Genomic DNA, 106,273 nt, shown 5'->3' on the forward strand with positions numbered 1-106,273 from the left:
TCCATCAGTGCTCCCGCCCCACGCCCCGCCGCGAGCCCATCAGCTCCCGGTCCTCTCGCCGTACCGCGAGCCCATCAGGCCTCCGTGTCCTCGCCGCGGTCGCGCTTCTTCAGCTCCTCCTCGCGGCGGCGGCGCTCCGCCTCCAGGGCGTCGCGGTCCTCGCGGTCGTCCGGGCCGGACCCGTCCCCCGGGTCCTGGTCGCTCTTCTTCTCGTCCTTCAGCGACTTCAGGAACTCGGGGTTGTCGTCGGGGGCCACCCAGCCGCCGGCGCCCGCGCCGCCCCTGGTCCTCGGCCGCCGCTCCTTGCCGGCGGCGATCCAGCCGACCGCGCCGACCACGGAGAACAGCAGGATCACGATGGCCCAGACCGGCTTCGGAAGGTGCTTGACCTCTTCCTCCGGGGTGTTGAGGCAGTCGATGAAGGCGTAGATCATCAGCGCCAGCGGCAGGATGAACAGCAGCGCCCTGAGCATGTGGGACAGCCCCCTGGAAGCGGTGGCGGGGGCGCGCTACGGCGGCCCCGGTGACAGGTCCAGGGTAGCCGGTGACCGATACTTGCCCGTATGGCTTACGACGATCTCCGCTCGCTGCTCAGGGCGCTTGAGCGTGATGGCGACCTCAAGCGCATCAAGGCCGAAGTCGACCCGTACCTGGAGGTCGGGGAGATCGTCGACCGGGTGAACAAGGCGGGAGGCCCTGCGCTTCTCTTCGAGAACGTCAAGGGCTCCTCGATGCCGCTCGCGATGAACGTCTTCGGGACGGACCGCCGGCTGCTCAAGGCCCTCGGCCTGAAGTCGTACGGCGAGATCAGCGAGAAGATCGGCGGGCTGCTCAAGCCCGAGCTCCCGCAGGGCTTCGTCGGCGTCCGGGAGGCCTTCGGCAAGCTGGGCTCGATGGTCCACGTGCCGCCGAAGAAGGTGAAGTCGGACGACGCGCCCGTGCAGGAGGTCGTCCTCACCGGGGACGACGTCGATCTGGACGCGCTGCCCGCGCTCTTCACCTGGCCGAAGGACGGCGGGTCCTTCTTCAACCTGGGGCTCACCCACACCAAGCACCCGGAGACCGGCGTGCGGAACCTGGGTCTCTACCGCCTCCAGCGGCACGACAAGCGCACCATCGGCATGCACTGGCAGATCCACAAGGACAGCCGCAACCACTACGCGGTCGCGGCGGAGCGGGGCGAGCGGCTGCCGGTCGCGATCGCCTTCGGCTGCCCGCCGGCCGTGACGTACGCCTCGACGGCCCCGCTGCCGGGTGACATCGACGAGTACCTCTTCGCCGGCTTCGTGCAGGGCAAGCGGGTCGAGATGGTCGACTGCAAGACCGTCCCGCTCCAGGTCCCGGCGAACGCCGAGGTCGTCGTCGAGGGCTGGCTGGAGCCGGGGGAGATGCTGCCGGAGGGGCCCTTCGGCGACCACACCGGCTTCTACACCCCGCAGGAGCCCTTCCCGGCGCTGAGGATCGACTGCGTGACGATGCGGAAGCGTCCGCTGCTCCAGTCGATCGTCGTCGGCCGGCCGCCGACCGAGGACGGTCCGCTCGGCCGTGCGACGGAGCGTTTCTTCCTGCCGCTCCTCAAGATCATCGTGCCGGACATCGTCGACTACCACCTGCCGGAGTCGGGCGGCTTCCACAACTGCGCGATCGTCTCGATCGACAAGAAGTACCCGAAGCACGCGCAGAAGGTCATGCACGCCATCTGGGGCGCGCACATGATGTCGCTGACCAAGCTGATCATCGTGGTCGACAAGGACTGCGACGTCCACGACCTCCACGAGGTGTCCTGGCGGGCCCTCGGCAACACCGACTACTCGCGTGACCTCACCGTCGTCGAGGGCCCGGTCGACCACCTCGACCACGCCTCCTACCAGCAGTTCTGGGGCGGCAAGGCGGGCATCGACGCCACGAAGAAGCTTCCCGAGGAGGGCTACACCCGGGACGGCGGCTGGCCGGACATGGTCGAGTCGGACCCGGCGACGGCCGCCCTCGTGGACCGCCGCTGGAAGGAGTACGGACTGTGACGACCGCGGCCGTGCCCGGCGCCCAGCCGGGACGCACGAAGGCCTTCCTGCGGCTCGTGATGATCGAGCACTCGGTCTTCGCGCTGCCCTTCGCGTACACCGCCTCGCTCACCGCGATGTTCCAGCTCGACCGGAACATCCACTGGTGGACGCTGCTGCTCGTCACCGTCTGCATGGTGGGGCTGCGGACCTTCGCCATGGCCTGCAACCGGATCATCGACCGCGAGATCGACGCGCGTAATCCGCGGACTGCGAACCGCGAGCTGGTGACCGGTGCGGTGTCCGTCCGCTCGGCGTGGACCGGGGCCGGGATCGCCGTCGTCGTCTTCCTCGGCGCCGCGGCCCTGCTCAACCCGCTCTGTCTGGCGCTCGCGCCGCTCGCCGTCGTCCCCATGGTCGTCTATCCGTACGGCAAGCGGTTCACGAACTTCCCGCACGCCATCCTGGGGCTCGCCCAGGCCATGGGGCCGATCGGCGCCTGGATCGCGGTGACCGGCGAGTGGTCCTGGGACGCGGTGATCCTGGGCCTCGCGGTGGGCGTCTGGATCGGCGGCTTCGACCTGATCTTCGCCTGTCAGGACGTGCAGGCGGACCGCGCTCACGGCGTGCTGTCCGTCCCGGCGCGCTTCGGGATCCCGGCCGCGCTGTGGGGTGCCCGCGCCTCCGCGGTCGTCACCACGGGCCTGCTCGTCTGGTACGCGCTCGCGACCGGCGCCGGTGTCTTCTTCTGGACCGGTCTGGTGGTCGTGGCGGCCGCGTTCGTCTACGAGCACTCGATCGTGAAGCCGCACGACCTGTCCCGGCTGAACCGGGCGTTCTTCACGACGAACGGCTTCATCGGGATCAGCCTCTTCCTGTGCGCCCTCCTCGACCTGCTGGTCCGCGGGCTCACCCCGTAGCCCCGGCTCGATGATGGATAGGCTCGACGGCATGGACGACGGCATGGACGAAGGCCGCGGCGACGACGGCAGGCGCACCCCCTGGATCGTGGGGGTCTCCGGGGCGTCGGGTACGCCGTACGCCGCCGCCGTACTGAGGGGGCTGCTCGCCGCGGGGGAGAGCGTCGACCTCGTCGTGTCGCGGGCCTCGCGGCTCACGCTGCTCGACGAGACGGGGATCGCCTTCCGGGACGCGCACTGGCGCGAGGACCTGGAGACGTGGCTGGCGCGCGGCGCCGACGGCAAGCCGGACACCTTCGCGGTCGACGCGGGCGGGGTGCGGTACTGGGCGGCCGGTGACCTGGCCGCGGGGCCGTCCTCCGGCTCGTACCCGGCGAAGGGGATGCTCGTGGTGCCGGCCTCGACCGCGGCGGTGGCGGGAGTGGCCCTCGGGCTGTCGAAGGACCTGCTGCAGCGGGTCGCGAGCGTGACGCTGAAGGAGCGGCGGCCGCTGGTGGTCGCCGTGCGGGAGACCCCGCTGAACGGGCAGACGCTCAGGCACATGGTGGCGCTGGACGAGGCGGGCGCCGTGGTGCTGCCCGCCTCTCCGGCGTTCTACGCGGGGGCGACGCACATCCAGGATCTGGTGGACTTCGTCGCCGGGCGGGTGCTGGACGCGGCAGGGGTGCCGCACCGGCTGTACCGCCGTTGGGAGGGAGAGCTCGGTGGAGCGACCCGCCCGGTCTGATCAGCGCTTCTCGGCGTGCTTCTTCTCGGCACGCTTCGACGCGGCGGTCGGCTGGTGGGCACGCGAGCGGTTGGCCAGGTCCTGCAGCTCGCGCATACGGGCGTAGGCCATCTCGATCGTGTACACGGTGAGCACCACTCCTGAAAGATCGTCTGAGATCTGTTGAAAGATTCACAGGGTGTCGACCCCTGTGTACCTTAGATTCTATACCTAATCTTGCGGTATCGCTGGACAATGGAAGGCTTCGTACCTATGGACGCCGTGGACAGGCAGCTCATCCAGGCTCTGCGCGAGAACGGTCGTGCCTCGTACGCCGAGCTCGGCCGGCTCGTCGGGCTCTCCGGCCCCTCCGTCACCGACCGCATCAACCGCCTTGAGGCGGCCGGAGTCATCACCGGTTACCGCGCCACCGTCGACGCCGCCTCGCTCGGCCTCGGCGTCACCGCCCTCATCGGCATCTCCCTCTCCGACGCCGCCGACCACGAGGACGTGGCCCGCCGCCTCAAGGACCTCGCCGAGATCGAGGACTGCTGGTTCATCGCCGGCGACGACTCCTTCATGCTCAAGGTGCGCGCCAACGACGTCGACGGCCTGGAGAAGACGATCCGCCGCCTCAGCGGCACCAAGGGCGTCTCCCGCACCCGCACGACGATCGTGCTCTCGACGAAGTGGGAGAACCGGGTCGGGGAGCTGCCCGAGGAGGGCTGACCGGGGCGGGGGAGTACGGTTGGCAGGGCTTGTTTCGAAGATAAAGGGAGGCGGCCGTACATGGACGCGGGACTCAAGCGCGACCTTGAGCAGAAGGTCCGGGACGGTGAGCGGCTGAGCCGTGAGGACGGCATCGCCCTGTACGAGTCCGACGATCTCGCCTGGCTCGGCGGTCTGGCCCACGAGGTCCGGACCCGCAAGAACGGCGACGTGGTGCACTTCAATGTCAACCGGCATCTGAACATGACCAACGTCTGCACCGCCTCCTGCGCCTACTGCTCCTTCCAGCGCAAGCCGGGCGAGAAGGACGCGTACACCATGCGCATCGAGGAGGCCGTGCGCCTCGCGAAGGCGATGGAGAACGAGAACCTCACCGAGCTGCACATCGTCAACGGCCTCCACCCCAACCTGCCGTGGCGGTACTACCCGCGCTCGCTCTCCGAGCTGAAGAAGGCGCTGCCGAACGTCTCCCTCAAGGCCTTCACCGCCACCGAGATCCACCACTTCGAGACGATCTCCGGGATGTCCGCGTCCGACATCCTCGACGAGCTGATCGAAGCGGGTCTCGAGTCGCTGACCGGCGGCGGCGCCGAGATCTTCGACTGGGAGGTCCGCCAGCACATCGTGGACCACCGCACGCACTGGGAGGACTGGTCCCGGATCCACCGGCTCGCCCACGAGAAGGGGCTCAAGACCCCGTCGACCATGCTGTACGGGCACATCGAGGAGCCCCGGCACCGCGTCGACCACGTGCTCAGGCTGCGTGAGCTCCAGGACGAGACCGGCGGCTTCCAGGTCTTCATCCCGCTGCGCTACCAGCACGACTTCGTGGACATGCAGGACGGCAAGGTCCGCAACAGGCTCCAGGCGCGCACGACGATGGCGACCGGCGCCGAGGCGCTGAAGACCTTCGCGGTCTCCCGGCTGCTCTTCGACAACGTGCCGCACGTCAAGGTCTTCTGGGTCATGCACGGCGTCCAGACGGCGCAGCTCGCGCTCCAGCACGGCGCCGACGACATGGACGGCTCGGTCGTCGAGTACAAGATCACGCACGACGCCGACAACTACGGCACGCCGAACAAGCTGGGCCGCGAGGACCTGCTCGAACTCATCCGGGACGCGGGCTTCCGGCCGGTCGAGCGGAACACGCGGTACGAGATCATCCGCGAGTACCCGGGCCCGGACACGGAGCTGCGGGAGTCGCCGCAGGCGATGCGGGTCTGACGCACGTACGGGCGGAGGGCCCGGTGGGGGAGGTCCCCCGCCGGGCCTTCTTCTCATGCCCCGCCGGGCCCTCCGCTCATGCCCCGGTGTGCTCCACCGGGATCCAGAGTTCCGCGTGTGCCGTCGTCCAGTCCGCCGAGGGCCGGACGGCGAGCAGCTCGGGTCCCGGCCGGCTCGCGTACGGGTTGGACGGGAACCACTGGGTGAAGACGTCCCGCCACAGGTACTGCAGCGCCTTCGGGTACGCGCCCTCGTTCTCGAAGACCGCCCAGGTGCCGGCCGGCACGTCGAGCGCGTCGAACTCCTCCGGGACCTCGGCGCCGCTGACGGCCCCGTGCCAGTAGTCGAGCTCGGCGCCCTCCTCCCGGCTCTCCGTGAGGTGCGTGACCGCCGAGACGACCCCGTCGGGCCGGCCGTCCGAGAGGCGGGCGAGCCGCGTGAGGGCCTCCTGGCCGATGGACCTGATGTGCGCGGCGATCGCCGGGTTCTCCCCCTCGTGGACCAGGGGGACCCGGGTCCCGCGCCCGATGATCCTGAAGGCTTCCTTCTCCACGATCCTGTACCGCATGGTGCTGTTCCCTTCGACGACGAGGCGGAAGGACATCCGCGGCTGGGAGCGCAGCGCCGCTCCGGTACGGCGGGCCTCCCCGGGGCCGACCCCGTGCACCGCGCGGAACGCGCGGGCGAAGGCCTCCCCGGAGCCGTAGCCGTACCGGATCGCGATCTCCAGGAGCGTCCGCTCCCCGGCGAGCACCTCGGCGCCCGCGACGGTGAGCCGCCTGCGGCGGACGTACTCCGACAGGGGCATCCCGGCGAGCGCCGAGAACAGACGCCTCAGGTGGTACTCGGAGGTCGTGGCGATCCTGGCGAGTTCGGCCGGGTCGAGGTCGCCGTCGAGGCGCTCCTCGATGTGGTCGAGTGCCTGGTTGAGCCGCTCCAGCACGTGGTCCGTCCTTCCTTTTCCGTGCCTTCACCGTAGGAAGGGGCGGGGGTGCGGACCCGACATCCTGTGCCCGATCCGGCCGGGTCAGGTCAGGGGCAGCAGCATGACGATGTCGTCGCGGTCGTCGCCGGGGGCGACCCGGATCGCGTCGGGGACGCGGCCGACCTCCTTGTAGCCGGCCTTGGCGTAGAAGCCGTCGACGCCGGTGCCGCCCCGACAGGTCAGCCGGATGGCCTCGATCGCCTCGAAGCCCTCGGCGGTGCGGGCGGTGTGCTCGACCGCCGCCATGAGGTCGCGGCCGTATCCCCTGCCCTGGTGGCGGGGGTGGACCATCACCGTGTAGAGCCACACCCAGTGGGTCATCAGCTGGTGGGTGTTGAAGGTGAAGAACGCGGTGGCGGCGACCTCGCCGTGCGCGTCGCGGCCGACGAGCAGGCGGGTGCCGCCCTCGGTCATCCCGATGAGGTGCTTGAGCAGCACGGGACGGATGTCGTCGGGGGTGACGGGAGGGACGAAGCCGACCGAGCCGCCGGCGTTGGAGACGTCGGCCCAGAGGGAGAGCACGCCGTCGCGCAGGGCGCGGTCGACCGCCGGGTCCATCTCGAACGTAAGGGTCATACTGGAATCGTATCTATTACCGAATGGGTGCTCAAGAGGCCCGGGCCGGGGTGTACCGGTGTCCCGTGCTTCACTGGAGGGGCCCGGGTGCCGTAGGGGATCCCGGGCGCTTCCCGGAAACGTCGGAACGGAAGAGTGGGCTGACATGCTCCGCTACACGCTGATGCGTCTCGGCATCTTCGCCGGATGCTTCCTCGCCCTGTGGGGTCTCGTCTACGTCGGTGCGCTGCCCCGCGGTCTCGGCGACTCGAACCTGCTCTGGGTCCTCATGCTGTCCCTCGTCATCTCCGCCCCGCTGAGCTTCGTCCTCCTGCGCAAGGTACGGGACGAGGCGAGCGCCGAGGTGGCGGCGAAGGTCGACCGCGCCAAGGACCGGCTCGCGGCGAACCGGTCCCAGGAGGACGCGCTGTAGCCCGTGAAGACCGCGTAAGCAACATCACAGACCGTCCGCCCCGGGCGGGAGCTTCCCAGGCTCCTGGCCGGGGCGTACTGCGTTTCGGAGGCGGCGGGCCGCCCGCACACCCCAAAGAAGGGCTTTGAGGTTCTCAAAGTTCAAGTGTTAACGTATTCGGCATGACGACAGCAGTGCGCCCCTCCGACGCCGCGAGCACCCCGCTCGTGGCGCGCCTGCACGTCGACCTCTGCCGCTGTATGTCCGCGGTCTGTTGCCGCGCGCTCTGACCCGGCATCATGCAGCGGCCCGCGTACAACGCGTGTGTGCCGCACCCCCGTCCCCGTATTGCCCGATACGCACCTGTGGAGTGTGTCTGTGTCCGCGTCCGCGACCACGCCCGACGAGAAGAAGTCCCCGACTTCCTCGCGCATACCGAAGGTCCCCTTCTGGGCCCAGATCATCGCCGGTCTCGTCCTCGGCGCCCTGCTCGGCTGGATCGCCCGCAGCCAGGACGTCTCCTGGCTGAAGGAGACCCTCGGCCAGATCGGTGACATCTTCGTCCAGCTGCTCAAGCTGGCCGTCGCCCCGCTCGTCTTCTTCGCGATCCTGGTCTCGATCACCAACCTGCGGAAGGTGAACAACGCCGCCAGGCTCGCCACCCGCACCCTGCTCTGGTTCATGATCACCTCGCTGATCGCGGTCGCCATCGGCCTCGCCATCGGCCTGATCACCAACCCGGGCGCCGGCACCGGCCTCACCCCGCAGGACGGCAAGCTGCCGAAGCGCGAGGGCTCCTGGATCGACTTCCTCACCGGCATCATCCCGACGGACGTCATCACGCCCTTCACCGAGCTGAACGTCCTCCAGATCGTCTTCATGGCCGCCGTCGCCGGCATCGCCGCCCTCAAGCTCGGCGACCGGGCCAAGCCGATCCTCACCTTCTCCGAGTCGGTCCTGGAACTCCTCCAGAAGGCGCTGTGGTGGGTCATCCGCCTCGCCCCGCTCGGCACCGTCGGCCTCATCGGCTTCGCCATCGCCGACTACGGCTGGGACCTGATCGGCAAGTACGCGACCTTCACCGCCGACGTCTACATCGGCTGCGCCCTGGTCATGTTCGGCGTCTACCCGCTGCTGCTCGCCACGGTCGCCAAGGTCAACCCGATCCAGTTCTACAAGGGCGCCTGGCCGGCCATCCAGCTGGCCTTCGTCTCCCGCTCCTCGGTCGGCACCATGCCGGTCACCCAGAAGGTCACCGAGCGCCTCGGCGTCCCGAAGGAGTACGCCTCCTTCGCCGTCCCGTTCGGCGCCACCACCAAGATGGACGGCTGCGCCGCGATCTACCCGGCGCTCGCCGCGATCTTCATCGCGCAGATCTTCGACGTCCAGCTCGGTATCGGTGACTACCTGCTCATCGCCTTCGTCTCCGTCATCGGTTCGGCGGCCACCGCCGGCCTGACCGGCGCGACGGTCATGCTGACCCTGACCCTCTCCACCCTCGGCCTCCCGCTGGAGGGCGTCGGCCTCCTCATGGCGATCGACCCGATCCTGGACATGATGAGGACGGCTACGAATGTTGCAGGCCAGGCGGTGGTCCCGGTGATCGTCTCCGCCCGCGAGAAGATCCTGGACCTCACCGCGTACGAGAACGCCTCGTCGTCCCCGATCGACGACGTGGCCGACAGCCGCGAGGCCGAGCAGAAGGTCTCGGTGCCGGTCCCGGCCTGACACGCCCCGCGCGTCCTTCGGCCTGACACGCCCCGCGCGTCCGACGGCCCACGTGCCCCCTGCCCGGTCCGGGCAGGGGGCACGTACGCTTCTGCGGGGCATCCAGTGGATCTTGGAAGCAGGGGTGGGGCGCCATGGCCGGCGGTGCGAAGGCGCGACGATTGCCGAGGGCCGTGCGGGAGCGGCAGATGCTGGACGCGGCGGTGCGGTGCTTCGCGCGGCACGGGTACCAGACGGCGTCCATGGACGACATCGCCGAGCTCGCCGGGGTCTCCAAACCGCTGGTGTACCTCTATCTGCACTCCAAGGAGGAGCTCTTCACCGCCGTGATCCGGCGGGAGGCGCAGGCGCTGCTGACCGTCGTCGCCGAGGCGGTCGTCGACCGGAGCGCGCCGCCCGACGAGCGGCTGTGGGCGGGGCTCCTCGCCTTCTTCACGTACGCCGCCGAGCACCCCGACTCCTGGGCGGTGCTCAGTCGGCAGGCGCGGACGCAGGGGGAGCCGTTCGCCGGGGAGGCGGCCCGGATGCGGGACGGGATCACGGCGTTCGTGGCCGGTCTGATCGGGGAGGCGGCACGGGAGGCGCGGGGCGCCGCCGCCATCACGGACCGGGACGTGGCCGCGCTCGCGCAGGCGCTCGTCGGTTCGGCCGAGTCGCTGGCAGCCTGGGCGAACGAGACGCCGGGGGTGACGGCCCGGGAGGCGGCCGCGACGCTGATGAACTTCGCGTGGGCCGGGCTCGGGAACCTGATGAAGAGCGAGCGGTGGTCTCCGGGGCGGTGAGCCGGGCTCCCTGAGTCGGCCTCCGCATACTCGCGCCGCTCTCCCCCAGGGCCTTACCGCGCAGTAAGGTTACCGGCTAGTCACTCACGTGAAGCAGACAACGCACCGACGTACGACCTCAGTTCATCGCGCAGACCGAGGAGCCGCACGTGTCCGTCGTCCATGCCCCGTCCGAGAGCGAACCCGTCGAACCGCGCAGGATCCTGGTCGGCGGGGTGGTGCGGGAGGTCTCCGTGCCCGCCCTCGCCCCGCCGGTCCGCCGGGGGTCCCTCGCCGACCTGCCGTACGACAACGCCCGCCAGGAACCGGGAGCCGTCCTCTTCTCCCGCAAGGGACCGCAGGGGGAGTGGCACGACGTCACCGCCTCCGCCTTCGCCGCCGAGGTCCACTCCGTCGCCAAGGGGCTCGTCGCCCAGGGCCTGCGCCCCGGCGACCGGCTCGCCCTCATGGCCCGCACCACCTACGAGTGGACCCTCCTCGACTTCGCCGCCTGGGCCGCAGGACTCGTCACCGTCCCCGTCTACCCGACCTCCTCCGCCTTCCAGACCCGCTGGATCCTCCAGGACTCCGGCGCCGCCGCCTGCGTCGTCGAGGACCCCGAGCAGGCCCGGCTCGTCTCCGCCGAAAGACGGCAGCTGCCCGGCCTCGCCCACCTGTGGGTCCTCGGCACCGGCGCCGTCGACCAGCTCCGCCGCGCCGGGGCCGGAGTCGCCGACGAGGCCGTCACCGCCCGCCGGGGACTGCTCACCCCCGAGACCCTCGCCACCCTCGTCTACACCTCGGGCACCACCGGCCGCCCCAAGGGCTGTGCCCTCACCCACACCAACTTCTTCGCCGAGGTCGACAACGCCGTCCGGCTCCTCCACCCCGTCTTCGTCGCCGACAGCGAGGAACCCGCCGCGACCCTGCTCTTCCTGCCGCTCTCCCACGTCTTCGGACGGATGGTCGCCGTCGCCTGCGTCCGGGCCCGGGTCCGCGTCGGCCACGCCCCCACGGTCGAGGGACCGGAACTCCTCGACGACCTCGCGGGCTTCCGCCCCACCTTCCTCCTCGCCATCCCCTACGTCCTGGAGAAGGTCTACAACAGCGCCCGCGCCACCGCCGAACGCGGTGGGAGGGCCGCCGCGTTCGACCGGGCCGCCACCATCGCCCGCCGCTACGGAAGGACAGCGGCCCCCTCGCTCTCCCTGCGCGCGGCACGGGCGCTGTACGACCCGCTCGTCTACCGGCGCATCCGGGCCGCGCTCGGCGGCAGGCTCGCGTACGTGATCTGCGGCGGCTCCCCGCTCGCCGCGCCGCTCGCCGAGTTCTACGCGGGCGCGGGCGTCGAGGTCTTCGAGGGGTACGGCCTGACGGAGACCACGGCGGCCTCCACGGTCACCCCGCCCCGGCGGCCCCGCACCGGGACCGTCGGCTGGCCCCTGCCGGGCACGGCCGTGCGGATCGCCGACGACGGCGAGGTCTGGCTCAAGGGCGGCCACGTCTTCGCCGGGTACTGGGACGCCCGGCGCGGAGCGGCCGTGCCGTACACCGACGACGGCTGGTTCCCCACCGGCGACCTCGGCTCCCTGGACGCCGACGGCTACCTGCGGATCACCGGCCGCAAGAAGGACCTGATCATCACCTCGGCCGGCAAGAACGTCGCTCCCGCCCCCCTGGAGGACTGGCTGCGGGCCCATCCGCTGATCGCCCGGTGCGTGGTCCTCGGCGACGACCGCCCCTACATCACCGCCCTCGTCACCCTCGACCACGAAGGGCTGACCCACTGGCGGCGGATGCGGCGCAAGGACCATCTGGCGCTCTGGGAGCTGACCCGGGACGAGGAGCTGCTCGCCGTGGTCCAGCGCGCGGTGGACGACGCCAACCGGCTGGTCTCGCGGGCGGAGTCGATCCGCGCCTTCCGCGTCCTGACCGCCGAGTTCACCGAGAGCTCCGGACACCTGACACCGTCGCTCAAACTCAGACGGCGCGCGGTGCTACGGGACTTCGCCCGCGAGATCGAGGAGATGTACGGGGCGGGGGACGCCCCGTAAGGGCTCCGCCCCGTACCCGGCCCGTTCCTCAGACCGTGAGGGACACCTCGTGGATCTCGTCGGCGGAGTGGCCCGTGCGGGCGTGGACCCGCTGGACCGCCTCGGCCGACGGGCCGTGCGACAGGCAGTAGACCGTCCCCGACTCCGGGTCGGCCCACGCCCTCTCGAAGTGCACTCCCTCGTCCTTCTCGACGGCGAGATCGGCCTGGTGCGCCTCGTTCAACTGCTCGGCCGTGATGCCCGTCATGCCCCGGTGCACGTCCATGTACGTTGCCATGGTTCACCCACCTCCACTTCCATGGTGCGCCCTCACGGCCAGAGCAGCTCGCGCAGCCAGCCGGCCGCGGACACCGGGTCGCGGCGGTAGCGGAGGCGGAGGTGGCGGCGCCTGCCGTCGCCCTGGAAGAACTCCACCTCGGCCGGTTCCACGACGTACAGGGTCCAGCTGGGGGCCGGGGCGTCGGGCTCCCTCTCGGCCCGGTGCCAGGCCGCGGCGCTCGCCTCCGCGAGGGTCGCGGGGGAGTCCAGGACCTCGCTCTGCCGGCCGACGAGCGCCGAGGCGAGGGCGCCGGTGGTGCGGGCGTGGAGGTCCTCGTACGCCTCCTCGGCGGTGCCGGTGGTGACGTGGCCCCTGATCCGGACCTGGCGGCCCTGGACCGGCCAGTAGAAGCCGAGGGCGGCCGCGGGGCGGGCGGCGAGCTGGCGGCCCTTGGCGCTGGTGGCGTGCGAGGCGAAGTGCCAGCCGCGCGCGTCGGCGCCGTGCAGCATCACCGTACGGACGTCCGGCATGCCGTCCTCGTCCACGGTGGCCAGGGAGAGGGTGTGCGGTTCGGTCTGGCCGGCCGCGACCGCCGACGTGAACCAGTCGTGGAAGAGCGGCAGCGGCGAGGGTGGGGCGCCCGCGGGATCGAAGGAGGGCAGCTCGGTGTCCCAGACCTTCAGGGAGCGCAGGGCGTGGTGGAAGTCGGTCATGCGGCCACGGTAGGGGGCGGGGAGGGGTGGGAGTCGGTCATGCGGTGGGCGATGGACGGTCAGGGCGTCGGCCCCGGTCCGGCACCACCGTTCCCGACGAGCAGAACCAGCCCTCCGTGCACGGCGACGCCGACGGCGGTCCGTGGGAGCGGGCAGCCGTCGGCGTCGGCGACAGGACGGGGGAAGGAGGGAGTGGGGCTACCTGGTCGGCTTCTTTCCGGTGATGCCCAGATGCACCAACAAGGCCAGGTTCGGCCTGAGTTCGGCCTGCTTCACACCCCAGGTCGTGAAGCCCTTCTGGTGGCCGGCGACCGAGGCCAGCATCGTCACGAGCGATCCCGCCATGGCGGCGGGGCTGACCTCCTTATCGACCTTGCCCTTGGCCTGGAGCTCCTTCACCGCTTCCGTCAGGGAGTTGGTGACCGAGTTGAGGATCTTCATGCGGATCTTGTAGAACCGCTTGTCGCCCTCCGCGGCGCCGAGGTCCACCACCCGGAGGATCGCGTCGTGCTTCCGCCAGAAGTCCAGGAAGCCTTCGACCAGTTCCTCGGAGGTCTGCCAGCCGGCCTTCCCGACCCAGGAGCGACCGGAGACCAGCCCGGTCAATCCGGTGCCCTCCTTGGCCATTTCCTCCGCGATCTCGAGAACCGCTCCCTCGACGTCCGGGAAGTACTGATAGAACGTCGCGGGTGAAGTACCCGCCTTCCGGGCCACATCGATGACCTTGACGTCCCGGTAGGGCGAGGAGCTGAGCATCTCACCGAGGCAGTCGAGCAGCTTCTGCCGCGTCGCCTGACCGCGTCGTCCGGCCACGCGGCCGTCGACGGTGCGTACTTGTCCTGTCATGTCGTCAGCTTACCGAGGGGGGGTCGGCGCGCGATTCGGCCGACTGCAAATGGGGTGCGACCCTGCCCTGCGGGTGTTCTGCGAGGTCGGCACGCGTGTCCTGGTGCGGGCCTCTCGGGGCGCAGGGGCGGTTTCAAGCCAGAGTGGTGGCGCTGGCGGGGTGGCCCGTGGGAGCCCCCGTACCCGCCCCGCACCCCGCCCGTACCCGAATAGGCTTATGAACAGGCTGTGGACAACTTCGGTGGACAACTCAGGCGTGCCAAGGGTTCCAGCCGGATGAATCGGCTGTTTGTTCGCATATCGGGGCGTGCGGGCCCGTCTCCGCCGTCCTAGCGTGGAACCATGGCGGCACGCACTGAGGGCACCCCCTGCTGGGTGGACGCACAGCTTCCCGACGTGGAGGCCGGCAAGCGCTTCTACGGCGAGCTCTTCGGCTGGACCTTCGACCCCGACCGCGACGAGGCCCTCCTCGGCGGACGGCGCGTCGCCGGGCTCCTCCCCAAGCGCGACGGCCGCATGCCCACCACCTGGACGCTCTACCTCGCCACCCAGGACGCCGGCACGCTCTCCACCCGGATCAAGGCCGCCGGCGGACAGATGGTCATGGAGCCGTACCCCGTCGGCCCCTTCGGCGTCCTCGCCCTCGCCGCCGACCCCGGCGGCGCCGTCTTCGGGCTCCGCCAGGCGGGTGACGACGACGGCTTCGAGATCACGAACGAGCCGGGCTCCTTCTGCTGGATGGAGGTGTACACCCGCCGTCCCGACGCGGTCGACACCTTCTACGCCACCGTCTTCGGCTACCTCGGCCGCCAGACCGACGCCGAGGAGGAGGGCAGGGACGCCGGCTTCGACTACCGCGTCTGGTCGCCCCCCGGCTCCCGGCCCGGCGACGACAGCGCCTTCGGCGGCCGTGCCGTCATCACCGACGACTTCCCCGCCGAGCTGCCCGGTCACGTCCTCGTCTACTTCGTCGTCCACGACTGCGACGAGGCCTGCGCCACCACCGTCCGCCTCGGCGGCCGCGTCACCACCCCGCCCTTCGACACCCCGCACGGCCGCATCGCCGTCCTCCACGACAACCAGGGCGCCCGCTTCGCCGTCCTCGCGGAGCCGAAGCCGTCCGGTACGAGCTGAGGGTGAGGGGCCCGTCCCCCGAGCCGACACGACGAGCGGAGTCGTCCCCGAGCCGACGCGGCGAGCCGCCGCCTCCGTCACCCGAACCGGTCGGTACGGGCGGCTCCTGAGGGCCGGTACCGGCCCGCGCCGGGCCGCACCCCATGACCTGCGACACCCCGATCCGCCCCCGGGTTCGCAACCGGGCCCTCGGACAGGAAGAATCAGGGCCACGGGGCCGTACTCATGGCCCGTACGGGGAGGTGGCAGGCAAGTGGAGCAGCTGACGCAGCACGACCCGAGACGTATCGGGCCCTTCGAGGTGCTGGGCCGGCTCGGCGCGGGCGGGATGGGCCTGGTCTATCTCGCGCGATCGGCCTCGGGCCGGCGCGTGGCGATCAAGACCGTGCGCACGGAGCTCGCGGAGGACCAGCTGTTCCGGGTCCGCTTCACCCGGGAGGTGGAGGCCGCGCGGGCGGTCTCCGGCTTCTACACGGCCGCCGTCGTGGACGCCGACCCCCGGGCCGCCGTGCCCTGGCTGGCGACCGCCTACGTCCCCGCGCCCTCGCTCGAAGAGATAGTGAACGAGTGCGGACCGCTCCCGGCCCAGGCCGTGCGCTGGCTCGCCGCCGGCGTCGCCGAGGCCCTGCAGTCCATCCACGGCGCGGGCCTGGTCCACCGTGACCTCAAGCCCTCCAACGTCCTCGTCGTCGAGGACGGCCCCCGGGTGATCGACTTCGGCATCGCGTCGGGCGTCTCCAACACGCGCCTGACCATGACCAACGTCGCCGTCGGCACCCCGGCCTACATGTCGCCCGAGCAGGCCCGTGACTCGCGCAGCGTCACCGGCGCCAGCGACGTCTTCTCGCTGGGCTCCATGCTGGTCTTCGCCGCCACCGGCCACGCGCCCTTCCACGGCGCCAACCCGGTCGAGACCGTCTTCATGCTGCTCCGCGAGGGCCCCGACCTGGAGGGCCTGCCCGAGGAGCTGCGGCCCCTCATCGAGTCCTGCATGCAGATGGACGTCAGCCGCCGGCCCACCCCGGCCGACCTCCAGGCGCAGCTCGCCCCGCACCTCTTCGGTCCCGGCAGCGACGACAGCGGTACGGCGTCGGCCTGGCTGCCGGCGAGCGCCACCGCCATGATCGAGACCCGTCGTGGCGGCCGCCCCGCCCCGGCCCCGGCCGCGCCGCCGATGCCGCCGCGCCCGCCGCGCGGGCCCGACGGCGGCGGTGACCCGCGCTTCCGCGAGCCCGCGCCCGTCGGCGGGGGCCGGCACGCGGGGCCCGCCGAGAGTGCGGGCGGTCCCGTACGCCTCCCGGGCGCGACCGTGCCGATCGGCCCCGGCCCCCGGGTCGCCGACACCCGCGCCGCGCTCGCCGTCGGCCGGGGTGCCGACGCCGGACCGGCGACCGGCTGGATCCGTCCGCCCGGCGGCGGCCCGCACGGCGCGGACCCGGGTCCGTACGCCGGGGAGCCCGGCCCGCCGCCCGGCGCCCGCCCCGTGAACGTCCCCGCGCAGGGCTCCGAGCAGCCCCCGCCGGCCGAGCCCGGACCCTGGCGGCCGTGGCGCTTCCGGATGTCGAACGACGTGTGGGGCACCCCGGTCGTGGCCGGTGACCTGCTGTACGTGACCTCGTTCGAGGTGCACGCCCTGGACACCGGCAGTGGCCGGCGCCAGTTCAAGACCCGGGACGTGGCCTGGTCCATGGCCGTCGCCTCGGGCCGTATCCACGCGTCCGACGGGCCCACGCTGTACGCCCTCGACGCGGCCGACGGCAGTGAGCGCTGGCGGCTGCGGACGGACGCCTGGGTGTACTCGCTGCAGGTCGACCGGGGCACGGTCGTCACCGGCACGCGCGGCGGCGGGGTGCAGGGCTGGGAGGCCTCCAACGGCGCCAAGCTGTGGGAGATCACCGGCGCCCAGACCGACTTCGAGACCCCGGAGGCGGGGCCCTCCGTGCACGGCGACACCGTGTACGTGTGGCGGGACGCCCGGCTCCAGGCCCTCGACGCCCGTACCGGGGTGGAGCGCTGGTCGTACCCGATCGGCGACGCCGCCTCCTGTGCGAACGTGCCGGTCAGGGTCGCCCCCGCCGAGGACGGCTGTGTGTACGTGTCGGCCGGGAACCGGGTCCTGTCCGTCGACATCGCCACCGGGCACGTCCGCTGGCACTTCGAGGCACCGGCCGTCTTCCTGTCGCCGCCGGCGTTCGCACCGGGGCCGGCGGTGACGGGTGGCGGGGTGTACCTCTCCGACCACCTCGGCACGGTGTACGCGATCGACGCGACCACCGGGCAGGACCGGTGGCGGATCGCGACCGAGCCGCGCCAGTCGGCGGAGCCGGTGCTCGTCGCCGACGGCAACGTGCACGTCGGCAGCGGCAGCGCCCTGTACACGCTCGACGCGGTCACGGGCACGCCCCGGTGGCGGTTCGCGGCGGGCGGCGATCTGGTCGGCTCCCCGGTCGTCGCCGACGGCCGGGTGCACTTCGGTTCGGCCGACCACGTCCTCTACACGCTGGACGCGACCGGCGGTCAGCTGCGCTGGAAGCTGGCGACGGGCGGCGAGATCACCGGCTCGCCGGTGGCGAAGGGCGGGGTCGTGTACGCGTGCAGCAAGGACCGCTGCGTGTACGCACTCGACGCCGTCAAGGGCACGGCCACCGGCAGGGGATCCGCCACGCCGTGAGGTCCGGACGGGGCTAGGGCCTCGGGGGCGGGTTCTCCCGGTCCTGGTCCCAGGTCGGTACGTCGTGCCTGTCGTAGGTCTGGGTCGCCGCGTACGGGGCCGAGGCCTGCGGGTGCCGGCGGGGCTCGTCCGGGCTGTCGTCCCGGGGCGGCTGGTCGAGCGGGGGGCGGGTGTGCCGGGGCTCCCCGTCCACCCGGCGCGCGAGGGTCCTGCCGGACATGACGAGTGCGCCGAGCAGCAGCAGGATCCCGCCGCCGAAGGCGCAGGCGACGCCGTCGCCGAGGCCCGTGCCGTCGCCGCCGACCGTGAGACTGCCCTCGGCCTGCCCGACGCGCACCATCCACAGGATCGTGAAGCCGAGGACGACGATCCCGGCGAAGGCGACGAGGAGACGGGAGCGCAGCACCACCCCGAGGAGGGTGAGGAGCGCGGCGACGAGGAGGGGCAGCAGGATCGAGCCGAGCGGGTCCGCCGAGTCGCCGGTGATGCCGGTGAACAGGTCGCCGAGGGCGTAGTCGCGGCCGTGACGGCCGTCGTACCAGGCACGGAAGGGGCTCCAGACGGCGGCCGTCGCTCCGGCGAGAGCGAGGACCGAGCCGACGACGTTGCGAAGCATCGATGCGGCCCTCCTTGACGGTCCGGCGCTCTCGCTCCCGACGCTACGCCGGGTGCGGGGGGCCCGCCACGCGGCCCGGGGCGTCGCTAGAGTGGCGCGGACACGACAGGGACGCGGGGGAGCGGCGATGGTACGCACACGGTTGAAGCTGGCGGCGACGCTCACGGTGGTGGTGCTCGCGCTGACCGGCTTCCAGACCGGTCACGGCAGCAGCAGCGGTGGCGGCGGCAAGAGCAAGAGCGGCAAGAGCCGCTCGGACGACGACTCCGGCGGCGGCTGCTCCAGCGACGAGAAGAGCAACGACGACTACAGCGGCGACGGCTCGGGCCGGTCCGCCGCCGACGAGTACACGTATGACCCCACGCCCACGGCCACCCCGACCGCGGACGTCTGGATCTCCGTCGTCGACTGCGTGGAGCCGGCGCGGAAGGAGCGCAAGGGCAGGCCGGCCCGCAAGGCGGACACCACGGCCACGGTACGGATCACCTCGGACGCGTGGGAGGAGAAGACGTTCCGGGTCGTCGCGGAGTTCGAGGGGGCGGGACACCAAGTGGTGGACCGGGCCGAGACGACGGTCACGGTCGAGCGCCGGGGGACGAAGACGTTCGAGGTGAAGATGGCCCACCCGGGGACCGTCGGCCGGGTGAAGAAGTGCGTCGCCTTCGCCGAGGGCGAGGTCCTGGGGGCCGGCGCGTCGACCACCCCCTCCTCCACCCCTTCGGCTACCGCGTCCTGAAGCCCGGCGCCCCGCCGGTGAGGGGAGGGAGGCCGGGCGCCTCCGGGGCTCGTATGCGCAACCAACTCCCTTTGTGTACACGTCATACAGGCAGTCCCGCACCTCCCTCCCCCTCTTCAGGAGCAGCCGGTGTCGACGCGAGAGATCCCCCTCACCCTCACCCCTCAGCAGGCGGCCCAGGGCGTGATCATCCCGATCAACCTGCCGACCGGCACCGCTCACCTCACCGTCCGCCCCTGCCGCCACGGCGAACTCGTCGCCGCCCGGCTCGGCGACGGCACCGTGTACCTGCGCATCACGGTCGCCGGAGCGCAGCCGGCCAAGAAGTCCGGGATCCTCGGCTGTCTGGTCCCCCTCTTCGTCATCGGCGCGATCATCGGCGGCCTGTCCCTCCTGGACGACGGCGGCGACGACACGGCCGCTCCCGGGGACCCGGCCCGGTGCCGACCTTCTCCTACTCGCCGTTCCCCACCCTCGACCTCGACCCCACCCGCAGCCCCACCTCCACGCCGACCGAAGAGGAGCCCGACCCGTACGAGAAGGGCACCTGCCTCAACGGCTCCCTGCCCGACTCGACGACCGCGCAGACGGTCGACGACGTCGAGGAGGTCCCCTGCTCGGCGGCCGACGCCCACTACCGGGTGATCCAGACCTTCCCGTTCACCTCGGACATGGACAACTGCAACTCCAACCCCAAGACCCAGTACGCCTTCTCGCACCGCTACACCATGAACGGCGCCGTCGTCAGCGAGTACGTGTACTGCCTGGTCGGCCTCGGCTCCTACGCCCGGTGACCCGCGCACGCAGGAGGGGCCGGGCAGCTGCCCGGCCCCTCCTCGCGGTGATCCGACCGCGTTGCGCACGGGCCCTGCCCGGACGGCTCCCCCCTGGTGCCGTCGGGTGTCCCCCGAGCCCGTGCGCTCCCCCGTCGACCGGACCTCCCCGGTCGGCCCCGGCGGCTCCCCCGAAGTCGCCGCCGCGGCCGTTCCCCGTCGGGAATGGTCTACTTGGCCGGCTCCGTCGTGGCGTGCATGTCCATCGTGGTGATGGTCTCCTCGTGGCCGCCGGTGATCTTCTCGGTGATGGCGTCGACCGCCGGCTCCGAGGTGGCGTGCATGTCCTTCGTGGTGATCGACGCCTCCTTGCCGCCGGTGATCTTCCCGGTGATCGCGCCGACCGCCGGCTCGGAGGTGGCGTGCATGTCCTTGGTGGTGATGAGCGGTTCCTGCTTGTTCGGGTCGGTCATGCTCGTCAACTCCTGCGTGTGATGTCCGAGATGTGAGGAGATTCGTCCAGTCGTTCCCCCGAGGACGGCTGGACGAATCTCCGGGGCCGGTCACCCTAGTACCGCGGGGTGTGGCCCTCATCGGCGACCCGTCTGCCCCCGACGCGGCGGATCGTCATGCAGCAGAGCATGCCGCGCGGCGATAAACGAACGATGAACGGGCTGGCCGCGGCCCTGTGCGGCCCTACGCGGCCGTCGCGGGGGCCAGCAGCGCGCGGACGTCCGCCGCCTCGGGCGCCCCGAGCTCCTCGAAGATGCCGAGGGCCTCCCGCCAGCAGACCAGCGCCCGGCCGCTCTGGCCGATGCCGAAGAGGGCCCGGCCGAGCACGGTGAGGACGTTGCCCCGCCGCCACTCGCCCCCGATGCCCCGCAGCACCGTGAGGGCCATCTCGGCGTTCGACGCCGCCTGCGCGTGACGGCGGGCGGCGAGGTCCACCTCGGAGAGCCGGAAGTGGGTCATGCCCTCCCACAGCCGCTGCCTGCTGTCGGCGAAGACCGCCAGCGCCTCCCGGAGCCGGTCGCCGGCCGCGCCGAGCTGGTTGTCCTGGGTGAGCGCGAGACCGAGGGCGTACCGCCCGTTGGCGCCCCGGAGCGTGTGCCCCATCGAGTCGTAGATCTCCGTGCCCCGCCGGGCGAGGGCGATGGCGCTCGACGTCCGGCCCGTGGCCAGGTGGATGCGCGACAGGTTGCACAGGGCGCTCGCCTCACCCGGCTCGTCCCCGATGCCCCGGAACCGCTCGATCGCCGCCGTCAGGTACTGCTCGCCCTCCGCGAAGCGGTTCTGGTAAAGGGCGATGATGCCCCGGGCGTTGGCCGACCAGCAGGCCGGCACCGGGTCGTCGGCCCGGTCGGCGTGGGGCAGGGCCCGCTCGGCGTCGCGGTCCGCGTCCTCGAACCGGCCCGCCGTGTGGTGGACGCCCGCGAGCACCATCAGCGCACGGCCTTCGGCCCTGTCGTCCGCGTGGGTGTGGGCGGCGCTGCGCACGACCGCCCCCGTCGCCTCGAACTCCTTCGAGTTCGCCCCGGACTCGCCGAGGTCGAGCGACGCCCACAGCAGGTCCACCGCCCTGCGCAGGGTCGAGGGGGACGCGGCGGACTGGCGGACCGTGGCCAGCAGGCAGTTCGCCTCGGCGTACAGCCAGTCCCGGGCCTGGTGGCGGTCCGTGAACGTCAGGCCCTCGTAGGCCGTCGGCTCCAGATGGTCCACCAGACGGTCGCCGGGGCGTTCGGTCGCGTAGACGCGGGCCGCCGTCGACAGGTAGAAGTCGAGCAGCCGGGAGAGCGCGGCCTCCTTCTCCGACGGGGGCTGTTCGTCCCGGTCCGCGCACGCACGCGCGTAGAGGCGGACCAGGTCGTGGTACCGGTAGCGGCCCGGGGCCGCCGACTCCACCAGGGACGTGTCGACGAGGGCCTCCAGGAGGTCCTCCGTGTCCCAGAGCGGAAGGTCGAGGACGGCTGCCGCCGCGGCCAGGGAGATGTCAGGACCGTCGGCCAGGCCGAGGAGGCGGAACGCGCGGGCCTGCGCCGGTTCCAGCTGGCCGTAGCCGAGTTCGAAGGTCGCCTTGACCGCCAGGTCGCCCGCCTGGAGCTCGTCCAGGCGCCGCCGTTCGTCCGCCAGCTTGGCCGCCAGGACGGAGACCGTCCACGTGCGGCGGGCCGCCAGCCGGGACGCGGCGATACGGATCGCCAGGGGCAGGAAACCGCAGGCGCCGACCACGTCGAGGGCCGCCTCCCGCTCGGCCTGGACCCGCTCCTCGCCGACGATCCGGGTGAAGAGCTGGAGCGCCTCGTCCGGGGACATCACGTCCAGGTCCACCAGGTGCGCCCCCGCCAGGTCCACCATCCGGATGCGGCTCGTCACCAGGGCCGCGCAGCCCGCCGTGCCGGGGAGCAGCGGGCGGATCTGGGCCGCGTCCCTGGCGTTGTCGAGGAGGACGAGGACCCGGCGGCCGTCGAGCGTCGACCGGTAGAGCGCCGCCCGGTCGTCGAGCGAGTCCGGGATCGCCGAGTCCGGGGTGCCGAGCGCGCGCAGGAACGAGCCGAGGACGGTCTCGGGTGCGGCGGCGCGCGAACCGGCGCCCTGGAGGTCCACGTACAGCTGGCCGTCCGGGAAGTGCGGCCGCGCCTCGTGGGCCAGGTGCACGGCGAGCGTCGTCTTGCCGACACCCCCGATGCCCGCGAGCGCCGACACCGCCATCACGTGACCCTCGGCGGCGGCGAGCCGGGCGCCGAGCTCCCGTACGAAGGCGTCGCGGCCGGTGAAGTCCGCGACCGTCGCCGGGAGCTGGGCGGGGCGGGCGACGGGCCCGGCGGCCGGGGCGGTCTCCTCGACCGGCCGGGCGAGTTCGCTGTCGGCCCGGAGGATGCGCTGCTGGAGCCGGGAGAGTTCGGGGGTCGGGTCGACGCCCAGCTCGTCGGCGAGGAGGCGGCGGGTGTCGGCGTACACGGCGAGCGCCTCCGCCTGCCGTCCGCTGCGGTAGAGCGCCAGCATGAGCAGCTCGCGGAGCCGCTCGCGCAGCGGGTGCGCGGCGGTGAGCGCGGTCAGTTCGGAGACGGCCTCGGCGTGTGCGCCGACCTCCAGGTCGATGTCGAGGCGGGTCTCCAGGAGCGAGAGCCGCCACTCCTCCAGGCGGGCCCGCTGGGTCTCGGCGTACGGACCGGGTACGGAGGCGAGGACCTCGCCGTCCCACAGGTCGAGGGCCTGCGCGAGCCGGTCGCGGGCGCCCGCGCGGTCCCCGGCGGCCCGCAGCTTCTCGGCCTCGGCGGCGAGTTCCTGCGCGGTGGTGACGTCGAGGGCGGCGGGGCTGGTCCGCAGGGCGTAGCCGCCGGACTCGCTGACGAGGACGTTCGGGTCCAGGGACTTGCGGAGACGGGAGGCGTAGGTCCGCACGGCGGCGAGGGCCTGCGAGGGCGACTCCTCACCCCAGAGCGCGTCGATCAGCTCGGACGCGGTGGCGGTGCGCCCGCCGCGCAGGAGCAGGGCGGCGAGCAGGGCGCGCTGCTGGGGCGACCCGGTGGGCACGGTCTCCCCGTCGCGCCAGGCCCGCACGGGCCCGAGCACGGCGAAACGAAGCCCGACGCCGGAGCCGGACCGAGAGCCGGAGCCGGACCGAGAGCCGGAGCCGTCGCGCCAGCCGGAGCCGGAGCCGGAGCCGGAGCCGGAGCCGGACCGAGAGCCGACGCCGGAGCCGTCGCGCGAGCCGGAGCCCGTGCTGCCGTCGGCGGTCGTGCCGGTGCCCGTGCTCACGGTGGGCTCAGCTCCGGTTCCGGTGTCCGTGTCGCCGCGAGCGCCCGTGTCCGCGCCCGCGCTCACCCTCGTACCCCTGCCTGCGCCGGAGTCGGCATCCGCGTCCGTCGTCGGTGTCCGCTGCACCGGAACTCGCGGCCCGTTCTCACGGTCCATCGCTCCCCCTGCCCGTACCGCTGGTTTCGCCCAGGAACAGTCTGCCTTGTCCGGACGGAGTCCGTCAGCATCGGGTCGAGCGCACTACGGCCCGTCACCGCACCGCAGTTGCGCCGCCGCACCGCGCCGTCGACCGTGTCGCCGTCCCGCCGTCGATCGCGGCCCCCGGATCGGTCGCGCATGCACGGGTCGAGCGCCGCCGGGGGATCCCGCGGAAAATTCCTCGGGAAAATTTAGAAACGGACATTCGGGACACGGCTGCGGTTCCCGCATATCGGACACGGGTCCGCCGACCTACCAGTTGGTCGGGCCGTCGCGGTGGTCGATCTTTCAATCATTGGCGAGTGTCCGGATTACGCCTCTCAAACCAAGGCGGAGGGTCGGCGGATCTTACGGAGTCAAGACCTCCGGATGTGGAAACCGCAGCATTTAACGTCCTGTTCATGACTCAGGTGGAAGCGCGGCCGCAGGCCGGAGACACGGTAAGGGGCGTCAACGCCCCGGGTGACACCCACGGCGTTCGCACCAAGGGCCTCGGCGGGAATTCCGTCGGCCTCCTCGGCAGTGCCGTCATCGGCATCTCGACGGTCGCCCCCGTCTACTGCCTGACCTCGACGCTCGGCTCCACGGCGGGCGAGGTCGGCCTCCAGATGCCGGCCATCTTCCTCGCGGGCTTCCTCCCGATGCTCCTCGTCGCCTTCGCGTACCGGGAGCTCAACCGGGTCATGCCCGACTGCGGCACCTCCTTCACCTGGACCGTGAAGGCCTTCGGCCCGAAGATCGGCTGGATGTGCGGCTGGGGCCTCGTCATCGCGACGATCATCGTGCTCTCCAACCTGGCCGGCGTCGCGACCTCCTACTTCTGGCTCCTCGCGGGTGAGGTCAGCGGCAACGAGTCCATCGCAGCCCTGGACGACAACAAGGCCGTCCACATCGTCACCTGCCTCGTGCTCATCGCCGTCGCCACCGCGATCAGCTACCGCGGCATGACCGCCACCAAGGGCGTCCAGTACGCCCTCGTCGGCCTCCAGCTCGTCGTCCTAGCCGTCTTCGTCGGCATGGCCCTGACGAAGGCCGGCTCCTTCGAGACCTCGGTCGACTTCTCCTGGTCCTGGATGAACCCCTTCGCGGTCCAGTCCTTCGCCGCCTTCACAGCCGGGCTCTCCCTCTCGATCTTCATGTACTGGGGCTGGGACGCCTGCATGGCGACCAACGAGGAGACCACCGGCAGCGCCAAGACCCCCGGTCGCGCCGCGCTCATCGCGATGGTCGTCCTGGTCGCCTCCTACCTGGCCACCGGCATCGCCGCGCAGATGGTCGTCGGCTCCGGCGAGGAGGGCCTCGGCCTCGCCAACCCGGAGACCTCCGACAACGTCTTCGCCGCGCTCGCGGGCCCCGTCATGGGTCCCACGCTCGGCGTCCTGCTCTTCGTCGCGGTCCTCGCCTCGGCGGCCGCCAGCCTCCAGACCACGTTCATCCCGGTCGCCCGCACGGTGCTCGCGATGTCGACGTACGAGGCCCTGCCGAAGTCCTTCACCAAGGTCCACCCGGTCTTCAAGACCCCCGGCAAGGCCACGATCGTGGCCGGCATCGCCACCGGCGTCTTCTACACCGTGATGACGCTGGTCAGCGAGAACGTCCTGGTCGACACCATCTACGCGCTCGGCCTGATGATCTGCTTCTACTACGCGCTCACGGCCTTCGCCTGCGTCTGGTACTTCCGCGGCGAGCTCTTCCGCTCCGGCCGGGACTTCGCCTACAAGGGCCTCATGCCGCTGGTCGGCGGCCTGATGCTCACCGCCGTCTTCGGCAAGACGCTGTACGACATGTGGGACCCGGCGTACGGCTCCGGCTCGGCTGTCCTCGGCGTCGGCTCGGTCTTCGTGATCGGCGTCGGCCTGCTGCTCCTCGGCGTGGTGATCATGCTGGTCATGCAGCGCAGGAGCCCCGCCTTCTTCCGTGGCGAGGTCCTGACGAAGGAGACGCCGTCCCTGGTGATGGCGGACTGACAGCCGGATGTCCCTGAGTCATCCGAGAACGCGAAGGTGGCGGGCCCGTGGGGGGTCCCGCCACCTTCGTCGTTCTTCCCGGGTACGGGCTCAGTGCCCCGGGAGCAGGCGCTCCACCGCCGCGTTCGCGACCGGCAGGTCGGACTCGTCGGCGGACTCGGCCATGGGGGTCAGGACGCCGCTGAGCGGCACGACCGACGGCAGGTTCACGCCCCCGGCGTCGGCGGCCGCGGTACCGGCGCCGGAGAGACCGGCGGCGGCGAGACAGGAGAGGGCGGCTGCGGTGAGGATCTTCTTCATGCCGGCTCCAACGGGGAGGGGGCGGATCCGGTTACGGCACCCAGCTCGCGGCCACCGTCCCGAGCCCCGTCACAGGCCCACGCCGGCCGGCTGGCGGACGGTGACGTTGAGCCGGTTGAAGAGGTTGGTGACGGCGACCATCAGGACGAGCGCGGCGAGCTGCTTCTCGTCGTAGTGGTCGGCGGCCGCGTCCCAGATGGCGTCCGGCACCGCGTCGGAGGTGTCGGCGAGCCGGGTCGCGGCCTCCGCCAGGGCGAGGGCCGCCCGCTCCTCGTCGGAGAAGTACGGTGCCTCGCGCCAGGCGGCGACGGCGAACAGCTTGTCGTCGCTCACCCCGCTCTTCCTGGCGCTCTTCGCGCCGTGGTCGACGCAGAACCCGCAGCCGTTGATCTGGCTGGCCCGCAGGTGCACCAGCTCCAGGGTCGACTCGGGGACCCCGCCCCGCCGGGTGGCCTTCAGGAGTTCCTGGATCGCCGGACCGGCCTCGGGCAGGACGTAGGCGGGGTTGGTCATACGGGCCGTGGTCGGGTGCGTCATCGTGATTCACTCCTCGGCGTGTGGTGTCGCTTCCACCGCACTGACGGAGCCCGCGCCGACGATGTGACAGGCTCGGCGGACCGGTCACCGCGCCTTCGCTGGACAGTCCCTACGCCTCCGCGATGAGGGCCGTCGCGACCGTACGGAAGCCGAGCCGGCCGTACAGCCGGGCCACGTCCGCGTCCGACGCCGACAGGAACACGAGCTCCGCCCCGTGGGCGCGGGCGTCCGCGACAAGGGCGGCCGTCACCGCCAGGCCGAGGCCGCGGCGCCGCGCCGATGGGACGGTGCCCACGCCGACGACCTCGGAGACCGGCCCGACGGGCTGGTGCTGCCCGGCCGAGACGGCCTCTCCCGTACCGTCGAGCGCCGCCGCGAGCCGGGTCCACCCCGCCTCGATCCTCGCGCCGATCCGTTCCGCGGTGCCGGGCTCCGGGGCGACGCCGAAGGCCGCGAACGGGGCGGCGACGGCGCTGTGAAGGGCGGGGTCGTCCGCGCCGACCATCCGCACGGTGACGCCCTCCGGCTCGGGTACGGCGAGCGCCTCGCCCTCCAGGACCATCAGCGGGTGCTCGCGCACGGTGAGCCCGCTCGCCTCCACGGCCGCCCGCAGCCCCGGAGTCGTCTCCGCGACCCACTCGAAGGCCTCGGGCACACCGAGTTCCCGTTGCCGGGCCCGTACCTTCTCCACGGCCCCGACCGGGATCTCACCGGTGACCCCGAGGGCCGGTCGCGCGTAGAAGGGCCAGCCCCCGCCCTCCTGGACGAAGAGGGTCAGGGGCCCGAAGTCCTCCGCGCGGGCGGAGGGCCGGGGGACGGTGTCGTAGTACGTCTCGATTCGCTTCAGCACAGGGGTCATCCAAGCAGCCGTGCTACGGAAGCACAGGTGGATTGCCCTGCTTCCAGGCGATGTGCAGGTCGGCCCGGGACAGCCGCCATCCCTCGGCGGTGCGGACGAGCTCGTTCTCCGTCCGCCCGCCGGAGACGAACAGCCCGCCGTCATGCGCGAGGACGTGGGTGGAGAGCTGGTTTCCGAGCAGGGTGGCGCGATCGCCGTCCAGTTCGATCAGGTAGTTCGAGCCGAAGTGCACGGTCCGGTCGAAGAGACCCATCGCCATGCGCACGTTCGAGGCGATGGCGTCCCGCCCGCGCACGTCCCCGGCGGGGGTGGAGGTGGTCGCGTCCTCGGTGAAGAAAGAGGCCGCCCAGGTCTCGTCGAACGCGCCACGGTCGTCGAGGGAGCGGAGGTAGCGGTCGAAGAGGCGGGTGATGGCGGCGGTGTCGAGGGCGGTGTCGACGGTGGTGTCCGTGGTGACAGCGGTGCCTACGGTTTCCGTGTTCATACGAGGAGCTTCGTACCTCAACCAAGCTTCAGGTCAAGGGCCTTCGGTACGGTGTCCCGCCGCGCGTACGCCGTACGACGCCCAGCGTCCGTGAACACCCGGACAACGCGGGCCCTCCGGGCGTCGTACCCCTCGGAAATCCGCGCCGCACCCCCTACCGTGCCGCTATGCGGATCTCGACCACGATCTTCCTGACCGACGAGACCATCGGCCCGGTGCGGCTCGCGCGGGAGCTGGAGCAGCGCGGCTTCGCCGGGCTCTACCTTCCCGAGCACACCCACATCCCGGTCGAACGGACCACGCCCTATCCGGCGGGCGGCGAGCTGCCCCGCGAGTACGGGCGCACCCTGGACCCGTTCGTGGCGCTCGGGCAGGCCGCCGCCGTCACCGAGCGCCTCGGGCTCGGCACCGGGATCACCCTGGTCGCCCAGCACGACCCGATCGCCCTCGCCAAGCAGATCGCCACGCTCGACCACCTCTCCGGAGGCCGCTTCACCCTCGGCGTCGGCTTCGGCTGGAACCGCGAGGAGGCCGCCGACCACGGCGTCGACTGGTCCACCCGCCGGGAGCTCACCGGCGACCGGCTCGACCTGATGCGGGCCCTGTGGGCGCCGGAGCCGACGGCGTACGAGGGAGGGTTCGGCCACGCGGTACGGGCCTCCGAGGCGTGGCCCAAGCCCGTCGGCGGGGCCCCGCGCACCCTCCTCGGCGGGGCGGCGGGTCCGAGACTGTTCGCGCAGATCGCGGCGCGGGCCGACGGCTGGATGCCGATCGGCGGCCGGGGCCTGACCGAGTCCCTCCCGGTCCTCCGGGACACCTGGGAACGGGCGGGCCGCGACCCGGAGGCCCTCCGGATCGTCCCGTACGCGGTCCTGCCGAACCCCGGCAAACTCGCCCGCTACGCGGACCTGGGCTGCGAGGAGGTCGTCCTCCAGCTGCCGCCGGGGGACGAGACCGAGGTCCTGGGGGTTCTGGACGCGTACGCCCGATACCTCTGAGCGATTGTCACAGCCCGTCTCCTCGCCGCTCTCCTCGCTGCCGACGACGGTGCGCGCGTGATAGGGCGCGCCCTTCCCTCGGTCTTCCCCTGGGTGCGGCACCTGTCCGCCGAAGAGCTGAGGGAGTTCGCCCGGGACCTGCTGGACGCGACGCACGATGCCGCACAGCTGGACGTCCACGCCACCCTCCACCGCACGATCGTGGAGTGGCGCGCGACGGCGCGCATCCTCGCCGACCCGGGGCTCACGGCCCAGCTCACGCGCCCCCTCCCCGGCGAGGACCACGGAGAGGTGACGGCCCCCTGACCCCGAAACGCGGCGACGACGTCGCCCCGCCACCGGTCGGTGAGGAGTGGCGCCTGCGCTTCGCGACGAACGAGGCGGTGAAGGGCTGGGGCGAACTCGCTGCCGAAGCCCCGGGCAACACCCGGCGCTGCTTCGAAGCCCTGCGCGGTGATCCGCTCCGGCAGACCGACCCGGGCCGGCAGCACCGGCTGCGCGGCCGGCTCGCCATGGGAACCCTCGGCGGGCGGGCCTACCCGCAGGGGGAGTTCGAGGTCACGGCCGGTGGTCGCGTGCGGTATCTCGTCGACGAGCCGCGCAGGACGGTGCACCTGGTGTACGCCGCACCCCGGCATCCCAAGGACACCGACTGACCGGCCTCCTGCGGAGACCCCGGCCCTCACCCCCGTACTCGCTCGTATGCTCGGTCCATGACGGATCACCGGGCGGCACGCCCCACCGAGAACGCCATGCGTCGCGCCCTCAGGCGGGCCAGGGACGGGGTCGCGCTCGATGTCGCGGAGGCCGCCGTGCTGTTGCGGGCGCGGGGGGACGATCTGGCGGATCTGGTCGCCTCCGCAGGCCGGGTGCGGGACGCCGGGCTCGACGCCGCCGGACGGCCGGGGGTCATCACGTACTCGAAGAGCGTGTTCATACCGCTCACCCGGCTCTGCCGGGACACGTGCCACTACTGCACCTTCGTCACCGTCCCCGGCAAGCTCCGTCGCGCCGGCCACGGGATGTTCATGTCGCCGGACGAGGTCCTCGACATCGCCCGGCGCGGAGCCGAACTCGGCTGCAAGGAAGCCCTCATCACCCTCGGCGACAAGCCGGAGGACCGCTGGCCCGAGGCCCGCGAGTGGCTCGACGCGCATGGCTACGACGACACCATCGCGTACGTACGGGCCATGGCGATCCGCATCCTGGAGGAGACCGGGCTCCTCCCGCACCTCAACCCGGGCGTGCTGTCCTGGACCGACTTCCAGCGCCTCAAGCCGGTCGCCCCGTCCATGGGGATGATGCTGGAGACGACCGCGACCCGGCTGTGGTCCGAGCCCGGCGGCCCCCACTACGGGTCCCCCGACAAGGAACCGGCCGTCCGGCTCAGGGTCCTGGAGGACGCGGGACGGTCCTCCGTCCCCTTCACCTCGGGGCTGCTGCTCGGCATCGGGGAGACCCTGGAGGAGCGGGCCGAGTCCCTCTTCGCCCTGCGCCGGGTGTCGAGGGCGTACCACTCCCTCCAGGAGCTGATCATCCAGAACTTCCGCGCCAAGCCGGACACGGCCATGCGCGGGACACCGGACGCCGAACTCGACGACCTCGTCGCCACCGTCGCCGTCGCCCGGCTCATCATGGGCCCCTCCGCCTGCCTCCAGGCCCCGCCGAACCTCGTCGACTCCGCGTACGAGCGCCTGATCGCCGCCGGCATCGACGACTGGGGAGGCGTCTCCCCGCTCACCATCGACCACGTCAACCCCGAGCGGCCCTGGCCCAGGATCGAGGAGCTGGCCGCCCGTTCCGCCGCCGCCGGTTTCGAGCTGCGCGAACGCCTCTGCGTCTACCCCGAGTTCGTCACCCGGGGAGAACCCTGGCTCGACCCCCGGCTCCTCCCGCACGTCCGCGCCCTCGCCGACCCCGAGACCGGCCTCGCCGACCCCGACGCGGAGGTGCGCGGCCTGCCCTGGCAGGAGCCCGACGAGGCGTTCACCGCCGCCGGCCGCACCGACCTGCACCGCACCATCGACACCACGGGCCGCACCCACGACCGGCGCGACGACTTCGACGACGTGTACGGCGACTGGGAGGCGCTGCGCGAGGCCGCCGCCCCCGGGATGGTCCCCGAGCGGGCCGACGCGGACGTCCGCGAGGCCCTCTCCGTCGCCGCCGACGACCCGACGCGGCTCACCGACGCCCAGGCGCTCGCCCTGCTGCACGCCGACGGACCGGCCCTCGACGCGCTCACCCGGATCGCCGACGACGTCCGCCGCGACGCCGTCGGTGACGACGTCACCTATGTCGTCACCCGGAACATCAACTTCACCAACGTCTGTTACACCGGCTGCCGCTTCTGCGCCTTCGCCCAGCGCCGCACGGACGCCGACGCGTACACCCTCTCCCTCGACCAGGTCGCGGACCGCGCCGAGCAGGCCTGGGAGGTCGGCGCCGTCGAGGTCTGCATGCAGGGCGGCATCCACCCGGACCTGCCCGGCACCGCGTACTTCGACATCGCCCGCGCGGTGAAGAAGCGGGTCCCCGGCATGCACGTGCACGCCTTCTCCCCGATGGAGGTCGTGAACGGCGCGACCCGCACCGGCCTTTCGATCCGCGAGTGGCTGACGGCCGCCAAGGAGGCCGGGCTCGACTCGATCCCCGGCACGGCCGCCGAGATCCTCGACGACGAGGTCCGCTGGGTCCTCACCAAGGGCAAGCTGCCGACGGCCACGTGGATCGAGGTGGTCACCACGGCGCACGAACTGGGCATCCGTTCGTCGTCCACGATGATGTACGGGCACGTGGACCAGCCCCGGCACTGGCTCGGCCACTTCCGCACCCTCTCCCGAATCCAGCAGGAGACCGGCGGTTTCACCGAGTTCGTGACCCTCCCCTTCATCCACACCAACGCGCCGGTCTACCTCGCGGGCATCGCCCGCCCCGGCCCGACCGTCCGCGACAACCGCGCGGTCATCGCCATGGCCCGCCTCCTCCTCCACCCCCACATCCCGAACATCCAGACGAGCTGGGTGAAGCTGGGCACCGAGGGCGCCGCCGAGATGCTCCGCTCCGGCGCGAACGACCTGGGCGGCACGCTCATGGAGGAGACCATCTCCCGCATGGCCGGGTCGAGTTACGGCTCGTACCGCTCGATCCGCGACCTGGAGGCCATCGCGGAGGCGGCCAACCGCCCGGCGAAGCCCCGGACGACCCTGTACGGCGAGGTGCCCGAGGAGCGGCGGCGCACCGCCCGCGCCTCCGACGGCCACCTTCCCGAACTGCTGCCGGTGGTCGAGGGGTGAGGTGCGGCACCGCCCGGGAAAGGGACGCGCTGAACTCCGGTCAAAAGCGGCCTGAAGGGCGTCGGATCACATAACGTTCCGGCCCCCGAACGGGCGTACCCGGTCGATTACAGTGCTGCGCAGACCGGTTTACGGGGGGAGGGCACGTCGTGGCCACGACAGCCGCAGCCGTGTGGGGCCGCGCCGAACAGCAGGACTTCCGGGCCCGCGTACGGGGCTGTCTGCTCGGCGGGGCCCTCGGCGACGCGCTGGGCGCGGGCGTCGACGGCCTCACCCTCGCCGGGATCCGGGACGTCCACGGGCCCGGCGGACTGACCGAGCCCGCGCCCGCGTTCGGCCGCCGTGGCGCCGTCACCGCCGCCACCCAGATGGGGCTCTTCACCGTCGACGGCCTGATCCGGGCGCAGGTCCGCCGCGACACCGGCGTCTGGCACCCGCCCACCGACGTCCACCGGGCGCACCTCCGCTGGGCCGCCACCCAGCGCGACTGGGGGCCGGACGAGCGGCGCAAGGACAACGGCTGGCTCGCCCGCGAGGAGTGGCTCTACGCCCGCCGCAACCCGCCCCGCGCCTGCCTCACCGGTTTCGGCGACGAGCGTTCCGGCACGCTCGACCGGCCCAAGAACCCCACCGCCGCCGACTCCGGCGCCCTCGTCCGCTCCGCCCCCTTCGGGCTGCTCGTCGGCTGGGAGCCGCAGCTCGTCTGCCAGCTCGCCGTGGAGTGCGCGGCGCAGTCCCACGGCGCCCCCGCCGCCGGCCTCGCGGCGGGCGCCTTCGCGGTCACCGTCCACGGACTCGCCCGCGGCGGCTCCGTGGAGGCGGCCGTGGACCGGGCCCTGGAGCAACTGGCGGCGCGCCCCGGCCACGAGCCGGTCACCGAAGCGCTCGGCCGCGCCCTCGGAGCCGTACGGGAAGGGGTTCCGGACGCCGAGCGGGTGGCCGCCCTCGGGGCGGACGAGGACCGGGCCGAGGGGCAGCTGGCGGCGGCCGTCTACTGCGCCCTGGTCGGTGAGGACGTACGGCACGGGCTGCGGCTCGCCGTGAACCACGACGGGCCCTCGGCGGTCACGGGGGCGCTCACCGGCGCGCTGCTCGGCGCCCTGCACGGCGAGACGGCCCTCCCGCCGGCCTGGCTGGCCGAACTGGAGGGCCGTGCGACGGTCCTGGAGCTCGCGGACGACTTCGCGATGGAGATGACCCAGGGACCGGCCCTGCACACCCCCGCCGAGTCCTCGCCGGGCTGGCTGGCGCGCTACCCGAGGGGCTGAACGCCGGTTCCTCGGTGTGGTGCGGCCCGCTACCGGAGGGGCTGGTCCGCGCGGTCGCCGTCCGCCTGCGCGGGGACGGCGGCCGCTCCGGCCGGGCTGCCGTCGTCCGAGTGGAGCTTGTCGAGGACCGCGTCCCGCTCCGGGGTGTCCTCGGGCCGGATGAAGCCGATGAGGACGTACAGGACGAGCGAGGTGGTGAGCGGCGAGACGATCTGGATCTGGAGCTCGATGCCGTCGAGGCCGTAGTTGGTGAGCCAGAAGACGAAGAGCCCGGCCGCCCAGGAGACGAGCGCCGCCGTGGGGCCCGACTTCCGGAAGGTCCGCAGCAGGCCGAGCATGAAGGGGATCGCGATCGGCCCCATGAGGCCGGCCACCCACTTGATGACGATGGTGATGATGTCCTTGAACGTGGGGGAGTTGACCTGGGTGGCGACCGCCATCGACAGGGCGAGGAACGCGACCGTCGACCAGCGCGCCGCGACCAGCCCGGCCCGCTGCGTCCAGGTCCGCGCCGCCTTGCTCATGACGGGCGCGATGTCCCGGGTGAAGACGGCCGCGATGGCGTTGGCGTCCGACGAGCACATGGCCATGGTGTGCGAGAAGAAGCCGACGATGACCAGGCCGAGCAGTCCGTGCGGCAGCAGCTGCTCGGTCATCAGGGCGTAGGAGTCGGAGGCGTCGGGCTTCTCGGGGGTGACGAGCAGCGGCGCGACCCACATGGGGAAGAAGAGGACCAGCGGCCAGACGAACCACAGGGCGGCCGAGAGGCGCCCGGAGCGGGTGGCCTCGCGGGCGGTGGGGGTGGCCATGTAGCGCTGGGCCTGGTTCCACATGCCGCCGCTGTACTCGAAGGTCTTGATGAAGAGGTACGCGAGCAGGAACGTCAGCGTGTACGGACCGGCCGTCGGCGCGGTGTGGCCCTGGAGCTCGGGCCGGTCCCAGACGTCCCACAGCGCGCTGATCCCGCCCAGCTCGGCCAGCACGGCGACGAGCATCGCGATGCCGGCGAAGAACTGGATGATGAACTGGCCGAGTTCGGTGAGCGCGTCGGCCCACAGGCCGCCGACCGTGCAGTAGATGCCCGTGATCACACCAGTGATGAGGATGCCCTGGTTGAGGGAGATGCCGGTGAAGACGGAGAGCAGGGTGGCGATGGCGGCCCACTTGGCGCCGACGTCCACGATCTTCAGGAGGACGCCGGACCAGGCGAGTGCCTGTTGGGTGGGCAGGTTGTAGCGGTTCTTCAGATACTCCAGCGGGGAGGCCACGTGGAGCCGTGACCGGAGCCGGTTGAGCCGGGGCGCGAAGAGGTGTGCGCCGATGGCGATGCCGATGGCGATGGGGAAGGACCACGTGACGTAGGACGTGACGCCGTAGGTGTAGGCGATGCCGGCGTAGCCGGTGAACATCACGGCGCTGTAGCCCGACATGTGGTGCGAGATGCCGGAGAGCCACCAGGGCATCTTGCCTCCGGCGGTGAAGAAGTCGGAGACGTTGTCCACGCGCTTGTGGGACCAGACGCCGATCGCGACCATCACGCCGAAGTAGCCGATGAGTACGGCCCAGTCGAGACTGTTCATGGAGCCCCCTCCAGGGGTTCTGGTCCGCCTTGTGAACGCCGTTCATGGTGTGGCGATCGACAAGGCGGGGACAATGCAATGGAGGGTCAAGGGAAAGTAAAATCGTTCTGTTTACTGACTCTCGTTCATGTCCATGAACTTGTGAGGGTGGTCCTGAACTCGCTCCCGCGTGAAGTCGGCGCAGCACCACACCCGCGTTGACCAGCGGCGACTGCCCCGTAGACCTGGAGACGCCGGGGGCGGGGAGGTGGGCGGGGAAGTGGGCGGGGGAGGGCTTCCGGGCATAGCCGAGCCCTCTCGGCCAGGACGGCGGACCGGACGAGAGGGCTCTTCGGGTACTGCTGGTGACGGCGGTTGCGCACCGGGGCTAGAGGGCCCCGTTGCTCACCTCGCCCACGAACGCGTTCCACGATCCCGGTCCGAAGGAGAGGGACGGGCCTTCAGGAGCCTTGGAGTCCCGCACCGCGATCGCGGCCACGAGGGGGGACTTCACCTCGACGCAGGCTCCGTTCCCGCCGGAGTAGGAAGACTTGGTCCACGTGTCCGTTGCACCCTGAATGATCGCCATGACGCTCAACTCCGGTTCTGCGTGTGGGGTGTGTCGCACCGACCTTCTTGGCGGCGTGATCGACGCTACTGGTCGGTCCCCACCGGCGGGACCGGCATTCACACGTCCGAGTGGCATATTCCAACTCGGCTTCCGTGGGAGCGATCACGCGGTGTACGGTGCCTGCCCGGTCGGCCGGAGTCAGCCCCTGGCGTGCTTCTTGGCCATCTCGGAGATGAAGTCCCGGGTCTGCTCGACGTTCAGCGCCTGCGCCCTGAGGTGCTCGTACATGACGCTGTACTTGCCGACGTCCTGCGCCTTCTCCAGGTACAGATCGCTCGTCACGCCCTCGATGTAGACGACGCTGGAGTCCGAGGTGTCCGGGAACTCCAGGATCGAGTACTGGCCGCTGATCCCCGGATGAGCGCCCATCTCGAACGGGATCACCTGCACGGTGACATGCGGCAGGTGCGACTGCTCGATGAGGTGCTCGAGCTGCTCCACCATCAACTGCCTGCTGCCGACGGTCCGGTGCAGCGCACCCTCGTCGATGACCGCCCACAGCCGCAGCGGACGCTCCTCGTCCCGGATGCGCTCCTGGCGGCGGGTGCGGACCGTGACCCGCTTCTCGATCTCCGCGGGCGTCGACTCCGGCAGCGCGCCGGAGATCACGGCCTCCGCGTAGGCGTGGGTCTGGAGCAGCCCGGGGATGATCTGCGGCTCGTACATCCGCAGGCTCTCCGCGTCCGTCTCCAGACCGATGTAGACGCTGTACGGGATGTCACCGAAGGCGTGCCACCAGCCCTGCTGGCGCGAGTCCTTGGCCATCTGCATGAGCGAGTCGACCATGCGCTCGTCCTCGACCTCGTACACACCGCACAGGTCGCGGACATCGCGCTGGCTGATGGAGCGACGGCCGTTCTCCAGCCGGCTGATCTTGGACTGGGAGACGAGGAGACGCTCGGCGACCTGCTCCGCCGTCATGTTCTTCGCTTCCCGGAGCTTTCGCAGCTCCTGCCCCAATCGGCGTCGCCTGACGGTGGGGTTGACGTTGGACGCCACGGAAACTGCACCTCCGGCTCTCTGCTGCGTAGCTGTGAGTATCTACCGCTTGGCAGACTGCCACCAAAGGCCGGGTGTGCGCTGGGAAACGACCACAACTGCGCGCCGGGGCGTACGGACACACACCCTGGTCCGGTACCGCCGGAGCGGCACGTGCGCGGGGCGGTCGTCCTGACCGCCCCGCACACCTGTGCGGCTCCCGGGCTGGTTCCTCGGAGTCCTCGGAGTCGTCCTAGAGCGCCGCCGCGCGGGCCATGCCGCGAGGCTGCGCCGGGACACCCGGGGCGCTCCGACGCGGCTGTGCCGCCGCGCCGTTCTGGACGTCCATCACGGCGTGTGCCACGAGTCCGCCCATCGGGTCGTGCCGGATCAGGTCGCGCAGCCGGGACCGCGACGACCGTCCTTCGTTGCCGGGGTAGAGGTGCTTCCCGAGACCGACCGCGTGGGCCAGCGCGGCAAGCGCCGCGGTCCGCGGGTCCGGCGGTACGCCGGTGCGGATCGCACTGTCCAGCCGGGAACGGATCTCCCGACTGATCGCCGTCTCCGTCGCCTGGTAGCGAGTCGTCGGCAACACCCCGCACATCTGGCCCTCCACGGCATGCACCATGCCGCATCGCTCCAGATGCGAGAGATACGTCTGGCGGAGCCCCAGTCGGGGCCCGCCGATCCAGTGGACGGCCCGAACCGGACTGCCACGCCTGCGCAGCAGCTCCAGTGCGGAGTCCAAGGTCGGATCTCCGGTCGGCCGTGGCATCACCACGGCGATACGATCCCCGTCAGGGGCTATCCGGCCTGCCAGCGCCAGCTCCACTAGCTGTGCACCGGCCAGGCCGAGGTCGAGCGACTGCGGCTGCGCTGTGGTACCCGTGGTCGGGTCCAGAGCGAGCAGCAGAAGCTCCTCCGGAATGGTTCTGCGGCTCCTGCCCATCCATGCCTCCCCGCGTGGATGAATGACAGGGTGACCCCTCTCACATTCATCTGTCGAGAGCGCCCGGGTGGTTCATCCGGGAACCAGTAGGTATGTCGTTCTCGTCTAGCACGGGGGCCAAGGGGTTCACACAGGACACTGGTACACGGACCGGTACACGGTCCGTACGTACGCATGACGCATGGAGGAGGCACGGTGGCGGGCGAGTCCCCCGACAAGGCGGAGCAGCAGGGGCCGTCTCAGGAGACGGCGGCCTCGGGCGGCGGCCGGGATCCTCGGCTTTCCGTGCTCCATGAGTCAGACGCCTCGTCGGCGGCTTCGGTTTCGGCATCGGGGTCGACGTCGGGGTCGGGTTCGGCATCGGGGTCGGGTTCGTCGGTTCAGGTCGACCAGCCGACTGCGGTCTTCAAGAACCTGGTGCCGAGGGCCTCGGAGGACGACGCGCCTGCGGGGGCGGCGGAGCCGGAGAGTGAGCGCCTGAAGGCGGCCGTGGCGGCGTGGGTCGCGACGGCGGAGGACCCGGCGGAGCCGGTGGCGCCGGAGAACCCCGACGCGGAGGCTTCGGAGCCGGAGACCTCTGGCCCGGTGGCTTCGGGGTCGGATCCGGAGCCGGTCGGCGTCGGGGACGAGGACGAGGCCGTGTCTGCGGACGACGAGCCCGCCGATGACGAACTCGAGGGCGACCAGCCCGAGGGTGACGAGATCGCGGACGACGAGATCGAGGACGGTGAGATCGAGGAGGGCGAGCCGGCCGGTTCGGCGGCCGTCGGGGCGAAGCCGTCCGCCGAGTCCTGGTTCGCGGCGCGGAAGCCTGCGGCGGATGACGAGCCTTCGGAGCACACGGCGTCCGGGTCCGACGCGCAGGACACGGGCGACGACGACGGTGACGCTGAGGACGATGGCGCGGAGGGCGAGGGCGGGGAACCCGAACCGGAGCCCCTCGATCAGCCGACGACCATGTTCAAGGCCGTCCGCCTGCCCGCGGCGCCCCCCGTGGACCAGCCGACGACCGCGCTGAAGCTTCCGCCCTCCCCGGCCGCGGAGTCCGACAGCGAGCGCACCAGCGCCTTCGTACCGCTGCGTGCGGACATCCCGGTCGAGCAGAAGCCTCAGAAGGCACCGGAGGCCCCTGAGGCCGCCCGCGCCCCCGGCGACGCCCCGCCCGCCCCCGTACCGGCTCCCGCCGGGAAGCGGGCCCCGTCACCCGCTGCCGATCCCGCTCGCACTCCCGCCCCCGCCCCCGCTTCCGGTCTCGTGGAGGCGGAGCGGACGCGGCAGCAGCCGTTGCCGCCGCTGCCCCCGCTCGATTTGCTCGCCGAGCTGACGAACACCCCGCCGCCGCCTCCGACCCCGCTGCGGACGACCGTGCGCCGGGTCCGGATCTGGACGCCGCTGGTACTGATCCTCCTGATCGTCTTTGCGATCGCGCAGATGGTCCGCCCGCTGCCCGCGCCCGTGCTCACCCTCTCCACCGCGCCGACCTTCACCTTCGAGGGCGGCGAGCTGAAGATGCCGTGGCCCACCGAGGGACAGGGCGCCGTCGAGGTCGAGGGCGTCGGTTCCATGGGCACGTACGGGCCGCAGAAGTCGGCCCCGATCGCGAGCGTCACGAAGACGATGACGGCGTACGTGATCCTGCGCGACCACCCGATCAAGGGGAAGCAGAAGGGCCCCGAGATCACCGTCGACAAGAAGGCCGCCGACCAGGCCAAGGCGGAGCACGAGTCGACGGCCGCGGTCCAGGAGGGCCAGACGTACTCGGAGAAGGAGCTCCTCCAGCTCCTCATGATCCCCTCCGCGAACAACGTGGCGCGGCTGCTCGCCCGCTGGGACGCCGGCTCCGAGGCCGCGTTCGTCGAGAAGATGAACGCCGCCGCGAAGGACCTGGGCATGACCCAGTCCACGTACACCGACCCGTCCGGCCTGCTGGACAGCACCGTGTCGACCCCGAAGGACCAGCTGAAGCTGGCGAAGGCGGTCATGCAGTACGACGTGTTCCGGGAGATCGTGAACACGCCGAACATGACGATCGACGGCGTCGGCCGGATCGAGAACAACAACAGCAGCATCCTGCTGAAGCCGGGTGTGAGCGGCATCAAGACCGGCTCCTCCACCCCGGCCGGCGGCAACCTGCTCTGGGCGGCCAACACCGTCGTCGACGGCAAGGTCCGCCGCATCCTCGGCGTCGTGATGGGCGCCAAGAACGCCGAGCACCTGGGCGAGAAGCTCCAGCTCTCCATCGACTACAGCTACGAGCTGATCAAGAAGGCGCAGGACGACGTCACCTCTGCGGCGGTGGTCCGCAAGGGCCAGGTCCTCGGGTACGTCGACGACGGCCTCGGCGGCCGGACCCCGGTCGTGGCCACCAAGGAGCTCAAGGCGATCGGCTGGCCCGGCCTGCGGGTGAAGCTGGAGCTCACCGACGGCGGCAAGCCCCTCCCGCACACCGCCAAGGCGGGGGACGTGGTCGGTCAGGTGTCGATCGGTACGGGCACGGGCAAGGTCAGCGCGCCGGTCGCCCTCCGGACGGACCTGGTGGAGCCCGGCTTCGACAAGAAGCTGACCCGCGTGGGCTGACCCGCGTGGCTGAGTCGTGCTCGGCCGGGCGGGAAGCACTCGCCCGGCCCGAGAAGCCACCCGCTTGGCTGGGCGCCCCGGTTCTCCGGGGCGCCCGGCTGTTAGCGTCTTCGGGGGACGAGAAGCACGTGTGACACACGTGAGAAGTGAGACGGGCAGTAGCACGGGAAAGGGCCGCAGTGACCACCGCCGAGCCGACACGCGCCGACCGCGCCGATCGTCCCGACCGCGCGGACCGTCCTGACCGCGCCGATCATCTCGACCGCGCCGACCGTACGGACCGGCCCGGTCGTCCCGGCCGCCCCGACCGCGCAGAGTCAGGTCTCGACGCCGACTCGGCCCTCCACGTCGGCGCGCACGTCACCTCGCCCCTGGACCCCACCCCCCTGGACCCCACCCCCCTGGACCTGGACCCCACTCCTCTGGGCCCCATCCCCCTCGACGTCCCCCCGGGCCCTCACCCCGCCTCCCCTCTCGACGTCGACCTCCGACCCCACCCCGACCGCGCAGAAGCCGGACCCGCCCATGACACCGACCCCGGCTCGGCCCACGACCTCGGTTCAGGACACGCCCCCGCTCGCGCCGCCGCCCTCGGAGCCGTCCCCGTGCCCCGAGGCCCCGTGCCCCTCGGCTCCGCGACCCGTGGCCCCGTCCCCGTATCCGCCGCCCCCGGCTCCGACGCGGGCCCTTCTTCGCACCCGCGAATAGTGTTCCCGGCGCAGCGGAACACCCCGCCCCCCGTGGCCGTGACCCCCGGGGCTCCGGCCTCCACGGTCCGCGCCCCCCGGCGGAAGCGGCGCTACACGGTGATGGCGGCGACCGGCCTGGCGGCCGTGACGCACATCCTCTGGTTCTTCTTCTTCGCGAACAGCGGCGGCGACCTGGCGGCGCAGGACGCGTGGGCGGAGTTCGTCGGCCGGCACCCGGACTCGGCGTACAACCTGGCCTGGTACGGCGGGATGCACCCGGTCTCGTACAGCGTCGTGTCGCCGTACCTGATGTCGCTGCTCGGCGTGCGCAGCACGATGATGGTCGCCGGGACCCTGTCCGCGGCGCTGACCGCGCTGATCCTGGTGCGGGTGCGGGCGGTCCGTAATCCGCTGACCTGCTCGATCGCGGGCGTCTTCGCGTTCCTGTGCAACGCGCTGTCGGGGCGGGTCACGTTCGGTCTCGGCATGATGTTCGCGCTCGGGGCGGTCGCGGCGGTGTTCTGCTGGCCGCACCGCTGGCGCCGCAAGCGCTGGGCGAAGGCCGCGGTGGCCGCCCCGCTCGCCGGCCTCGCGACGGCGTGCAGCCCGGTCGCCGGGCTGTTCCTCGGGGTGGGGGCGGCGGCGCTCTTCCTCAACAAGCGGCGCCCCGGCGCGTACGCCCTCGGTCTGGCCCCGGTGGCGGTGGTCGCGCTCTCGTCGTGGCTGTTCCCCTTCTCCGGGACGCAGCCGATGGCCTTCGGCTCGACGGCGTTGCCGCTGGCGTTCGGGGCGCTGGTCTTCCTGCTCGTGCCGAGGGACTGGCGAACGGTGCGTACCGCCGCGGCGGTCTATGTCATCGGCACGTTCCTGACGTGGCTGGTCGATTCGCAGATCGGCTCGAACATCTCGCGGCTCCCGATGCTGTTCGCCGGTGTCGTGCTGCTCGCGGCCCTGCCGTACACGGCGCCGCGTTCACGCCGCTGGTACGCGCTGCTGCTCGCGTTCGCCGGGCTGAACTTCTGGATCGGCTTCAAGGGTGTCGACGACGTGATCCGCACGGCCCCGGACGCCTCCTGGGCGCGGGAGCTGGCGCCGCTCATCAACCAGCTCCAGGTGCGGGGCGCGGGCAAGGCGCGGGTGGAGGTCGTACCGGCGTCCAGCCACCGCGAGTCCTCGGCGCTCAGCCCGTACATCAACCTGGCGCGCGGCTGGAACCGGCAGGCCGACATGGAGCGCAACCCGCTCTTCTACGACGACACCCTGAACGCCGTGAACTACCAGGACTGGCTGGACCGCTGGGCCGTCCACTACGTGGTGCTGCCCACCGGCGCCCCCGACTCGGGCGCCGAGCAGGAGGCCGAACTGGTCGCCGAGGGGCTGCCGTACCTGAAGCAGGTCTGGTCGGACGCGAACTGGCGCCTCTACGAGGTCGAGAACCCGACCCCGCTCGCGGACCCGCCGGCGGAGGTGCGGAGCGCGGAGGAGAACGAGGTCGTGATCAGCGTCGACCGCCCCGGCCGGGTCCTGATCCGCGTGCCGTACTCGCCGTGGCTGGCCCTCGTCGACGAGAACGGCGGCAAGATCGAACCGCCGCAGGAGACAGAGGCGTCGAAGCTGGCCCGCGAGGAGTCCGAGACGGAGATCCCCAGGGTCTTCGCCAACAAGGAGGGCTGCCTGTTCAAGGCGGAGGCGGACACGGAGGGCGACGAATGGACGGAACTACTCGCCCCGAAGGCAGGCGTCTACCGCCTGGCAGCCCCGTACAAACTCTCCCGCGGCACGGCCTGCCCGGAGGAGCTGCGCTAGGGGGTGCGGGATGCGGGACACGGGGCTACGGGACACGGGTACCGGTACGGGTACGGGTTACGCCCCCGGTTAACCGCGCTACGGCCGCTGGTATCCGGCGAGCATCCGCCGCATGCCGAAGGCGTGCCCGCCGCTGCTGATGACGAGGAGCCGGTAGATCCGCCCGGCGACCCCGGGAAAGGCGGCCCGGGTCTCGGCGCGCAACCGGGAGCGCCGGTCCGCGAGCGCGTCGATCCGGAAGACGAGGCTGTAGGCGGCGGAGAACCGATGCCCGCCCTGGAGCTCCAACTCCCGTCCGGGCACGACCCGGACGACCCGGAACCCGGGAAAGGTGGACCCCTCGGCAAGCGGCCGGGGCCCACCGGCCACGAGAGGCTGGGCCCGCACGAGCCGCGCGTACCGCGCCCCACCGTTCCGCGAGAACGCCCGCTCCACCCCGACGACCAGCCGCTGCCACAACTCCTCGGCACCGACGTCGACGACGACGGCATGCTCGTCGACGAACGGCAACGCACTCATGACGTGATCACCTCACGAAACTATCCCACCTCGCGGCAGAAGGCCCCTTACTCCGACAGCACTGCTGCGCCCCGGCAGGACTCGAACCTGCGACACCCGCTTGAGGAGTGGGATCGAATCCGTGCGGGGCGGTTCCAGACCGTGCCGCGCGGTGCTGTTCCGACTGATCAGCGCCGCGCGGCACGGTGCCCGATCCTGCGCGTGACGCCTGGTGCTGCCCCGTCCGCTCACGCATCGCGCACGCATGTACGACGCCGTGATCACCGACATGACCGCTCGTGGCGGACCTCACTAGTGTGTGGGTCAGTCTCCGCTGGGGCGCCATGTCTGTGCTTGTCGGATGGCAACACGGAAGGCCCAGACCCACAGGAACGCGCTGACCACGAGTACGACGCCGGCTGTGGAAAGGATCATTCCTCCGGTGATGTAGGACTCGCCGTTGGCTGTGACCGGGGCTGCGAGTGCGGCGGCGACCGCGGTGCCTGCGGTTCCGGCGAGGGCCAGCGGGGCGAGGACCGACCACGCCGCGCTGGTGCGGAAGACGCGCAGCCCCCCGGTGAGTACGGACAGGGGTGCGAGTGCGCGGCCCTGACGCAGAAACTCCGCCATGGCGCTGAGTCCTGCCGTCATGGCAAGTACCGCGATGCCGGTCATTCCGAACAGGGCGCTCCAGCGGCCCTGGTCGCGGTTGGGGACGCCTGCGGTGAGCTGGTCCTCGCCTGGGGCGCCGATGACTGCGCCGCGTGGGAATACCTCGTAGGACAGTCGCTTGAGGTCGGGCACGGACAGCGGCTTCCCGTCCGGCCGCAGGAGGGCGAGGGTCGCATTGCTGCCGGCGGAGGCGGCGTGTTCCGTCAGCTTCCGGGCGTCGACGCGGCGGACCAGCAGTTCCGGACCCCTGTGGGGGGTCCACCGGAGCAGCTCACGCAGCTTCGGGTCTGCCGGCAGCTTGACGAGGCGTGCCTCGTGTGCTGGGCAGGGCAGACGCAAGGCGGTCAGGGCGGCGCAGTCGCCGTGCAGGGTCAAGGAGGCGTTCTGGCCTTCGCCGGCAGGAGCCAGCACGACAGCCTGCGTGCCCGGTGCGCCGGCGAGGAACTCGCCCATGGCGGATGCGGACGCTCCGCCGCGGACGACCATGGTGACGACGCTACGGCCGATGCGGTCGAGGGTTTGTCGGGCCTCGGTGGTCTGTGCCCCGAACAGTCCTTGCCATGCGATGGCTTGCATGAGCACGATGAGCGCGATCGAGACACCGGTGACGAGTCGGGCCGTCCCGCCGGGATGTGCGCTCGTACGCCGGCCCGCCACGAGCATTCCTGGCAGGCCGAGCGCTCGTCCCCGGCGGGTGAGCAGGTTTCCGGCTTGGGCGACGACGGTTGCGATGGCAGCCGGAAGAGTCAGGACCGTGATACCGATGCCCGCCCAGCTGGTGAGCGTCCGCAGTGCGGTATCAGGTGCGAAAAGTTCCGGGCCACGCACCGCCAGGATGATCGCAAGAGGGCACAGTACGGCCAGCCGGGTCAGCCAGGCGCTGCGGGATGCGGCGCGCGGCCGGGTTCCGGATCCCCTCCGCCCGGGCGTGAGGTCCGCGATGACCACTGTCGTCTGAACGGCCAGGAACGCTGCGAGGGGTACGAAAACGGCGCCCCAGCCGTAGTGGCGAAGATGGGTGGAAGAAAGGATGTAGTCGGTGTAGGGGATGCGAACGTCCTGCAGGAGGGCTGCGGCAATCGCCGCGGCGCCGATGACCGCGCCGAGGGCGGCCGGAGGCCCGGCCTCGCCCATGGTGATCAGTGCGCGGTCCAGCCGTCGTCCACCGAGTGCCGCAACGAGTGCGGTCCTGCGGTCCCGGGTGTACGCACCCGTGCGCGCTGCCACGATCAGTAGAGCACCGGCCGGCAGAACGAGCATGCCCATGGCCGCGGCCTGGAACATCGACTCCGGTTTGTCGTCCAGCCGACCCGAACCCGGCTCCAGAGCGGCCGATACACGGCCGGCTGTCGGACCGAACCCGGTGACGATGTCGGTGCGCCGGTCAGCGCTCAGGCCGTTACGCGGCCGGAGATAGACGAGCCATTCGGATGGCTCGTCCAGACCTTCCTCGCCGATCGTGCCGGCCAGTTGGCCATAGCGGTGGTCGATGTCCTCGTCGGCGCCCGCCTTCCGCAGTGCCGGCGACAAGACCGCCTGGCCGGGTTCAGGCCAGCGGTCCAGTCCGGGAGGCAACGGCGAATTCCCCTTGTAGGGGGCCACGTACACGACGCTGAAACGGCGTTCACCATCGAGGGAGTCCGACCCCACGAGCCACGCTGTCGCGTTGGCCGCGCGGTCACTGGCTCCGTCGGAGGCCACGGGCGTCCTGGCCGTTCGGCGCTCCTCCTTGCCCGCGTACACGGCGTGGACAGCGACGAGGCTGCCCAGGCTGATCGTGAGGGTCAGCGTGGCGAGGAGCACGGCGACGAAACGTACGCCTCCTGCCTCGGCGCGACGGCCCGCGATGCGGCCGATGGCGAGAAGCTGACGCGCGAGCTTCACGGTGTCCCTGGAGAGCGTCATTCGGGCGCCCCCGACAAGACCGGCTTCAGAACGCCCTCTTCGAGGCGCAGCGTGCGGTCGGCCCGTTCGGCGATGCCGGGATCGTGGGTGACCACGAGCAGACCGCACGCGTACCGCCGTGGCAGGTCGAAGAGCAACTCGGCCGTGCGGTCGCGGGTCTCCGTGTCCAGCGCACCGGTAGGTTCGTCGGCGAGCAGGAGGACTGGTTCGTTGATCAGGGCACGGGCCACCGCAGTCCGCTGCCGCTCGCCGCCCGACAGCTCCTCACTCGTTTCCGCCTGCGGTACGCCGAGGTCATCGAGAAGCTGCCGCGCCCTGTCTCTCGCGTCACGGCGGTCGGTGCGGGCCAGTAATGCAGCGAGCATCACGTTGTCCAGCGGGCTCAGTTCCGGCAGGAGTTCACCGAACTGGAAGACCATGCCGACAGACTGGGCGCGCAGTGCGGCCAGGCGCGCGGGTCGTAGTCCGACGACGTCGGTGCCCGCCACCTTCACCGACCCCGCCGCCGGCCTGATCAGACCCAGGACGCAGGACAGCAGCGTGCTCTTGCCCGACCCACTCGCGCCGGTCACCGCGACGGACTCACCGGCCCGCAAGGTCAGAGAGAGGTCCGAGAACAGTTGGCGCGCACCCAGCGAGTGTGCCAACCCTGCGATCTCCAAGACGGGTTGCGTTGTTTCCGTGTCGTGCGCCGTGGCCACTTGCTGTCCTCACTGTGCTTGCTGGTGGTGAGAGCTGCGGTGGAGCGGTCCGGACCGCTCCACTGCAAAGAGTTACTAGACCCCGTCGCCCGGGCGGTCGTCGGGCCCGCACCGGTCCGGGTTGATCTGGATGTTCACGCAGGCCGTCACCTTGCGCACGTAGTTGGTGGCGTCCTTGCCGCTGTACACCGTGGAGCCAGAGCCGTTGTGGTTGTCGAGTCGCAGGCCCGTGTTGTACCTACGGTCGTACAGCGTGTAGACAGCCATGCTGTCCGCGCGTCCGTCGTAGATCGCCACCTGGCTGTTGTCGCCATGGCTGTAGGCCGAGGAGACGATGATTCCGTCTTCCTTGTAACTTGCGTCCAGACTCTCGCCAGCGCCGGCGAACGCCTGACCGGCGCCCACCAGTGCCAATACAGCTGTGTTGAGAAATGCTGTGCAATGACGGCTCTCCCTCGCTCGCCATTGCAGCCCAGTCATCCTCACGCGACGCAATTGATACTGCAACCACTCATCTTCATTTCCGTCACATAGCAAACTCGCCACATGGCCAAATGTCGCTCCACTTTGCATGCTGGAACGGCTGGCTCAATTCCTCACGTGGATGACTGCAGGCTGACGTCGAGATTGGAGATGCCAGGATTGATACCAGTAGTCTGACCTTGCGTTTTCGAGAGTTCGCGAAATCATCTACTGTGCAAATCCAGCCACCTTCGGCAGGGGACTTATCCGTGCCGAACATGCGGATTTTCAGCCAACTCTCTGCTTGTTCTCCGACTCAAAGTCGACGATAGCCTCATGCCGGAGCCCGCGTGGCATCGGATGGTGGACATCGACGGTGACGACAAGGCTGCACCCATAGGCCCGGTTCCCAACTGAGGCGAGAGGCGGCAGGGCCCTCAGTGATGACTTCGCCGCTATCGGGTACGCACGCCGTGCGCGGATCTCTAATTTTCCCAAATTGACTGAAACGGCATCCGTGTAGGCCGAGTGTGCCTCATGAGCGACTCTCGAATAGAAGGAAATCGCCACAGTGGCGATATTAAGCCAACGGGGGACTCCCCGGATGGATTCAAGCGCCCATCCGGCCGCTCCGTCGGCCCCCTGGAGCCGATGCTGCGCCCGAGAAATTTCTAACCGATTCGGAACGAGGCTGCAGCCTCGTTTGGCTGATTCCGATGCTGTGGACTCACGCCCTCGGCTTTTGGGGCTGTCTCGGCAGGGCAGCGTGTGGCGGGACGAGGCCGCCACGTGGCAAGTGGCCTCGCGGAACTCGCGTACGGCCAGCATCGGGGAGTGCGGTTCGAGGTAGCGGCTGAACTGGGTCAGCCGGACGTGTGCCCGGTCGGAGCGGACTCGGTTCTCCAGCAGTTCCAGGCCGACGTTCGCGGCGTCCAGGGCGCCGTCCAGGTCTCGGCCTGGCAGCCGGGCCGTGGCGGGGCGGCCGGAGCGCACGGCTCGGTCGCGCGGGACCGCCTGTTCGACCGCCACCGCGAGGGCGCTGGTGACTCGCTCGGGGAAGCCGCGGGCCAGGGCGGGGCAGGAGTGGAAGGGGAGTGACTACGTCTTCCCGACGCGTACGGGCAGCCCGGTCGAGCCGCGGAACGTGTACCGCTCTTTCACCCGTGTCGCCGCCTCCGCCGGGCTCCGCGTCATCCGGCTCCATGACGCTTGGCACGGCTGCGCCACCCTGCTCACCGCCGCCGGCGCCGCGCCCCGTGTCGTGATGGAGATCCTCGGACACAGCCAGATCAGCATCACGAGGACGTGTACACGCACGTCGTCCAGGACACGCAGCGCGAGGCGATCAGTCACATGAACCGGCTGCTCAAGAGGCGGCCTGGTCGTCCCTGACCGTTGGCGTTGATGTCAGACGTAGATGTCAGAGGCCCCCCACACACCAAAGTTGGTATGTGGGGGGCCTCTGAGCTTGTGCCCCCGGCAGGATTCGAACCTGCGACACCCGCTTTAGGAGTGGGATCGAATCCGTGCCGGTCGGTTCTAGTCCGTGCCGCGCGGTGCTGTTCTGCCTGATCAGCGTCTTGCAGGATGAGTAGAGATCCACCGTATGGCGACTCGTCTTGCGCCGTCCGTTCACGCAGCGCTCACGCACGTGAGCAGATGCCGACCTGGCCGAATGGGCATCGGATCCCGGTCGGGCCCGCGAAGCGTGTAGGTAGGAATCTGGGGGCCTCGTTCTGCGATGCGGCTGGCTGTCCAATGATGTCGTTAGCCCATCGGCGTCGGGAGCAGCTTTCGATAGCCACCGCTGCAGAATTCTGCATTTCTAGATAGGGCACGATAAAGTGCCGCCTTCCAGTGGTTTATGCCCTTCCTTTCGGCTCCTCGAGTCAAAGCGTCAAGAGTCGATCGCAACCCCGAATCACCAAGAGAATCGTATGTTTCATCGTATAGATCAACCTGATCCGTTAGCTCGGCCACGGCCTCCATCTGGTAGAAATCGAAAAGGCCAAGCGTCTCGAATTGCTTCTCGACTCTCTGAAAGGTGAAATCGTCAATTTCATCGGAGCGGCGCAAGGAGTATCTGATCGAGACGGTGCTATCGACGCCTATTTCCGCGACTAGTATTTCTTTGTTCGGGAATTCGTCGAAGTATGCGTGAAACATGAGCAGGCCGTCTGACCTGTCGCACTCATCGCCCTTTAGGCGATTGCATCTTTCGCAAACAGGGATAAGGTTGTCGGCTAGGATTGAATATTCTGGGAAGTGTTTTTTTGGGAGGAAGTGATCGAGGGCGCAGACCTGGGCTCTTTCGCACAGCGGGCACCGATAGTTGTGGGACAGTGCTGTCCGGAAGATTGAGTTCCTGAGTTCCTCCAGGGGGCGACCCCTGTCCAGAAGCGCGTAATTTCCCAGAAGCACCTTGGTGAGTGCATCGGAACCGTTGGCAAGCGACGTGAATCGGCGAATATCCCGCAGCACGTCCTCGTAGTCGCCGTAAGCGTCGATGATTCCCGTGCGCACGCCCATGAGGACCCGTCGAGAGGACGGACGCCTCCGACTCACAGCGAGGTCAAGATCGGCCAGGCGGTCCCTGTCCGGGCGGGGAAGTCGAATCATCTCCCAGGCCGATCGCGACGGATGCTCGTCAGGTAAGAAATGGACTGCGCACTCATCTCGCCATCGAACAGTTCCATGATCTCATCCAGGGGGAAACTCTCCTGCATGGACCGGAGAGTTGAGTGATAGTCGGTCGCGCTGCTGTCCAAGTTGAATACGTGGCGTGTGAGCAGTCCTACATTTTCAGCGAAAGTTTCGATCTCCGGGGTGGCAACGAGTGTGAGATCTCCGAATCGCTGCAGAACTCTGACGTAACGTCTGGGGACTTCCTGGAGAAGGACCGGGGAGTGCGTCGCCATCACGGCGTAGGAGTCGAACTGTTCCAAAGATATGTTGATGCTCTTGATTAGGGCGGCCAAGAGCGGGGGGTGCAGGTGGGATTCGGGCTCGTCGATGAGAACCAGTGATCCGGGCTCCAGGTGGGCCGCAAGCTGCACGACAATGTTGAGTACGAGTTTGTGCCCGGTACTGAGGCCCGAAAAGGAATCCTGCCACGAATCGCTGTCGAGAGCGAAGGTGTCGGAGAGCTCGACCCGTTTGAACGAGGGCTCTCGGCTCAGTGGAGAGAGGGCGGCCACGAGTCTCTGTTTACGCTCGGGGGTACTGGCCCTGACGAGGGCAGACATGATGTCACCCTGGATCTCCTCGGCGCCCTTGAGTGATCCGGTGCGGCGCACGTCCGAACCGATACTGCGATCGTATCTCCGAAGGCCGCAGTAAGTGTATCCGGAAACCTCGCCGCTGGCTTCCAGCCGGTCCTCTTCCTGTCGGTTCTTCCCCGGCAGGTCGAACGTGTCGAAAGCGCTGTAAGAGATGGCTATGACCGAGGAGAATCGCGGCGCATCGGCCCCCTCGGGGAATTCCCCATACCGCCGAACGAAGCTCTCGTCGGCTCGGTCGGTGAGGTCTGCATGCGCAGTGTTGGCTAGGTTGGCGAGGAGCTGCGTTTTTCCGCATCCGTTATAACCCACGACGACGTTAATGCGGCCGGGCAGGGGGTGGCGGTCCGCGAAACCAAAGTGAATGGAGAAGGCTTCCCCTCCGACACTCGTTCTGAACGTGAACGCGAGCGCGCTGTCTCGCGGGGCTGTCGCGCCTCCAAGCAGGGCTGTGGCGTCTCTCAGTGCGAGTTCGGCGTTCCCGTAGCGCAGGAGTGAGGCGGCCATCGCCGGCTCGTTGGCGAACGATTCCCTGAGTGAGGGGTCGATGGCGATGTCGCGGAGCCCGAACAGGATACTGTCGCGCAATTCACCGGGAAGTCCGTGCAGTGCTTCGTAGTAGGAAAATGCCTGCCCGAGTGAGCAGTAATTTTCATCGAGCTGGGCGAAACTGCCGGGCATCTCCGTGGCGCCGCCGCGTTGCCCTCTCTTGATGATCTTGACGGATCCCAGGTCGATGGATGCCTCTGTCTGAGATGGGTAGAGATATGCATCGAACATAGTTTCGAATCCAAAGTCATCCCAGAGCTCGCGCCGAAGAACGAGTGCCGGAAGATTGGACGGCACGGTGAAGCCCTCGCTGCGAGGCACTACAAGAAAATGCATCAGCGTATTCCAGTCGTATGTTTCTCTGTGCCCGGCCGTGAACCCGCTGGCAGTGGGCAGGGGCAGAGAAAGATGGCCCTGCCCATTGCTCGGCTGGTCAGTCGAAGAGGCTCTGCAGTCTCGACTCGATCCAGCCGGGCCGCCGAAGCAGCTCGAACGTATCGACCGCGACGACTGCGCGCTGCGGCGGTTCGCTGCCCAGGACCGGGTTTCCGAAGGACTCGAACACCTCGTAGCCCTCTGCTTCCAGCGAGGCCAGCGCTCCGGTCACCCGCTTGGAGCGGGCGGGACCGGTCCAGGACTCGAGAGGATGGGTGATGAGGACAGCGAGATCCTCGTGCTGGGTGTCTTTCAGGACTGGCAAGCCATGGGAGGAATCGGCCTTCCAGTGCGAGAAGCTTCTGGCGAACTGCTCGGCTCGCTGGAACGCATAGACCTCCTCAGCGGCGAAGTCCAGGTTCCCTCCATCGAGGAGTTCGACCATCTGTGTGGCAAGGCGCCAATCGAGCAGCGGGTGGTAGGCGCTGTTGCTGTAGTCCCGCAGGCAGTCGTAGCAGGACGAGTCGCACGGCGCGGCCATCAAGCTGCCGGAGCGGTGGCGGGTGAGATCGGCCGCGACCTCACGCGCGGCGAGCAGGAATTCGGCAGGGCGCTTCCCCAGCCAGGTCGAATACCCGGCACCGTTCTCCAGCGTGTCCGAGAGGAAGACTTGTGCCTGGACACTGCCTTCCTCTTCCCCCCGGACGGGGTACAGGCCCGCCGAGAGTTCTCTTCCGTCGATGTCCAGTAGCCTGACGGCAGCGAGTTTGAAAACCGTACCGAGTGAGAGCCAAGCGGCCCTTGCGGCCATGCGTCTCGGGTCAAGAGCCAGATCGGCGGGTTGCTCGCGGAGGCCGACCAAGAGGACGTCGGTCAGTTTCGCCGAGGCCAGTGCCAGCTTCTCCTCGTTGCTGACCGAAGGCCGAGTGGGCAGGCCCAGATCTCTCGCCCGGTCGGCATCAGCCAGGAGTTTCGTTTCTAGCAGACCGTCGTGTCCCTTGACCTTGCCGAACTGGTATCCCTCACCAGCTCCCGCGTTGACCACCACGATGCGTCCCTCGCCACTCCTGAATTCAGCGGCCTTAGTCCAGCGTGGGACGAGCGCTGATGTGGTGTCGAGGGTGAGGCGCGCGGAGAACGCGCGTGGTGTGAACTCGAAGGTGCCGTCGTAATCCTGAGCCTTGTAGCTGGTGCGAAATCCGAGCGGCTGACACGACGGGAGCATCCGGTAGTCACCGGCTTCTCCTGCGGTGGCTCCACACACCGGACACGAATGCTCGGATTCGCGGAGATCGACGGAGAGGCACTTGGCACAGATGCCCACCATGAGACGATCACTGTCCGGAGCCTTGCCTGGCAGCCAGTGCCCGCCCGCGGGCTCGTACGTCACGAGGCCGACTGCTGTGTGCAACGCCTTGTCCTTAACCACTTCACCGCCAGGTGCCCATTCCGAGATGGCGATGTCGATGTCCCGGTCGATGACGTCGGTGAGTTCCGGCCCGTGCGGCCTTTGATGGTGCAGGTTGCGGACCCGGGTGGGGAACCCGAACATGGGGAGCACCCCGTGCTCCGCGAGCGACTGGCTGAGCGGAACCGCGTCCGGCGCGTTCGTCGCCACCTCCTCGATCTCGGAGTAGAGGCTGGAAGTGGCCCAAGACACCAGAGCATCCACCGAAGGCGCGCCAGGAGACGCCCCTTGTAGGAGAACCTGGCCCGCGTGTCTTTTGGCGATGTCGTTCCCGACCAGCCAGGTACGGACGTCATCCCGTACCTGAGGCCATCCACTGACGGTCCCGAAGGGCCCGTGGACATTGCGTCCCGGATCCCAGTCGGGCGTTCCCTCGACCGACCGGAAGGCGAGAGTCAGCAGACTTGCGGCGTAGCAGCGGCGCAGGATCTCCAGGCGATCGAGATCCACGTATGGGCTCGGCGAGGGGTCGCCGGTGATGCGGTAGGGGTGCTGGAAGTAGTGGTCGTCATGGGTCCTGGTGCCACGGCAGAGGGTCAGGGCGATGGACAGGTGGTCGAGTCGGCGGCCGGCCCGGCCCACCCGCTGCTGGTAGTTGAAGCGCTGTGGTGGCATGTTCGCCATTACCACAGCACGGAGCGCGCCGATGTCGACGCCGGCCTCCATCGTGGTGGTGACGCTGAGTAGGTCGACCTCATCAACCAACTCGATGTCCTGACCGCTCAGAAAGACCGACTGGAAGAGGGCTTGCCGGGCCTGCGCGTCATCGTTGTCGGTCTGGCCTGTCAGCTCTTCGCAGTGGAGCCTGAAGGGGACCCCGGCTTCGCGGGCCAGGAAAGTGTAGTAGTCGTCCAGAGTGACGGAACCCGGGTCGAGGGGTTCGGCGATGAGATGTGAGCTGCGGCAGAAGGCACAGACGCCTGCGGAGCCGTGCAGGTGCCTTCTGGTACAGCGTTCACAGCGCCATTCTGTCCCGCCGGCCAGGACGATCCTGATCTTCTGCCCTTCGATCCGGGGCTCCGCGTCGCTCAGACCCAGTGCATTCTTCACTTCTTGGACCAGTGCGTCCGGGAACACATCGTGACGCTGTGCGACGGCGCTGATGTATTTCCTCGCTGCCGTGTGCAGATTTGCCGGCGGCTCAGGCCTCTGCTCCTGGAACTGGCGGCGCACTCCCAGCAACCTCAGCGCGGACAGGCATACCTGGCGGAAGACCTCGTCATCCAGCAACCGGCTCTTGAAGGTGAGGTCCTGAACTGCATGGCCGATGCCGAGCGACTCCAGGTCGCGGCCGCCTCCCGCGAAGACCGCCTGCTGGACCTGCGCCTGCACTGTCCGGTGGATTTCGGAGCTCAGGACGCGCAGATCGTTGGTGAGGGAAGCATCGGGCCGCTGGACCGGGACGCCACTGGTCCAGTCGTAGAGATCGGTCCAGCTCCGTGACTCGGTGCTTTTGCTCAGCGAAAACGAGGGTCCACCGGGATGCACGCCGTATGCGACCGCTTGCGCGCTGACTCCGTTGCCGAGTTCGACAAGCGTCGGGCCCCTCTGCTGGGCCCGGTAGTCCGCCAGCACGCGTTCGTGCTCGGGAGTGAGGCTGTTATGGGCCAAGGCGACCACCGCTGGAACCAGATCGGGTGAACCAGTCGCAGCGAGCTGGGTTAGCGCGGCCTGGCCTGCCTGGTTCCCCTTGAAGAACTCTGCTGCCTGGGCCACGAGATCCATCGGATGGTCGAGGGTGGCGATCACGAGCTGTCTGACCAGGTCCTGATAGTGCGATCGCTCCAGGCCCGCCGAGATGCGGGCCGCGTCCTGCCGACTATCCGAGAAGACGACGATCTTCGTCTGCAGCTGCCTCTTGAGGGCATCGGTCAGGACCTGGTTGGACTTCTCAAAACCTGTACCCATGGTGCGGATGGGGGACCTGGACCGCGATGGGTCCTCGAACTGGCGGACGTTCTTGAAGATCTCCTTGTCTTCCCCGCAGCAGGGACAGACCGTGGGAAAGGCACGGACCTTCCCGAGGTGGCCCTGGGGTTGGCTTTGTGCCACCAGCAGGTATCCGTTCTTCTCCTCGTCCGGGTAGCTGCCGACCTTGCCGCTCGCGGGATCCAGCACAGCCGGGACAAAGGTGAACGTGTATTCCGGCCGATTCCTCGCTCCCGGTCGGCCACCCTTGTGTTTGTGTGGCGATACGTCGAGATCGGAGCGTTCTCCCGCAGTGGGCAGAAAGACGCTGTACACATCGGCGGTGCGATCGAAGCGCGCTTTGTCCGGGAGGGATTCGAGATCGGTTGCGGTGGAGACCAGGTAGCGCCTGGTGGGATCGTGGCCGATGATCGGAGAATTGAATCCGCCGAGGAAGACCTCTCCGCACGTATCGCAGTACAGCAACTCCAGGACACGAGCACCGCATTCACAGGCATACCTGGGCCGACTATAGAGCTTTCCGACCAGCCGGTCCGCCGGTGGCTCCGCGGCGCGCGGTTGGACCTCCGAGCAGTTGCGATCCGCACACGCCCACATGCCGGTGACGTTCCGGAAGAACAGGTGGAGCCGGAATCGCGAGCCGACATCCGCCTCCCCATCGAGGCGCGAGATGAGTGCGTCGGTGGCGTCCAGCGCCTTGTCGGGTGCGAGGCCAGGGAAGAGCCTGGCGGACACGTCGGTCAGCGGCTTCGCTCGGGGGGAGTCGTCCTCGTCGCTCGCTCTGAACGCGGCCTGGAGTGCCGCGTGCCGGTCAGGAAGTGGCGGCAGGGCCACTGTTCCTTGGCCACCGGTGTCCGCCCAGGGCATGAGATCGGTCCTGCCCTTGGTCCGGACGCGTTCACCTGCCAGCACGGAGAAGCGGTCGGCTGACCGTCCGAAGAAGTCGCTCAGAAACTTCCGGTCCACCGGGTTCTCCGGATCCATGGAGGCGGAGGTGGCGATCACGGACAGCTGGTCGGAGTCGGTGGACAGCCCGAGCCGGTCGATGAGCTTGCGCAGGAGGTAGGAAACCTCGGTGCCCTGAGTCCCCCTGTACATGTGGAGTTCGTCCACGACCAGGCTGAAGACGTGGTCCTTGGAACTGTTCAGCCAGGCGCGGGTCTGATCGAAGATGGGATCCTCATCTCGGCGCATGAGCATGATGTTGAGCATGCTGTAGTTGGTGATGAGGATGTCCGGGGGAGCGACCTGCATGTCCCAGCGAGAACGCATCTCGGCCCCGAATGGACGCTGGAGGAAGTAGCGGGCTTCCTCGTCCTTCACGAGGCCGTCCGCGATGCGCTGCTCCAGCTGGCGGCTTCGGTCCTCCATCGAGGCCAGAGTCCTGCGCAATTCCTTCATTTTGGATGAGTTCGGCTTGGCGGCTAGTTCCAGCGGGCCGGCGACCGGGGTGCGGCCGGTGTAGCGTCCGTAGTGGAAGCGGTTGCCGTTACGGTGCCTGTCGAACCAGCTGCGTACGTCCGGTGCGTCCAGGCTGCGTCGCAACCTGATCAGCTGGTCCTCCACCAGCGCGTTCATCGGATAGAGGAACATGGCTCGCATGGCCGCGGGCCGACCGCTGCTGTTGCGTTGAGCCTGCCAGTCCCGTGACGTGCGCCACCAGGGCCGCTGGGCATCCTGGGGCTCTGCTGCTGTCCACCGACGCGATTCAGTGGTCAGCCTGGCTAGCACCGGGATGAGGAAGGCCTCGGTCTTTCCGGAACCGGTTCCAGACGTCACCACGATGTCTCGGCCCTGTTGGCTTGACCTCAGCGCGTCCGCCTGGTGGGTGTAGAGCCTGGGGATTCCCCGGAGCAGACCGGCTCCCAGAAGTCCGGAGAACTCCGGCAGACCTATCTCCGCCGTCAGCTCTTCCAGGGTCTGGGATGACTGCACGTACTGGGGCAACAGCTCCAGGTATGGCTCCTGAAAGAGGACCCCGGGAGTGCGGAGCAGTGCTCTGAGTTCCTCGCCCACCGATGAGTCGCGAAGGGAGTAGGCGGTGTCGTAGTACCGCTGGAAGTAGTCGGCGAGTTGGCCGTGGACAGCCGTCGGAGAGATGCCAGACATGGAGATCCTCACGAGGTTCGGATTCAAGGGACGAGTCGAAGTTCCTGGTATAGGGATTCGGCCACTTGCCTGGCGAATGACTCGTCGATGTTGACGTATTTGACGTAGCTCTTGTGCTCAGGATTCGACTGCTCGGCGGGCGCTGTCTGAGGGTTGAGCGCGGTGAGTTGCGGCAGCAGCCCGCTGCGCAGCACGGCAGCGCGGGCGTGGAGATGTGGTAGCTGCATGCGTTTCGGGGCATAAAGTTCCCGCCGCAGCGGGTTGTAGCGCAGCACCCAGCGTTTTGCGCGAGCGAGTTCGGCGTACACCACCGTGCGCTTGTCGGCGATGAAGCCGCTCATGCCGATCCAGTAGATATAGCGGTGGGTGTTGTAACGCTGATATCGGTAGGCGCCGTGGAGAGGCGGCTCGCCGTGGCCTTCGACATCTGTCCAGATGTCACTTCCTCCCTCGGACATTTTCTGCGGCTCGATGCCGCCAGGCCCCCGCTGTACGCCACGCTCGGCAAGCATTTCTTGGAAGCGGGGAAGACGCCGGGCGAGTTGATCCGCAGCACGGTCCTCGAAGGCGATGCCGAGTGCCTGGCAGAGAGCGCGGCAGTCCTCAGGATCCGCCAGTGTCACCATCCGCACCGACGGGCCGCCAGCCTGCCGAAATGGCGGAAGCGGCATCACGGACTGCGCGAGGGCGGCGATGTCGGAGCCAGGGTCCTCGTGCAGCCGTTCCAGCCGCTGCATGAGCCAGAGCGGCCTTTGCCCCACCAGGAGGGCGTGTCCTCCGGAATTGGGCATGGTGGTGAGGACCGGTGGCGTCACGCTCCAGGTCCGGGCCTCCCAGTCCACTTCGGCGTGACCGAGAACCTGCAGGTTGTACAGCGCGATGCGCCAGTCCGGCACGAAACTCTTCTGCTCGCCCTTCTCCAGCCACGCGTACGTGTCGCGGAAGGCATCGAGGCTCCCGGCACCGCGTTCGGAGCACCACAGGAGTAGCTCGTCATGCACGATTCATTTCCCTGACGTGTAGTCGGCCCAGTCTTGTGCACAGGCCACCGGGGCGGTGATGTCTCCCGAGGTCAACCTGCGCCAGTCGGCTTGGCTGAGAAGATTCCAGCTCCCTGAAGGCGCGCCATGCGTGCCGGCTTGGATGACCGGGGCTCGCCGGACCCTGGCGTTCCGGGAACTGGTCACCTGAAGCACCCATAGAGCTTGGAAAGGCAGAGCATCGAGCAGCGGTTCGACGTCGATCGCGTGAGGTACGTGGTCCATGGTTGCGATCCAGGCCGGCACTTCGGGGACGAGCTGGGCAGCGAGGCGATTCCCACCTAGGGCGTAGATCGAGCCGCCGATGCGCAGGAGACTCATCGAAGGAAGCGGGTCGCGATGGTAGCTCCCGAAGAACGAGCCGGATAAATGGCCGGGCGGCAGCCAAGGGGCACGCGCCGAGAGCCTTACCGTGTTCTGCATCCTGCTGGGGATGGTGGCCAGCTTGTCGCTCCTTGGAGGGAGCGCTAACAGTGGCAGGGCAACGCTCTCCCGGTAGCGCTCGACCAGGGTGAAGACGAGCTTGCGGTTCCCGACCTCGATCTGGTGCTCGCCGACGGAGTGCACCAGATCCGCCAGCCGGATCGTGATCGTGTCCGTCGCGGCCGGGTAAACCGGCGGCAAAGGGACCCCGTTGATGGTGACAGTGCGAGGATGGTCACCGGGAGTCGCTGGCAGAACCAGGTCGGGTGCGTACCCGAGGAGGAAGGTCTGTCTGCCGCCATCGATGCGGAGGCCGCCGGACAGGCGAGCCAACTGCTGGTGCAGCGGGGCCAACGGGCCGACGACGCCGGGGACCGTCGCGGATCGGGTTGGTGTGTAGCCGCTGAACAATGTCCAGCCGGGCGGCACCTGAACCCTGCGGGGCTGGCGCACGGAGTCTGATCCACAGGCGAGCATCACCGCCTCGGCCTGTGCTGCGTAGGCATTCTTCACCAATACCCGATGCGGTACCCCGACTTCCGCTGTATTGACGGACGTCCACTTCCCGACCAGGTCGTTGGCCTGGAGGACGTAGAGGTCGCGGGCGGGGAGTATCAAGGTGGCGGCGTCGGCAGCCAGTTCAAGCGCCGTCCCCGGGGTGACCTTCTGGTCCGGAGGTGCGAGAGGTAGCCATTCTGCGCCTGAGGGAACCCTGATGACGTCGCCGTTCAGGCTGAGCGATTCGAGACGGAGGTGGGAGGGAACGCGGGCTGCGATGCCGTACGGGAAACCGCCGGCTTCGGTTGTGAGAGAAAGAGGCACACACGGCAGGCCAGCAGCGTTTCTCGGGAGCCCGTCATAGTGGGTGAGTTCCTGCTGCAGGATGCTAGCCAGGATTGGTCGCAGCTGCGGCGATGCCAGGGCGCGCTGGATTCGCGGGCTCGGCCGATTGAGCCGCACCCACTCCTGAAACCGGGCGAGGAGTTCCGCTTCGGGGACGGAATCTCCCGGCTGCGCTCCGATCGTTGACAGGAACAGCCCGACCTGTACGCGGTCGGATCCCACCAGAACAGCTTGGGACAGGGACCAGCCGATGTTGACCTGGGTCGGATGGGGAATGGCGGAGGGCAGGCCGCGATGGCCCCGCTCATGCTCGATCAGCCACCACTTCAGGTGATCCCACAGAGTTGGGACGATCACGTCATAGCCGTCCGGCATGCCTGAGCCTTCGTACAGGCCGAGCAGATCGCGGAGCGGGCCGTAGTAGGAGAACCTGCCGAGCGTGGTGTCCTCGGAGCGGTTCATCCGGGAGGCGGCGAGCACCGTCGCCGCGAGCACAGCGATGAACGGAGGAGTGCCAACGGCCCCTTTTCGTCGCCACTGGCGAGCGCGGGAGGCGACGCCGTCGAAGGGGTTGCGGCCGAAGACTACGCTTCTGATGGCGGCCCGGAAGTCGTCAGCGGCAGCCGGGGGAGCTACGGCGACCTTGGTCCGACTGGCCAGCAGGTCGGCCAGCAGGGCATCATCCACTGACAGGTACACAGGGGTTGCCGCTTCGCGGGTGGCGAAGAAGTGTTCCGCGAGCGTTCTGTTCCAACCGTCATAGTCCATGGGCAACCCCCCTCATTTGCGTAGGAAGAAGTTAGCCCATCGGTGGGACATTGGTCGCTTTTCGAACACCCGTTCGGATATTCTCCGCCGCTGGCGTCCGTGCAGCTGCCGGACTGCCTTGACAATCGAGGTTTTCTCCGGTGAGCTCCCTGTGTCAAGACTCTGAGCAGATCAACTTCGGGGAGTGCCTCCGTTGACCGCCGCACGATCGTCAGCCCGAACTCGGCCTATGGGGAAGGTGCTTTCCCTCTTCACCGGAGCGGGTGGCCTTGACGTAGGTCTGGAGCGGGCAGGGCTGGACACCGTCGCGTGCGTGGAACTCGACGCCGACGCCAGGTCTGTACTCGCGGCCAATCGGCCGGGATGGGCCCTGCCCGGCGATGGAGACGTCAACACGGCTGCCCAGCAACTCGTACCCCGGGCGCTGGGCATGAAGCCCGGCGAACTCGAACTCATCGCGGGGGGACCGCCGTGTCAGCCTTTCTCCAAGGCCGCGCAGTGGGCTTCGACGGCCCGTAGCGGCATGCAAGACGACCGGGCTAAATGTGTGCACGGGATGCTCGACCTGGTTGAGAGTTTCCTCCCGAAGGCATTGCTCATCGAGAACGTCGAGGGGTTCCTGCGAGGCAACGACAATGCCTCCGAGGTCATCGACGAGGGACTCGCGGGCATCAATGACCGGCATGGCACTGCCTACCGGCTGGTGGCCGAGGTTGTCGACGCGGCCGACTTCGGGGTGCCACAGCACCGGCGCCGGGCCATCGGCATCGCCTACCGGGATGGTGCGGAGGTCCACCTGCCGGAGGCCACCCACGCGGACAACCCGATGCGGGCCTGGGATGTGCTCTGGGATCTCGAAGAGAACGAGAAGCCGTCCGCCACAGGTCAGTGGGCGGCGTTGTTGCCTTCCATCCCCGAAGGCGGCAACTACCTCCATCTCACGGCCCGTGGTGACGGGGAGGAACTTTTCGGCTGGCGAACCCGGTATTGGTCGTTTCTGCTGAAGCTGGCCAAGGACCGGCCGTCCTGGACCTTGCCGGCGTCTCCCGGACCGAGCACTGGGCCGTTCCATTGGGACAATCGGCCCCTGTCCGTGCGGGAGCAGATGCGCTTGCAGACCTTCCCCGACGAATGGCGCATCGACCACCCGTTCCGCGCCGGCCGACGGATGGTGGGTAACGCGACCCCCCCGCTCCTTGCAGAGGTGTTGGGGCGGACGATCGTGGGAGACCTTGAACTGGGCGAAGCTTCGGCCAGGACTCGCCTCTTGGAAGAAACGCCTTCTTTGTTGCCGGTGCGTCAACTGAGAGTCCCGCGCGCCGTCGCACCCGTTCCAATACCTGAGGCGTACCAACCGCAGGTGGGCGCCAAGGAGGCCCATCCAGGCGAGGGGGTTGGACCTTCTCCAAGAAGGGTGGCGGCGAGGGGGTGACCTGCCCCTAATCTGTTGGTGGGTGAACCCGAGGTGGAGGTACCAGGGGCTGCTGGTGGGGAGGGGCGCGGGGGCGGTCTTGATAAGTCTCACGCGAGCGGCGGTGTCGCCAGCGTTGGAGACGTGGATGCCCATCTTGGCGAGGACGAAGGCGCCGAAGCCGTTGTCCTGGACGTTGTGGGCGCTGCGGAGGGCTTCGACGTAGAAGCGCCGGCCGGGGGAGCGAAGGCCCTTGTCGTAGGCCATCCGGCGAGGTAAGACCCGCGGGCGGCTTTGGCGTAGAGCCGGTGTTCGACGGCGTTGGTGTCGCGGCGTGGTCGAGGAGGTCGGCGCTCAGGGTGAGGTAGCTGGTGGCCTGGTCCAGGAGCCTGGCTCCGCCCAGCTGATCGTCGAGTACACGGATGAACGGTCCCTGGCTGCCATTGAGCGTTCCTCAGCCCAGAAGTTTCTTCGGATGGGGCGCCAGGTGCTCGCGCGAATCGGTGAGGGAGGCTTCGCCCGTCCGCGTGGTCCATGCGCGGTAGCGTCGCCGAGAGAACCCATCAGGGAAGGAACGATCACCGGATGCCGCACAGGACTGATGTCGCCGACAGGCGCGGCCTGATCCTCGACTTCGCCGGGGTGCTTACTGCCAGCCCGATCGATGTCCACCGCGCCTGGTGCGTGTCAGAAGGGCTGGATCCGGGCGCGTGGCGCAGCACTCTCAACGATCACCCTGAGGGCCGGCGTCTGTACGCGGCTCTGGAGATAGGGGAGATCGGGCAGGCCGAGTGGAACGAGGGCACGGCGCCACTGTTGGGTGCGCATGTGGATCCGGTGAACCTGATGGGGCGGGCTTGGGCCGGGTGCCCGCAGCCCGTCGGATGGTCGCGCTCGCGCGTGCCGCGCGTGCCGCCGGCCACCGGCTTGCCCTGCTGTCCAACAGCTTCGGCCTCGACCCGTTCAACCCGTACGAACACGTCGGCATCTGGGACCTGTTCGACGTGCACGTCGTCTCCGAGCTGGTCGGCATGGCGAAACCCGATCCAGCGATCTACGAATTCGCCCTGGAGCAGATCGGGCTGCCTGCCGAGCGGTGCGTGTTCGTGGACGATCACGCGGTGAACCTTCCGCCGGCCGCCGATCTGGGCATCGCCACGGTCCACGTCACGGACGAGGATGAGGCCGTGACCGAGTTGGAGGCCCTCCTCGGTGTCACAGCGGTGCTCGCCGCGTGAACCCAACTGCGTTCTGATCATGGGCTGTCGGCTCCACCGCTCCAGCCAGTACTGTCCGTGTGGGGCCCATCACGCGGAGGTTCTGGAGTATGCAGTGGTCGGAATACACCACCTCTGAGCGCTTGAAGGCGCTGCGCGGCGGCATGACACAGGAGCAATTGGCGGAGGCGGCCGGCGTGTCCGTCGGCGTGGTCCGCAAGCTCGAACGCGGCGGAACGGCTTCCCTCCCGTCCCTGCTGTCGATTGCCGACGCACTCGGTACGGACATCGCCGTGCTCCTCGGCCAGCAGGCGCCACGGCGGTCCATGGACCGCGACGAGCGGGCCGCGTTGCGCCTGGTCTCCGCAGCCACCCACGACGCCGCCATCGGCATCCCCGCCGATGTCGAGCCGGGCACCGTCGAAGAGCTCCGCGCCGTCGTCCGTCGCGCGGACGCCGCGTACTGGGCAGGCCGGTACACCGAGCTCGGCACTCTTCTGGGGCGGCTCCTGCCTGAGGCGCGGGCCAGGTTCGACGCGGCCGGTCTCGATGAGCGGGAAGCCGCCGCGGCCGCTGCCCGGGCCGGCGGTAGTCCCCAGGGCTCACGGAGGTCGGCTGCGACGACCGACTCCTTCACGGCTTGCCCTTGACTGTTCAGGATCTCGGCGGCCTCGCTGGTGAACGCGTGCATGGTGGCCGTGTGCAGATCTCAGGCCGGCAGTTCGAACCACTCGTTCTCGCGTGCACTCTCGACGTGGCCGTAGCTCGCGCCGTCTCCACCGCACTGCACCGAAATCCTGGGTTCACTGCCCGCCAACGGCCCAAGAGCGCGATCCCCGCCGCGCCGCACCTCGCGGTCGGCCACGATGTCTTTCACGACTGCTTCGAGGATCGTCGCACGCTGCTTCGGGAGCGACTCGGTTGATCGCCGCACGGCGAGCAGGGCCAGCAGGACGGGGATCAGGGGCGTCTCACACAGCAGGGCGTCCTGCGCCAGTGCTGATCGCACCCATGCCGCGCGCTCGGCAACCCAGCCCGGCCTGTCCGCCGCCTTGGGAAGCCTCTGCGCCGCGGCCAATTCGAGGACTGTGGTCACGGTGCTCTCCGCTGTGGATGGTGACCGCAGGCGCAAGGCCGGCCATCCGAGCGTGGCAGCCTGACCATAGGCGACATCGCGGGTGGCCAGCAGGATGCAGACTCCTTCGGGCACAGCCGCGACAAGACTGGAGATTTCACTGACGACCTTCGACCGGTGATCGTAGGTCTCGTCGAGCGAGTCGAGGATCAGAGCGACGCCACCGTCCTCGTCCAGGCGTTCGTTGATTTCGGAGGTGAGAACACTCCGGTCTGCCGGCCTGTCGTCGCGTACGGCCGCAGCGATGAGGCGATCCCGGAAACCCGCTTGTGAACCCGACCTGTTGACTTCGCGAAGCGATACCCGCACGGGAAGAGGCAGAGCGCGATCCGAAGCCAGATGTGCTGCCAGACTCCTCAACGCAGTGCTCTTCCCACCTCCGGGCAAGCCGGTCAGAATGACGCGGCCACGGCGGAGGAAAGCCCAGATCAGCTCACTCTCGTCCCGGTCGTCGTCCGGATTCGTGCCGACCTTGATGCCCGCGTCCGCTTGGGCGAGAGGGAGGTTGGGCAACTCAGCTCCCAGCGAGCGCAGATCGATCTCAGAACCCTCCCGGGCGAGGCGCTGCCTGTACCGTTCCAGTGCTAACCGCCGGGTCTCCAGCACGGCCGCCGGGGATCCCTTGGTGCTGCTGATGTTGATGCCCTCACCATGCAGAGCATCCAGCCAGCCGGTGAGACTGTGCCCGCCCCGGAGCCGGGCTGTGCGGCCAGCGATCTTCGTCAGCGCTGTCCACGCTCCACGAGCCGAGTCGTTCCCGTCGTCGTCCACAACGCGGCGCAAGTGGCCCATGGCCATCTGCGACTCCGGGTCGTCCGGCTCCTCTACCCGCAGCTCCCAGATCACCGCGCACTTGAGGGCCAGCGTGCGTTCGGGCTCGCCCAAGGCGCCCAGGAGAGCCCGAACATCCGCCAGGACCTCGGCCTCCTCCTTCGTGGGTGAGCCAGGGTGGTCGGTCCGCTCGCGATTCAGGACTTGCTGCAGCTTTCTTATAGGCCCGCTCAGCGTTCCCGAGACGATCACCAGGCGATCCCTGGCGGGATCAAGACCAACCCTGGCGGCCTGCACCCACTGGGCCACGGCTTCTTTAAGGGGCTTGCCGGCGGTCAGGCTCCGCTTGGCCTGGACTAGCGCACGCTGTCCTGACTCGAAGTCGATCCTGATGTCGTCGACAGGATCATCGGTTTCCAACGACACAGACGCCACTCGGGCAAGTGCGGGAGGGATCTCGATCCCCGGCAGCGGAACACCTGAGAGTCCACATGCCACTGCGTACGCAGCAACGCCGCGCCGGTATTCAGTACCCGCATCGCCGGAAGCGCCTGCGACGCTCCCAGACCTCGCCCTTGAGCTGCCGACCACACATAAAGCCTACGCGGCCGGTGCCGCCTTGAAGGGACATCCAGGAGAGACTCGGCCACTCCTCGATCACCATCACGGCGGACACGTACACGAGCCTGCTTCCCGAGGTCTTGCGATCGCCGAGGCTGCGGCCCGTCTCGTCCCGCGTGCACGCGCTCCTCGCGACGTGCCGGATGGTGCTGACCGTTTGGGGGTTACTTCGGGGGCTGCCACCCTGTCCGCTCACGCAGCGCTCACGCAAACGGCCCCGGACGAGATGTCCGAGGCCGAGTGAGGCCCCTCCCTGGGGGATAAAACCCAGGTCAGAGCGGTAATGCATGGTGCCCCCGGCAGGATTCGAACCTGCGACACCCGCTTTAGGAGAGCGGTGCTCTATCCCCTGAGCTACGAAGGCGTGACGTGCCCGTGGAGTGGTACGCCGCCGTCAGTGTAGCGGGTGGGGGCGGGCGGGCGAGGGGGTTGCCCCGGCGGCCCCCGCGAGGGGTGGGGGCTCGCCGCGGCCGCGGTCCCCGGCTGCGGGGTTGACCCCCGGGAGGGGGGCGCATAGCGTCGCCCGCTGGGGTAAGCGAGCGCTCAGGAGGTCCTCGTGGTGGTGTCCGGTGGGCAGGCGGGGGAAGCGCGGTTGACCGCGCCCGGGGCGCCCTTCGCCGTCGAGGGCGGGGTCTATGCCGGCGGGCCCCGCACCCTGCGGGAGTTCGTCGAGGTCACCTGGGCCTACGGGGACCGGGTGTTCCTCGTGTCCGAGAGCGGGCGGATGACCTATCGGGAGTTCTTCGACGCCGCTTGCGGGCTCGCGCGCACGCTCGTCGGGGAGTACGGGCTGCGGCCCGGAGACCGGGCCGTCGTCGCCATGCGCAACCTTCCCGAGTGGCAGGTCGCCTTCTGGGCCGCGCAGCTCGCCGGGCTCGTCGCCGTACCCCTCAACGCCTGGTGGACCGAGGACGAGTTCGCGTACGCCCTCGACGACTGCGCGCCGGGCGTGCTCCTCGTCGACGGCGAGCGGGTCGGGCGGGTCCGGGCCTGGGCCCGGCGGAACCGGGTGCCCGGGATCGTCTTCCAGGGGGAGGGAGAGGCGGAGGACGGGTTCGTCGCCTACGTCGTCGACGACGATCCGCTCCTCGGGCCTCCGGTCGTCGACGTCCTGCCCGAGCACGACGCCACCATCCTCTACACCTCCGGCACCACCGGCCGCCCCAAGGGCGCCGTCGCCACCCACCTCGCGCAGGCCGGGGCCGCCATGAACCCCCGGTACTTCGCCGCCGCGGCCGCCCTCGCGCGCGGGGACGTGCCCGGGGCCGGGCCCGCGCCCGTTTCGCTGACCACGTTCCCCTTGTTCCACGTCGCCGCCTTCACCTCCTTCTACGCCGTGATGGCCGCCGGCGGCACCCTGGTCATGATGCGGAAGTGGGACGCGGGCCGGGCTCTCGAACTGATCCGCGAGCATCGCGTGACCCACTACGCAGGCGTGCCCACCACCGCGCTCCAGCTGCTCGACCTCGCCCGCTCCACCGGCGACCCGCTCGAGAGCCTCACCCTGCTCAGCACCGGGGGCGCCGCCGCCCCGCCCGGCATCGTCGCCGGGATCAGCGCCGGGTACGGGGAGCGCGTCGAGCCCCGCAACGGCTACGGGCTCACGGAGACCAGCGGCGGGGTGCTGTCCAACGTCGGCGCCGAGTACCGCGCCCATCCCGGGAGCGTCGGGCGCCCCTCGCCCGCCACCGAGGTGCGGATCGACCGGCCCGACGCGGACGGCGTGGGCGAGCTGTGGCTGCGCGGGCAGTCGTTGATCCGGGGGTACTGGCGCGACGAGGCCGCCACCCGCGCCGCGTTCACCGACGACGGCTGGTTCAGGACCGGGGACCTCGCCCGGGTCGACGCGGACGGCCGGGTCAGCATCGTCGACCGGCTCACCGACATGGTGATCCGCGGCGGCGAGAACGTGTACTGCGTCGAGGTCGAGGCGGTTCTGCAGGAGCACCCGGACGTCGTCGACGCCGCCGTACTCGGTGTCCCCCACCCCCTGTGGGGGGAGGAGGTCGTCGCCGTCGTACGGCTGCGGCCCGGCGCCCATTCCCGACCCGGAGCCCACCCCCGTCCCGGCGGAGTCCATCCCGGCACCCAGGCCCCCGGCGTCGACACCGAGCGGCTTCGGGAGCACGTCGGGGCTCGTCTCGCCGCGTTCAAGGTGCCCGCCCGGATCGTCGTGCGGGAGGAGGAGCTGCCCCGGAACCCGACCGGGAAGATCCTCAAGCGGGAGTTGCGGGAGGCGCTGCTCAGCTCCGGGTGATGCGCACCCGGTAGCCGCCGTCCGCGTCCTCGTCGAGCACCTCGATCCGGATGCCGTTGGCGCGGTCCGTGAACGTCTCGCCGGGCTGGTACGGGGCGTCCGACAGCTCCGCGTGGACGTTGGCGCGTCGGGTGCAGCCGCCGCTCGCGCGTTCGCTGTCCGACACGGTGACCGGGCCGTGGCCGGTGTCCACGTCGGACTCCACCCGGTAGACGAGGACGCCCGGTTCGCACACCGCCTCGTCGTTGCCGTCCTGGCTGCGGACCTCGACCGCGTACCCGGAGGTGTCGGAGAGCGGGACGACCGCGAGCTTGGGGCCGCCCGTGACGGCGAGCGGGGTGAGGGTGTGGTCGGCGGTGCCGGGGCGGGAGGCGCAGCCGACCTGGTCGTTGTCGAGCCAGCCCAGCTTCCACTTGTGCCAGGCGAGGAAGTCGTTGTTGGCTCCCCAGTCCTCGGACATGATGTCCCAGTGCCCGACGGTCCCGCCGCCGTCCGCGGTGTACAGGTCGGGCAGGCCGAAGACGTGTCCGTTCTCGTGCGGCAGGACCCGGTAGCCGGTCTCGGCGAAGCTGCCCGAGCCGTCGTCCTGGCGGCTGTAGACGAAGGACGTGTTGGCGAGCGGCACGCCGTCGGCGTAGGGGGCGTCGGCGTTGCCGGAGAACGTCACGGACAGGACGGTGTCGAGGGCGGAGGGCCCGGCGTTCGGCGTGACCAGGACGTTGACCAGGTCGTAGGCGCTGAAGTCCACCTTCGGGTCGGCCGCCGTCACGATGTCCTCGACGAGGGAGCGGTAGCCCGGTTCGTACGGTGCGCCGCGCTCGATCCCGTACGCGGAGAAGGTCCTGGGCATCCGCAGCCAGTCGGGTATCGGGGTCTCGGCCTTGTACGTCAGGCGCCCGTACGAGCTGGTGCGGAACCAGTCGGCGGTCTGCGGGAAGAACTCGCGGAAGCGGCCCATCGCCGTGCCGTCCCCGGGTACGTCGGGGAAGTCGACCATCAAGGTGAGGGCCTTGACCTGGCCCGTGGAGCGCACGTAGCCGGGGGCCGTGGGCAGCCCCTCCGACATCTGCACCCCCATCGTGGTGGCGATGCGGCACGGTCCGAGCTGGGCGGCGCCGGGCGCGGTGGCCACGGGGCCGGCGGAGGCGGGGGCCGGCCCGGGGAGGGTGGTGCTCGCGGAGGCGAGCAGGGTGAGGGAGAGCGCCGTGGTCGCGGCCAGGGCGACGGTTCTGGGTATCCGTCGGCGGGGGTGCTGCATACGGGCGCCTCTCCGGTGGGGGCAGGTCGGCGGCACGGGCCCTCTCCGGTCTCGCGGGGCCGCGCTGTGCGATTCAGCCTGTGACGAGGTGTTCGGGTGCGCGCGCCGGGTGGCCCGATCGTGGGTATTCCGCCTCCCGGCCCGTCCGGGACCGGGGTCGTCCGCGGGCACCGGGCGGCCGGTCTTCCGCCCTCACCCCCGTCTGTGACCGGGGTCACATGCGGGACGGGAAATATCCGGGGAGTGCGTCCCCGTTTACGCCTGTGTTCGAAGAAGTGGGGAGTCCTTCCCCGGATGTCGGGGAGTCCTTCCCCGGATGCCGAAGGCCCTTTCCCGGATGCCGGGGCCCTTTCCCGAATGTCGGGAAGTCCTTCCCGGATGCACGAGACGACTGTCAGGAGGCCGTGGCGTGACCCGTACCGCCGACACCGCGCCCGCACGTCGGGTACCCCGCCCGCGCGCCGACGCCCTGCGCAACCGCGAGCGGATCGTGACGGCGGCTCGCGAGATGTTCGTCGAGTTCGGCCCCCAGGTGCCGTACGACGAGATCGCGCGCCGAGCCGGCGTCGGCAACGCCACGCTCTACCGGAACTTCCCCGAGCGGACCGACCTCGTCCACGAGGTCGTCCTCTCGATCGTGGGCCGCGTCACCGGGATCGCCGTACGGGCCGCCGAGGAGGAGGCCGACACCTTTGCCGCACTCCGGCGCTTCACCCACGCCGCCGCCGACGAACGCATCGGCGCCCTGTGCCCGATGCTCGACGGTGCCTTCGACAGGGAGCACCCGGAGCTGACCGTCGAGCGGGAACGCCTGGAGGAGGCCGTCCAGGCGCTCGTCGACCGCGCCCAGCGGTCCGGCCGGCTCCGCTCCGACGTCGGCGTCGGGGACCTGATGGTGGCGGTCTCCCAGCTGACCCGCCCGCTGCCGGGAACGGCCTGCGGCACCACCTTCGACCAGTTCGTCCACCGTCATCTGCAGCTGTTCCTCGACGGCCTGGAAGCGCCCGCGCGCTCCGAGCTGCTCGGGTCGCCCGCCACCCTCGAGGGCCTGAGGCGCGACTTCCGTCCGTCGCGACCGACTTCGGGGCCTCGACCCCAATGACGTAAGCCGCGTTCCCTCACCCGTATCTCCGCACCCGCAGCTCCTTCGCCCGCTTTCCCTTCGCCCGCTTTCCCTTCGCCCTTTTTCACCCCGTACGCGCCAAGAGGTGGCTCCACCCATGCCGAAAACCCCCGACCACACCGTGACCCACGCCGACCCGGGCCGCTGGAAGGCGCTCGTCTTCATCGCCCTCGCCCAGCTGATGGTCGTGCTCGACGCGACGATCGTGAACATCGCCCTGCCGTCCGCGCAGCAGGACCTCGGCATCTCCGACGGCAACCGGCAGTGGGTCATCACCGCCTACGCCCTCGCCTTCGGCGGTCTGCTCCTCTTCGGCGGCCGCATAGCCGACCTGTGGGGCCGCAAGCGCACCTTCGTCGTCGGCCTGATCGGCTTCGCCGCCGCCTCCGCCCTCGGCGGCGCCGCGAGCGGCGAGGCCATGATGCTCGGTGCCCGCGCGCTCCAGGGCGCCTTCGGCGCGCTCCTCGCGCCCGCCGCGCTCTCGCTGCTCGCGGTGACCTTCACCGACGCCAAGGAGCGCGCCAAGGCCTTCGGCATCTACGGCGCGATCGCCGGCGGCGGCGGCGCCGTGGGCCTGATCCTCGGCGGTTTCCTCACCGAGTACCTGAACTGGCGCTGGACCTTCTACGTCAACATCCCGTTCGCGATCGTCGCCGCCGTCGGCGCGTACCTCGTCATCCGTGAGCCCGCGGGCGGCCGCAACCGCTCCCCGCTCGACGTCCCCGGCGTGATCCTGTCCACCCTGGGCCTGGTCGCGCTCGTGTACGGCTTCACCCGCGCCGAGTCCGAGGGCTGGAGCGACGCCGGCACGATCGGCATGTTCGTGAGCTCGGTGGTGCTGCTCGGCGTCTTCGTCCTCGTCGAGTCGCGCGTGAAGGCCCCGCTGCTGCCGCTGCGCGTCCTGACCGACCGCAACCGCGGCGGTGTCTACCTGTCGCTGGGTCTCGCCGTCATCTCGATGTTCGGCCTGTTCCTCTTCCTGACGTACTACCTCCAGGTCGTGAAGGGCTACTCGCCGGTCATGACGGGCTTCGCGTTCCTGCCCATGATCGTGGGCATGATCATCGGCTCGACCCAGATCGGTACGCGCCTGATGACCCGGGTCCCGCCGCGGCTGCTCATGGCCCCCGGCTTCCTGACCGCGGGCGTCGGCATGCTGCTGCTCACGCAGCTGGAGATCGACACCTCGTACGCCGGTCTGATCCTGCCCGCCCAGCTGCTGCTCGGCCTGGGCATGGGTACGGCCTTCATGCCGGCCATGTCGCTCGCGACGCTCGGCGTGGACCCGCGGGACGCCGGAGTGGCCTCCGCGATGGTCAACACCTCGCAGCAGGTCGGCGGCGCCATCGGTACGGCCCTGCTGAACACGATCGCCGCCTCGGCGACGACCGCGTACCTGACCGACAACGCGGCCGGCGCGACCACCCCGGCCGGCCAGAGGTTGCTCCAGCTCCAGGGCATGGTCGAGGGCTACACCGCGGCGATCTGGTGGGCCGTCGGCATCCTGGTCGTCTCGGCCGCGATCGCCTTCGTCCTGATCAACACCGGGAAGCCGGACATGGGGGCCGTCGCCGGGTCCGGCGAGGGCGCGGACGGCGAGCTGAAGGTGCCGGTCATCGTCCACTGACCCCAGCCCTGGGGTCGGGTGATCCCGGCTTCGGGGTCGGATGATCCCCGCCTCGGGTCGGGTGGTCCCAGCTGCGGGATCGGGCCTGCCTGGTTCCCACCCCCCGAGGCCCGCCCTGGTTCCCACCCCCCGAGGCCCGCCCTGGTTCCCACCCCCCGGGCCCGCCCCGGTTCCGACCCCGACCCCGACGCCTGCCCTGGTCCCGCGAGCCGTGTGCTCAGCGGAGCCAGGGCAGGTCCGCGTCCGGGTCCTGGGGTTCGAGGCCCTCCGCCATGGTCCGCATGATCGCGCCGAGCTGTTCCACCTGCTCGGCGGAGAGCCGGTCGAAGAGGGCCTGGCGTACGGCCGCCACATGGCCCGGCGCGGTCCGGCGCAGGACGTCCGTCCCCTCGTCGGTCAGCAGGGCGAACTGCCCGCGCCTGTCGGAGGGGCAGTCCTCGCGCCGCACCCACCCGTTCTTCTCCAGGCGGGTGACCGCGTGGGAGAGCCGGGAGCGGGTGATCTTGGCGCTCTTGGCCAGTTCCGTCATCCGGAGGCGGCGGCGGGGGGCCTGGGAGAGCTGGACGAGCAGTCCGTAGTAGATGTGCGGCATTCCGGCGTCGCGCTGCAACTGGCGGTCGAGGTGGTCCTCCAGGAGCGTGGTGGCGTGCAGGTACGCGCGCCAGACGTGCTGTTCCTCGTCGCTGAGCCAGCGGGGTGCGGTCATGTCTCCCATGGTTCCCATCGTACGACTCATTCTTGAAAGTTGAACTATGTAGTCCGGCGCTGCATGCTGGGGGGGAGCTTGAAGTTTCAATCACTACGTCGGTTGCCGGAGGTCGTCGTCATGGACGCCACGCTCGCCCGTATGCCCGCCCGCATGCCCGCCCTCTACCTGTCCCACGGCGCCCCGCCCCTCGCCGACGATCCCCTCTGGCCCGGCCAGCTCGCCGCCTGGTCCGCGGACCTCCCGCGCCCCACGGCGATCCTCATGGTCTCCGCCCACTGGGAGGAGGCCCCGCTCGCGCTCGGCGCGGTCGAGACCGTCCCCCTCGTGTACGACTTCTGGGGCTTCCCCGAGCACTACTACCGGGTCCGGTACGAGGCTCCCGGCGCGCCCGCCCTCGCCGACGCCGTCCGCAAGCTGCTCCGCGCGCCGGGCACGCCCGTGCAGGACCTCCCCGACCGGGGCCTCGACCACGGCGCCTACGTGCCGCTCGTCGAGATGTTCCCGGCCGCGGACATCCCCGTACTCCAGATCTCCCTGCCCACCCTCGACCCGCGCCGGCTCATGGACATCGGACGCAGGCTCGCCCCGCTGCGCGACGAGGGCGTCCTCATCGTGGGCAGCGGCTTCTTCACCCACAACCTCGCCGCCCTCCGTCACACCGGCGGCGGGGTGCCGGGCTGGTCCGCCGAGTTCGACGCGTGGGGCCGGGAGGCCCTCGCCGCGCACGACGTCGACGCCCTGCTCGACTTCGCGCACGCCTCGCCCGCCGGCCGCCTCGCCCACCCGAGTACGGAACACTTCGCGCCCCTCTTCGTGACCCTGGGCGCCGCGGACGCGGCCGGCGACCTCGACGGGCAGCGGTCGGTGATCGACGGGTTCTGGATGGGGCTCGCGAAGAGGTCCCTGCAGTTCGGCTGAGCTCGCGCGCGCGGGCCCCGGCCGCCCCGCAGCCTTCTGTCGCGCTTCAGAACACCGGCGGGTTCAGCTCGACCGACCGGACGGCCGCCGCGAGCGCGAGCGGATCGGCCACGTCGAGCGCCGTGTCGGTGAACTTGATCGTGTGGTCGTCGCCGTGGGCCGCCGCCCGCTCGAAGACCTCCTCGGGGGTGAGGGACGTGGGCGCGTGGGGCGCCGCCTCCACCGGCGTGTACGCGGCGGTCACCGCGGCCGCCGCCGTCCACGCCGCCGCAAGGCTCGGCGCCCACAGCTCGCGGGGGAGCGCGGGCAGGGAGCGCAGCACCGCGTTCGGCGCGGTCGCCGCGTGGACCAGCATGATCGGCTCGCCATGGCCGTGCGTCGCGTACCGGTGCGTGGCGGCCGTCACCAGCTCCTCGAGCCGCGCCCGTGCCGTGTCCGGATCCGGGGCCGTCCCCCACACCGGGAACCCCGTCAGCCGGGTGAGCCGCGTTCGCATCCCGCCGTCCTGCTCGGGAATCGGCGGTACGGCGTCCAGGGCGGCCGCCGCCGTGGGCGCCGCGGCCAGCGGGGTGGGCGCCGGAAGCGGCTGGTGGCGGGCCGCCCAGTAGCCGAGGGCGTGCGCGAGTTCAGCGCGGCGCGGGGCCGTCTCCGCCTCGGGGGACGCCAGGAGGGTGCGTACGGCATGTCCGGTACGGATCACGGGATGCGTCGCTCCACCCGCGATCCCGGGCAGCAGCCGGGGCCACCACTCGGCGAGGACCTCCCGCCAGGGGCGCCCGTCGAGTTCGCGCCCGAAGAAGCGGGTCCAGTCGGTGATCCGGGCCGGGTCGCCGAGCGCCTCGTGCCAGTCGCCGGCCGTGACGGGGCGGGAAGGGGAGGGCAGCTCCTCCAGTTTGTGGGCGTAGCGATCCAGCCAACGGTGCACGGCCGGGGCCTGGCCGCGGTGGACCAGGGCCTCGACGGCCATCGGGGCGTGATTGGTGAGCCAGCCGTTGCGCTCGGGGCCGGTGGTGTGGAGGCGTTCGAGTGCTTCGTCCAGGGTGCCGGTGGTGTCGCTCATGCCGAGGACGCTAGGGCGGGGGAGGGCTGCGACGTAACGGGCGCGGGACCTAGTCCGCGAGGCGGAGGGCGACCCGGGCCTCGGCGCGGGAAGCAGGCAACCCGCTGACCTGTCCGGGCGTCTGGAGAGACGGCGGCGCATGTGATCGCGGTCTCACGACAGTGTGGTCGGCCTCCCCGCGAGCGCCGTCGTATCACCCTCCGTGCCCGGTCTGACCTGCGCCTCCGTGGGTTCCGGCGCCATGCCCGAAGGGGCGGTGGCCGCGCAGGATACTGCATGATCTCGAAAATCCATGTGCCGCGTGGGAATTCTGTCCTGATTCCAGTCGTTGTTTCCGTCGGATGCAGGGCACCCGTAAGGGTGTCGCGACCTACTCAGCAAGGGAGCTCGCATGGCAACCCGTGCCGTCGCCCGTCGTCAGACCTCCGCCAAGAGCGGGGCCGCACGGGCAAGCAGCGTTCGCGCCGTGGGCGGGGAGATCGCCGACCGCGACCTGGTCGGCATGTACCTCGACGAGATCGCGCGCACGCCCCTGCTCGACGCCGCCAAGGAGGTCGAGCTCTCCCAGACGATCGAGGCGGGTGTGTACGCCCGGCAGGTCCTGGACGGCGAGGTGCAGACCGAGGCCGGCGGGGCGAGCCGCGAGGAGCTCGAAGCGCTGGTCGCCGAGGGCGAACGTGCCAAGGACCTCTTCATCAAGTCCAACCTGCGGCTCGTGGTGGCCGTGGCCCGCCGCTACCCGCGCAGCGGGCTGCCGCTGCTCGACCTGATCCAGGAGGGGAACGCGGGCCTGGTGCGCGCGGTCGAGAAGTTCGACTACGCGAAGGGCTTCAAGTTCTCCACGTACGCGACGTGGTGGATCCGCCAGGCCATCACCCGCTCCATCGCGGACCAGTCCCGCACGATCCGGCTCCCCGTCCACCTCGTGGAGGAGCTCGGCCGGATCCGGCGGGTGCAGCGCGAGTTCAACCGGGAGAACGGCCGGGAGCCCGAGCCCGCGGAGATCGCCAAGGAGCTCGGCTCGAACCCCGAGCGGGTCATCGACGTCCTGGACTGGGCGCGTGACCCGGTCTCGCTGAACATGTCGGTGGACGACCAGGGCGAGACGCAGTTCGGCGACCTCCTGGAGGACACGTCGGCCATCTCCCCGGAGCAGTCGGTGCTCACGCTGCTGCGCAGCGAGGAGCTCGACGACCTCATCGGCAAGCTCGACCACCGGACGGCGTCGATCATCCGCATGCGGTACGGGATCGAGGACGGCCGCGAGCGGACCCTGACGGAGGTCGGCAAGCAGCACGGCCTGACGAGGGAGCGGATCCGCCAGATCGAGAAGCACGCCCTGCTCGAACTCAAGAAGATGGCCCGCGACACCGGCTTCGACGCGGTGGCCTGACGGGCCCCGGGCCCCGGGTCCGACGAGGCCCCGGGACCCGCGAACTCCCGCGAACTCCCGGGACCCCGGGCTCCTCACCCCCGCGTCGACGCCGCGAGGCGGCTCGCCAGGTCCTCCACGTAGGCGTGGAGGGCGGCGGGGCCGTGGATCGTGAAGGGGGCGTCCACCAGGGCCAGGCGGAGGGCCAGCCACTCGACCGAGTCCGTCGCACGGGTGCGGAGACGGCAGGTGGCGGGCCCCGTCGCTGTGGGCACCAGGTGGGAGGGGAGGCGCGCGGTGACGAAGTCGGCCGGGGCCTCGAAGGACACGTCCAGGTCCACTTCGGACTGGGCGCGGGACATGGAGCGCAGCAGGAGCTGCGCCGCGTCACCGGCGGGCAGCTCGCGCGGGGTGAAGCGGGCCCCGGTGGCGAGCGGTTCGCTCACCCGGTCCACCCGGAAGGTGCGCCAGTCCTCGCGCCCGAGGTCGTACGCCACGAGGTACCAGCGGTGGCCGGTGGAGACCAGCCGGTAGGGCTCGACCAGGCGTTTCGTCTCCGCGCCGTCGCCCGCCCGGTAGCCGAAGCGGAGCTTCTCCCGGCCGGTGACCGTGCCGGCGAGGGCGGTGAGCGTGGCCGGGGCGACCGTGGCCCCGTCGCCGCGCGTCAGCGGGATCGTGGCGTTCTGGAGGGTGGAGACCCGGTGCCTGAGGCGCGCGGGCAGGACCTGTTCCAGCTTCGCCAGGGCTCGTACGGACGCCTCCTCCACGCCCTCGATCGCGTGCCCGGCCCCGGCCCGCAGGCCGACCGCGATGGCGACGGCCTCCTCGTCGTCGAGCAGGAGCGGCGGCATGGCGCTGCCCGCGACGAGCCGGTAGCCGCCGACCGCGCCGAGTGTCGCCTCCACGGGGTAGCCGAGGTCACGGAGCCGGTCGATGTCCCGGCGGATGGTGCGCGGGGAGACCGAGAGCCGTTCCGCGAGTTCGCTTCCGGGCCACTCGCGCGGGGTCTGGAGGAGCGAGAGCAGATTCAGGAGTCGTGCCGGGGTGTCCGTCATGTCTTCCAGGATGCGGCCGATCTAGGTCACGAGCTGGCCTAGATGACTTCTATCTTCTTCGTATGAGTTCACACGACGCCGTCACGGACGCGGCCCCCACCGACACGAGCGGCAAGCGACGCTGGATCGCCCTCGCCATCGTCATGACCGCGGCCTTCATGGACCTGGTCGACGCCACGATCGTCAACATCGCGATCCCCAGCATCGAGCGGGACCTCGGCGCCACCTTCGGGGCCATCCAGTGGATCACCGCCGGGTACGCCCTGGCTTTCGCGGCGGGCCTGATCACCGGCGGACGGCTCGGTGACATCTACGGGCGCAAGCGCCTCTTCCTCCTGGGCACGGCGGGCTTCACCGTCGCGTCCGCGCTCTGCGGCTTCGCCGCCAACCCGGAGATGCTGGTCGCCTCCCGGCTCCTCCAGGGCGCGGCGGCCGCGATGATGGTGCCGCAGGTCCTGTCGATCATCCACGTCACCTTCCCGGCGCACGAGCGCGGCAAGGTCTTCGGGATGTTCGGCGCGATCATCGGCCTGGGCGCGGTTTCGGGACCGCTGCTCGGCGCGCTGCTCACGCAGTGGAACATCGCGGGCCTCGAGTGGCGGCCGATCTTCCTCATCAACCTGCCGGTCGGCATCGCGGGTCTGCTCCTCGGCCGGAAGTTCATCACCGAGTCGAAGGCGCCGAAGGCGCTCCGCCTCGACATGGTCGGCGTGCTCCTGGTGACGGGCGCGCTGCTGATGCTGATCTACCCGCTGACGCGCGGTCGTGAGCTGGACTGGCCGCTGTGGGGCCACCTGATGATGGCCGGCAGCCTGGTCGTCTTCGGCGCCTTCGTCGCGTACGAGAAGTACAAGACGAAGAAGGACGGGTCGCCGCTCGTCGAGCTCTCGCTGTTCAAGGTGAAGAGCTTCGCGGCGGGCATCGCGGTGCAGCTCACGTTCGGTGTCGTGATGGGCATCTTCTTCCTGGTGTGGACGCTGTACATGCAGATCGGGCTCGGCTGGACCGCGCTGAAGGCGGGCCTGACCGGGGTGCCGTTCTCGATCGCGGTGTCGGTGGCCGCGGGGATGTCGGTGCAGAAGCTGGTGCCGCGCTTCGGCCGGAAGGTGCTCCAGGCGGGCGCCCTGACGATGGTCGCGGGCGTTCTGCTCTACCTCTTCGAGGCCGGGCGATACGGGACCGGGATCACGTCCTGGCAGATGATCCCGCCGCTGGTGGTCATGGGCCTGGGCATGGGTCTGATCGTGGCGCCGCTGACGGACGCGGTCCTCTCGGACGTGCCCAAGGAGCACGCGGGTTCGGCCTCCGGTCTGATCAACACGACGGGCCAGATGGGCAACGCGCTCGGGCTCGGCCTGGTGTCGGTGGTCTTCTTCGGCGTGATCGACGGCAAGCCCGCCCCGAAGTCCCCGGCCGAGGCGGGGGCGGCGTTCACGGACGCCTTCCAGAACGCGATGGGCTGGGTCGCGGGCGTGCTCGCCCTGATCTTCCTGGTGATGTTCGCCCTGCCGGCGAAGCCGAAGCAGCACCTGGAGGGCGGCGGCGACGACGAGGGTGACGCCGGCGTCGTGGTCGAGAAGGAGCCGGTGCTGACGCACTGAGGTCCGCCGACGACAGGGCCGAAGCCGACGGTAGGGCCGAAGGGCCTTGAACGGTCCGAGGCCATGAACGGTCCGAAGTCTTGAACGGTCCGAAGCCTTGAACGGTCCGAAGGGCCCTGGTCGCGGGAGGATTCCCGTGACCAGGGCCCTTCGGCATGGCCGGATCAGCCCGTCAGGGGCGTGCCGCCTCCGGCAGGGCGAGGTTCCGCGCCGCACCGGAAGGCAACGCGCGCGTGAACTTGTTCGCGCGGAGGGCCAGCGGGGTGGGCGTCGACTGCTGGAACCAGCCCTCGTCCCAGACGAAGGTGTTGCTCATGAGGTCGCCGTGCGTCTGCCAGACCTGGCCGCCGGTCGTGACGACCTTGACGAAAGCGTCGCTGCCCCTGGCCTCGATGGCGATGGCGCAGACGCCCGTCGGGTAGTTGGCGTTCGCGGGGTCCGTCATGGTGGCGACGGCGTTGGTGAGGTCCTGCCAGGCGATCGTCCCGCCCAGCACGCTCGCCTTCCCGACGAAGGCCTTGCCGCCGGTGAGCACCGCCTGGAAGTCCTCGTTGTTCGAGTGGCTGAACGCGTCGATGTCGGAGCAGGGGCCGGTGGCTCCGGTGGCGCCCGTGGCTCCCGTGGCTCCCGTGGCTCCTGTGACACCCGCGGCACCTGTGGCGCCGACGGGCCCCGTGGGCCCGGTCGCGCCGGTCGCTCCCGTGGCGCCCGTCGCTCCGGTCGCGCCCGTGGCGCCGGTCGGCCCGGTCGCTCCCGTGGGACCGGTCGGACCGGTCGGACCGGTCGCCCCGGTCGCACCCGTAGCGCCCGTGTCGCCCGTCGGGCCTTCGGGACCGGGCGGTCCGGTCGGGCCTGTCGGGCCTGTCGGACCCACCGGGCACTCGTCCCCGCCGGCCGGTTCCGCGGGCAGGGTCCGGTACCGCGGGCCCTCGACCAGGGGCCTGATCCGCTCGTCCAGGAACGCCTGGAGGTCACCGGTCGGCGCCGACCCGTCCTGGCCCATGTGACGCGGGCCGTTCTGGTGCTCCCACGGCGGCGGCCCGTCCGGGTGGTGCGGCGGCGGGCCGTCCGGGTGGTGCGGGGGCGGGCCGTCCGGGTGGTGCGGCGGCCGCTCCTCGCAGTGGTCGCCCGTGGACGGCCCCGCGATCGTCGTACGGGGGGCGTCCTCCCACGTGCCGGCCACCGCCGGTGACGCGAAGCCCGTGAGCACGAGGGTGAGCGAGGCGGCGGCGCCGCCGCCGAGCCATGAGCGACGTCGGGGCAGGGGACCGAGCTTGGACCGGGTCCTGGCATCAGGACGCATGCATGCTCCTTCCTCCACCGGCTTCATGGCCGGTGTGAGCGAGATCGAGAGGGGAGCGATGAGCGCTCCCACAATCGGATCATCGGATCGCGCAGGCCCGGTCTTGACGGTCTCGCGGCACTCTCAACGCCATGGCCTATCGCGGACAACCGAATGGCTGCGTACGCCACGGCGAACTTCGGACGGCCCGACGGCGCGCCGCCCGACCGCGTCGGCGGGCCCTCCGTAGGGTCGCCCCCCGATCGCTCCACCCACCCGCTCCTCGCGCCCCCACCGGAAGTGGTGTTGCCGTGCAGCCGTCCATCTGCCTGTGCATGATCGTCAAGAACGAGGCCGCCGTCATCGAGCGCTGCCTCGCCTCCGTCCGCGGTCTCGTGGACACCTGGGTCATCTCCGACACCGGGTCCACCGACGGCACCCAGGAGCTGATCCGGACCGCCCTCGCCGGCATCCCCGGCGAACTGCGCGAGGAACCGTGGGTGAACTTCGGCCACAACCGCAGCCTGAACATCGCGCACGCCCGCGGCCGGGCCGAGCACCTGCTGCTCCTCGACGCCGACCACGTCCTCCGGCAGGAGGGCCCGCTGCCCGCGCTGACCGCCGACGCGTACATGCTCCGCCACGAGGGCGCCCTCCAATACCGCATCAAACGCCTGGTCAGGGGCGACCTGCCCTGGCGGTACGAGGGCGTCACCCATGAGTACCTGACGGCCGACCGGGACCACGTCCAGGAGAACCTGGACGCCCTCGTCATCGAGGACTACGCCGACGGGGGCTCCCGGCACGACAAGTTCGAGCGCGACGCCCGGCTCCTGGGCGCCGAGCTCGACCGGGACCCGACCAACCCCCGCACGGTCTTCTACCTCGCGCAGACCCTGCGCGACATGGGCCGCCGCGACGAGGCCGTCGCCCTCTACGAGCGGCGCGCGGCCATGGGCGGCTGGGGCGAGGAGGTCTACTACGCGCTGCTCCAGTCCGGTGTCCTGCGCGCCGAGGCCGGTGACTGGCCCGCCGCCATGGACGCCCTCTCCCGCGCCTGGGAGTCACGGCCGGGGCGCCTCGAAGCCTGCTACGAGCTGGTGGCGCGGCTGAGGAAGCTGGGCCGCTACCGGGCCGCCCACGCGATCGTCTGTGCCGTCCTGGACCGGGAGCACCCCGACGACCTCCTCTTCACCCAGCCGTGGGTGTACCAGTGGGGGCTGCTCTTCGAGTACTCGATCACCGCGTACTGGGTGGGCGACCACGCCGCGTCGCTGGCCGCCTGCGACCGGCTGCTCGCCCTGCCCGACCTGCCCGAGACGTACCGCGAACAGACCCGCGCCAACCGCGGGTTCGCCGCCGACCGCCTCGCCGAGGGCGCCGTCCCCACACCGGTCTGACCCCGGGAGGCGGACCGGTACGGGGACGCGCGCCCCACCACGCACGCGCGCGGGCTGCCGGCGGCCACGGCCGTGCGCGAGGGGTGTCAGCGGACCCGGGAGCGGGACTCCATCGCGGCGCGGGCGACGCTCTCGGACTCGTACACCTCGCACATGTGCCGGCCGTCCGGCGTCGACGTGTGCTCCACCTCCCAGAGGCTGACCTCGCTGCCGTCGAGCAGCAGGAACTGGTGCTCGTAGAGCGTGAAGCCGGCGTCCCGGCCACCCTCCGTGGGGCCATGGCGTCCGAAGGCCTGGGTGATGTGGTGGGCGAAGGCCAGCCGGAGCCGGCGGGCCGTCCGCTCGCCCGGCCGGTCCGCGTTCTCCGCGCGCCGCAGGACGCGGCGCGCGTGGTCGGCGGAGTCGTCCGGCACGTACATCCGGGGCTGGGCGGGTATCGGGCGGGCGCGCAGGGCGCCGAAGAGCGCCATGTCGTCGTCCTCGGTCCCGTCGAGGGCGCTGCCGTCGGAACGCTCCGCGCTCCAGCCGGGCAGCGACCCGGACGGGAGGCGGGAGGCGGCGAGCCGGGCCTCCGCCTCCTCGGCGTACAGCTCGTGCTGCTCGGCGCCGTCCCGGCCGGCGTTGTGCGTGAGCTCCCAGAGGGAGAGCGCGCTGCCGTCGCTGAGCAGATACGTGTGGCGGTAGGTGGAGCGGTGCAGCGACGCGCTGTGGTGCGAGGAGTGCAGCGCGCTGGAGTGGGCGAGCGCCGTGCCGAGGCGCTCGACGGTCGAGTCGGGCAGGTCGAAGGAGTTGAGCGCCCGGCCGAGAAGCCGCTCGAGGTGCGTCTCGGTCGTCTCGAAGGGATCGTGAGGATCCAGCGGATCGTTCAAGAGGGTCTCCAGGCCGTCGCCGCATGTCACTTGGTGCTTGCTTAACGTAGTCCCTGGGTCTGACATCGTGTCCGGGGTTCGGGAAAACGAAGGGTGCTGGCGGGAAGTTCCCCCCAACTGCCGTCCGCTCACCGGGAGTACGGACCGGCCCCCGGACCGTACAGCTCAGCGTACGAGGGGAAGTCCCCGCCGGGCCCCCGCAGGCCGCCGGGAGCGGCGAGCACCGCCCGCACGATCGCCCGGGTCACCAGGTCCGCCCCCGCCGCCAGGATCTCGTTCAGGGCGAGCGGACCGGGCTCCTCCGGCAGTTCCCGCGCCCCGGTGGCGAGGGCGAAGACGGTGTCGCCGTCGTTCATCAGGTGTACCGGGCGCAGCGCCCGCGCGATGCCGTCGTGTGCCGTGCCCGCCACCTTCTGCGCCTGGGCCCGGGTCAGCACCGCGTCCGTCGCGACGACGGCCAGCGTGGTGTTCAGCGGGGGAGGTGCGCTCACCGCGCGCGCCTGCGCGAGACGCCGTGCCGCCGCCTCGTGCACCTCCGGGTCGGGAGGGGCCGGCGGGCCGCCGTCGGCGTGGTAACTCCCGTACAGCGCGCCCGTGGCCGGGTCGACGGCCGAGCCCACCGCGTTCACCACCACGAGGGCGCCGACCGTGATCCCCGACGCCAGGACCGTGCTCGCCGTGCCCACCCCGCCCCGGAGGCCGCCGACCACCGCGCCCGTGCCCGCGCCGACCGCGCCCGTTCCCACGCGCGCGTGGTCGCCGCTCGCGTCGGCAGCCTCGACCGCCGCCCGTCCCGTCGCCGCGTCCGGCCGGGCGGTGAAGTCGCCGCCCCTGCCCAGGTCGAAGACGCACGCGGCGGGTACCACCGGCACCACATGGGACGGATCAGGGCCCACCCGCACGCCCCGGCGCCGCTCCTCCAGCCAGGCCATCACCCCCGCGGCGGCGTCCAGACCGTACGCGCTGCCGCCGGTCAGGACGACCGCGTCGATCCGCTGGACGACGTTCCTCGGGTCCAGGGCGTCCGTCTCCCGCGTCCCCGGGCCCCCGCCCCGTACGTCCACGGCGGCGACGACCCCGCCCTCGGGCCCGAGCACCACCGTGGTGCCACTGAGCGCCCCGGCCCCGTCCACGCGCGCGTGCCCCACGCGCAGTCCGCCGACATCGGTGATCGAGTCGCGGCCGTTCGTCCCCTCGGGCTGTGTCATGTCCCCTCCCTACCACGGGCGTCGGGTGCCTACTACGGGGAACGGGTCCGGGCTCAGCCGGTCGCCGCTCCCGCGTCCGCCCTCGTGGCCGGGTTGCGGGCCGTGAGGGTCACTCCCACGGCGACCGTGGCCGCCGCGACGAGGCCGGCGGCCAGGACCGCCCAGTGACCCGCGAAGGTGCACAGCAGGATCGCGCACGCCGAGACGGGCAGGACGAGCTGCTGCGCGAGGCCGACCTTGAAGTAGCGGGCGTGCAGCAGCCACACGGACAGCAGGAAGACGGCCGACGGGATCGTCACCGACGCGGAGGCGGCGAACGTGGAGATGTGCGCCTTGCCCACCGCCTGCTCCACGGCGATCTCCAGGCCCGCGCCGACGGCGGCGGCCGACGCGAAGATCACGTAGTGGCCGTAGCCCCACAGGAAGCCCTGGCGGCTCGACGTCAGCCGGTCGTGGGCGGGGGCGACGAAGTAGATCCACCAGGCGGCGAAGACGAGCAGCAGACCGCCGGCGGCGATCGGCAGCAGTTCACCGAGGGCGTCGTTCTCGACGATGCCGGACTTGACGGCGACGGTCGCCGCCGCGACGGTCTCACCGAGGACGATGATGGTGAACAGGCCGTACCGCTCGGCGATGTGGTGCGGGTGCCAGGTACTGGGAGCGTCCTTCTCCGCGTACAGGGGTACGGCCATCTCGACCAGCGCCATCACGAGGAACACCCAGGGGCGGGCCGCCTCCGGCGCGAGGACCAGCGCGAGCCAGCCGACCTGGCAGGCGACGACTCCGCCCGCGTACCGTCGGCACATCGTCCGTTCGGCCCGGTCGGCGGCGTGGTGGGCGGCGCGCAGCCACTGGGTGGCGAGCGCGAGCCGCATGACGAGGTAGCCGAGGTAGACGACGAGGAAGTCGTGCTCCTCGAAGGCCCGCGAGACACCGGCGGCGAGGACGAGGACACCGGCGATCTGGACGAGGGTGACGATCCGGTAGAGGACGTCGTTGTTGTCGTAAGCCGAGGCGAACCAGGAGAAGTTCATCCACGCCCACCAGATGGCGAAGAAGACCATCGCGTAGTTGATGATCCCCTCACCGGTGTGGTTCTCGGCCACCGCGTGCACGAGCTGCGCCCCCGCCTGGGCGACGGCGACGACGAAGCACAGGTCGAAGAAGAGCTCCAGGGGCGTGGCGGCCCGGTGGGACTCCGTACGGGAGCGCGCGGTGAGGGGGAGGAACGGTCGTGTCATGACCCTAGCACATCAGAGCCGGAGACCCTACGGTTCACGTGGCGCGCGGTACGGCACCTGAGCGGCCCCACCTGGTGGCCACAGGCCCGCCACGCGCGCGCGTGGGCGCGCTCCCGGTCCCTCCGGCCCGCCGATGACGGGACCTGGTCCCGTCCGAGGGGCGGACCTAGGGCCGTCGGTCCGGCGACCATCGGCACTCACCTCGCCCATGGTCGTGACCTGGTGGTTCTACGCCCGCAAGGACGCCGAGGCCCCCAGCTGAACCATCCGTTCGCCCACCTCTCCCGCGCACCGAAAGGAGCCGCCCGGCGGGGCCTTTCGCATGCCGGGAAAGGGACCTAGGACCGCCGAGTGGTGACCATCGCCGAGCGGGACGACCGCTCGGAGGGCGTGCAATGGAGACAAGCGAAAAGCCGATCGAACGATGCGAAGAAGGCGGTGCGGGCGATGACTGCCACACCTGCTGAGGCAACGGTGAACGGGCGGGCCTGGAAGGGCTTCGAGGGCGGGCTCTGGCGGGACGCCGTCGACGTCCGCGACTTCATCCAGCAGAACCACACGCCGTACGAAGGCGACGACTCGTTCCTCGCGGGTCCCACCGAGCGGACCACCGCCGTGTGGAAGGCCGTCACGGACGGGCTCCCCGAGGAGCGCGCCAAGGGCGTCCACGACGTGTCGTACGACGTGCCCTCCACCATCACCGCCCACGCCCCCGGCTGGATCGACCGCGACAAGGAGCTGATCGTCGGCCTCCAGACCGACGCGCCGCTGAAGCGCGCGATCATGCCGAACGGCGGATGGCGCATGGTCGCCGGAGCCCTGGAGACCTACGGCTACCCGGTCTCCGAGGACCTGGAGAAGGTCTTCACCGAGTACCGCGAGACCCACAACGCCGGTGTCTTCGACGCGTACACCCCCGAGATCCGCGCCGCCCGCAAGGCCGGCGTCGTCACCGGCCTCCCCGACGCCTACGGCCGCGGCCGCATCATCGGCGACTACCGCCGGGTCGCCCTCTACGGCGTCGACCGCCTCATCGAGGGCGAAGCGAAGTGGCAAGCACTCGCCAAGCCGTTCACCCTGCACGACACCCCGTCCCCGAGCCCCGAGGAAGTGGCCCGGGTCCGCGAGGTCTTCCGCTCCCACGGCCTGAACGCCGTCTGAACGACGCCCCTACATCAGAGCGGTGCAAAACAGGCAAAGGGGCCCGTATAGCCTTACCGTGGCCGCGTGACCGAGCCACCGCAGACAGTCGATCCGACACCCCCGCCGGGCGACCGGGACCCCGGCGTCCCCGTCGCGGGCGACCCGGCCCAGGGGCGACCGGCAGCTGTCGGACCCCCGCCGCAGACCCCGGCCGCCGTACGCCGCCGCGCCGTCCTCGCGGGCACCGTCGTCTCCGTCCTGCTGATCCTCGCGATCGTCTTCGGCAGCCGTCTGCTCCGCGACTTCGACTCGGCCCTCCTGCCCTACGCCGTCGCCACCGTGTTCCTCGCCTTCGGCGTCGCCCACCGCTACACCGTGTGGGTCTCGGCCCCCGGCGCCCGCCGCCTCTTCAAGCAGGGCTGGCGCTCCTTCTTCTCCGTCGGGAACTTCCGCAGGGCGCCCACCGCCCTGCCCCGGATGATCGCCACCTACCTGGGCTTCCAGAAGTTCCTCGGCGCCCGCTCCCACGCCCGCTGGGCCGCCCACCAGCTCATCTTCTGGGGCTGCCTGCTCGCCGCCGCGATCACCTTCCCGCTCACCTGGGGTTGGTTCACCTTCACCTCCTCCACCGGCTCGGGCCCCGGCTACGAGATGCGGATCTGGGGACTCAAGGTCGTCGGCTTCGACGCCCTCAGCCTCCTCGGCTGGCTCATGTTCCACGGCCTCGACATCGCCGCCGTCCTCGTCATCGCAGGCGCCGCCTACTTCCTCTGGCGCCGCATGAAGGACCGCGGAGCCATGACCGGCCAGCGCTTCGCCTACGACCTGGTGCCGCTGATCGCCCTCATCGTCATCTCCGTGACCGGGCTCCTGCTCACCTTCTCGTCGATCTTCCTGCACGGCGGGGGCTACGAGTTCCTCGCGATCCTCCACATGGTGTCGGTCGTCTTCACCCTCATCTACATCCCCTTCGGGAAGTTCTTCCACATCGTGCAGCGGCCCGCCGCCGTCGGCATGCAGCTCTTCAAGTACACCTCCCGCCGCAAGGACGAGGAGGTGCTCGGCTGCCGCCGCTGCCACGAGCCCATCGACACCGCCCCGTACGTGGAGAACCTCAGGGGCACCATGCGCGACCTCGACCTCGGCTTCGACGACTGGGCCGAGTACTGCCCCCGCTGCAAGCGCGTCCTGCGCGGCACCGCCTACCTCGACCACGTGAAGAAGGGCTTCAAGTGAGCGCGACCGACCCGGCGCCCCGCCCCGCGACCGACCCCGGAACCGGCCCCGCGACCGACCCCGGGACCGGCCCCGCGACCGACCCCGGGACCGGCCCCGTGACCGACCCCGGCTCCCGACCCGCGGCCGCCCGCGGCCGGGCGACGCTGCCGCTCGACCCCTCCCTCGCCCCGCCCGGCACCCGCGCCTTCCGCGACGCCGGCGGCATCCCCGCCGACCGCTGGCACGCCGACCAGAACGGCGAGACCCTCGTCCCCACCCACTGCTGCTTCTGCGGAGTCCAGTGCGGCATGTACCTCCGGGTCGACCGCGGCGGCAAGGTCTTCGGCGTCGAACCCCGCAACCACGACATCAACCGGATGCGCCTCTGCCCCAAGGGCATCAACGCCTACCAGCAGGTCAACCACCCCGACCGGCTCACCGCGCCGCTCATGCGACGGAACCGCGACGAGGAGTTCCGCGAGGTCGGCTGGGACGAGGCACTCGACCACACCGTCGCCGAGATCCGCCGCATCCAGGGCGAGTACGGCAACGACTCCTTCGGTCTCCTCGGCGGCGCCAGCCTCTACTCCGAGAAGACCTACCTCGTCGGCAAGTTCGCCCGGGTCGCCCTCCGGACCCGGCACGTCGACTACAACGGCCGCCTCTGCATGGTCTCCGCCGCCGGAGCCAACAAACTCGCCTTCGGCATCGACCGCGCCGGCAACCCCTTCTCCGACATCCTCCTCACCGACTGCCTCCTCATCGCGGGCTCCAACGTCGGCGAGTGCTTCCCCGTGATGACCCAGTACCTGTGGGGAGCCCGCGACCGGGGCGCCACCCTGATCGTCATCGACCCCCGCGAGACCGCCGTCGCCCGTACCGCCGACATCCATGTCGCCCTCAAGCCCGGCACCGACTCCGCCTTCTTCAACGCCGTCCTGAACGTCGTCGTCGCCGAAAACCTCACCGACGAGGCGTACCTCGCCGCCCACACCACCGGCTGGGAGGAGGTGAAGAAGACCGTCGCCGACTACCCGCCCGCCCGCGCCGCCCGGATCTGCGGCGTCCCCGAGGAGCAGATCGTCCAGGTCGCCCGCACGTTCGCCGGCGCCGGCAGGGCCATGGCCTGGCACGCCCGCGGCGTCGAGCACCACTCCCAGGGCGTCGAGAACTGCCTCACCATCATCAACCTGTGCGTGGCCACCGGGAACATCGGCAGGCCCGGAGCCGGATACGGCACCATCACCGGCCAGGGCAACGGCCAGGGCGGTCGCGAGCACGGTCAGAAGTCCGACCTCCTGCCCGGCGGCCGCTCCATCACCAACCCCGAGCACCGTCGCCAGATCTGCGAGATCTGGGGCATCGCCGAGACCGAGCTGCCGCCCGCCGGGACCTCCATGATGGAGATGGTCTGGCAGATGCAGCGCAAGGAGATCCGCGGACTCGTCGGCATCTGCAACAACCCCTTCGTCTCGCTGCCCAACTACGCCACCGTCAAGGACGGTTACGACACCCTCGAGTTCCACGCCCAGTTCGACTTCTTCCTCTCCGAGACCGCGGCCAACGCGCACGTGGTCTTCCCCGTCACCGTCTGGGCCGAGGACGAAGGCGTCATGGCCAACGCCGAGGCCCGCGTCGTCAAGCACAACAAGGCCCAGGAACCGCCCGCCGGCGTCCGCACCGACACCTGGGTCATGTGCGAACTCGCCCGGCGGCTCGGCGCGGGCGACAAGTTCGACTTCCCGGACTCCCGCTCCGTCTTCGAGGAACTCCGCGTCGCCTCCGCCGGAACCGTCAACGACTACTACGGCATCACCTACGAACGCCTCGAGGAGACCGGCGGGATCTCCTGGCCCTGCCCCACCACCGAGCACCCCGGGACCCCCCGCCTCTTCGAGGACGGCCGCACGTACCACCCGGACGGCAAGGTCCATCTGCAGGTCGTCGAATGGCACCCGCCGATGGACCCGTACAGCGAGGAGTACCCCCTGTCGCTGACCACCGGCCGCACCGTCGCCCACTTCCTCTCCGGCAACCAGACCCGCCGCCTCGGCGCCCTCGTCGAACAGACCCCGCGCCCCTGGGTCGAGGTCCACCCCTCGCACGGCTTCCGCAACGGCGACCCCGTCCGCGTCGTCACCCGCCGCGGCAGCGAGGTCTTCCCGGCCCTCGTCACCGAGGCCATCCGCCCCGACACCGTCTTCGTCCCGTACCACTGGCCGGTCCCCACCGCGGCCAACGCCCTGACCATCGACGCCCTCGACCCGCGCTCCAAGATCCCGGAGTACAAGGTCTGCGCCGCCCGCATCGAGGCCGCCCCGCACATCGACGAGGTCCCCGCCCCACCGACCGCCCCCGGCCGGCGGGCCTACCCCGAGACCCAGGTCTCCCGCACCGACCCGCTGCCCCCCACCTCCCCCCAGGGCCGCGGCACCGCGGAGAGGAGCTGATCCGCCCATGATGGGCCGCACGATCTTCATCGACCCGGGCCGCTGCATCGGCTGTCAGGCCTGCGTCTCCGCCTGCCGCGAATGCGACTCGCACCGCGGCAAGTCGATGATCCACCTGGACTATCCCGACGAGGGGCGCTCCGTCGCCTCCCTTCCCACCGTCTGCATGCACTGCGAGGACCCCGTCGCCCCCTGTGCCGAGGTCTGCCCCGCCGACGCGATCCTGGTGACCGCCGACGGCGTCGTGCAGCAGGCCGACACCACCCGCTGCATCGGCTGCGCCAACTGCGTCAACGCCTGTCCCTTCGGCGTCCCCAAGATCGACCTCCAGGCGAAGCTGCAGATGAAGTGCAACCTCTGCTACGACCGCACCGCCTACGGCCTCGCCCCGATGTGCGCCACCGTCTGCCCCACCGGCGCCCTCTTCTACGGAACCCTCGACGAGCTCCGGGCCGAACGCCCCGGCGTCCAGGTGGCCGACTCCTTCACCTTCGGCACCACCACCGTCTCCACCGGAGTGGCGATGGTGGTCCCCGCCGACAAGGTCCAGTGGCCGGTCCCCGGCGGGCTTCCCGTCGTCGAGATCAATGGAAGGGATGTCCGTTGAGCGTCACCGACCCCCAGCCGCCGACCTCGGACGCCGGCGCCCTCGCCGACGCCGACGCGGCCAAGGAGGCGCTCCACGACCGGATCGCCGCCGACTCCCTCACCACCCGCCGCGACTACCTGCGGATCGTCGCGACCGTCTCCGGCGGTCTCGCCGTCGGCGGTGTCGCCGTCGCCTCCGGCATCCTCCACCGGCACGGCGACGCCGAGGGCGCGACCGAGGTCAAGAAGGTCGCCGACCGGATCGAACCGGGGGAGTCGCTCGCCTTCCGCTACCCGGGCGCCGAGGACCGGGCCATCGCCGTCCGCATGGAGGACGGCACCCTCGCCGGCTACTCCGCCGTCTGCACCCACCTCGCCTGCGCCGTGCTGTGGCGCAAGGAGCGGGGCAGTGAGGGCGAGCTGTACTGCCCCTGCCACGAGGGCATCTTCGACGCCCGTACGGGAGAGGTCGCCGCCGGCCCACCGCCGAGGGGCCTGCCGAAGGTGCTGCTCGTCGAACAGGTCGACGGCAGCGTCTGGGCGGTCGGCACCGCCCGCTCGGGGGAGAGCGCAGTCGAGGGCTTCTGCCGCCAGAACGGCGACGACCGTCCGGGCTGTCCCGGCTTCGGTGACGGAGCCCCGGCCGGGAACCGGTGGAGAGGAGCGAGCGCTCATGACGGAGACCCCCTTCCCCCACGACCAGGAGCCCCCCGAACCCGCCCGGACCCCCGGGACTCCCGAACCCGCCCCGGACACCCCGCGGCCCCCCGCGTACACCCCCGGCAGTGCGCAGCCGCGCCTGAACCGGCCCGTGCGCGAGCGGTATCCGCAGATCCGCCCCACCAGCGGGTACGGCGATCCCCGTATCCGGCACACCGGGCCGGGGCCGGGCGCCGGCACGGAACAGGAACCGGAACGCTCCGCGAGGCTGTCGGCCCGTCTGGCACTGGCGCTCAGCGTCGTCATCGGCCAGCTCTGGGGTCTGACGATCGTGGTGGAGGAGTGGATGTCGGGCGACACCGGCACCGCCTGGTGGGGCGCGGGCTTCCTCGTCCTGTCGTTCCTCGTGGTGCTCGGCCTCTGGCTGGTGGACCCGAAGGACCGTTGAGCGGAGCACCGTGGGCAGCGCCTCGGAGGCGGTGGATCAGAAAGGTCCGGGGCGGTCCGGCGGGCGTACCCTGAAGGTATGAGCACCGCCCCCGCCCACGGCCCGCGAGACGCGAAGCGGTCCGGCCCGCATCCCACCGATGAGAAGAAGCCGGTACTCGTCTTCGACGATCCGTTGGACCAGCAGTCCGCGGACGACACGGACCGTGGGTGGGGCGAGCGGCCTCCGGCCGGCGGCGACAGCGCCTCCGACCTCGCGCGCTTCCTCGACGAGAAGCCGCCGCACCACCTCTGAACCCGGCATGCGATGCCGGTCAGGAGGTGGAGTGTGTCCCCGAGGCGGCGCCGGAGCCCGACCCGTTGGGATTCGGTCCCGCTCCCGTCGTCGTGAGCGGGACGCGCTGGGCGACCAGGTGGTCGCGGATCTCCTTGAGGACCTCCAGCTCGGTGATCTCCATGGTCTCCGCGACGCCCTGCCGCGCCTTGTCGTGCGCTGCGCGCTTCGCGAGGACCTTCGCCATCGGCAGGACCATCAGGAAGTAGACGACCGCGGCGGTGATCAGGAAGCTCAGGACCGCGCTGAGGACCAGACCCCACTGGATCTGGATGCCCTGCATCTCCCCGCCGACCACCCGGCAGGGGTTCTTCAGGCAGGACGCGTAGCTCTCCAGGTCCTTCGTGCCGAAGGCGCCGACAACCGGGTTGATGATGCCCTTGACCACCGAGTTCACGATGTTGGTGAACGCGGCGCCGATCACGACGGCCACTGCCAGGTCGATCACGTTGCCGCGCATGAGGAAGGCCTTGAAGCCTGCCAACAAACTTTCCTTGTTCTCGGCCACCAAGGTGCCTTTCGTCGCTCATGTCGCTGTGTGCGGTGCTTGCCGTGTCATTAGGCCGCGCCCGGCGCGGGGGCGTCCAATCCGTACACACGGGACGGTGACTTGACAGGTTGTCCGTGCGAATCAGCACACCGTCACCGCCAGCCGGGAGGTGACACCCGCACCGGCGAGTTCCGCCGCCGTCGACCGCGGCACGGACAGGACGACGAGCGCACCTCCGTCCGATGAGCTTTCGCCGGGGTCCGGCACCTCGGCCACTCGGGCGCCCCGCGCCACCACCCGGGCCTCACCGTCCGTGCCCAGAGGCGAGTTGGGGGCGGCGATGACGTCGACCCGGTCACCCGGGCGCAACAGCCGTACGGTCGCGGCGTCGGCGATCCGTACCGGAGCGGACACCGGACGCACGGCGACGGGCGGCCGCGCGCGAGCGGCGACCGTGGAGACCGGAGCGCCCTCGCCCCCCGGCTGGGGAGCCGCGGGGGATCCGCTCGTGAAGGCGAGGGCGACGGCCGCGAGCGCGAGCAGCATCACCGGAGCCCACCGCCCCCGCCGCCACGCCCTCCGCAGCCGCCACCGGGCGCCCCGTACCCGAAGGGGCTCGAAGGCGGGCACCGCACACGGCGCAGGAACCAAGGGGCGAGCGGAGAGAACAGAGGGACTGGCGGGGTGAGCGAAGACAACGGAGGAGCCGACGGGGTGAGCGCCGAGGACGGCGGAGTCGGTCGAGGAGCCGGAGAGGCCCACAGCGGAAACAACGGAGCCGAGGGAAGCGGCAGGGGCTTCGGGGGAAGGGAAACGAGTCGTCATCGCGGAGTACCGCCCGTCCTGGTCGGGGTGTGGCGTGCGCTCCCACTGTCCCGGCCTCGCCGTGGCCCCGCTCCGCCCTGGGGACCACCCCCGCCCTGTGGACAACTCCCTCACCCAGCAGGGGGGTTTACGGCAGCTCGATCCCCAGGTTCCAACCGTCGTGCGCGTGGGTGCACAGGCAGTCCCGGTCCACGGTCGCCGGCAGGGCGCCCACAGCGTCGAAGAGCACCTCCCGCAGCCGCCCCACGTTTTCGCCGAACACCCGCAGCACCTCCGTGTGCGAGACGCCCTCGCCCGTCTCCGCGCCCGCGTCCAGGTCGGTCACGAGTGCCAGCGAGGTGTAGCAGAGGCCCAGTTCACGGGCGAGTACGGCCTCGGGGTGCCCGGTCATGCCGACGACGGACCAGCCGGCCGCCGCGTGCCACCGGGACTCGGCCCGGGTGGAGAAGCGGGGCCCCTCGACCACGACCATCGTGCCGCCGTCGACCGGCTCCCAGCCCCGCCCCCGGGCCGCCTTGACCGCGGCCCGCCGCCCGTCCGGGCAGTAGGGGTCGGCGAAGGTCACGTGGACGACACGGGGCACGGCCCCGTCGGCCCGCCGCTCCCCGTCGAAGTAGGTCTGCGCCCGTGCCTTCGTACGGTCGACGAGCTGGTCGGGGACGACGAGCGTCCCCGGCCCGTACTCCTCGCGCAGCCCGCCGACGGCGCAGGGCCCGAGGATCTGCCGCACGCCCACGGAGCGCAGCGCCCAGAGGTTGGCGCGGTAGTTGATGCGGTGGGGCGGGACGCTGTGGCTCCGGCCGTGCCGGGGGAGGAAGGCGACCTGCCGGCCGGCGACCGCGCCGAGGAAGAGGGAATCGCTCGGGCTGCCGTAGGGGGTGTCGACGGATACCTCCGTGACGTCCTCCAGGAAGGAGTAGAAGCCGGATCCGCCGATCACACCGATGTCCGCGTACGCGTCGTGGGTCGCCATGCCGCTCACCCTATGCGGGGTGTCCGAAGACGCCGAGGGCCCCGTCGCACGCGGCGACGGGGCCCTCGGGGAAAGCGATGGTCAGGCGGCCGAGCTTCCGGTGCTCGACGAGGACGCCGAGGAGGAGGAAGCGGACGACGCGGTCGACGACGCGGCCGGCTTCGCGTCCGACGTCGAGGACGACGGAGTCGTGGACTTCGCCGCGGCGGGCGAGCTGCTGGACGACGAGCCGCGGCTGTCGTTCCGGTAGAAACCGGAACCCTTGAAGACGATGCCGACGGCCGAGAACACCTTCTTCAGGCGGCCCTTGCACTGGGGGCACTCGGTCAACGCGTCATCGGTGAACTTCTGCACCGCCTCGAGGCCCTCGCCGCACTCGGTGCACTGGTACTGGTAGGTCGGCACTTGTCTTCCTCCTGGCACTCACACTCATCGAGTGCTAACGACGGTCCATAGTGACGTATTCCGCGGGATCAGTCCACCGCCACCGGCACGCGGTGACCGATACCACGTGCCGCGACCCGGCTCGTCTCGCGCGGCGTGAGCCGCGACCGCAGGGCGAGGAGCGTGCCGAGGGCGAGCGCCGTGCCCGCCATCGGCACCAGGAATCCGGTGCTGGAGCCGTGGACGTCGGCGAGGCGGCCGGCGACCGTGACGGCCGCGGCCTGTCCGAGCGCGACGGCGCCGGTGAGCCAGGTGAACGCCTCGGTACGGGCGGACGCCGGGATCAGGGTCTCGACGATGGTGTAGCCGGTGATCAGGGCGGGCGCGATGCACAGGCCCACGACCAGGCCGAGGGCGCCGAGGAGCAGCACCGAGTGCGCGGTCCACAGCAGGGACGCGGCGACGGTGAGACCGGCGTATCCGAGGATCAGGCGGCGGCGGGGCCCGGTCTTCCAGGCGACGGCGCCCATGGCGATGCCCGCGAGCATGTTGCCGGCGGCGAAGACCCCGTACAGGAGGCCGTTGGCGCCCGGGTTGCCGATCTCCTCGGTGAAGGCGGTGAGGGAGACCTGCATGCCGCCGAAGACGGAGCCGATGCCGAGGAAGGCGACGATCAGGACGCGGACGCCGGGGATCGACAGGGCCGAGCGGCGGGGCTCCGCCGACGCGGCGGCGGCGACGCCGAAGGCGGGCTGGGTGGCGCGCTGGGCGGCGAAGAACAGTCCGCCGAAGAGGGTGAGGGCGGCCTCGGCGATGAGACCGGCGGCCGGGTGGACGCCGGTGCACAGGGCGGTGGCGAGGACGGGTCCGACGACGAACGTGAACTCGTCCGTGACCGACTCGAAGGCCGCGGCCGTCGGCATCAGCGGGGTGCCGTCGAGCTTCGCGGCCCAGCGGGCCCTGACCATCGGGCCGACCTGCGGCACGGAGGCACCGGCGGGCACGGCGGCCAGGAACAGCGCCCAGAGCGGGGCACCGGTCAGCGCGAGCACCACGAGCAGGGAGACGGACGCGGTGTGGATCAGGACACCGGGGATCAGGACGGTGCGCTGGCCGAAGCGGTCGGCGAGCTTGCCGCTCTGCGGTGCGAACAGCGCCATGGAGACGCCGGTGACGGCGGCGACGGCGCCGGCGCTGCCGAAGGAGCCGGTGGTGTGCTGGACGAGCAGGACGATGCCGATGGTCAGCATCGCGAAGGGCTGCCGGGCGGCGAAGCCGGGGAGCAGGAAGGACAGCGCACCGGGTGTGCGCAGCAACTGGCCGTAGCCGGGTCGCTTGTCCGAGATGACCGTGGACGCCACGGTCCTGGCCTTTCTGCCGCCTGGTAGCGCGCCCCTGCACGGTGGTGCGGGTGTCGCCGAGAGCTGTCCTCATGCGCGTCACTGCGGTAGATACCGGGCCGGCCCCACTGCGGAGGGGCGCCACGGCCGCCATACGGTCGCGCCAGCTCTGCGTCAGGCAGAGTTGGTTCGATCAGGTGTGCCTTCATGGTACAGGGAGGAGCGCCTTCTTGCCTGGGAAAACGCTCCTGCCCTCGAATTGATGCCTCGGATCAGCCGGATGGTCACCTTGATGACCGTCCGAATGGCCACCCGGGAGCCGACGTGGGAGCCCACCCGGGACGTCGCTCAGCCGGCGGCTATTTCTCCTGACGGCCGTGGCCGTGCCGATGGAACCGCATCGCCGCCCCCGAGGGCGTGGACGCCGCCGTCGCGCCCCCCGTCCCCAGCCATCCGGCGAGCTTGCCGCCCTGGCCGACCGCGCGCAGGCGCCGTTCGGTGGCGTCCCGTACCGGGTCGGTGGCGACGACGAGGAGTTCGTCGCCGCGCCGCAGGACGGTCGCGGGCCCCGGTACGAAGCTCTTGTCCTCCCGTACGACGAGGGTGACGGCCGCTCCGGCCGGGAGGCGCAGCTCGGCGACCTCGACACCGTGCATCCGGGAGCCCGTGGGGATGGCGACGGAGAGCAGATGGCCGCGCAGCCGCTCCAGGGGGGCGGACTCGACGCCGAGGTCGGAGGCCCCCGAGGAGTCGCCGAGCTTCAACGCCTTCGCGAGCCACGGCAGGGTCGGGCCCTGGACGAGGGTGTAGACGACGACGAGCACGAAGACGATGTTGAAGATCCGCTCGCTGCCCTCGATCTCCGTCACCATCGGGATGGTGGCGAGGATGATGGGCACGGCTCCGCGCAGGCCGGCCCAGGACATGAGGGCCTGTTCCTGCCAGGGGATGCGGAAGGGCAGCAGGCTGACCAGGACCTCCATGGGCCGTGCGACCACGGTCAGGACCAGGCCGATGACGACGGCGGGCCAGAAGTCGTGGATCAGCTCGTGCGGGGTGACGAGCAGGCCGAGCAGGACGAACATGCCGATCTGGGCGATCCAGCCGAGGCCCTCGGCGAAGCCGCGGTTCGCGGGCGCGTGGGGCAGCTTGGCGTTGCCGAGGACCATCGAGGCGAGGTAGACGGCGAGGAAGCCGGAGCCGTGGGCCATGGCGCCGGCGGCGTACGCGACGACGGCGATGGCCATGACGGCGATCGGGTAGAGGCCGGAGGCGGGCAGGGCGATGTGCCGCAGCCCGTAGGCGCCGAGGAAGCCGACGGCGAGGCCGACGGCGACACCGATGGCGAGTTCGAGGGCGATCGTGCCGACGAGGACGTACCAGTGGTCGACGGGGCCCGCGGTGGAGAAGGCGATGACGAGGATGACGACGGGGGCGTCGTTGAAGCCGGACTCGGCCTCCAGGACGCCGGTGACCCGGGCGGGCAGGGGCACCTTGCGGAGCACGGAGAAGACCGCGGCGGCGTCGGTGGAGGAGACGACGGCGCCGATGATCAGGGCCTGTCGCCATTCGAGGCCGACGAGGTAGTGGGCGGCGGCGGCCGTGATGCCGACGCTCACCGCGACGCCGACGGTGGAGAGGACGACCGCGGCGGGGAGCGCCGGCTTGATCTCCTTCCACTTCGTGCCGAGGCCACCCTCGGCGAGGATCACGACGAGGGCGGCGTAGCCGATGACCTGGGTCAGTTCGGCGTTGTCGAAGGCGACGTTGCCGATGCCGTCCTGGCCGATGGCGATGCCGATGCCCAGGTAGAGCAGCAGGCTGGGGAGGCCGCTGCGGGAGGAGATCCGGACGGCCGCGACCGCGATCAGCAGCACGAGGGAGCTGATGAGCAGGAGTGCGTTGAGCTCGTGGACAGTCAGTGGCCGTTCCTTCCCCTTGCATGCAGCTGGATCGTTCCTCCAGCGGCCGACACTTCGTTACCTTACCTAATCTTTAACGTTTTCTTGACGCCGTCTTTGCGTTCGCTCGCTCGTCAGTACGGTTCTCTTCCTGACACCGCGTCCGGGCCGTCCGGACGCTGCACCTAAGGTTGCACCCGTACTCCAGGACCACCCTGCCCCTCGAAGGACAGCGATGCCCTCCAACACGACCGCGCCTCCCGCCAAGAAGAAAGGGCGGCGCGCCCGCCTGATCCTCCTCGTCCTGGTCCTCGCCCTGGTCGCGGGCGTCGGATTCGGCGGGTACTGGGGTGTGAGCTCCGTCCGGGCCTCGTTCCCGCAGACCACGGGCGAAATCCGGCTCGACCGACTCTCGGGCCAGGTCGAGGTCAAGCGCGACGCGAACGGCGTCCCGCAGATCTACGCGGACACCGAGGCGGACCTCTTCCGCGCCCAGGGCTACGTCCAGGCGCAGGACCGCTTCTACGAGATGGACGTCCGGCGGCACGTGACCGCGGGCCGGCTCTCCGAGATGTTCGGCGAGAGCCAGGTCGAGACCGACTCCTTCCTGCGCACGCTCGGATGGCGCCGGGTCGCGCAGGAGGAGTACGACAAGGTCCTGTCGGCCGAGACGAAGAAGTACCTCCAGGCGTACGCGGAGGGCGTCAACGCCTATCTGAAGGACAGGGCCCCCGCCGACGTCTCCGTCGAGTACACGGCCCTGGCCCTCACCAACGACTACGCGATCGAGCCGTGGACGCCGGTCGACTCGGTGGCCTGGCTCAAGGCGATGGCCTGGGACCTGCGCGGCAACATGCAGGACGAGATCGACCGCTCGCTGATGACGAGCCGGCTGAGCGCGGACCAGATCAGGCAGCTGTACCCGGAGTACCCGTACGCGCTCCACCAGCCGATCGTCTCGCAGGGCGCCGTCGACGAGGACGGCGGGAAGTTCGACCCGGAGGCCGAGGCGACCGAGGGCGACGGGGCGACCACCGGCGAGACGCCGGGGAACGGGCCGGGCGGCTCGGGGTCCGGCGACTCCTCGGACTCCTCCGGTGCGCAGTCCCAGCTCGGCGCCCTCTCCGAGGTCCTCGACGGCGTCCCCGCCCTGCTCGGCCCCAACGGCAACGGCATCGGCTCCAACTCCTGGGTCGTCTCCGGGCAGTACACGACCTCCGGCAAGCCGCTGCTCGCCAACGACCCGCACCTCGCGCCCCAGCTGCCGTCCCTCTGGTACCAGATGGGTCTGCACTGCCGTTCGGTGTCGGCGACCTGCCGCTACGACGTCTCGGGCTACACCTTCTCCGGCATGCCCGGTGTGATCATCGGACACAACGACAAGATCGCCTGGGGCTTCACCAACCTCGGCGCCGACGTCACCGACCTCTACCTGGAGAGGATCGGCCCCGACGGCTACCTCGTCGACGGCAAGGTCAAGCCCTTCACGGTCCGCGACGAGATCATCAAGGTCGCCGGAGGCAAGGACCGGAAGATCACCGTCCGCTCCACCGGGCGCGGCCCGCTCGTCTCCGACCGCTCCACCGAACTGGAGAAGGTCGGCCAGAAGGCCCCCGTCGGCAACGCCGCCCCCGACCGCGGCACCGGCTACGGCGTCTCCCTCCAGTGGACCGCCCTCCAGCCCGGCAGGTCGATGGACGCCGTCTTCGCCCTCGACCGCGCCAAGGACTTCACCACCTTCCGGGCCGCCGCGAAGAACTTCGAGGTGCCCTCCCAGAACCTGGTCTACGCCGACACCGAGGGCAACATCGGCTACCAGTCCCCGGGCAAGATCCCGCAGCGCTCCAAGGGCGACGGCACCCTGCCCGCACCCGGCTGGGACTCCACGTACAAGTGGAAGGGCTACATCCCCTACGAGCAGCTGCCCTACGAGTACAACCCGAAGCGCGGCTACATCGTCACCGCCAACCAGGCCGTGATCGACTCCACGACCTACCCCGACCTGCTCACCAAGGACTGGGGCTACGGCTCGCGCAGCCAGCGGATCAACGACCTCATCGAGTCGAAGATCAAGGACGGCGGAAAGATCTCGTCGGACGACATGCGGACCATGCAGACGGACAACCGCAGCGAGATCGCGACCCTGCTGAACCCGCTCCTGCTGAAGATCGACATCTCCGACCCGTACGTCCGCGAGGCGCAGAAGCTCCTGGAGGGCTGGGACTACACCCAGGAACCCGACTCGGCCGCCGCCGCCTACTTCAACGCGGTCTGGCGCAACGTCCTCAAGCTCGCCTTCGGCAACAAGCTGCCCAAGGAGCTGCGCGTCGAGGGCGACTGCATCAACGTGCGCCCGGCCGACGCCACCGGCCCGGTCGACGAGCAGAACAAGCTCGTACGGGAATGCGGCCAGCGCGACCCCGACACGGCGCAGCCGGACGGCGGCGACCGCTGGTACGAGGTGGTCCGCCCGCTCCTCAAGCAGGAGAAGAGCGAGTGGTGGACCACCCCCGGCAACCGCCTCGACTCGGCCACCGAGACCCGTGACCAGCTGCTCGCCCGCGCCATGAAGGACGCGCGCTGGGAGCTGACGGCCAAGCTCGGCAAGGACGTCTCCACCTGGAGCTGGGGCCGGCTCCACCAGCTGACCCTCAAGAACCAGACCCTCGGCATCGCCGGCCCCGGCGTCGTGCAGCAGCTCCTCAACCGCGGCCCGTGGAACCTGGGCGGCGGTGAGGCGGCCGTCGACGCCACCGGCTGGAACGCGGCCGGCGGCTACGAGGTGATCTGGGTGCCGTCGATGCGGATGGTGGTCAACGTCGGCGACTGGGACAAGTCCCGGTGGATCAACCTGACCGGCGCGTCGGGCCACGCCTTCCACTCGCACTACACCGACCAGACCGACGCCTGGGCCAGGGGTGAGCTCTACGACTGGGCCTACGGCAAGGCGGCGGTCGACGCGGCGACGAAGGACACGCTGGTCCTCAGGCCGTAGGACCTGTCGGGAAACGGGTGACCCCCTGCGGGGTCACCACCGCGTGCACGGGGTGGTCGTGCGGTTCCTCCGGGACCCGGGCGACCACCTCGTCCGCGTAGAGGAGCACCACCAGGGCGGGATCGGCACCCGCGCGCGTGAGCCGGGCGAGCACCCGGTCGTACGAGCCGCCGCCCCGCCCGAGCCGCATCCCGCGCCCGTCGACCGCGAGGCCCGGCAGCAGGACGGCGTCGGCGGCGCACACGGCGTCGGGGCCGAGCCGGGGCCCGACGGGTTCGAGAAGTCCACGCCCGGCCTTCGCGAGCCCCTCGGGACCCTCGTACGCGGCCCAGTCCAGGTCGTTGTCGGGGAGCAGGACGGGGAGCAGGACCCGCACCCCGCGCGCGTGGAGCGCGTCGAGCAACGCGCGCGTGCCCGGCTCGCGGCCCACCGACACATAGGCGGCGACGGTGGACGCCTCGGCGAGTTCGGCGAGTTCCACCCCGTGGCGGGCGAGCGATTCGGCCGTACGAGTCAGGGATTCGGCGTCCAGCGTGGCGCGGGCAGCCAGAAGTCGACTGCGCAGCAGGGTCTTTTCGGACATCTCGGATGGCATGACGGCCTCGTGTGCATTCACAAAACTCTGGTAACTGTCTTTATGTGGAGGAAGTTAACTCAACCCACATCTTCCTCTCATTCCGAACGACTAAGGTGCACCGCATGAATCAGTCGCTCCCCAGGCTCGGCCGGATCAGCAAGGCTGTCATCCCGGCCGCCGGTCTCGGTACCCGCTTCCTCCCGGCCACCAAGGCGACGCCGAAGGAGATGCTGCCGGTCGTCGACAAGCCGGCCATCCAGTACGTCGTGGAGGAGGCCGTCGCGGCGGGCCTTTCGGACGTGCTGATGATCACCGGGCGCAACAAGCGTCCCCTGGAGGACCACTTCGACCGGAACTACGAGCTGGAGGAGGCCCTGAGCCGGAAGGGCGACGCCGAACGCCTCTCCAAGGTCCAGGAGTCCAGCGACCTGGCCACCATGCACTACGTGCGCCAGGGCGCCCCGCGCGGCCTCGGCCACGCCGTGCTCTGCGCCGCCCCGCACGTCGGGGACCAGCCCTTCGCGGTCCTCCTCGGCGACGACCTGATCGACCCGCGCGACCCGCTGCTCGCGCGGATGGTGGACGTCCAGGAGCGGGAGGGCGGCAGCGTGATCGCGCTCATGGAGGTCGAGCCCTCGCAGATCCATCTGTACGGCTGCGCCGCGGTCGAGGCGACCGTCGACTCGGACGTCGTCAAGGTGACGGGACTGGTCGAGAAGCCGGAGGCGGGCGAGGCGCCCAGCAACTACGCGATCATCGGCCGCTACGTGCTGGATCCGGCCGTCTTCGGGATGCTGCGGGAGACCGAGCCGGGGCGCGGCGGGGAGATCCAGCTGACCGACGCCCTGCAGAAACTGGCCTCGGACGAGAAGATCGGCGGCCCGGTGCACGGTGTCGTGTTCAAGGGGCGCCGCTATGACACCGGTGACCGCGGTGACTATCTGCGTGCCATTGTCAGACTCGCGTGCGAACGTGAAGATCTGGGACCGGACTTCCGGGCCTGGCTCCGGAGATATGTCAGCGAGGAGATGTAGAGCCTTGAGCAGCAGCACGGCACCGTCGCCGCCCCACGACGACCACGACCACGACCCCGGGTCGGGGTCCGGCGACCCCTGCGCGGGCCCCGCCCGCGGTCTGTGGTCGGTGGACGAGCACCTGGCCGACATCCTCGCGGCGGTCGGCCCGCTCGAACCCATCGAGCTGCAACTCCTCGACGCGCAGGGCTGCGTCCTCGTCGAGGACGTGACGGTGCCGGTCGCGCTGCCCCCCTTCGACAACAGCTCCATGGACGGGTACGCGGTCCGGGTCGCGGACATCGCCGGCGCCACCGAGGAGTACCCCGCCGTCCTCACCGTCGTCGGCGACGTCGCGGCGGGCGCGGACGGCCTGCCCGAGATCGGCCCCGGCCAGGCCGCCCGCATCATGACCGGCGCCCCGCTGCCGCCCGGCGCCGAGGCCGTCGTCCCCGTCGAATGGACCGACGGCGGCACGGGCGGGGGCGCGGCCACCGGCATGACCGCCGCGAGCGCCGCCCCCGAGGGCGCGGCCGGCGAGGTCCGGGTGCACCGCGCAGCGGAGGCCCGCGCCCATGTCCGCGCCCGTGGCAGCGACGTACGGGCGGGGGAGCTGGCCCTGGCGGCGGGCACGGTCCTCGGGCCGCCCCAGATCGGCCTGCTCGCCGCGATCGGCCGGGGCACCGTGAAGGTCCGTCCCCGCCCCCGGGTGGTCGTCATGTCCACCGGCAGTGAGTTGGTCCAGCCCGGCGAGCCGCTGGGCGAGGGCCAGATCCACGACTCCAACAGCTTCGCGCTCGCCGCCGCCGCCCGGGACGCGGGCGCCCTCGCCTATCGGGTCGGCGCCGTCGCGGACGACGCGGAGTCGCTGCGCGCCACCATCGAGGACCAGCTGATCCGGGCCGATCTGATCGTGACCACGGGCGGGGTGAGCGTCGGCGCGTACGACGTGGTGAAGGAGGCGCTGACCGCCGACGGGCAGGTCGACTTCCGCAAGCTGGCCATGCAACCGGGCAAGCCGCAGGGCTTCGGAGCGATCGGCGCCGAGCAGATCCCGCTCCTCGCCCTGCCGGGCAACCCGGTCTCGTCGTACGTCTCCTTCGAGCTGTTCGTACGCCCCGCGATCCGCGCCCTGATGGGCGTCGAGGACCTGCACCGGCCCCGCGCGCGGGCGGAGCTCGTCGCCGACAAGGCCCTCTCGTCACCCGCCGGGCGGCGGCAGTTCCTCCGGGGGACGTACGACCCGGAGGCGGGCACGGTGACCCCGGTGGGCGGCGCGGGCTCCCATCTGATCGCGGCCCTCGCGCACGCGGACTGCCTGCTCGTGGTCCCGGAGGACACGGAGACCGTGGAGCCGGGCACCGAGCTGGAAGTGGTCCTCCTCGGCTGAGGGGGCGAGGGTGGGGGTACGGTGTCGTCCCACACAGCGACCGGGAGTGTCACGGCCATGAGCACGCAGCAAGGTCTCACCCACATCGACGAGGCGGGCGCGGCCCGCATGGTCGACGTATCGGCGAAGGACGTCACGGCCCGCACCGCGCGCGCCAGCGGGCGGGTGCTCGTCTCGCCGCGCGTGATCGAGCTGCTGCGCGGCGAGGGCGTCCCGAAGGGCGACGCCCTGGCGACCGCCCGCATCGCCGGGATCATGGGCGCCAAGAAGACCCCGGACCTCATCCCGCTCTGCCACCCCCTCGCCGTCTCGGGCGTGACCCTGGACCTCGCGGTCACGGACGACGCGGTCGAGATCCTGGCGACGGTGCGGACCACGGACCGGACGGGCGTCGAGATGGAGGCCCTGACGGCGGTCTCGGTGGCCGCGCTGACGGTGGTCGACATGATCAAGGCGGTCGACAAGGGCGCGGTCATCTCCGACGTACGGGTGGAGGAGAAGACGGGCGGCAAGTCGGGCCACTGGACGAGGGCCGAGGCGTGACGCGCGCGGGCCGGGTGGCGGGGACGCACGAGCACGAGGAGCCGACGGGGCCGGCCGAGGTCCCGGTGGCGGCCTACCGCGCCCTGGTCGTCACCGCCTCGAACCGGGCGTCGGCCGGAGTGTACGAGGACAAGGGCGGTCCGCTGATCGCCGAGGGCCTGACCGGGATGCGGTTCGCCGTGGACGGCCCGCAGGTCGTGCCGGACGGGCCGCCCGTCGAGGCGGCGCTGCGTGCCGGGGTCGCCGCGGGGTACGACGTCATCGTCACCACGGGCGGGACGGGCATCTCGCCCACCGACGAGACCCCCGAGGTGACCCGCCGGGTCCTGGAGCGGGAGATCCCGGGCATTCCGGAGGCGATCCGCGCGTACGGCCGGGAGAAGGTGCCGACGGCGGCGCTGTCGCGGGGCCTGGCGGGCGTCGCGGGAGGCACCCTGATCGTGAACCTGCCGGGTTCGACCGGTGGGGTACGGGACGGGCTCGCCGTCCTGGAGCCGATCCTCCGGCACGCCGTCGACCAGATCCGTGGCGGCGACCACCCGAGACCGTCGTGATCCCGTCCTGGCCGGTGGTCCTCGTGGACGGGGAGGTGGTGCTCCGCCCGATAAGGATGCGCGACCACGCGGCCTGGCGGGAGGTGAACCGGCGCAACCGCGAGTGGCTGCGGCCCTGGGAGGCGACGGTTCCGCCGCCGCCACCCGGCGCCCCGGTCCCGCAGCGGCCGACGTACCGTCAGATGGTCCGCCACCTCAGGTCGGAGGCGAACGCGGGCCGGATGCTGCCGTTCGTCATCGAGTACCGGGGGCGGCTCGTCGGTCAGTTGACGGTCGCGGGGATCACCTGGGGTTCGATGTGCTCGGGGCACGTGGGGTACTGGGTGGACAGCGAGGTGGCCGGGCGCGGGGTGATGCCGACGGCGGTCGCGCTCGCCGTCGACCACTGTTTCCGCGCGGTCGGGCTGCACCGCATGGAGGTGTGCATCCGCCCGGAGAACGGGCCTTCGCGCCGGGTCGTGGAGAAACTGGGATTCCGTGAGGAGGGGCTGCGGCCCCGCTATCTCCACATCGACGGCGCGTGGCGGGATCATCTGGTCTTCGCGCTGACGGTGGAGGAGGTGCCGGAGGGGCTGATCCGCCGCTGGCATCGGGCAAGAATAAAATAAGTGTTCGAATTCAATCAGTAGTTGACGCGCAATCGATCTGAACAATCACAAAAAACTTCAGTGATATCAGCCAGATCGTGCGACACACCGGCCCAATTGGCCGATGCCGTCACGCGAACCCCTCTACCGTGTGAAGCGTGAGCAGCAGCGGCCTCATCTACGCAGTCATCGTCGGGGCCTGGGCCGCCTACTTGGTGCCGATGTGGCTCCGCAGGCAGGACGAGCTGAACGAAGCCCGTCCGACGGAACGCTTCAGCACCGCCATCCGGCTGCTTTCCGGACGGGCGGGCATGGAGCGCCGGTATGCCAAGGAGCTCAGGGAGCGGGACCGTACGGCGGAGGGCCCGACGCCCGACGTGGACCCGGACGTCGAGACCGAGCATCTGAGCTCGGTCGACGTCCGGGCCTTCTCCGCGCCCGCGGCCAGGACCGAAGCGCGCCTGGAACTCCCGGAACGGGAACCGGAACCGGCGCCTGCCCGCCCCGCCACCGGAGCCGCCGCCGAACGCGCTCGCCGGGGCAAGGTCCTCGCGCGCCGCCGCCGCACCACGACGCTCCTCTTCGCGGCCTTCACTCTCGGCGCGGTCGTCGCCGCCGTCGGCGGAATCGCCTTCCTGTGGGCGCCCGCCGTCCCCGCTCTGCTCCTCAGCGCGTACATCGTGCACCTGCGGGCCCAGGAACGCCGCCGCTTCGTGTACGTGATGGACCGGCGGCGCGCCGAAGCGGCGGCGGCCCGGCTGCGCGAGAGCAGGCGCCCGGCCCCCACGCCCGAACCGGCACCCGGCGCCTCCGAGGCCCCCTCCCCGCAGGAGGCGGACCGGCGCGCCCTGGTCGAGCAGACCGACCACGCGGAGTGGGTCGACCAGCAGCGCGACCGCGGCCCGGCCCGCGGTGACAGCTGGGACCCGGTTCCGGTCCCGCTCCCCACGTACGTCACCGCCCCGGTCGCCCCGCGCGCCACGAGCGGCATCGACATCACGGACCCGGAGACCTGGAGCGCGGCCCGATCCTCCACGGCGGCCGACCCGACCCCCACCCCGCCCCCGGCTCCCCGCCAGCGCCCCACGGCCCCCCGCCGCTCCCGCGACCACGGCCGCACCCCGCTCTTCGACCAGTACGCGGACGACGACCGCCCCCGAGCGGCGAACGAGTGACCGGCCGGGGGCCCGACGGCCCCCGGCTGACCTGCGGCGAAAGCGATTTTTGTTCTCGTCGATCGGGATGCTAATGTTTCACACGTCGCAAGGGCCTGTGGCGCAGTCTGGTAGCGCACCTCGTTCGCATCGAGGGGGTCTGGGGTTCAAATCCCCACAGGTCCACAGACACCGGGAATCCCGTCCGATCGCAAGATCGGGCGGGATTCTCGCTTTCCCGTCAGACCAGCGGCTTCGCGTAGCAGCGGCTGCTGGGGTAGTCGCGGTAGTGGCCGAACTTGGCGCAGGGCTCGTAGCCGCTGGATGTGTAGAGGGCTATCGCCTCCGGCTGGGCCGTGCCCGTCTCGAGGACCATGCGGGTGCGGCCGGCCGCGCGGGCGTCGGATTCCAGGGCGGCCAGGATGCGGCGGGCGAGGCCGAGGCCGCGGGCTTCGGGGATCACGTACATGCGCTTGAGTTCGGCGTCGCCGTCCTCGTAGCCCTCGTCGTTCTTGTCCTGGGTGCGCCAGCCGCCGGTGGCGACGGGATGGCCCTCGGGGGCGTACGCGAGGAGGTAGAGGCCGCGCGGAGGGTCGAACATCCCGGCGTCCAGCGGTGTGACATCGCCCTCGTCGTCGTAGCGGACGGCGTACTCCGCCTGGACCGCGTCGTTGAGTTTGACCGCGTCCGGGTGGTCATAGGGCATGGGCTGGATCTTCATGCAGAGTATCGTACATGTATGCGGTGCGCGGGTGTCGGTATTCTCCCCGGATGCTCACTGTGACCTCCGTCAATGTGTGCAAAGCATCCCGCCCCTGAACTGCGGAGATCCTACGGCCCCGCCTCGACATGCAGAGAGCGGGGCCGTACGGCGT

The 106,273-nt window shown here is 70.5% G+C and carries 86 protein-coding genes, 2 tRNA genes and 5 pseudogenes (1 of these 93 only partly in view); 47 read left to right on the forward strand and 46 right to left on the reverse strand.

Features of this window, described 5'->3' with window-relative positions; translation table 11 throughout:
* Both ABZ567_RS25195 and ABZ567_RS25200 read right to left on the reverse strand, forming a co-directional pair.
* Positions 1 to 5 (reverse strand): annotated as a pseudogene (locus ABZ567_RS25195) (LysR family transcriptional regulator); its annotated part reaches 871 nt to the left of the window's first position; the annotation flags it as partial.
* Positions 6 to 74: 69 nt separating this feature from the next.
* The gene (locus ABZ567_RS25200) at positions 75 to 473 is read right to left on the reverse strand and encodes a PLD nuclease N-terminal domain-containing protein (protein WP_360793687.1); all 399 of its coding nucleotides are present in this window, start codon (positions 471 to 473) and stop codon (positions 75 to 77) included.
* A gap of 90 nt (positions 474 to 563) precedes the next feature.
* On the opposite strand from ABZ567_RS25200, the gene ABZ567_RS25205 reads away from it, so the two are divergent.
* From ABZ567_RS25205 to ABZ567_RS25215, 3 genes are read left to right on the forward strand one after another with little or no spacing between them, the layout of a single operon-like run.
* A complete protein-coding gene (locus tag ABZ567_RS25205) occupies positions 564 to 2,021 on the forward strand; it encodes a menaquinone biosynthesis decarboxylase (RefSeq protein ID WP_360793689.1) in 1,458 nt (485 codons plus the stop codon).
* Positions 2,018 to 2,920 (forward strand): menaquinone biosynthesis prenyltransferase MqnP, encoded by a 903-nt coding sequence (gene mqnP / locus ABZ567_RS25210; RefSeq protein WP_360793691.1) that lies wholly within the window; start codon positions 2,018 to 2,020, stop codon positions 2,918 to 2,920. The genes ABZ567_RS25205 and mqnP overlap by 4 nt, the downstream gene beginning before the upstream one ends.
* Before the next feature lie 31 nt (positions 2,921 to 2,951).
* Positions 2,952 to 3,647: a UbiX family flavin prenyltransferase gene (locus tag ABZ567_RS25215; RefSeq protein ID WP_360793693.1), complete on the forward strand. Its 696-nt coding sequence runs from the start codon at positions 2,952 to 2,954 to the stop codon at positions 3,645 to 3,647.
* On the opposite strand, the gene ABZ567_RS25220 is transcribed toward ABZ567_RS25215, so the two are convergent.
* Complete coding sequence (locus ABZ567_RS25220; RefSeq protein ID WP_360793695.1) at positions 3,648 to 3,785, reverse strand: hypothetical protein; 138 nt, start codon at positions 3,783 to 3,785, stop codon at positions 3,648 to 3,650. It lies immediately after the preceding gene.
* Positions 3,786 to 3,899: 114 nt separating this feature from the next.
* Between ABZ567_RS25220 and ABZ567_RS25225 the strand changes: the two genes are divergently transcribed.
* Entirely contained in the window at positions 3,900 to 4,355 is a 456-nt protein-coding gene (locus ABZ567_RS25225) for an Lrp/AsnC family transcriptional regulator (RefSeq protein ID WP_017241016.1), read from the forward strand.
* A gap of 60 nt (positions 4,356 to 4,415) precedes the next feature.
* Positions 4,416 to 5,579, forward strand: coding sequence for an aminofutalosine synthase MqnE (gene mqnE, locus ABZ567_RS25230; RefSeq protein ID WP_360793697.1), 1,164 nt, complete (start codon positions 4,416 to 4,418; stop codon positions 5,577 to 5,579).
* Between the two features lie 76 nt (positions 5,580 to 5,655).
* Here the strand turns inward: mqnE and ABZ567_RS25235 are convergent, their stop codons facing one another.
* Both ABZ567_RS25235 and ABZ567_RS25240 read right to left on the reverse strand, forming a co-directional pair.
* Positions 5,656 to 6,522, reverse strand: coding sequence for an AraC family transcriptional regulator (locus ABZ567_RS25235; protein WP_360793699.1), 867 nt, complete (start codon positions 6,520 to 6,522; stop codon positions 5,656 to 5,658).
* 84 nt (positions 6,523 to 6,606) lie between these two features.
* Entirely contained in the window at positions 6,607 to 7,140 is a 534-nt protein-coding gene (locus ABZ567_RS25240) for a GNAT family N-acetyltransferase (RefSeq protein WP_360793701.1), read from the reverse strand.
* 145 nt (positions 7,141 to 7,285) lie between these two features.
* Between ABZ567_RS25240 and ABZ567_RS25245 the strand changes: the two genes are divergently transcribed.
* The 4 genes from ABZ567_RS25245 to ABZ567_RS25260 all read left to right on the forward strand — a co-directional run bounded on the left by ABZ567_RS25245 (position 7,286) and on the right by ABZ567_RS25260 (position 12,074).
* Positions 7,286 to 7,552, forward strand: coding sequence for a DUF4229 domain-containing protein (locus ABZ567_RS25245; RefSeq protein WP_360793703.1), 267 nt, complete (start codon positions 7,286 to 7,288; stop codon positions 7,550 to 7,552).
* A gap of 351 nt (positions 7,553 to 7,903) precedes the next feature.
* Positions 7,904 to 9,259 (forward strand): dicarboxylate/amino acid:cation symporter, encoded by a 1,356-nt coding sequence (locus ABZ567_RS25250; RefSeq protein WP_360793705.1) that lies wholly within the window; start codon positions 7,904 to 7,906, stop codon positions 9,257 to 9,259.
* Between the two features lie 134 nt (positions 9,260 to 9,393).
* The gene (locus ABZ567_RS25255; RefSeq protein WP_360793707.1) at positions 9,394 to 10,041 is read left to right on the forward strand and encodes a TetR/AcrR family transcriptional regulator; all 648 of its coding nucleotides are present in this window, start codon (positions 9,394 to 9,396) and stop codon (positions 10,039 to 10,041) included.
* A gap of 149 nt (positions 10,042 to 10,190) precedes the next feature.
* A complete protein-coding gene (locus ABZ567_RS25260; RefSeq protein WP_360793709.1) occupies positions 10,191 to 12,074 on the forward strand; it encodes an AMP-dependent synthetase/ligase in 1,884 nt (627 codons plus the stop codon).
* A 28-nt stretch (positions 12,075 to 12,102) separates the two neighbouring features.
* Here the strand turns inward: ABZ567_RS25260 and ABZ567_RS25265 are convergent, their stop codons facing one another.
* The 3 genes from ABZ567_RS25265 to ABZ567_RS25275 form a co-directional block, all read right to left on the reverse strand.
* Positions 12,103 to 12,351 carry an SCO4226 family nickel-binding protein gene (locus tag ABZ567_RS25265; protein WP_360793711.1) on the reverse strand — a complete coding sequence of 83 codons (249 nt, stop codon included), beginning with the start codon at positions 12,349 to 12,351 and terminating at the stop codon, positions 12,103 to 12,105.
* 32 nt (positions 12,352 to 12,383) lie between these two features.
* Positions 12,384 to 13,046 carry a pyridoxal 5'-phosphate synthase gene (locus ABZ567_RS25270; RefSeq protein WP_360793713.1) on the reverse strand — a complete coding sequence of 221 codons (663 nt, stop codon included), beginning with the start codon at positions 13,044 to 13,046 and terminating at the stop codon, positions 12,384 to 12,386.
* Positions 13,047 to 13,244: 198 nt separating this feature from the next.
* Positions 13,245 to 13,892 (reverse strand): TetR family transcriptional regulator, encoded by a 648-nt coding sequence (locus tag ABZ567_RS25275; protein WP_360793715.1) that lies wholly within the window; start codon positions 13,890 to 13,892, stop codon positions 13,245 to 13,247.
* 342 nt (positions 13,893 to 14,234) lie between these two features.
* Between ABZ567_RS25275 and ABZ567_RS25280 the strand changes: the two genes are divergently transcribed.
* Positions 14,235 to 15,026, forward strand: a complete 792-nt coding sequence (locus ABZ567_RS25280; RefSeq protein WP_360793717.1) for a VOC family protein — start codon at positions 14,235 to 14,237, stop codon at positions 15,024 to 15,026.
* Positions 15,027 to 15,279: 253 nt separating this feature from the next.
* Positions 15,280 to 17,697, forward strand: coding sequence for a PQQ-binding-like beta-propeller repeat protein (locus ABZ567_RS25285; protein WP_360793719.1), 2,418 nt, complete (start codon positions 15,280 to 15,282; stop codon positions 17,695 to 17,697).
* A 13-nt stretch (positions 17,698 to 17,710) separates the two neighbouring features.
* Here ABZ567_RS25285 and ABZ567_RS25290 read toward each other — a convergent pair whose 3' ends face one another.
* A complete protein-coding gene (locus ABZ567_RS25290; RefSeq protein ID WP_360793721.1) occupies positions 17,711 to 18,313 on the reverse strand; it encodes a hypothetical protein in 603 nt (200 codons plus the stop codon).
* Between the two features lie 127 nt (positions 18,314 to 18,440).
* On the opposite strand from ABZ567_RS25290, the gene ABZ567_RS25295 reads away from it, so the two are divergent.
* Both ABZ567_RS25295 and ABZ567_RS25300 read left to right on the forward strand, forming a co-directional pair.
* Complete coding sequence (locus tag ABZ567_RS25295) at positions 18,441 to 19,049, forward strand: hypothetical protein (protein WP_360793723.1); 609 nt, start codon at positions 18,441 to 18,443, stop codon at positions 19,047 to 19,049.
* Positions 19,050 to 19,489: 440 nt separating this feature from the next.
* Positions 19,490 to 19,843, forward strand: a complete 354-nt coding sequence (locus ABZ567_RS25300) for a hypothetical protein (RefSeq protein ID WP_360793725.1) — start codon at positions 19,490 to 19,492, stop codon at positions 19,841 to 19,843.
* Positions 19,844 to 20,052: 209 nt separating this feature from the next.
* Here ABZ567_RS25300 and ABZ567_RS25305 read toward each other — a convergent pair whose 3' ends face one another.
* On the reverse strand, positions 20,053 to 20,295 hold the full coding sequence (locus ABZ567_RS25305; RefSeq protein ID WP_360793726.1) for a hypothetical protein: 243 nt from the start codon (positions 20,293 to 20,295) through the stop codon (positions 20,053 to 20,055).
* A 223-nt stretch (positions 20,296 to 20,518) separates the two neighbouring features.
* On the reverse strand, positions 20,519 to 23,737 hold the full coding sequence (locus tag ABZ567_RS25310; RefSeq protein WP_360793728.1) for a BTAD domain-containing putative transcriptional regulator: 3,219 nt from the start codon (positions 23,735 to 23,737) through the stop codon (positions 20,519 to 20,521).
* Positions 23,738 to 24,180: 443 nt separating this feature from the next.
* On the opposite strand from ABZ567_RS25310, the gene ABZ567_RS25315 reads away from it, so the two are divergent.
* Entirely contained in the window at positions 24,181 to 25,746 is a 1,566-nt protein-coding gene (locus ABZ567_RS25315) for an APC family permease (RefSeq protein ID WP_360793730.1), read from the forward strand.
* 90 nt (positions 25,747 to 25,836) lie between these two features.
* Here ABZ567_RS25315 and ABZ567_RS25320 read toward each other — a convergent pair whose 3' ends face one another.
* The 4 genes from ABZ567_RS25320 to ABZ567_RS25335 form a co-directional block, all read right to left on the reverse strand.
* The gene (locus tag ABZ567_RS25320) at positions 25,837 to 26,046 is read right to left on the reverse strand and encodes a hypothetical protein (protein ID WP_360793732.1); all 210 of its coding nucleotides are present in this window, start codon (positions 26,044 to 26,046) and stop codon (positions 25,837 to 25,839) included.
* A gap of 69 nt (positions 26,047 to 26,115) precedes the next feature.
* Complete coding sequence (locus tag ABZ567_RS25325) at positions 26,116 to 26,583, reverse strand: carboxymuconolactone decarboxylase family protein (RefSeq protein WP_360793734.1); 468 nt, start codon at positions 26,581 to 26,583, stop codon at positions 26,116 to 26,118.
* A gap of 109 nt (positions 26,584 to 26,692) precedes the next feature.
* Positions 26,693 to 27,442: a GNAT family N-acetyltransferase gene (locus ABZ567_RS25330; RefSeq protein WP_360793736.1), complete on the reverse strand. Its 750-nt coding sequence runs from the start codon at positions 27,440 to 27,442 to the stop codon at positions 26,693 to 26,695.
* A gap of 13 nt (positions 27,443 to 27,455) precedes the next feature.
* A complete protein-coding gene (locus tag ABZ567_RS25335; protein ID WP_360793738.1) occupies positions 27,456 to 27,926 on the reverse strand; it encodes a nuclear transport factor 2 family protein in 471 nt (156 codons plus the stop codon).
* A 167-nt stretch (positions 27,927 to 28,093) separates the two neighbouring features.
* Between ABZ567_RS25335 and ABZ567_RS25340 the strand changes: the two genes are divergently transcribed.
* The 5 genes from ABZ567_RS25340 (at position 28,094) to ABZ567_RS25360 (ending at position 33,488) form a co-directional block, all read left to right on the forward strand.
* Positions 28,094 to 28,924, forward strand: a complete 831-nt coding sequence (locus tag ABZ567_RS25340; protein ID WP_360793740.1) for an LLM class F420-dependent oxidoreductase — start codon at positions 28,094 to 28,096, stop codon at positions 28,922 to 28,924.
* Positions 28,925 to 28,981: 57 nt separating this feature from the next.
* A complete protein-coding gene (locus ABZ567_RS25345; protein WP_360793742.1) occupies positions 28,982 to 29,230 on the forward strand; it encodes a hypothetical protein in 249 nt (82 codons plus the stop codon).
* A gap of 77 nt (positions 29,231 to 29,307) precedes the next feature.
* Complete coding sequence (locus ABZ567_RS25350) at positions 29,308 to 29,580, forward strand: hypothetical protein (protein WP_360793744.1); 273 nt, start codon at positions 29,308 to 29,310, stop codon at positions 29,578 to 29,580.
* Between the two features lie 57 nt (positions 29,581 to 29,637).
* Positions 29,638 to 32,220 (forward strand): bifunctional FO biosynthesis protein CofGH, encoded by a 2,583-nt coding sequence (locus ABZ567_RS25355; protein ID WP_360793746.1) that lies wholly within the window; start codon positions 29,638 to 29,640, stop codon positions 32,218 to 32,220.
* A gap of 149 nt (positions 32,221 to 32,369) precedes the next feature.
* Positions 32,370 to 33,488: an ADP-ribosylglycohydrolase family protein gene (locus ABZ567_RS25360; protein WP_360793748.1), complete on the forward strand. Its 1,119-nt coding sequence runs from the start codon at positions 32,370 to 32,372 to the stop codon at positions 33,486 to 33,488.
* 29 nt (positions 33,489 to 33,517) lie between these two features.
* Here the strand turns inward: ABZ567_RS25360 and ABZ567_RS25365 are convergent, their stop codons facing one another.
* The 4 genes from ABZ567_RS25365 to ABZ567_RS25380 form a co-directional block, all read right to left on the reverse strand.
* The gene (locus ABZ567_RS25365) at positions 33,518 to 35,068 is read right to left on the reverse strand and encodes a sodium:solute symporter family protein (protein ID WP_360793750.1); all 1,551 of its coding nucleotides are present in this window, start codon (positions 35,066 to 35,068) and stop codon (positions 33,518 to 33,520) included.
* A gap of 367 nt (positions 35,069 to 35,435) precedes the next feature.
* Positions 35,436 to 35,636: a DUF397 domain-containing protein gene (locus ABZ567_RS25370; RefSeq protein WP_360793752.1), complete on the reverse strand. Its 201-nt coding sequence runs from the start codon at positions 35,634 to 35,636 to the stop codon at positions 35,436 to 35,438.
* A gap of 180 nt (positions 35,637 to 35,816) precedes the next feature.
* Entirely contained in the window at positions 35,817 to 36,677 is an 861-nt protein-coding gene (locus ABZ567_RS25375; RefSeq protein ID WP_360793755.1) for a helix-turn-helix transcriptional regulator, read from the reverse strand.
* A gap of 232 nt (positions 36,678 to 36,909) precedes the next feature.
* Positions 36,910 to 37,605 (reverse strand): GPP34 family phosphoprotein, encoded by a 696-nt coding sequence (locus tag ABZ567_RS25380; protein ID WP_360793757.1) that lies wholly within the window; start codon positions 37,603 to 37,605, stop codon positions 36,910 to 36,912.
* Between the two features lie 195 nt (positions 37,606 to 37,800).
* Here ABZ567_RS25380 and ABZ567_RS25385 point away from each other — a divergent pair, with 195 nt between their 5' ends.
* On the forward strand, positions 37,801 to 40,182 hold the full coding sequence (locus tag ABZ567_RS25385) for a serine hydrolase (RefSeq protein ID WP_360793849.1): 2,382 nt from the start codon (positions 37,801 to 37,803) through the stop codon (positions 40,180 to 40,182).
* Between the two features lie 809 nt (positions 40,183 to 40,991).
* Positions 40,992 to 42,677, forward strand: a complete 1,686-nt coding sequence (locus ABZ567_RS25390; protein WP_360793851.1) for an MFS transporter — start codon at positions 40,992 to 40,994, stop codon at positions 42,675 to 42,677.
* A 78-nt stretch (positions 42,678 to 42,755) separates the two neighbouring features.
* Here the strand turns inward: ABZ567_RS25390 and ABZ567_RS25395 are convergent, their stop codons facing one another.
* The 4 genes from ABZ567_RS25395 to ABZ567_RS25410 all read right to left on the reverse strand — a co-directional run bounded on the left by ABZ567_RS25395 (position 42,756) and on the right by ABZ567_RS25410 (position 46,858).
* Positions 42,756 to 43,196, reverse strand: coding sequence for a hypothetical protein (locus ABZ567_RS25395; RefSeq protein ID WP_360793759.1), 441 nt, complete (start codon positions 43,194 to 43,196; stop codon positions 42,756 to 42,758).
* 303 nt (positions 43,197 to 43,499) lie between these two features.
* Entirely contained in the window at positions 43,500 to 45,752 is a 2,253-nt protein-coding gene (locus tag ABZ567_RS25400; protein ID WP_360793761.1) for an ABC transporter permease, read from the reverse strand.
* A complete protein-coding gene (locus ABZ567_RS25405; protein ID WP_360793763.1) occupies positions 45,749 to 46,453 on the reverse strand; it encodes an ABC transporter ATP-binding protein in 705 nt (234 codons plus the stop codon). The genes ABZ567_RS25400 and ABZ567_RS25405 overlap by 4 nt, the downstream gene beginning before the upstream one ends.
* 75 nt (positions 46,454 to 46,528) lie before the next feature.
* On the reverse strand, positions 46,529 to 46,858 hold the full coding sequence (locus ABZ567_RS25410) for a hypothetical protein (protein WP_360793765.1): 330 nt from the start codon (positions 46,856 to 46,858) through the stop codon (positions 46,529 to 46,531).
* A gap of 1,027 nt (positions 46,859 to 47,885) precedes the next feature.
* Here ABZ567_RS25410 and ABZ567_RS25415 point away from each other — a divergent pair.
* Positions 47,886 to 48,307: pseudogene (locus ABZ567_RS25415) on the forward strand (tyrosine-type recombinase/integrase).
* Positions 48,308 to 48,682: 375 nt separating this feature from the next.
* Here ABZ567_RS25415 and ABZ567_RS25420 read toward each other — a convergent pair.
* From ABZ567_RS25420 to ABZ567_RS25440, 5 genes are all read right to left on the reverse strand, one after another.
* A complete protein-coding gene (locus ABZ567_RS25420) occupies positions 48,683 to 49,438 on the reverse strand; it encodes an HNH endonuclease signature motif containing protein (protein ID WP_360793767.1) in 756 nt (251 codons plus the stop codon).
* Between the two features lie 92 nt (positions 49,439 to 49,530).
* Positions 49,531 to 51,078, reverse strand: coding sequence for an AAA family ATPase (locus ABZ567_RS25425; RefSeq protein WP_360793769.1), 1,548 nt, complete (start codon positions 51,076 to 51,078; stop codon positions 49,531 to 49,533).
* A 97-nt stretch (positions 51,079 to 51,175) separates the two neighbouring features.
* Entirely contained in the window at positions 51,176 to 56,623 is a 5,448-nt protein-coding gene (locus ABZ567_RS25430; protein WP_360793771.1) for a DEAD/DEAH box helicase, read from the reverse strand.
* Positions 56,624 to 56,646: 23 nt separating this feature from the next.
* Positions 56,647 to 57,624: a hypothetical protein gene (locus ABZ567_RS25435; RefSeq protein WP_360793773.1), complete on the reverse strand. Its 978-nt coding sequence runs from the start codon at positions 57,622 to 57,624 to the stop codon at positions 56,647 to 56,649.
* A 3-nt stretch (positions 57,625 to 57,627) separates the two neighbouring features.
* Positions 57,628 to 59,697 carry a hypothetical protein gene (locus tag ABZ567_RS25440; protein ID WP_360793775.1) on the reverse strand — a complete coding sequence of 690 codons (2,070 nt, stop codon included), beginning with the start codon at positions 59,695 to 59,697 and terminating at the stop codon, positions 57,628 to 57,630.
* Between the two features lie 229 nt (positions 59,698 to 59,926).
* Between ABZ567_RS25440 and ABZ567_RS25445 the strand changes: the two genes are divergently transcribed.
* The 3 genes and pseudogenes from ABZ567_RS25445 (at position 59,927) to ABZ567_RS25455 (ending at position 62,975) form a co-directional block, all read left to right on the forward strand.
* The gene (locus ABZ567_RS25445) at positions 59,927 to 61,129 is read left to right on the forward strand and encodes a DNA cytosine methyltransferase (protein ID WP_360793777.1); all 1,203 of its coding nucleotides are present in this window, start codon (positions 59,927 to 59,929) and stop codon (positions 61,127 to 61,129) included.
* Positions 61,130 to 61,693: 564 nt separating this feature from the next.
* Positions 61,694 to 62,346: pseudogene (locus tag ABZ567_RS25450) on the forward strand (HAD-IA family hydrolase).
* 89 nt (positions 62,347 to 62,435) lie between these two features.
* Positions 62,436 to 62,975 (forward strand): helix-turn-helix domain-containing protein, encoded by a 540-nt coding sequence (locus ABZ567_RS25455; RefSeq protein WP_360793779.1) that lies wholly within the window; start codon positions 62,436 to 62,438, stop codon positions 62,973 to 62,975.
* A gap of 59 nt (positions 62,976 to 63,034) precedes the next feature.
* Here the strand turns inward: ABZ567_RS25455 and ABZ567_RS25460 are convergent, their stop codons facing one another.
* Positions 63,035 to 64,657: a DUF2890 domain-containing protein gene (locus ABZ567_RS25460; RefSeq protein ID WP_360793781.1), complete on the reverse strand. Its 1,623-nt coding sequence runs from the start codon at positions 64,655 to 64,657 to the stop codon at positions 63,035 to 63,037.
* Between the two features lie 483 nt (positions 64,658 to 65,140).
* Positions 65,141 to 65,216: transfer RNA gene (locus ABZ567_RS25465), tRNA-Arg, on the reverse strand.
* 198 nt (positions 65,217 to 65,414) lie between these two features.
* Here ABZ567_RS25465 and ABZ567_RS25470 point away from each other — a divergent pair.
* A complete protein-coding gene (locus ABZ567_RS25470) occupies positions 65,415 to 67,109 on the forward strand; it encodes a class I adenylate-forming enzyme family protein (protein WP_360793853.1) in 1,695 nt (564 codons plus the stop codon).
* Here the strand turns inward: ABZ567_RS25470 and ABZ567_RS25475 are convergent.
* Positions 67,096 to 68,367, reverse strand: a complete 1,272-nt coding sequence (locus ABZ567_RS25475) for a M6 family metalloprotease domain-containing protein (protein WP_360793783.1) — start codon at positions 68,365 to 68,367, stop codon at positions 67,096 to 67,098. The two genes, ABZ567_RS25470 and ABZ567_RS25475, sit on opposite strands and share 14 nt — an antisense overlap.
* 409 nt (positions 68,368 to 68,776) lie before the next feature.
* Between ABZ567_RS25475 and ABZ567_RS25480 the strand changes: the two genes are divergently transcribed.
* The gene (locus ABZ567_RS25480) at positions 68,777 to 69,469 is read left to right on the forward strand and encodes a TetR/AcrR family transcriptional regulator (protein WP_360793785.1); all 693 of its coding nucleotides are present in this window, start codon (positions 68,777 to 68,779) and stop codon (positions 69,467 to 69,469) included.
* A 118-nt stretch (positions 69,470 to 69,587) separates the two neighbouring features.
* Positions 69,588 to 71,117 (forward strand): MFS transporter, encoded by a 1,530-nt coding sequence (locus tag ABZ567_RS25485; protein ID WP_360793787.1) that lies wholly within the window; start codon positions 69,588 to 69,590, stop codon positions 71,115 to 71,117.
* 217 nt (positions 71,118 to 71,334) lie between these two features.
* Here ABZ567_RS25485 and ABZ567_RS25490 read toward each other — a convergent pair whose 3' ends face one another.
* Positions 71,335 to 71,841, reverse strand: a complete 507-nt coding sequence (locus ABZ567_RS25490) for a MarR family transcriptional regulator (RefSeq protein WP_360793789.1) — start codon at positions 71,839 to 71,841, stop codon at positions 71,335 to 71,337.
* A gap of 102 nt (positions 71,842 to 71,943) precedes the next feature.
* On the opposite strand from ABZ567_RS25490, the gene ABZ567_RS25495 reads away from it, so the two are divergent.
* Positions 71,944 to 72,744: a class III extradiol ring-cleavage dioxygenase gene (locus tag ABZ567_RS25495; protein WP_360793791.1), complete on the forward strand. Its 801-nt coding sequence runs from the start codon at positions 71,944 to 71,946 to the stop codon at positions 72,742 to 72,744.
* A gap of 46 nt (positions 72,745 to 72,790) precedes the next feature.
* On the opposite strand, the gene ABZ567_RS25500 is transcribed toward ABZ567_RS25495, so the two are convergent.
* A complete protein-coding gene (locus ABZ567_RS25500) occupies positions 72,791 to 73,804 on the reverse strand; it encodes a questin oxidase family protein (protein ID WP_360793793.1) in 1,014 nt (337 codons plus the stop codon).
* A 391-nt stretch (positions 73,805 to 74,195) separates the two neighbouring features.
* Between ABZ567_RS25500 and ABZ567_RS25505 the strand changes: the two genes are divergently transcribed.
* Entirely contained in the window at positions 74,196 to 75,197 is a 1,002-nt protein-coding gene (locus ABZ567_RS25505; protein ID WP_360793795.1) for a sigma-70 family RNA polymerase sigma factor, read from the forward strand.
* Between the two features lie 74 nt (positions 75,198 to 75,271).
* Here ABZ567_RS25505 and ABZ567_RS25510 read toward each other — a convergent pair whose 3' ends face one another.
* Positions 75,272 to 76,231: a transcriptional regulator gene (locus ABZ567_RS25510; RefSeq protein ID WP_360793797.1), complete on the reverse strand. Its 960-nt coding sequence runs from the start codon at positions 76,229 to 76,231 to the stop codon at positions 75,272 to 75,274.
* Positions 76,232 to 76,293: 62 nt separating this feature from the next.
* On the opposite strand from ABZ567_RS25510, the gene ABZ567_RS25515 reads away from it, so the two are divergent.
* The gene (locus ABZ567_RS25515) at positions 76,294 to 77,832 is read left to right on the forward strand and encodes an MFS transporter (RefSeq protein ID WP_360793799.1); all 1,539 of its coding nucleotides are present in this window, start codon (positions 76,294 to 76,296) and stop codon (positions 77,830 to 77,832) included.
* A gap of 172 nt (positions 77,833 to 78,004) precedes the next feature.
* Here the strand turns inward: ABZ567_RS25515 and ABZ567_RS25520 are convergent, their stop codons facing one another.
* On the reverse strand, positions 78,005 to 79,135 hold the full coding sequence (locus tag ABZ567_RS25520) for a hypothetical protein (protein WP_360793801.1): 1,131 nt from the start codon (positions 79,133 to 79,135) through the stop codon (positions 78,005 to 78,007).
* A 290-nt stretch (positions 79,136 to 79,425) separates the two neighbouring features.
* Between ABZ567_RS25520 and ABZ567_RS25525 the strand changes: the two genes are divergently transcribed.
* A complete protein-coding gene (locus ABZ567_RS25525; RefSeq protein ID WP_360793803.1) occupies positions 79,426 to 80,514 on the forward strand; it encodes a glycosyltransferase in 1,089 nt (362 codons plus the stop codon).
* 86 nt (positions 80,515 to 80,600) lie between these two features.
* On the opposite strand, the gene ABZ567_RS25530 is transcribed toward ABZ567_RS25525, so the two are convergent.
* The 3 genes from ABZ567_RS25530 to ABZ567_RS25540 all read right to left on the reverse strand — a co-directional run bounded on the left by ABZ567_RS25530 (position 80,601) and on the right by ABZ567_RS25540 (position 83,832).
* Positions 80,601 to 81,449, reverse strand: a complete 849-nt coding sequence (locus ABZ567_RS25530; protein WP_360793805.1) for a DUF6227 family protein — start codon at positions 81,447 to 81,449, stop codon at positions 80,601 to 80,603.
* A gap of 62 nt (positions 81,450 to 81,511) precedes the next feature.
* Positions 81,512 to 82,591, reverse strand: a complete 1,080-nt coding sequence (locus ABZ567_RS25535; RefSeq protein WP_360793807.1) for a P1 family peptidase — start codon at positions 82,589 to 82,591, stop codon at positions 81,512 to 81,514.
* A 53-nt stretch (positions 82,592 to 82,644) separates the two neighbouring features.
* Positions 82,645 to 83,832, reverse strand: a complete 1,188-nt coding sequence (locus ABZ567_RS25540; RefSeq protein ID WP_360793809.1) for a low temperature requirement protein A — start codon at positions 83,830 to 83,832, stop codon at positions 82,645 to 82,647.
* A 447-nt stretch (positions 83,833 to 84,279) separates the two neighbouring features.
* Between ABZ567_RS25540 and ABZ567_RS25545 the strand changes: the two are divergent.
* The 7 genes and pseudogenes from ABZ567_RS25545 to ABZ567_RS25575 form a co-directional block, all read left to right on the forward strand.
* Positions 84,280 to 84,870, forward strand: a pseudogene (locus tag ABZ567_RS25545) (pyruvate formate lyase family protein); the annotation flags it as partial.
* A 189-nt stretch (positions 84,871 to 85,059) separates the two neighbouring features.
* Positions 85,060 to 86,211 (forward strand): MFS transporter, encoded by a 1,152-nt coding sequence (locus ABZ567_RS25550; RefSeq protein ID WP_360793811.1) that lies wholly within the window; start codon positions 85,060 to 85,062, stop codon positions 86,209 to 86,211.
* A gap of 146 nt (positions 86,212 to 86,357) precedes the next feature.
* On the forward strand, positions 86,358 to 88,643 hold the full coding sequence (locus tag ABZ567_RS25555; RefSeq protein WP_360793855.1) for a molybdopterin oxidoreductase family protein: 2,286 nt from the start codon (positions 86,358 to 86,360) through the stop codon (positions 88,641 to 88,643).
* A 7-nt stretch (positions 88,644 to 88,650) separates the two neighbouring features.
* Positions 88,651 to 89,250: a 4Fe-4S dicluster domain-containing protein gene (locus tag ABZ567_RS25560; protein WP_360793813.1), complete on the forward strand. Its 600-nt coding sequence runs from the start codon at positions 88,651 to 88,653 to the stop codon at positions 89,248 to 89,250.
* Positions 89,247 to 89,843: pseudogene (locus ABZ567_RS25565) on the forward strand (Rieske (2Fe-2S) protein); the annotation flags it as partial. The gene ABZ567_RS25560 and the pseudogene ABZ567_RS25565, both read left to right, overlap by 4 nt.
* 61 nt (positions 89,844 to 89,904) lie before the next feature.
* Complete coding sequence (locus ABZ567_RS25570) at positions 89,905 to 90,339, forward strand: hypothetical protein (protein ID WP_360793815.1); 435 nt, start codon at positions 89,905 to 89,907, stop codon at positions 90,337 to 90,339.
* Positions 90,340 to 90,417: 78 nt separating this feature from the next.
* The gene (locus ABZ567_RS25575) at positions 90,418 to 90,633 is read left to right on the forward strand and encodes a hypothetical protein (protein ID WP_360793817.1); all 216 of its coding nucleotides are present in this window, start codon (positions 90,418 to 90,420) and stop codon (positions 90,631 to 90,633) included.
* Positions 90,634 to 90,652: 19 nt separating this feature from the next.
* On the opposite strand, the gene mscL is transcribed toward ABZ567_RS25575, so the two are convergent.
* From mscL to ABZ567_RS25605, 6 genes are all read right to left on the reverse strand, one after another.
* Positions 90,653 to 91,180, reverse strand: coding sequence for a large conductance mechanosensitive channel protein MscL (gene mscL / locus ABZ567_RS25580; protein WP_360793819.1), 528 nt, complete (start codon positions 91,178 to 91,180; stop codon positions 90,653 to 90,655).
* A 123-nt stretch (positions 91,181 to 91,303) separates the two neighbouring features.
* Complete coding sequence (locus ABZ567_RS25585; RefSeq protein WP_360793821.1) at positions 91,304 to 91,708, reverse strand: hypothetical protein; 405 nt, start codon at positions 91,706 to 91,708, stop codon at positions 91,304 to 91,306.
* A gap of 406 nt (positions 91,709 to 92,114) precedes the next feature.
* Positions 92,115 to 92,960, reverse strand: a complete 846-nt coding sequence (locus ABZ567_RS25590; RefSeq protein WP_360793823.1) for an S-methyl-5'-thioadenosine phosphorylase — start codon at positions 92,958 to 92,960, stop codon at positions 92,115 to 92,117.
* Between the two features lie 81 nt (positions 92,961 to 93,041).
* Positions 93,042 to 93,365, reverse strand: a complete 324-nt coding sequence (locus ABZ567_RS25595) for an FmdB family zinc ribbon protein (protein ID WP_360793825.1) — start codon at positions 93,363 to 93,365, stop codon at positions 93,042 to 93,044.
* A 68-nt stretch (positions 93,366 to 93,433) separates the two neighbouring features.
* Positions 93,434 to 94,705, reverse strand: coding sequence for an MFS transporter (locus tag ABZ567_RS25600; protein ID WP_360793827.1), 1,272 nt, complete (start codon positions 94,703 to 94,705; stop codon positions 93,434 to 93,436).
* Positions 94,706 to 95,043: 338 nt separating this feature from the next.
* A complete protein-coding gene (locus ABZ567_RS25605; RefSeq protein ID WP_360793857.1) occupies positions 95,044 to 96,606 on the reverse strand; it encodes a potassium/proton antiporter in 1,563 nt (520 codons plus the stop codon).
* Between the two features lie 214 nt (positions 96,607 to 96,820).
* Between ABZ567_RS25605 and ABZ567_RS25610 the strand changes: the two genes are divergently transcribed.
* The gene (locus ABZ567_RS25610; protein ID WP_360793829.1) at positions 96,821 to 99,580 is read left to right on the forward strand and encodes a penicillin acylase family protein; all 2,760 of its coding nucleotides are present in this window, start codon (positions 96,821 to 96,823) and stop codon (positions 99,578 to 99,580) included.
* On the opposite strand, the gene ABZ567_RS25615 is transcribed toward ABZ567_RS25610, so the two are convergent.
* On the reverse strand, positions 99,570 to 100,175 hold the full coding sequence (locus tag ABZ567_RS25615) for a 5-formyltetrahydrofolate cyclo-ligase (RefSeq protein ID WP_360793831.1): 606 nt from the start codon (positions 100,173 to 100,175) through the stop codon (positions 99,570 to 99,572). The two genes, ABZ567_RS25610 and ABZ567_RS25615, sit on opposite strands and share 11 nt — an antisense overlap.
* Positions 100,176 to 100,279: 104 nt before the next feature.
* Between ABZ567_RS25615 and galU the strand changes: the two genes are divergently transcribed.
* From galU to ABZ567_RS25650, 7 genes are all read left to right on the forward strand, one after another.
* Positions 100,280 to 101,191, forward strand: a complete 912-nt coding sequence (gene galU, locus ABZ567_RS25620; protein ID WP_360793833.1) for a UTP--glucose-1-phosphate uridylyltransferase GalU — start codon at positions 100,280 to 100,282, stop codon at positions 101,189 to 101,191.
* A gap of 4 nt (positions 101,192 to 101,195) precedes the next feature.
* Positions 101,196 to 102,560 (forward strand): gephyrin-like molybdotransferase Glp, encoded by a 1,365-nt coding sequence (glp, locus tag ABZ567_RS25625; RefSeq protein WP_360793835.1) that lies wholly within the window; start codon positions 101,196 to 101,198, stop codon positions 102,558 to 102,560.
* Positions 102,561 to 102,617: 57 nt separating this feature from the next.
* On the forward strand, positions 102,618 to 103,103 hold the full coding sequence (moaC, locus tag ABZ567_RS25630) for a cyclic pyranopterin monophosphate synthase MoaC (protein ID WP_360793837.1): 486 nt from the start codon (positions 102,618 to 102,620) through the stop codon (positions 103,101 to 103,103).
* A gap of 14 nt (positions 103,104 to 103,117) precedes the next feature.
* Positions 103,118 to 103,657: a MogA/MoaB family molybdenum cofactor biosynthesis protein gene (locus ABZ567_RS25635; protein WP_360793859.1), complete on the forward strand. Its 540-nt coding sequence runs from the start codon at positions 103,118 to 103,120 to the stop codon at positions 103,655 to 103,657.
* Positions 103,654 to 104,265, forward strand: a complete 612-nt coding sequence (locus ABZ567_RS25640; protein WP_360793839.1) for a GNAT family protein — start codon at positions 103,654 to 103,656, stop codon at positions 104,263 to 104,265. The genes ABZ567_RS25635 and ABZ567_RS25640 overlap by 4 nt, the downstream gene beginning before the upstream one ends.
* A 137-nt stretch (positions 104,266 to 104,402) precedes the next feature.
* On the forward strand, positions 104,403 to 105,419 hold the full coding sequence (gene glpR / locus ABZ567_RS25645; protein WP_360793841.1) for a gephyrin-like molybdotransferase receptor GlpR: 1,017 nt from the start codon (positions 104,403 to 104,405) through the stop codon (positions 105,417 to 105,419).
* Between the two features lie 91 nt (positions 105,420 to 105,510).
* Positions 105,511 to 105,584: transfer RNA gene (locus ABZ567_RS25650), tRNA-Ala, on the forward strand.
* A 55-nt stretch (positions 105,585 to 105,639) separates the two neighbouring features.
* Here ABZ567_RS25650 and ABZ567_RS25655 read toward each other — a convergent pair.
* Positions 105,640 to 106,119 carry a GNAT family N-acetyltransferase gene (locus ABZ567_RS25655; RefSeq protein ID WP_360793843.1) on the reverse strand — a complete coding sequence of 160 codons (480 nt, stop codon included), beginning with the start codon at positions 106,117 to 106,119 and terminating at the stop codon, positions 105,640 to 105,642.
* Between the last annotated feature and the right edge of the window lie 154 nt (positions 106,120 to 106,273).

This window comes from Streptomyces sp. NPDC016459 (assembly GCF_040632845.1).
Classification (GTDB): Bacteria; Actinomycetota; Actinomycetes; order Streptomycetales; family Streptomycetaceae; genus Streptomyces.

Excerpts from the sequence above, each read along its gene's own strand:
- ABZ567_RS25455 (WP_360793779.1), top strand. The coding sequence starts at position 62,436 with ATGCAGTGGTCGGAATACACCACCTCTGAGCGCTTGAAGGCGCTGCGC.
- ABZ567_RS25655 (WP_360793843.1), bottom strand. The coding sequence starts at position 106,119 with ATGAAGATCCAGCCCATGCCCTATGACCACCCGGACGCGGTCAAACTC.
- ABZ567_RS25290 (WP_360793721.1), bottom strand. The coding sequence starts at position 18,313 with ATGCTTCGCAACGTCGTCGGCTCGGTCCTCGCTCTCGCCGGAGCGACG.
- galU (WP_360793833.1), top strand. The coding sequence starts at position 100,280 with ATGAATCAGTCGCTCCCCAGGCTCGGCCGGATCAGCAAGGCTGTCATC.
- ABZ567_RS25240 (WP_360793701.1), bottom strand. The coding sequence starts at position 7,140 with ATGACCCTTACGTTCGAGATGGACCCGGCGGTCGACCGCGCCCTGCGC.
- ABZ567_RS25520 (WP_360793801.1), bottom strand. The coding sequence starts at position 79,135 with ATGCGTCCTGATGCCAGGACCCGGTCCAAGCTCGGTCCCCTGCCCCGA.
- ABZ567_RS25500 (WP_360793793.1), bottom strand. The coding sequence starts at position 73,804 with ATGAGCGACACCACCGGCACCCTGGACGAAGCACTCGAACGCCTCCAC.
- ABZ567_RS25205 (WP_360793689.1), top strand. The coding sequence starts at position 564 with ATGGCTTACGACGATCTCCGCTCGCTGCTCAGGGCGCTTGAGCGTGAT.
- ABZ567_RS25280 (WP_360793717.1), top strand. The coding sequence starts at position 14,235 with ATGGCGGCACGCACTGAGGGCACCCCCTGCTGGGTGGACGCACAGCTT.
- ABZ567_RS25440 (WP_360793775.1), bottom strand. The coding sequence starts at position 59,697 with ATGGACTATGACGGTTGGAACAGAACGCTCGCGGAACACTTCTTCGCC.
- ABZ567_RS25200 (WP_360793687.1), bottom strand. The coding sequence starts at position 473 with ATGCTCAGGGCGCTGCTGTTCATCCTGCCGCTGGCGCTGATGATCTAC.
- ABZ567_RS25295 (WP_360793723.1), top strand. The coding sequence starts at position 18,441 with ATGGTACGCACACGGTTGAAGCTGGCGGCGACGCTCACGGTGGTGGTG.
- ABZ567_RS25305 (WP_360793726.1), bottom strand. The coding sequence starts at position 20,295 with ATGACCGACCCGAACAAGCAGGAACCGCTCATCACCACCAAGGACATG.
- ABZ567_RS25315 (WP_360793730.1), top strand. The coding sequence starts at position 24,181 with ATGACTCAGGTGGAAGCGCGGCCGCAGGCCGGAGACACGGTAAGGGGC.
- ABZ567_RS25380 (WP_360793757.1), bottom strand. The coding sequence starts at position 37,605 with ATGGGCAGGAGCCGCAGAACCATTCCGGAGGAGCTTCTGCTGCTCGCT.
- mqnE (WP_360793697.1), top strand. The coding sequence starts at position 4,416 with ATGGACGCGGGACTCAAGCGCGACCTTGAGCAGAAGGTCCGGGACGGT.
- ABZ567_RS25485 (WP_360793787.1), top strand. The coding sequence starts at position 69,588 with ATGCCGAAAACCCCCGACCACACCGTGACCCACGCCGACCCGGGCCGC.
- ABZ567_RS25340 (WP_360793740.1), top strand. The coding sequence starts at position 28,094 with ATGCGGATCTCGACCACGATCTTCCTGACCGACGAGACCATCGGCCCG.
- ABZ567_RS25365 (WP_360793750.1), bottom strand. The coding sequence starts at position 35,068 with ATGAACAGTCTCGACTGGGCCGTACTCATCGGCTACTTCGGCGTGATG.
- ABZ567_RS25515 (WP_360793799.1), top strand. The coding sequence starts at position 76,294 with ATGAGTTCACACGACGCCGTCACGGACGCGGCCCCCACCGACACGAGC.
- ABZ567_RS25490 (WP_360793789.1), bottom strand. The coding sequence starts at position 71,841 with ATGGGAACCATGGGAGACATGACCGCACCCCGCTGGCTCAGCGACGAG.
- ABZ567_RS25400 (WP_360793761.1), bottom strand. The coding sequence starts at position 45,752 with ATGACGCTCTCCAGGGACACCGTGAAGCTCGCGCGTCAGCTTCTCGCC.
- ABZ567_RS25430 (WP_360793771.1), bottom strand. The coding sequence starts at position 56,623 with ATGTCTGGCATCTCTCCGACGGCTGTCCACGGCCAACTCGCCGACTAC.
- ABZ567_RS25540 (WP_360793809.1), bottom strand. The coding sequence starts at position 83,832 with ATGACACGACCGTTCCTCCCCCTCACCGCGCGCTCCCGTACGGAGTCC.
- ABZ567_RS25265 (WP_360793711.1), bottom strand. The coding sequence starts at position 12,351 with ATGGCAACGTACATGGACGTGCACCGGGGCATGACGGGCATCACGGCC.
- ABZ567_RS25590 (WP_360793823.1), bottom strand. The coding sequence starts at position 92,960 with ATGGCGACCCACGACGCGTACGCGGACATCGGTGTGATCGGCGGATCC.
- ABZ567_RS25245 (WP_360793703.1), top strand. The coding sequence starts at position 7,286 with ATGCTCCGCTACACGCTGATGCGTCTCGGCATCTTCGCCGGATGCTTC.
- ABZ567_RS25615 (WP_360793831.1), bottom strand. The coding sequence starts at position 100,175 with ATGCCATCCGAGATGTCCGAAAAGACCCTGCTGCGCAGTCGACTTCTG.
- ABZ567_RS25390 (WP_360793851.1), top strand. The coding sequence starts at position 40,992 with ATGGCGGCGACCGGCCTGGCGGCCGTGACGCACATCCTCTGGTTCTTC.
- ABZ567_RS25570 (WP_360793815.1), top strand. The coding sequence starts at position 89,905 with ATGACGGAGACCCCCTTCCCCCACGACCAGGAGCCCCCCGAACCCGCC.
- ABZ567_RS25270 (WP_360793713.1), bottom strand. The coding sequence starts at position 13,046 with ATGACCGACTTCCACCACGCCCTGCGCTCCCTGAAGGTCTGGGACACC.
- ABZ567_RS25425 (WP_360793769.1), bottom strand. The coding sequence starts at position 51,078 with ATGCATTTTCTTGTAGTGCCTCGCAGCGAGGGCTTCACCGTGCCGTCC.
- ABZ567_RS25355 (WP_360793746.1), top strand. The coding sequence starts at position 29,638 with ATGACGGATCACCGGGCGGCACGCCCCACCGAGAACGCCATGCGTCGC.
- ABZ567_RS25585 (WP_360793821.1), bottom strand. The coding sequence starts at position 91,708 with ATGCTGCTCGCGCTCGCGGCCGTCGCCCTCGCCTTCACGAGCGGATCC.
- ABZ567_RS25225 (WP_017241016.1), top strand. The coding sequence starts at position 3,900 with ATGGACGCCGTGGACAGGCAGCTCATCCAGGCTCTGCGCGAGAACGGT.
- moaC (WP_360793837.1), top strand. The coding sequence starts at position 102,618 with ATGAGCACGCAGCAAGGTCTCACCCACATCGACGAGGCGGGCGCGGCC.
- ABZ567_RS25395 (WP_360793759.1), bottom strand. The coding sequence starts at position 43,196 with ATGAGTGCGTTGCCGTTCGTCGACGAGCATGCCGTCGTCGTCGACGTC.
- ABZ567_RS25320 (WP_360793732.1), bottom strand. The coding sequence starts at position 26,046 with ATGAAGAAGATCCTCACCGCAGCCGCCCTCTCCTGTCTCGCCGCCGCC.
- ABZ567_RS25475 (WP_360793783.1), bottom strand. The coding sequence starts at position 68,367 with ATGCAGCACCCCCGCCGACGGATACCCAGAACCGTCGCCCTGGCCGCG.
- ABZ567_RS25310 (WP_360793728.1), bottom strand. The coding sequence starts at position 23,737 with ATGGACCGTGAGAACGGGCCGCGAGTTCCGGTGCAGCGGACACCGACG.
- ABZ567_RS25560 (WP_360793813.1), top strand. The coding sequence starts at position 88,651 with ATGATGGGCCGCACGATCTTCATCGACCCGGGCCGCTGCATCGGCTGT.
- ABZ567_RS25325 (WP_360793734.1), bottom strand. The coding sequence starts at position 26,583 with ATGACGCACCCGACCACGGCCCGTATGACCAACCCCGCCTACGTCCTG.
- ABZ567_RS25575 (WP_360793817.1), top strand. The coding sequence starts at position 90,418 with ATGAGCACCGCCCCCGCCCACGGCCCGCGAGACGCGAAGCGGTCCGGC.
- ABZ567_RS25255 (WP_360793707.1), top strand. The coding sequence starts at position 9,394 with ATGGCCGGCGGTGCGAAGGCGCGACGATTGCCGAGGGCCGTGCGGGAG.
- ABZ567_RS25535 (WP_360793807.1), bottom strand. The coding sequence starts at position 82,591 with ATGACACAGCCCGAGGGGACGAACGGCCGCGACTCGATCACCGATGTC.
- ABZ567_RS25335 (WP_360793738.1), bottom strand. The coding sequence starts at position 27,926 with ATGAACACGGAAACCGTAGGCACCGCTGTCACCACGGACACCACCGTC.
- ABZ567_RS25275 (WP_360793715.1), bottom strand. The coding sequence starts at position 13,892 with ATGACAGGACAAGTACGCACCGTCGACGGCCGCGTGGCCGGACGACGC.
- ABZ567_RS25495 (WP_360793791.1), top strand. The coding sequence starts at position 71,944 with ATGGACGCCACGCTCGCCCGTATGCCCGCCCGCATGCCCGCCCTCTAC.
- ABZ567_RS25445 (WP_360793777.1), top strand. The coding sequence starts at position 59,927 with ATGGGGAAGGTGCTTTCCCTCTTCACCGGAGCGGGTGGCCTTGACGTA.
- ABZ567_RS25610 (WP_360793829.1), top strand. The coding sequence starts at position 96,821 with ATGCCCTCCAACACGACCGCGCCTCCCGCCAAGAAGAAAGGGCGGCGC.
- ABZ567_RS25215 (WP_360793693.1), top strand. The coding sequence starts at position 2,952 with ATGGACGACGGCATGGACGAAGGCCGCGGCGACGACGGCAGGCGCACC.
- ABZ567_RS25505 (WP_360793795.1), top strand. The coding sequence starts at position 74,196 with ATGGCAACCCGTGCCGTCGCCCGTCGTCAGACCTCCGCCAAGAGCGGG.
- ABZ567_RS25370 (WP_360793752.1), bottom strand. The coding sequence starts at position 35,636 with ATGGCGATCATTCAGGGTGCAACGGACACGTGGACCAAGTCTTCCTAC.
- ABZ567_RS25530 (WP_360793805.1), bottom strand. The coding sequence starts at position 81,449 with ATGTCAGACCCAGGGACTACGTTAAGCAAGCACCAAGTGACATGCGGC.
- ABZ567_RS25510 (WP_360793797.1), bottom strand. The coding sequence starts at position 76,231 with ATGACGGACACCCCGGCACGACTCCTGAATCTGCTCTCGCTCCTCCAG.
- ABZ567_RS25330 (WP_360793736.1), bottom strand. The coding sequence starts at position 27,442 with ATGACCCCTGTGCTGAAGCGAATCGAGACGTACTACGACACCGTCCCC.